The organism is Pedobacter faecalis (genome assembly GCF_030182585.1).
Classification (GTDB): domain Bacteria; phylum Bacteroidota; class Bacteroidia; order Sphingobacteriales; family Sphingobacteriaceae; genus Pedobacter; species Pedobacter faecalis.
This window is the reverse complement of sequence record NZ_JARXOW010000001.1, coordinates 2,477,033-2,592,375: the sequence shown is the minus strand read 5'-3', so window position 1 is coordinate 2,592,375 and position 115,343 is coordinate 2,477,033. Positions and strand designations below refer to the sequence as shown.

The following is a 115,343-nucleotide window of genomic DNA, read 5'->3' as shown; positions in this document are numbered from 1 at the left end:
ATGGTATAGAAGCGGCTGGCACAGCCGGCAAGCTTACTTTGGTTGACCAGTCGGGAAACAAGACTGTCGAAACAGTTCCTTCGCTCCGCGGAAATTACCTGGACTTGTTTGAAGCCGTATACCAAAACATAGTGAATGACGTCCCATACCCGGTAAGCCCTGATCAGGTCATTGCTCAACTAGAAATTCTGGAAGCCGCCAACTAAAGGCTTCCCAGAAGTGACACATTGAACTCTGTGGGTATCTCGATATGGGGGATATGTCCGCACGCGTCGAATTCTACGATTTTGGCGCCGGGGATTTTAGCTGCGGTTTGCTTGCCTAAAAGTGTATAACGCCCATATAAAGCTTGCTGATCGGGTGTTAACAAGCCCTTCCCCACGATCGTGCGGTCTTGTTTCCCGATAAAAAGCACCGTAGGAACCTTGATGTTGTAGAATTCATATACTACCGGCTGTTCATAAATCATAGTATATGTTAGCGCAGCAACCCTGGCCCACCTGGGGAAGTCTGCGCTCGCCGTAACTCCGGCAGCAATGTTCACCAGTTCTTCATATTCAGGTTTCCAGACGGTGAAATAAGAACTCTGATAATACCGTCTGATGCTTTCTGCGGTCGATTTCAACTCGGTGCGGTACTGCTCTTCCGTGGTTATATAAGGTACGAAACGCCGGTAGTCTTCGAGACCGATAGGGTTCTCCAAGAGCAATTTCTCGGTACGCTCCGGATACATCAAGGCAAAACGCGTGGCAAGCATTCCGCCCATCGAGTGGCCGAGCACGCTTGCCCGCTGGATCTTCAAGGTATCAAGAAGTGCTTTGTTCCAGCGCGCCATTTGATGGAAACTATAATGTATGAATGCTTTTGACGACCTACCAAATCCAATCTGATCCGGCACGATAACCCTGAACCCGCGATCGGTTAGCGCCTTTATAACATTAGTCCAGTAATATCCACCGAAGTTCTTTCCATGAAACAATACGACAGTTCTGCCGTTGCTTATCCTGCCAGGCATGATATCCATGTAGGCCATCCGGAGATCCTGGCCCTCGGTATGCACCGGAAAGAACTTTACCGGGTGAGGATAACCTACATTTTCAAGGGTTACAGATAAGGTGTCTGATTTTTGTGCAAACGCTGATAACGAGAAGAGCAGCGACAATACAAAGGATATTCTTTTCAACATGGCTGTTTATTAACTTCAAACAATTTAATCTGTATAAGGTTATAAACATATTTAAAAAAACTATCAAACACAATGTGAGGGTGTTTAAACTCCACCAATGCGCATTAATTTTGTTTATTAGTTTTAAAAAAAATATAAACAATCTAATTTCTTAATATATTTGTATTCAACAAATTAATCTGACTTGGCAAAGGGCACCGCAGTTTACAAAAACATTTTGGTCATCGAGGATAATCATGCGATTCTTGACGTGATCACGCTTATTTTACAGAGCGAAGCGTACAAAGTATCTGGCTTCAACAAAAGCGCAGACATGATGTCGCATATTGAAGCCTCAAAGCCGGATCTGATTATACTCGATATCATGTTACCGGACGGGGATGGGAGAGATCTGTTGAAACAAATCAGGTCTGAAGAAAAAACGGCACATATTCCTGTGCTGATGATATCGGCACGATACACAGCGGAAAATATCCAGCATGGTGAGTTCAAACCCAATGGCTTTCTAGCTAAACCGTTCGATATTGACGATCTGCTGGACAAGATCGAAGGCATTCTATCCGGAAAATCTTACTAAATATTAGTCAGCCTTACAGGCCTGAAATAAAGCGACAATTGAGTCGATCGACAGGCGTTTTTGATCGCCGCTTTGCATGTCTTTTAAAGTAAGCTGCCCGTCTGTCATCTCTTCACTTCCTATCAGAATCACATACGGAATATTTTTAGAGTCAGCATAACCCATCTGTTTTTTCAGCTTCGCGTGAGATGGATAGAGTTCAGCACTGATTCCAGCTGTACGTAATCGCTTGAGTAATGGCAACGCGTATCTTTCGGCTTCTGCATCGAAATTACTGATCAGGACCTGCGTACCGGTCAGCACCGATTCTGGAAACAGATTCAATTCTTCAAGCACGTCATAGATACGGTCGGCCCCAAATGATATCCCTACGCCGGTAAGTCCCTTTAAACCAAACATGCCCGTCAGGTTATCGTACCGACCGCCGCCGCCGATACTGCCGATGCTTACCTGATTGGCTTTTACTTCGAAGATGCAGCCCGTATAGTAATTTAACCCGCGGGCTAAGGTTACATCCAGGTCAACGTTACCCGCAAGGTCATTATCTCCCGACAATAAGCTAAGGTATTCAAACACCTGCCGCAGCTCGCTCAGACCCTCTGTACCTATAGGTGAAGACGACAATACCATATCCAGGTTCTCCAGCTTCTGCGTAACGGATCCCGAAAGCAAAATAATTGGCCTTAGCTTTTCGATGTCGGAAGCTGAAAACCCTCTCTCAATAAGTTCAGCAATTACACCATCTAATCCGATTTTATCGAGTTTATCAATGGCAATCGTCATGTCAACGATCAAGTCCGGCTTACCTAAGATCTCAGCGATTCCAGACAATATCTTGCGATTATTTATTTTTATTGTGAAATCATTCAGCCCAAGATTAGTCAGCGCCTCCTGGTAGATCAGAACGAACTCAGCTTCATTGAGCAAACTCTCCGAACCGACTACATCGGCATCACATTGGTAAAATTCCCTGTAACGACCTTTTTGCGGCCTGTCTGCCCGCCATACAGGTTGTACCTGATAGCGTTTAAAGGGAAAGGAAATATCTGCCTGGTGCATCACGACATATCGCGCAAACGGAACAGTTAAGTCATATCTGAGCGCCTTCTCTGTAATTGACGGGAGAAGAATGTTGCTTGTTCGACTGTTGAGGACGTCAGCATCCACCTTCGATAGAAAGTCTCCGCTGTTCAATATTTTAAAGATCAGTTTGTCTCCCTCGTCACCATACTTACCCGTTAGTGTTGACAGATTCTCCATGGAAGGTGTCTGTATCTCAGCATAGCCATATTTTCTGAAAACCCTTTTAATGGTTTCAAAAATATAATTACGTCTAACCATCTCCTTTGGAGAAAAATCGCGGGTTCCTTTTACTAATGAGGGTTTAATACTCGACATGGCGCAAAAATACAAAAACTAACAGGCATAAAAAAAGGTTGCCCTGTGCGAGGGCAACCTTTTATTTATAAAGATCACTATTATGCAAGCAATCTGATCGGCTCTTCCAGTAGACCCTTTAGGGTTTGAAGGAAAGCGGCACCAGTGGCCCCGTCAACTACGCGATGGTCGCATCCTAATGTCAGCTTCATCACGTTTCCTGGAACGACAGCGCCGTTTTTCACAACAGGTACCTGCTGAATTGCTCCTACAGATAAAATAGCACCATCGGGAGCGTTAATGATTGAAGTAAACTCGTCAATACCGAACATACCAAGGTTAGACACGGTAAAGGTTGAGCCTTCCCAGTCCGACGGCTGCAGTTTCTTAGCCTTCGCCTTTTGTCCGTATTCTTTCACTTCTGCAGAAATGTGGGATAATGATTTACCGTCTGCAAAGCGAACTACCGGAACTAACAAGCCATCCTCAACAGCCATAGCCACACCAATGTTCGTGTGCTCGTTGAAGCGGATCTTATCACCACCCCATGACGAGTTGACCGCAGGATGCTTTTTAAGTGCGACAGCAACTGCCTTGATTACGATATCATTAAATGATACTTTAACAGGCGCAACCGCATTTATCGCTGTGCGCGCTGATATGGCACTATCCATATCTACGCTAATGGTGAGATAAAAATGAGGTGCGGTAAATAAACTTTCTGACAAACGCTTCGCGATCACTTTACGCATCTGTGAAACAGGCTTCTCAGTAAATCTTTCTTCACCTACAAACTGTGGTATCACTGGCGCAGCCGACTTTCCTGTGTCTGCACCCGTTGTAGCTTCTGTTTTTTTAGAACCAGCCTCAGGTTTAAAGCTTTCGACATCCTTTTTTATAATACGTCCGCCGTCCGCGCTCCCTGCAACCTGTGTCAGGTCAATACCTTTCTCGAGCGCAATCCGTCTGGCAAGCGGAGATGCCTTAACGCGATCGCCTGTTCCCGAGACTACGGCCTTCTCTTCTTTATGATCAACTGAGCGGGCGTCGGAACCAGCAGCAGGCTTCTCTTCCTTAGCGGAAGCAGCCGGCTTAACATCGCCTTGATTTAAAATGCCGCTTATGTCTGTACCTTCAGGTCCTACAATGGCAATAATGCCATTGACTTTTGCCGCCTGGCCTTTTTCAACGCCTATATGTAAAAGTGTTCCTGACGCATAGCCCATCACCTCCATCGTTGCCTTGTCGGTTTCAACATCGGCCAGTATATCGTCGTCCTTCACCTTATCTCCCACTTTCTTGTGCCATTCAGCAATAACACCTTCTGTCATTGTATCACTAAGCAGAGGCATGCGGATTACACTAACACCCATTTTCTCCAGATCCTGCTCTGAAAGTCCCCCGGATGCCGGTGCATTGCCTGCTGAACTATCTGGCCCATCTTCAGGCTTACCAGCCGGTTCAGATTCAGCTCCTGACGGCTTGTCTTCGGATGCTAAAAGCGCTTTATAATCTTCACCTTCCTTGCCTACTACTGCGATAACGGCGTCAACAGGCACTGCCTTACCTTCTTCCACACCAATATATAATATGGTGCCGTCCCAGTAAGATTCCAGATCCATGGTCGCCTTGTCAGTCTCAACCTCAGCAAGGACGTCTCCGCTTTTTATCTTATCGCCAACTTTTTTATGCCACTTAGCCATAACCCCCTCGGTCATGGTGTCGCTCATTTTTGGCATTCTAATTATTTCAGCCATCTTAATATCTCTTGAAATGCGTATGTAATTAATCTAAAACGTAAGGATAGTCCTGCTGTGCGTAAACATCTTTATAAAGCTCCGCAGCTTCCGGCCATGGCGACTCTTCGGCAAACTTCACTGACTCATCAACAATCTCTTTCACGCGGGACTCAATGCCTTCAATCCATGCTTCGTCAGCATATTTCTCCTTTAATATAACTTCCCTTACTTTTTCGATAGGGTCTTTAGATTTATAATCCTCAAGTTCTTCTTTTGTCCTGTATTTAGCAGGATCTGACATGGAATGTCCGCGGTAACGATACGTGCGCATTTCAAGGAAAGTGGGGCCCTCACCGTTTCTTGCCCGCTGGAACGCTTCATCCATAGCGTTATGTACGGCTACCGGATCCATACCATCTACCGGTGCACAAGGCATATCGAAGCCGAGACCAATCTTATAAATATCGGTCATATTGGTAGTGCGCTCCACAGATGTACCCATTGCATATCCGTTATTTTCACAAACGAATACCACGGGCAGCTTCCAAAGCATAGCCATGTTAAATGCCTCATTAAGCGCCCCCTGGCGAACGGCGCCATCACCCATGTAACATACGTTTACGTTAGATGTTCCCTTGTATTTTTCTGCAAAAGCAATCCCTGCCCCCAAAGGAATTTGTCCGCCCACGATTCCGTGTCCGCCATAGAAATTATGTTCCTTACTGAAGAGGTGCATAGAACCACCCTTGCCTTTCGAGCAGCCAGTGGCCTTTCCATACATTTCAGCCATGATTGAATTAGCACTCACACCCAGAGCCAGCGCGTGAGCATGGTCCCGATACGCCGTAATCATAGAGTCTCCCTTCTGCATAGCTGACACAGCTCCTGCAACGACAGCTTCCTGACCGATATATAGATGGCAAAAACCCCTTATTTTCTGTTGCCCGTATAGCTGACCTGTTTTCTCTTCGAACTTGCGCATAAGCAACATCGACTCAAACCACTTTAGATAAGTATCTTTATTAATTTCTACTGCACTCATTATTTGGGTATAGATTTATTTTACGCTAGCAAATCTAGTTTTTTATTGCAACATTAGGAAGAAAATGATTGTAAATTGAACACTAAGCCTACGAATATGTGGATAACTTTCAGGATTTTGCAACGGGCGTTTGCATAACGTTGCTAAAATATATATGTTTGCTATCCAAACAATAAGCCATAAAGGTTTACGTTAGAGTGTAAGTTGCTTTTTACCAAACTTAACCGAACAACATGACAAAAAAGTTCTTCTTGTCTGTAGCATTGTTTTCGTGCACTGTATTTGCCGCAAATGCACAAACAAAAGCTAAACAAACCAGCAAACTGGCAGATCCGGACAACCTGGCTTCTCAATATTTTTCTCAGGTTATGGGTGTGGCAGTGGATGCTACTTCAAACATAAAGCTTTACAAGTTCATATATGAGTGGATAGGAACCCCTTACCGTTTTGGCGGCAATACGGAGAAAGGGATAGACTGTTCGGCTTTCACCAAGGCTATCTACGATAAAGTTTTCAACACAACGATACTCCGGAATTCAAGAGATATTTTCAGCATGGTAGACCCGCTTCCTAAAAGTGAACTAAAGGAAGGCGATCTTGTTTTTTTTAAAATAAAAAGCAGAAGCATCACCCATATCGGGATTTATCTTGGAGACAACCGTTTTGCGCATGCTTCTTCTACAAGGGGTGTCGTTATAAGTAACTTAAACGAGCCTTATTACTCCAGGTATTTCTACAAAGGCGGGCGTATTATAGACGCTGTGCAGTCAGAGCTTATTGAAGAATAGCGGCCTAGGCATACCTAAGCCGCATCTTTAGTGTTCTTAACCAAGCCAATCCCGGAAAAGAAAAAGATCACTCCGATTGCCGCAATCACCACAAGTTCTCTTACCTGAATGGATTGATTAACAAATCCATAACCAGCGTAAATAAGCCCGATGATCCCCAGGATTGTCAGGATCGTCCCAAATGTTCGTTTAACGTTCATAGCATAGATGTTTTCCTACGCTATGCAATTTCTATGCCTTATTTGGATATGCCAGATAGGCGAAGCAGGTCGCCCATAATCTGCATGCTTTCATCAAGCACAAAATCGGAACTCTCTTCTTTGGTCGCCTTATCCCCCTTTTTTAAAGGAGCAAGCCCACGCGAGACGCGCAACTGATTCGTTCTGGCCAATGCCTTTGCTTCCTGGCTGTCACGTTCGGCTTTGAGTTTCGCCTCGTTTAAACTTACAGACACTTCCGATTGACGCTTCTGTACATCTGCAATATCTTCCTGAAGCATTTTGTAGTCAAGAGAATTTTTCATTCGCTCATTGTGCGCCTTTAACAATTCCGCTTTTACCGGCCCCAGGTTTGCCACGGGTTTAAAGTCAGAGGGCTTGATCTCGTCCCATGGCAGGGCAGATTTCTCTGTGTCCTCCCCAATTTTATCCATAGGATAAAGCGACGGAAACTGGATATCCGGGATAACACCTTTATGCTGGGTACTGCTTCCGGTAACCCTGTAAAACTTAGCCATGGTTAAGTTGATTTGCCCAAGCTGAGGCACTTCGCGTCCTGAAGCAGGAGCGTTTTTACCTACCAGCGCAGCGAGTCTTTGCAAAAGAGACGGGTTCACCAGCTGACTCATGTCAATTGAAGATTGAACCGTTCCCTTTCCGAAGGTCTGGGTTCCCATAATGATTCCCCGTCCATAGTCTTGAATAGCACCTGCGAAAATCTCTGAGGCCGAGGCACTAAGGCGGTCCACCATAACACCAAAAGGACCATTCCAGGCCATACCGGCATTGTTGTCTTCGTTCACCTCTACATTTCCTTTCAAATCTCTTACCTGAACAACGGGACCACGGTCTATAAATAACCCGGTTAAATCAATCGCCTCTACCAGCGATCCTCCGCCGTTGGCCCTCAGGTCCATAACGATGGCATCAACCTTATCCAGGTTTTTAAGCGTATCGATTAACAAACGCACGTCGCGGGTTGTACTCTTATAGTTGGGATCGCCTGCTCTTGCAGCCTTGAAATCTGCATAAAAGCCAGGAACTGTTATGACACCCATTTTGTACGACCTGCCGCCCGACTGGATCGTTTCTACCTTTTTCTTCGCCGAAAGCTCTTCCATGACAATTCGCTCACGCACAAGTTCGATGATGACTGGCTTTGATGACATTTCCTGACCCACCGGGATGATCTTTAATCTTACTTTAGTTCCTTTTGGTCCTTTGATTTTTGCGACAGAGTTTTCAATCCTCCACCCAATAATGTCCTCAAATTCTCCGTTTCCTTGCGCAACAGCTATTATCCTGTCGCCCGCGCTCAACAACTTACTTTTAAAGGCAGGTCCTCCAGGGATAACTTCAGCAATTTTCAGTATCTCGTTTTCCAACTGCAAGCGCGCACCGATCCCTTCAAATGACCTCGCCATATCTTCGTTAAACGCCTGGGCATTCACAGGATTAAAATAGTTGGTATGAGGGTCAACTGCTTCAGTAAATGCGTCCATCACCGTTTGAAAAACATCCTGATTATTAACCTTAGCCGATTGCGATTTGAGGTTTTCATAGCGTTTGGTTAATGTTTCGATGTTCTTGGCCGCATCGGCACTAGCTATCCTGAGGTTCACCAGATCATATTTAACACGTTTGCTCCACAAGGCCTGCTGCTCAGCCGCTGAAGTTGTCCAGGGCATCTTTTCCCGATCAAAAACATAAGTGTCATTTTGAGTAAAATCATACTTAGACTTTGCTTTTGCGAGCGCAAAATTGATAAACTGGCCGTACCGCTTTAAATAAACGTTAAAAATATAAAACGGAGCGGTTAGATCCCCGTTTCGAAAATCATCATCCAACTGGTATCTGAATTTTTCAAAGTCTTTGATATCAGAGGCAAGGAAATAATATCTGTATGGGTCCAGATCTTTGATGTACCGGTCGAGAACAACGGAAGATAACGAATCGTTAACCTTCAGCTTTTTATAATTATAATTTTCTATCAGTGCGACGATCTCCTTGCAGACCAAAGCCTGCTTTTCATCTGGCATGATATTATTTACCCCCTGAACAACCGGCTGCTGCTTTGGCGACGCCTGACATGCAAGCACAGCTGCAGTAAAAATAACCAGAAATACTCTCTTCAACATCTCTTTAAATAAATTAAAATCCATTTTTTATAATCACACTAATATGATACCAATTTTGCAAATAACGAACAATGAGACCGTAATAATACTGTCGCTCTTCTGTAATCTTCGATGTCGATCAACTTTTGCTCCGGTTTGCCTGGATGAGTGCCCTGGCTTGCTTAATTTTTGTCGCGTAACGGCTGTTGTTCGCAGCACGGGCGAGCGCTTCCGCCTGGTTAAGGTCATCAGAAGCCATGCGATATTCTCTTTTACGAATCTTGACGTTGGCTATACCGAGCACAGATTCTATATGAGCTCCGCTATTGCGTAGCTGCCTCGCTAAAATACCCTGCTGTGTGTAAAACCATAGCGATTGGGTTAATTGTTCGGAAGCCAGATAAATCCTGCCTAACTGCCCGTAAGATTCCATCTGACCCATCTTGCTACCCATTTTCGCATAGTTTTTCAACGCAACGTTTAAGACAACCTGTTCAGCTTCGACATAATGGTTCATCAGATAATGCACATTGCTTAATCTCATTAAAGCCAAACCATAACGTGACAGCTGGTTTGAACTGTTATATTCGAACGCAGCCTTACTAAACAGAGTTATCGCTTCATCATACCTGCCGGAACGTTCGCTAAGTTCGGCATCGGAAAAATAGGCATTCCCTTCGCTTTCCAGGTTTGACACCACTATATTGACCGCTCCGAAAGCCGGGGATTCTTCTGAAAACTGCTGAGCCGTCTGCGCAACCCCTCCCAATCCAGACATCATTATAAAAATTGCCGCTAACACACTCTTATTCATAATGTAAAGATATAACAAAACTAATTAACAAAACACAGAAGCTTATAAATCTGTTAGACAGCGCCGGAGAACTACAGGATAGAGCAAACATTTGAAATTGTCGGCTTGTTTACACCAAAAAGAATACGCTATGCTTATTTTCATTCATACACCTCCAGACGGCGGAGCCGCATATGCCGAAACGAATATGGCGCGCTTGTTCCCTGAGCCGCTCAACGCACTTACTTCTTGTTTTTTTCTGGCCATCGCGATATACTGGACTATTAAGTTAAGAGGAGAATATAGAAAGCATCGGTTTCTAAGCATTGCATTGGCATTGCTTTATATCGGAGGTGTCGGCGGCACCATCTATCACGGCCTGCGGCAATGGGGATTCTTTATTATGATGGACTGGCTACCCATCCTCTTACTTTGCCTCTCGGCCGGTGTGTACTTTTTAGCGAAAATCGTCAAGTGGAGCCGGGCTTTATGGCTAATCGTTCTTTACGGCGCCCTTCAACTGGTACTCAGAGGATTAATGGCGCAAAACCCTCATCTCTTTATCAACATAAATTATGCGCTCATGGCCATGTTTGTTCTGCTGCCTGTTACGGCTTATTTAAAGCACACCGGCTGGGTACACGGGAAATGGGTAGGGATAGCTTTATTGTCGTTCATCCTGGCGCTTACCTTCCGGATCGCCGATAACTGGCTTCTCCTTGAATCGGGTACACACTTCCTTTGGCATACGTTTGGCGCACTCGCGTCCTTCAGCATGTTCAATTACATCTACCTGCTAAATGCAGAAAAAAGCGAACAGTACCGGTAGCTGTCTTACAGCGGCTGTGGAACACAAGCCTTTCGTTCTTTCAGGTTCATAGAAACAATCTTTTGATTGTCCGTACTTTCCAGATCGAGCGTGCTGTCCGACTTTGATAGTATCTTAAAGCTTCTGATGTATTGTCCGCTGTTATAGCATCCGCTGATTTTCTGTTTGTAGTTCGCTTTGGTATAAACGCCCGCAAGTAATAAGGTGTCGCCCCTGACGACATAAGTTCCTTTGGCATACTCCTGCCAGACCCCACTATTAAAGCAGGAATCGGCATAATAGTTTACTTTGGAATAGGTAGTGAGATCTAAATAGAAGGAATCACAGGTGAAACTAAACTTGTGAAGTGAATAATTCAACCTTTCACCTGTGACTTTGGCGCTGTCCTGATCCCATTTACCTTGTAAAAAAGCTTCCCCATTGCCCTGTACATCGGGAAGTCTGGTACATGAGCCGGTAAGACCGTACAAGGCTACCCCAACAAGCAGGACGCCAGTTCTTGAGACAAACATATTATTTCAAGCTTCCCACCATATCTTCAGGACGAACCCACTCATCGAATTGCTCGCTTGTAAGCAAGCCCAGTTCTAAAGCGGCTTCCTTTAAAGTCCTATTCTCCTTATGCGCTTTCTTTGCAATCTTAGCCGCGTTTTCATAACCAACATGAGGGTTTAAGGATGTCACCAGCATCAATGAATTTTCCAGGTGCTTCTTAAGTTCAGGCAGATTCGGTTCTATGCCTTCCGCACACTTATCGTTGAATGACACGCAGGCATCGCCAATCAGCCTGCCCGACTGCAGCACATTGGCAGCAATAACTGGCTTGAAGACGTTTAATTCAAAATGCCCGTTACTTCCTCCAATGCTTACCGTAACATCATTTCCTAACACTTGTGCACAAACCATCGTCAGAGCCTCTGGTTGGGTCGGATTAACCTTTCCAGGCATAATCGAGGATCCCGGCTCGTTGTCGGGTATAATAATTTCCCCTATACCACAGCGAGGCCCTGAACTCAGCATCCTGATATCGTTGGCAATCTTCATCAGTGAGACTGCGACCCGCTTATACGCTGCAGAGAGTTCTACCATAGCGTCATGCGCCGCAAGAGCCTCAAACTTGTTAGGAGCGGTTACAAACGGCAGACCCGTAAGCGCCGCAATCTTTGCCGCGACCAGGGTATCATAACCCTTCGGGGTATTCAGGCCTGTACCAACAGCCGTGCCGCCCAGTGCCAGCTCACGCACCATTTCCAATGCGTTCTTAATTGCCCGCAAGCCGTTATCGATCTGTTGGACATAACCTGAAAACTCTTGCCCTAACGTCAGGGGAGTGGCATCCATAAAGTGCGTGCGACCGGTCTTTACAATATCCTTGAAACTGGCTGATTTTGCCGAAAGTGTTGCCCGAAGTTTCTCAAGTCCGGGAATTGTAATCTCAACCGCCTGCTTATATGCCGCGATATGCATGGCAGTCGGATAGGTGTCGTTTGAGGACTGTGACTTGTTCACATCATCATTCGGATGCAGAATCTTCTTTTCATCTTCCAGTGAACCTCCCTGAAGCACATGTGCCCGGTATGCAATTACCTCATTTGCATTCATATTGCTTTGTGTACCAGATCCAGTTTGCCAAATTACCAAAGGAAACTGGTCGTCAAGCTTTCCCTCTATAATTTCATCGCAGGCACTTGCTATAGCCTCAGCTTTTTCAGCAGAAAGCACTCCCAAATCCATATTAGCGTATGCCGCTGCTTTTTTCAGGTAGCCAAAGGCATAAATAATCTCCTTCGGCATGGATGCTTCAGGCCCAATCTTAAAATTATTCCTTGATCTCTCAGTTTGTGCACCCCAATATTTATCTGCAGGAACCTGCACTTCACCCATTGTATCACGTTCAATTCTAAAGCTCATTGTTTTCAAGTATTGTTTAAAGGCAAATTTAACTTTTAATGACATACGTGAATGTAAAGTATTGGATAATGTTCAAAACTCTTTTGCGCTTTCAGGGTTATTTATGCTAATTTTCGGCCCTTTTACACGATCACACCTCAATGAAACACAGATTTTTGCTGGCTTCTATATTATTTGCTACGTTCTCTCTTGTATCCTGCTTAAGCTCAGAGACTAAGGGCGACCCTAAAGTGCGCACTAAAGAGGATGATAAAACAGACAGTCTGCTTCTTGTATACGACAGCAGTAAGGAAGACAAGTACGTTGCCGAATTTATGCAGCGCCTTCATACCAGGTCAGGATTTAACGGCAATGTGCTTGTTGCAAAAAAGGGCAGGATCATTTATCAGAAAGCCCTTGGCTGGGCCGACTACCTTCACCGGGATAGCCTGAAAACAGCATCCGAATTTGAATTAGCCTCAGTGTCGAAACCGTTTACAGGTACAGCCATTATGCAACTAGTGGAGCAGGGCAGACTATCTCTCGACGATGATGTGAAAAAGTTCTACCCCGATTTCCCCTATGACGGGATTACTGTAAGGTTACTGTTAAGCCATCGCAGCGGCATGATGAATTATGTTTATTTCATAGACGAGATATGGCGAAAAGAAAAGAGGGATATGAAAAAAGGTGTGTCTAATCAAGAGGTCATGAAGATCATTGCCGAGCGGAAACCGAACCCGTACGCCAAACCTGATACACGCTTCCATTATAATAACTCTAACTATATGGTTCTGGCAGCGATCGTTGAAAAAGTGACTGGGAAACTATACGCCGATTATATGATGGAACATGTGTTTAAGCCCGCAGGCATGAAAAACACGCATGTCTATTCAACGACTGTATACCCGAAAATACCGGTCGATGTCGTTGGCCACGACCGCAACTCATGGCGTTATTCAGTTGCCCAGAATTTTTTGGATGGCCCCGTAGGTGATAAAGGTATCTACAGTACAATTCATGATCTTTTGCTTTTCGACCATGCGCTCAGGAAGGGACGCCTGCTTAAAAAGGCCACCCTCGATTCGGCCTACAAAGGGCGAAACAAGCCGGTTAACGGTCACTTTAACTATGGCTACGGCTGGAGAATATTTGATGGAGAAGGCAACAGAAAGGTTGTGTACCATACGGGCTGGTGGCACGGCTTCCGCCACATTTATGTTCGCGACATCGACAAAGATATTGTGATCATTTTACTTGGCAATAAAGTAAATGGCAGTTTGCTTCATCTGGACGACCTGTACAAGCATCTCGGTGTGCCAGTCATCCGTAAGGGCGCATATAGCGGTGCTGGATCTGCGCCGGGAAGTGACGAAGACTGATCATGAAATTTTATTAAATCCGATCCCGGGATTTTTACGCTGAAGATAGGTTTTTAGCACGCCATTATCGGGATTCTCCAGCATAGGATCAGACTCCAATATCCGGGCAACCGCCGATCGCGCCTGTGTAAGGAGTGCCTGATCTGTAGTCAGGTCGGCAAGCTTAAGATTGAGCACCCCACTTTGCTGAGTGCCAGACAAGTCACCCGGGCCACGTAGCTGCAGGTCAATTTCGGATATCTCGAACCCGTTATTGGTTTTCACCATGGTCTCGAGCCGAAGTTTGGCCTCTGCGCTCAACTTGTTACCAGACATCAGGATACAATATGACTGATCCGCGCCCCTTCCCACACGTCCCCGAAGCTGATGCAGTTGCGAAAGACCAAAGCGCTCGGCGTTTTCAATAACCATCACCGAAGCGTTAGGGACGTTAACACCAACCTCAATTACCGTAGTAGCAACCATAATCTGACTTTTACCGTCGATGAACTGCTGCATTTCAAACTGCTTATCAGCATTGCTCATCTTGCCGTGCACAATGCTGATTTGATAGTCAGGCCGGGGAAACTGATAACTCAATTGCTCAATGCCTGCTTCCAGATGCAGCAAATCAAGTTTTTCGCTCTCCTTTATCAAGGGGTAAACGATGTACACCTGCCTACCCTTAGCTATCTCCTGCCTCAAAAAACCAAACATCCTTAACCGCTGTCCCTCAAAAAAGTGCCTGGTATCAATCGGCTTCCTTCCTTTCGGCAGTTCGTCTATGACGGAGACGTCCAGATCACCATACAAGGTCATGGCGAGTGTGCGCGGGATCGGTGTAGCTGTCATCACAAGTATATGGGGTGGAATGGAACTCTTCCTCCATAACCTGGCGCGCTGCTCCACACCGAACCGGTGCTGCTCGTCTATGACGACGAGACCAAGATTGTTAAACACTACCCGATCTTCAATGAGTGCATGCGTCCCGACCAATATATCGATCTCTCCTGATTCCAAAGCTTTATGTAAGGCTGCACGGTCCTTTTTGGCCGTACTTCCGGTCAAAATTGCCACGTTTACAATCCTGTCTTTCAATAAGCTTTGGATCGACTCGAAATGCTGTCGTGCCAGGATCTCAGTTGGCGCCATCATACAAGCCTGGAAACCATTATCAGCTGCTAGAAGCATGCTGATTAAAGCGACCGCGGTTTTACCGCTACCAACATCTCCCTGGACAAGCCTGTTCATTTGACGCGCCATTTGTGTATCATGCCTGATCTCCCTGATAACCCTTTTCTGCGCTGCAGTCAGTTCAAACGGGAGGAGCTCGTGGTAAAACGTATTGACTTTGCTGCCAACACGACCAAACGGATGACCAAGAAAGCGAAGTTCCCGATCCTTCTTCGCATACAGCATCTGAAGTTGGATGAAAAATAACTCTTCAAATTTCAGTCGCCGCAATGCCGACTGAAGCATATCCTGAGTTTTGGGAAAATGGACGTTGAGTATCGCCGTATTCCTCGACACCAAGCCTTCCTGCCTCAACACGTAAGTTGGAATAGTCTCTCTCAGTTCGGAAAAACATTGCTCCAAAAGCTGCATCTGTAACTTCTGGATGCCCTTGCTGTCGAGCATAAATTTCTTTAGTTTTTCCGTAGAAGAATAGACAGGCTGCAAACTCAGGTTACCCACCGCATCCTGTCTTCTGGGATAAGTCTCCATTTCGGGATGGGCAATACTGTACATATTGTTAAAAAGCGTCGGTTTGCCGAAAGCAATATAAACCTTCCCTACCGAAACCTGTTCGTCTACCCACTTTAAGCTTTGAAACCATACCAGTTCCATAGCGCCTGTCTCATCCCCGAACCGTACAACGATGCGCTTCTTACTTTTTTCGCCGATCAATTCCTTGCGGACTACCCTACCCACAATCTGCACGAAAGGCAGATCAGCGTTGAGTTCAGCCACTTTAAAAAATCGCGTGCGGTCGATATAACGGAACGGATAGTACTCGAGCAGATGCGAGTAACTAAATATATTAAGCTCCTTCTGCAGGAGTTCAGCCCGCTTTGGGCCCACACCCTTAAGAAACTCAATCTGTGTATCTAGAATAGACGGGTACAAGGTATCAGATTATTTCACTTTAAAGGTAAAAATATCTTTAATTATGTTCCAATTAAACAAGAATACGGCAAACAAAAGCAGGCTATAGGCGAAAAATTGGTGATGATCAACCCCTTCACCGAAATAGAGGATAGCGACGGCAAAAGCAATGATCGGGTTTATATATATCATGATACCCAGAGTCGACGATGATATTCCGATCAACGCGTACAGGCTAAGAAACAATGGAATGATGGTAAATAGAGCCGCGATGACGATAATGTTCGTCCAGAACAAAAGTGTCTCAGGGAGTTCATGGTGACCCGAGAAATAGAAAGGGAGCAGGATAACCACAGCCAGCGAGATCTGTACTGCCAGAACATTCAGTTTGTCGAGGTGCTGCATTTTACGCTGTATGATCAGGTAAAAAGCATATAATGCAGCGATAATGACCGACCATGTCACTTCAATAAGAGAACCCGTAGCCAGAAGCATAATGCTCAGGAGCGCCAGACCAAGCGCAATAAATTTCAATACAGACAACTGTTCCTTTAAGATTATAAATCCGCCAAAAGCCGTAATAAGCGGACAAACCATATAAGCAAAAGCACCAGATTTCAGGCTTATATTGTTGATCGCATAGATAAAAGTATACCAATTGCTCACCAGCAAAACTGTTGAAAGCAGAATCTGCCAGAATATAAGCCTGCGCTGTCTGGAATTTGACGAACTTAAATACAGTTTGTCCGCCTCTAATTTCCTTCTCCTGAACAGGAGAATAGCACCCCAGATCAGAATGACTGACGTGAATATGCGGTAATAAAGGATTTCCTCTGCAGGATAAGCCTTAAGACTCCTAAGCGGGATAGAGAAGAAACCCCAGATAACAGCGGAAAGTATTCCCGCAGCAACATAACGCGAAGTTGAACTCAAGACTATGCTCTAAAAGCAACCACGGAAATCTCCACGTTTACGCCCTTAGGCAGTCCTTTCACGGCAACTGTTTCTCTTGCCGGGAATTCGGAAGTAAAATAAGAACCGTAAATCTCATTCACCTCGGCAAACAGGCTCATGTCAGAAAGGAAGATCGTTGTTTTTACAACATCCTCTAATCCATATCCAGCTTCAAGCAGGACAGCTTTGATATTGCGCATCACCTGATGGGTTTCACTATCAATACTTCCCAAACTTAATTCATTACTCTCCGGATTTATAGCGATCTGTCCGGATAGGAATAGAAAGCCTCCCGCGGCCACAGCCTGGTTATATGGACCTATAGGTGCTGGTGCATTTGTAGTATTTATTATTCTTTTCATTTTTGGTGGGTAATAAAGTTCCTATATATAAAAAGAGGGCCTCTATTGAAGCCCTCTTTTATATTGATAATTAGAAAATTAATTTCTAACAGTCTCAACACGACGGTTTTGGATACGACCTTCTTCAGTATCGTTAGAAGCAACAGGGTTAGCTTCACCAAATCCTTTAGTAGTAACCTGGCTAGCGCTTACGCCTGAGTTAACCAGGTAAGTTTTAACAGAATTTGCTCTGTCTTTAGATAACTTCAGGTTGTATGCGGCAGTACCTTCGCTAGAAGCGTAACCGTTTGCAGTTACTTTACCACCGGTTTCACGCAAAACTGAAGACAGTTTATCTAATACTGGATAAGCTTCTGTTTTAAGAACTGAAGAGTTGAACTCGAACTGGATTGTTTCGAAACCAGTAGCAGTACCTACTGCAGCAGTAGTTGGAGCTGGAAGCGGACATCCTGAACCATCAACAGCTGTACCAGCAGGAGTACCAGGGCACTTGTCAAACTGATCAGAAACACCATCACCATCAGAGTCTTTCTTAAGATCTTCAACAGAACGCTCTACGTTAGCAACGCGGTTTTTCAACGCCTCAACCTCCTGACGTAACGATGGATCTTTCAATTCATCATACATCAAAGCAACTGGGTTTACCCAATCCAAGTTTGGCTTCGAGCTTGATCCCAAAGAGAACTCAAGACCAGCATATCCGTAAGAGAACTTGTCTTTAGAAGTAGCTTTTGCGTAAAGTCCGTCGAAGTTATCACCATCAATAAAGTGCATAGTGTAACCTAAGTTAAACGAAACGCGCTCAGAAACTTTGAACTTGATACCAGCGCCTACAGGAATATAAGCTTCTTTGATATAGTCGTTATCTCCGTCTTCACCGAAAACTCCACCGTTTGCAGTCAGGTCAACACCATTCAGCATTGGGTTATAAGCCACTAAACCGTAACCAGCAGTAACGAAGAAGTTCACAGAGTTTTCCCTACGAAGGAAGTCGATGGTTGCTACGTTAACAACACCTCTGATGTCAGCTGCATAGCCTAACTCAGTAGTGAAGTTTCTGTTTCCGGCAACAGCGATTTCGTTTCCGTCGTTGTCCTCATTGTGACCGCTTACTTTTCCACGGAACAAGTTACCTTCAATAGCAAAAGAATGACCTAATTGCTTTCTTAAAGAGATACCATAACCTAATTCAGCATCCCAGTTGGTGAAATCGTTAGATCCACCTACAGCAACGAATGGAGACAAAACGCCCGCATTGATACCGAAAGACCATGTTCTGTACTGACCTCTTCCGCCAAATACCTTGGCTGAAGAAGAAGAACTTGTAGTAGCTTCCTGAGCGCTAGCAAGAGAAGTAACTCCTACTAAAGCCGCGAAGGAAACCGCCAAGCTCTTTTTTAAAGTAGAATAATTCATAATTTTCTTTTTTAAGGTTAAACAAATTTTTAATTGTATAATTTTTTTGTGTAGCAAAATTAAACAAATTTTTAATTTCCCAAACACTTATACAAACTCCGTTCCAAAGTCAGAATCCGTCTAATTTTTCTTGCGTTTAGACATCTTATTTGTTGGTCAGACCGTCGTGCAAGTCCATTTTTAGCATCACTAGTCCTGTTTTTAAGACATCTGACCCGAATTGTACTGGTCAACAAACCGATATAAATTAAACCCAGGATATCGAAGACCTGCGCTGATCTCGGCGTACAACCGGTCTCTGTCAACATTTCTCATTCTATGGTGCTGAATGATTTTAAAGGCTTTCTCTGCCAGCAGGAAAACACGGCGGTCCTGGTCGAAAGCAGGGGCAGTATTTAACCAGTCAATTAACTCGTCGACACCTTCGCCTTTGTCTGCAACCGTTTTAAACACGGGAACATGGTGTTGTACTGAAGACACAAACTTTTTTAGTCTGGCCGTATAAGCATCCCCGTAATCCCTGTCGGCCTTATTTACGACAAGCGCCTGCGCTATTTCCATAATCCCAGATTTAATGTGCTGGATTTCGTCTCCGGATTCTGGAACCAGCACGAGAACTACTGTGTCAGCAATGCCTGCTACTTCGATCTCTGATTGTCCGACACCAACTGTTTCAATCAACACTGCGTCAAAGCCAGCGGCTTTAAAAACATCTGTCATCTCTATCGTCTTGGCAGAAATGCCTCCTAATGCACCCCTTGTCGCCACCGATCTGATAAACACATTCGGATCATTAAAATGCCCAGACATTCTGATCCTGTCTCCAAGCAAGGAACCGAAATTAAACGGCGAAGTAGGATCGACGGCCAGTATTCCCACTCGCTTACCTTCAGCGGAAAGCCTGCCGGCAACGGCACTGACCAAGGTCGACTTCCCCGCTCCAGGGGGACCGGTAAATCCAATCACTGGTACCGAGCTTGCTTCCAGCCCCTTCAGAATATCCATAGCTGGTTCTATATCATTCTCAACCAATGTAAGCACTCTGGCGAGCGCCTTGAAATCGCCCGATTTCAATTCCGCCACCAATTGCGTAAATGAATGCATTATAATATATATATCTTTGTACAAAGAAAGACAATATGTAATTAATCGGTGAATGAATTTCAGCATATCTGTAGTTATCCCTAATTATAACGGAAAAAGTCTCCTGGCCGAAATATTGCCAGACTTGTTTCACTGTCTTTCCACTACAACAGCGCCTTATGAAGTGATCATCGTCGACGACCGTTCAAACGACGAGTCCGTCGAGTTTATCCAACAGACCTACCCTGAAATAATTGTTATTAGAAGCGAGGAAAACCTCGGATTCTCAGGAACGGTAAACAAGGGTATCTACGCTGCGAAGATGGATCTTGTCCTGATTTTAAACAATGATGTTAAACTCATTGCGCCATATTTTGAACCACAACTGCGTTTTTTCCAGGATCCGAAGACCTTCGGCATCAACGCAACTGTCCTAAACTGGAACAGCGATATCCTTCAGGGAGGAGGCAAACTGATCAACCGTCACCTATTCAAGATTAAAGCCAACCAAAACTATTATGTTAAGGCAGACCAAGCCCTGAAAAACGAGCCATTACTTACCATGTTTCTATCGGGAACAAATGCATTGATAGACAGGAAAAAATTACTTGACCTCGGTGGCTATGACGAATTGCTCAGCCCCTTTTATGTGGAAGACGTGGAGCTCTCGCTTAGAGCACTTCGTATGGGTTGGAAGATGTACTACGTTCCGGGGGCAGCATGCATGCATCAGGTCTCAACTACGATCAAAAAACACAGCAAAAAGCGAAAAATAAAATTACTCACGCTTCGCAACAAATTTTACGTGCATTACATCCACCTTCAAGGGCTTAGCCTCACCATGTGGTGGATACAAACAGTTGTGGAAGTTCTTTTGCGCACGCTCGCCTTAAATCTGATCTATTGGCGTGCATTAGTTCTCATAATCCGAAATTTAAAAAAAGCAAGTGCATCAAAGCAACGGTTCCAGGAGATGCTCAAACATTCGGAGCCCAAAAATCAAGGTCTTTTCTCCGCGCTGAAAATTTACAGGCAAGAACTTTTAAAAAAACTGAACTGAGATGCAGATTTCGGCCGTCGTGATTACAAAAAATGCAGAGCACACTATTGGGCGCTGTCTTGAAAGCGCTCGTGAGGTGGCAGACGAAGTCATAGTGATCGACTCGGGCAGTACGGATCGCACTGTCGAAATCGCGTCTTCCTACCGCTGCAAAGTCATATCCACTGCTTGGCTTGGGTACGGCCCCACCAAGAACATCGGCCATAAAGAAGCTCAATATCCTTTCATACTGTCGCTGGATTCCGATGAAGAGCTGTCCCATGATCTCATAGAAGAAATTAACAACATTAAATCCAGCTTAACTGGAGCTTACAGATTCCGCCGGCTGAACAATTATTGCGGACAGTGGATAAGATATGGTATCTGGAATCCCGACAAAAAGATTCGCCTGTTCCCGCGGCATGTCAGATGGAACGAGGCCGCAGTCCATGAACAACTGACCTTGTCAGGGCTTACTGTAGAGGACTTAAAAGGAAAGCTACTTCATTATGCCTATAGCACAAGAAGTGAACTTGCTGCCAAAACCAGAGCATATGCTGTACTCGGATCGGCAGACCAGCTAAAGCGAACTTCTATAGCACTATTTTTCAAGATGGTGTTCTCTCCAGTAAGCATCTTTGTCCGATCCTACTTTATCAAGCTTGGATTTCTGGATGGCGTAGCCGGCTTGATTATTAGCAGCTTTGCGGCCTTAGGCACTTTTCTGAAATACAAAATGGCATTGTCGAAAAAAAGGAGCCGGCTATGATATACCTTTCCGGATACGGTCAAATGTGCAACAACATCGTACAGTTTGGACATTACTATGCATTTGCACGCGAGAATAACCTCAAAATCATCGGACTAAGGTTTTGTTACAAATATCCTTATTTCAATATCAACAACGAACGTGGGTATAACTGGATCACCTATTTATCAGCAAAATATGGCGCAAAATTAGGTATAATACCCAGCATCGAACTTAACGAACCTGAAGAAGATCAATCGCAAAAAACTGAACTGCTAAAAACCAGCAAGCTTATCCTGGTCAACGGCTGGTATTTTCGCAAGTATGAGCTGTTTCTGAAATACCGGCCGGAAATCAAAAAACTTTTTGACTTTAACACCAGGACTCGCAATGCCGTGGAACAATTTATGGCATCGCATCCGGCAAACAAACCGCGTATTGGCCTTCATATCAGACGGGGCGATTACGCTACCTGGCACGATGGCAAATACTTTTTTTCTGACGAAGATTATGCGGAGATCATATCAGGCTTTCTTCAGGAGTCTGGGATGGATGACGTAAGTATTTATATCGTCAGCAATCACAAGGTTGATGTCGACGTTTTCCAAGGGATAACAAAACAGCGATGCTATACACTAAACGGAAATCCTGGAGAAGACCTCTGTCTGCTTTCAAAATGTGAGTATATTATAGGCCCACCAAGTACCTTTTCCCTCGTCGCATCTTTCTATTCAGATGCAGATTTGTACTGGATTTTTGATAAGCACAAGCCCTTAGCGAAGAAAGACTTCAGGAAGTTTGATTACTGGTTCAGGAACATCATCTAATAACTTTGAGAAACCTGCTACGATCTGTACTATATTTGAACCGTTAACTTAAGCATTTGGATGAGCTCTGCAGCAAACATTTCGAGGGTCATTGGGCCAATTCAATATAGTTTTGAGTTCTCGGTATGTACCTTTGTTACACGCCAGGAAGAGTATGAAGCTATGCTTAGTTCCTTTTTGGCTGCCGGATTTACGGACAATACAGAATTCATGCATGTCGACAATCGGAATGGCTGTACGTTTGACGCCTATGCGGGTATAAACCGGTTCCTTCGGGAAGCCCGTGGTAAATACATTATCATTTGCCACCAGGATATACTGATCGAAGGTGATAAGATCGAGAAACTTCGTCACTTACTGAAAGAGCTCGACGAACTCGACCCCGCCTGGGGGATATGCGGAAACGCCGGCGCAGCTGCGCCAAATCATGTGGTGTACCATATTACCTATACAGATGGCAGCCTTGTGTCAAAAGGCAAATTACCTTTGAAAGTAAGATCGCTCGACGAGAATTTCCTGCTCCTCAAAAACGGAATCCCATTAAATGTATCCGGCAACCTTTCAGGCTTTCACATGTATGGCACTGATCTGTGTCTGCATGCCGAGATGAACGGTTATAGTGCATATGTGATCCCCTTTAACCTTACACACAAAAGCCGCGGCATCCGTGACGAGGATTTCTACAGGATACGCGGAAAACTGGTAAAAAAATATAACCAGTTTTTCCAAAGCCGGTGGATACAGACGAATACGACAGTATTCCATCTGTCAGGATCTATTATGCGTCCACTACTAAATAATCCGCTAAGTCTTTTCTTATCGAGGATCGTGAACGGCGCGAAAAAAAGGATGATAAAATGAAGAATGAACTCATTTCTATTGCCCTGTGCACTTATAATGGTCAAAAGCATATCGAGGCTCAACTGGACACCCTTCTCGCACAGGACTATCCTAATCTCGAAGTGGTGATTGTAGACGACTGTTCTTCCGACAGCACGTATGACATTCTGGAGTCTTACCGCGACCGAAACAAGCAAATCCGTTTATATCGGAATGAAAACAATATTGGCTTTAACCGAAACTTTGAGAAGGCGCTTGGGCTTTGTGAGGGAACCTACATTGCCATTGCAGACCAGGACGACGTATGGGATCTGCAGAAACTTTCAAAACTCTACGCAGCTATCGGTTCTTCGTTGCTGATCTATCACGACTCGGCTGTTATCGAAGAAGATCGGCTCACAGGAAAGAGATTGTCAGACGGACATCGCTTTGTTAGCGGACAATGCGAACAATATCTCCTTTACAACAATTGCGTTTCAGGTCATGCGAGCTTATTCCATTGTTCACTTAAGGCATATGTATTGCCATTTCCGAAAGAAACATACTATGACTGGTGGATGGCTTACACCGCCGCCTCTTTAGGCAGAATCAAGTTTATAACAGAGCCTTTGGTGAGCCATCGCAGGCATGCCTCCAATACAACATCTTCTGACACACGTACGACCGAACGTACACGACGCATCAATACACTTAAGCTGTTTAAAAACCATGCTGTTACTCCCCGCGCGACAGGCAAGCTGATCGACCGGCTCCTAGACGGATATGCAGTACTAGAGCGGCAGCCGTTTTCGCGCACACTTTTGGTAACGTTGCTTCGACATAGAAGCAAACTTTTCTTTGTCAGAAAACGGTCGGCTTTCACTTTATTCAAATTTATCCTTAATGAATGCCTTGCCAACTCTGGCCGGTTCAATAGTAAACGTTAATGAGAGACTTTATAGCAACAATTTTCAATATACTATCCTCAAAGCGGAAGCAGCCGCTGGCTCAAGCAAAATCAAAGAGCTTGCTGATTGTTGACGACACGCTGCCGCTCTATGATCAGTCGTCAGGATCAAGACGGCTGTTTGAACTGATTAAGATCTTCCTGCAGATGGACCTTAATGTCATATTCATTGCAGACGACGGCATGCGAAAAGAACCCTATTATTCACAACTCCGGTCAATGGGCGTAGAGGTAATATGTGAGGACCGTGCCGTCGCGCAACGATTGTTGAATAAAAAGCTTAACCTGATTCATTATGCCTGGTTGTCCAGACCGGCGCTAAACAGCCGGTTTCAACCTCGATTAAATAAGCATACAAAGAAAATCTTTGATACTGTCGACCTCCATTATGTACGGATGTTACGGCAGGCGGAAGAAACACAAAATCCCAGGTTAAGGAAAAAAGCACTTGAAACAAAAAAAAGCGAGTTGTACCTCGCCCGTCGAAGCGACATCACCGTTACGGTTACCCAGGTTGAAAAAGAACTACTGATAAATGAGCAAATCAAGAATGTCTGGGTCGTACCCAACATCCATTCGCGGGCGGTTGGGGATGTCGCGCCTTTCCCGTCTCGAAAAGGGATTCTCTTTATAGGAGGATACAAACACGAACCGAATATTGACGCTGCGCTCTGGTTGGTAAACGAAATTATGCCGGATGTTTGGAAGGAAGATCCCGACGTCGAATTAACCCTGCTCGGAAGCGACCCTACAAATGAAATTCTAAATTTACGATCTGGGCGGATTCATGTACCGGGTTATGTAAAAGACGTTTCCGAATATTTTATAAATCACCGGGTTTTTGTGGCACCGCTACGTTATGGGGCCGGAATGAAAGGCAAACTTGGGCAGAGCTTTGAATACGCTTTACCCATTGTATCTACCCAGGTCGGTGTTGAAGGAATGGGTCTAGTCGACGGGAAACATGTCCTGATTGCCGACACAGCTAAATCTTTTGCCAATCAAGTAATGAGGCTCTACAACGACGCACAGCTTTGGGCCAGGCTTAGCAGCAACTCGTCAGAAGCCATATCAGAATATAATCCTGAAGCCATCGGGAAAACTATAAAAGAGCTTATTGCACATTTGGACGACCAGAACTTTTCATAACATGACGAGCAAAATATCCATCATAACGGTGAACCTGAACAACGCTTACGGCTTGGAGAAAACAATCAGAAGTGTGACTGAGCAGACATTCCGTGACTTTGAGTTCCTGGTCATTGATGGCGCCAGTACAGACGGCAGTAGAGATATCTTAGGCAAATACAAAGATAAAATAGACGTCCTGATCAGCGAGCCCGACACAGGCATCTACAACGCGATGAATAAAGGCATTAGACAGGCTTCGGGCGACTATCTGCTGTTTCTTAACAGTGGAGATTATCTTCATGACAATATGGTTTTGCAGAGTGTCGCGTTATCTATTGCGGGCAACAAGGACATATACTACGGCAATATAATCTATGAAGAGCCTGGAAAACAACAATTCAGGACCTTTCCCCCGTTATTATCGTTTTCGTTTTTTATTGAACACAACATATCACACCAGGCAAGCTTTATCAAACGGGAATTATTTCAGAAATTCTTCCTCTACAATGAAAATTTCCGAATAGTGTCAGACTGGGAATTCTTCATCTATACCATATGTAAGGAAAATGTTTCATATCAACATTTAGACATGATCATTACAAATTACGATGCGACGGGCATCTCTTCCGAGATAAATAATCACGTATCCATGCACGGCGAACGCAACCTGGTCCTGAAACGACATTTTCCAGCCTTTTACGATGATCGTGAAACCCTTACAGTATTAAGATCGAGGCGTGGTCGCCAATTCTTAAAAATCCGGAAGCATAAAGTTGCATGGTCATTGCTAAAAAGTATGATGAGTATAATCACTGTTTTTCTCCCACAGGAGAAATAAGCATTGTCATCTTTTATCCAATTTTCGGTGAAGTTCCACGGTTAGACCCTAACTATACTTAACTTAGCGTTTTATACCCGTTTAATGAAGATATATTTCAGACTTCTCTCCTTTGCAAAGCCAATTGAAAAATTTGCGATTCCTTATATCATTGCTACACTTATTGCCATATTTTTCAACACCGCGCTGTTCACCCTTATCGGACCTTTGCTTGAGACGCTGTTTACAGGAAGTTCCTCCACTACACGAAATATAGACACCTCCGATGCATTTTTTGACCCTGTCGGCAAATACAACGAGTATGTCAATTACATGATCCAGACAGAGGGAAAGATCTATACTTTGAAGATCGTCTGCATCACTATTGTTGTCGTTGTTATTCTCGCCAATCTCTTTCGCTATCTCTCTCAGCGTTATATGGAAGATTTGAGGGTGCATACATTGTTAAACCTCCGCCGGACCGTATTTAATAATGTCATGGACCTCAATGTTGGGTTCTTTAACAATGAGCGAAAAGGAGACATTATATCAAAAGTCGCTTCAGACGTGCAGATCGTTCAGTTTACCGTTACAAATACGCTTCAGGTAGTCTTTAAAGAACCCGCGCAATTGCTTTTCTATATTGCTATCCTGTTGTCTATTTCGGTTAAACTCACCCTCTTCTCACTTTTGGTAATCCCGGTTGCGGGACTAATCATAAGTAAGATCGTTAAACGCCTTAAGCAACAAACAAATCAGTCTCACGAATCATTCGCCAAGATGCTGGGCTTCCTTGACGAAGCGCTGAGCGGAATCAAGATCGTAAAAGCCTTCAACGCTACCGGGCGAACAAAGGAACGCTTCAACGAGGAAAACAAGTTCTATTCTTATTTGAACCGGAAAATTGCAAGGCGCCAGCAATTGGCTTCGCCTGTATCTCAAACGCTCGGTGTAATTGTTGTTGCAGGAATTGTCCTTTATGGAGGCATGCTTATTTTGAATGGTCAGGGTGATCTTACACCGGCCAAATTTCTGGTATATATTGCTACTTTTTCGCAGGTAATGCAGCCTGTTAAGGCAATAAGTGATTCATTCAGCGGAATTCATTCCGGAATTACTGCAGGTGAGCGCGTACTTGCGCTCATAGACACTAAACCGGCTTTTAGCGACAAACCGGGGGCGAGGCAAGTCGAGACATTCGATAAAGCACTTAGACTTGAACACGTGACCTTCGGTTATGGGGACAAGATTGTGCTTGATGACATCAGCCTTGAAATCAGGAAAGGTCAAACAGTCGCTTTAGTAGGGCCCTCAGGAGGGGGAAAAAGCACCCTTATGGATTTGATACCTCGTTTCCACGAACCCATTTCCGGAACGCTCTACCTCGATGACCAGCCTTATGTCGACCTGAATACCGAAAGCATCCGTGCACAGATGGGCATTGTAAATCAGGACTCCTTCCTGTTTAATGACTCAATCTACAACAACATTGCTTACGGTAAGCCGGGGGCAACAGAGCAAGAGGTCGTCCGCGCAGCCGAAATCGCGAATGCACACGAGTTCATTCTGAACACCGAGGAAGGATATCACACCAATGTGGGCGACCGCGGCAATAAATTATCAGGAGGCCAAAGGCAACGAATCTGCATAGCCAGGGCAGTACTTGCCAATCCGCCTGTCATGCTGCTTGATGAGGCGACCTCAGCGCTCGATACAGAGTCCGAAAGACTTGTGCAAGACGCCTTAAATAACCTGATGAAAAACCGCACATGCGTGATCATCGCCCACAGGTTAAGTACCATTCAGCACGCAGATAAGATTGCAGTTATCGAGAAAGGGAAGATAGTAGAAGCCGGCAATCATACTGAACTACTTGCTCAAAACGGCCTCTATAAACGTCTGATTTCCATGCAGGCGTTTAATGATTAGAGGATAATAAATAATATGGACGATCAGTCAACACGCCTTCTAATTGATCACCAGATCTTCTCCCTGCAAAGTTCGTACGGAGGAATTTCACGGTATTTTGCAAATATAATCTCTCAGTCAGAAGCACAAAAGCACCTCCGCGTTTCGCTTGGCGTTTTATACAGCACAAACTATTACTTGCAATCACTGCTAACCCCCCGGCAAAAAACCGTTGGCAAAATGCTGTTAAAGAAACAAAGAAAGATTTACAAATGGAACCAAAAATATAGTGTGCATCTCTTGAAAAAAGAGTCTTACAATATCTTTCATCCGACCTATTACGATCCCTATTTCATACCATACTGCAAGAGCGGTTTTATTCTGACTGTCCACGACATGATACATGAGCGTTATCCTGCTTTCTTTGATCGAACAGACCCTACCGCTGCGCATAAAAGACAATGTATTGAGGAAGCATCGCATATTATCGCTATATCTGATACAACAAAAAAAGACCTCATAGACATCCTGGGAGTACAGCCTGACTGTATTTCGGTTATCCATCACGGCTACAAAAGCTTGTCCGAATCTACACATTCAGAACCAGATCGTTTCAGGGAATACCTTCTCTTCGTGGGCGACAGGGGTGGATACAAGAACTTTATAGCGTTCGTTACAGCGGTGGCCCCGATCTTGTCCGAAACACAAGATTTACATTTGGTCTGTGCTGGCGGAGGAGAACTGCAAACTGCCGAAATAGAGCTTCTGCGCCGATTTAAAATATCTAACAAGGTCATTCAGATCAATGCACACGACGGGGAGTTAAGGGGTCTATATGAGAATGCACTTTGCTTCGTATTTCCCTCCTTATATGAAGGATTTGGCTTCCCAATTTTGGAGGCTTTTGACTGCAACTGCCCCGTATTGGCGAGCGATACCCCTTGTTTCAGAGAAATCGGCGAGGGTGCGGTTCGCTATTTTGACCCGACTTGTCCTCAAAGCATCTATTCCGAAGTTAAGGCGGCATTGTACAACTCATCACTGCGGGCTAACTTAAATGCTGCCGGAGCAATCCAGCTAGAAAAATTCTCTATCGCAGAATCACTTGAAAAAACCATAGATGTTTACAAAAAGTTCCAGAAATGACCAAAGCGTATCAGGTTAAGTCGCCCATCCTTTTTTTGGTGTTTAACAGGCCGGAAGTAACAAAATTAGTGTTCGATGAGATCAGGAAGGCGCAGCCTTCGCGCCTGTACATAGCCGCGGACGGCCCCAGAGGCAATCGTCCAGACGAAACAGACTTATGCAAAAAAGTTCTTGAAATCGTCGATCAGATAACCTGGCCTTGTACCGTTCAGCGCCTTGTCAGGATGGAGAACCTGGGCTGCCGCGACGCAGTTTCCGGAGCGATTGACTGGTTCTTTTCAAACGAACCGGAGGGCATTATTCTTGAAGACGATTGCTTGCCCGAACCGGACTTTTTTCGCTATTGTGATTACATGCTGGAACATTTCCGGGATGACACGCGCTTCAGGCATGTAGCCGGTTGTAATCTGCAACTCGGGAAAATATGGAACACTGCCAGCGTATATTATTCCAACCAGACAAACGTTTGGGGATGGGCAAGTTGGGCGCGTGTGTGGAAAGATTACGACAAATATTTAAGCCGATACGAAGCATCGGAAGTAGAGGATCAATTCGCCAAAATATTCAGTGACCATTTTGCTGTTGAGTTTTGGGTGCAAATTTTTAAAGACTTAAAATCCGGCAAGATAGATACCTGGGATTATCAGCTTACCATCATTAATTTCTTTAATAACGGGCTGTCGGTGATTCCAAATGTGAGTCTCATTAAGAACATTGGATTTGGCAAAGGGGCAACACACACATTAGATGAGGCGAACGCGTACAGCCAGATCGAAACGGGGACTCTTGGACAAATCACGCTCCCCAAGTATGTGCTTCCGCAAAAAGATGCAGACTTTGCCGTTACTTTCAGAGAACTCAATCTGAAAGAAAAATGGCGGGTATATAATAAGCCCAAAAATAGAATCCGTCGTTTCCTAAAACTTTAGGCAAGCTTTACCGAAATACCATTCTCCGGATAATCCAGGTTACAAGAGAAGGCACCGGCCTTTTTAAGGCAAGGTACTCGCCGCTAACAGACGCTATATATATAATGAACTTGAAAACTCTCGTTGGCTTGTTATTAAGTAGCAAGCCCAGATACTTCTTCAGTGCCCTTCTCGAGAATTTTGATTTGGATATTGATGCGCCTAATATGGCGTCCCTTTGCTCGGGAAAAACTTCCAGAATAGTTATAGCGCCCCCTAAGTAAACAGCATATAATAATCGCTTAATATATTCGAAGTTAGCACGTTTCGAGGGAATAATATGCGTCAACTTCAAGCCGGGGGAGATGCCTGCTGCTGCTCCGCTTTTTAGGACAAACAAAATAATCTGAACGTCACCACCACTACTCAGCGCATCGCCTGTTCTATCCGGAAGCGTGAACTCTCCATTTTTGGTCCGGCGCGCAAATTCTTTCAGATAGGATGTTCGTACACACATCCCCGTGCCAAAAGGATAACATGCTTGCCATGACCTGATATTAGCATATTCAACATGAGTGCTGCGCCTCTCCTGAAATACCGACCTGGCAAACGCTTCAATGCCTGGTTGAATGCCATCGATGAAATCAACGTCAATGTTTCCGGGTCCCCATGCTACTACATGGCTGTGCCGTTCGATCAATACCAATAGCTCCTGGAGATAATGGCTCTCCGGCCCATTATCGTCATCAAAAAAAACAACATGCCTTCCTGCCGCAGCGTTAATACCCGCCATCCTAGCTGGAGTAAGGCCTTGTTCCGGCTCTAAAAGAACCTGGAAATTCGATAATCTACTCCGGTATCTTTCGATATAATCTTGACCCGCGAGAGGAACGGTACTATTGTTATCGACGAGTATAATCTCATAATCCAAAGCACTTTTGTTTAAAGCGTCAACTGCAGCCAAGCAACGCCCGAGTATTCTAGGGTCGGGATTATAAGTGCAGATGACTATAGAAAAGTCGAGGTTCATGTTCTTCATCGGATGCTAAAATAAGAAAGCTGCTTTTAAGCAGCTTCTTTATCTGTGTGTAGGTAAACGGACAGTTTACAACTTCCGCTTCACCTCTACCTGCTCGTATGCTTCCACAATATCCCCCACTTCAATGTTATTGAAGTTGTGAATGTTCAGACCGCATTCATATCCAGCACTTACTTCCTTGACGTCGTCCTTATAACGTTTCAATGAAGCCAGCTCACCGGTGTAGATCACCACACCGTCCCTAACGATACGAATTTTACTGTTCCGGTTTATCTTACCATCCAGTACCATACATCCGGCGATGGTTCCTACTTTTGTGATTTTGAAGGTATCCCTGATCTCCACATTAGCCGTAATTTTCTCTTCGAACTCCGGAGCAAGCATGCCTTCCATCGCAGCTTTGATCTCGTTGATCGCATCATAGATGATGGAATACAGCCTGATATCAATCTGCTCCGCTTCAGCAAGTTTACGTGCACCGGTTGAAGGTCTAACCTGGAAACCGACGATGATCGCATCAGAAGCTGATGCCAGCAACACATCCGATTCAGAGATCTGACCCACACCTTTGCTGATTACGTTAACCTGTATCTCTGGTGTAGATAACTTCAGCAGGGAATCAGAAAGTGCTTCGATAGATCCGTCCACGTCACCTTTGATGATCAGGTTCAGCTCCTTGAAGTTTCCAATAGCCAAACGTCTTCCGATCTCGTCCAGTGTAATATGTTTTTGCGTACGCAAACCTTGCTCCCGCATCAGTTGCAAACGCTTATTCGCAATTTCCCTGGCCTCTACCTCACTCTCAAGCGCATTAAATCTGTCGCCCGCTGTAGGTGCGCCCTGCATACCCAATACCTGTACCGGTACACTAGGCCCAGCTTTATCAACTTTCTGACCGCGCTCATTAAACAGGGCCTTTACCCGGCCACTGTAACTTCCTGCCAGAATAGGATCACCTATTTTCAGGGTACCAGCCTGAACAAGCACGGTAGTTACAATACCACGTCCTTTATCCAACGTTGCCTCAATAACACTTCCCGTAGCACGCTTGTCCGGGTTAGCTTTAAGCTCAAGTAATTCAGCCTCCAGCAATACCTTTTCAAGAAGCAGATCCACATTTAATCCGCTCTTACCCGATATTTCCTGCGACTGGAACTTACCGCCCCAATCTTCCACCAGGATATTCATCATCGAAAGCTGCTCTCTGATCTTATCAGAGTTGGCTCCCGGCTTATCTATTTTAGTGAAAGCAAATACCAATGGAACCCCTGCAGCCTGTGCATGATTGATGGCTTCCTTGGTTTGCGGCATCACCGCATCATCCGCAGCCACCACAATAATGGCAATATCCGCAACCTTGGCACCCCTTGCACGCATGGCGGTAAACGCTTCGTGACCTGGTGTATCCAGGAAGGTCACTTTTTTGCCGGTAGAGGTCGTAACCATATAGGCACCGATGTGCTGGGTAATACCACCCGCCTCACCGGCAACCACATTTGCTTTCCGGATATAATCCAGCAACGAAGTCTTACCATGATCCACGTGACCCATAATCGTCACAACCGGAGCTCTAGGAAGCAGATCCTCTTCATTATCCTCCTCCTCAATCAGCACGTCGCTTTCATCATCCGGCTTCACAAACTGGATCTCGTAACCGAACTCATCCGCCACGATCGTTAGCGTCTCCGCATCCAAACGCTGGTTGATCGACACGAACATACCTAGGCTCATACATGTCGCAATGATCTTGGTAACCGGCACATCCATCATACTGGCCAGTTCGTTTGCTGTAACAAACTCTGTAACCCTCAACACTTTGGATTGCAGTTCCTGTTCCATTGCCGCCTCATCAGCAGACATGGCCACATCATCCCGCTTCTGGCGGCGAAGTTTGGCACGTTGCGCAAACTTGCCAGATTTGCCTGCGCCGCTAAGACGTGCAAGCGTTGCCTTAATCTGGTCTTGTATTTCCTTTTCCGTTGGCTCCTCTTTAGGTCCGGCAGCAGGTGCTCCCGGTCTGTTGTTATTTCCCCTAAAATTAGGTCTGCCGCCCGGATTATTTCTGAAATCAGGTCTGCCGCCCGGACCGCCCGCAGGCCGTGCCCCTGGCTGACCAAATTGCCCGCCCTGCTGACCCGCACCTGGCGTAAAGCCCTGCCCCGGAGTCTTCTTGCGTTTGCGCTTTCTCTTCGCGTCAGCGCTGTCTGCCGAAGAAGCTACAGGCTGCGATTTACGCTCAGGAGTAACAGGCAAGGTAATTCGCCCTACAATATTCGGCCCCGAAAGCCTTACGGAGCGAGCCTTAATCACTTCCTCGTCAGGCTTTTCTACCGGCTTAGCCGGAGCGGCTTCTGCCGGCACCTGCGCAGCTGGAGGAGTTACCTCCTTAGCTGGCTCAACTTTCTCTACCTTCGGCTCTACAGGCTTTTCAACCTGTGGCTGCGGTGTTTCGGCCTTAGGGGCTTCCTTCACCGGTTCTTTCGGTACGTCCGGAGTCTCCTCCTTCCTTGGTGCTTTCGGTCTGTTTAAATCATCAAGATTAATCTTGCCGATAACTTTAACCCCCGGAAGCGCCCCATCTTCGGTTTTATCGGCATCCGGTTTATCCTGTGCCGCCGGCTTTGCAGGAACATCCTCCTTAACCTTTTCGGCAGGAGGCGTGTAAGCACTTAAATTCTTGATCAGAACGCCTTCGTTCTCAAAATCAACATTTTTCTTTGGCGGCTCCGGTACACGCTCAGAAACTTCTGGCTCATCACGACGAATTTTACCAATGACAATTTGATTGGCTTCTTCTTTTACGATCTTATCGCCCTGAAACTCCTTAAGCAACGCGTTGTACATATCGCGGCTAAGTTTAGTAGTGGGTTTATTCTCAACAGAAAAGCCTTTCTTTTCCAGGAACTCAACAGCCGTAGCAATCCCTACGTTAAGTTCCTTAACTGCCTTAAATAAAATTATTGGTTTGTCGTCTGACATTGATCTCCTTTTTCTATTATTATTCTATTACAAAAGTAACGTTTATTCTTGTTTATTTCATGCTCAGGCAATTAGTTTTTAAAATTGTGCCCAATGTTAAAGCGGCCATAACCGACTATTCAAATTCTGATTTCAGAATACTCATTACTTCCTTGATGGTTTCTTCTTCAAGATCCGTACGTTTAGCAAGGTCCTCTACCGAAAGGGCCAGAACGCTCTTTGCCGTATCACAGCCTATCGCTTTCAGTTCGTCAATGATCCAGCTATCGATCTCATCTGAGAACTCTTCAATATCCACATCCTCATCCTCTTCATCTGTCTCACGATATACGTCGATCTCATATCCGGTCAATTTACCTGCCAGTTTGATATTGTGGCCGCCGCGACCAATCGCGAGCGAAACCTGATCAGGCTTCAGGTAAACTGCGGCATGCTTACGCTCATCATCCAGTTTAATCGATGTGATCTTGGCCGGACTAAGCGCCCGGGTGATGTATAAAGAAATGTTATTGGTAAAATTAATCACGTCGATGTTCTCATTCTTAAGCTCACGTACAATTCCGTGAATACGTGAACCCTTCATACCCACGCAGGCACCAACCGGATCAATCCGGTCGTCGTAAGATTCCACAGCCACCTTGGCACGCTCACCCGGCTCCCGAACGATCTTTTTAATGGTAATAAGTCCATCAAAAATCTCAGGAACTTCGATCTCGAACAAACGCTGCAGAAATTCAGGCGCAATCCTTGAAATAATGATCTTTGGCGTAGCATTAACCATGTCTACTTTAAGGATCACGGCACGAACGCTGTCACCTTTCTTAAAGTAATCGGCAGGTATCTGCTCCGATTTAGGCATGAGCAACTCATTACCCTCATCATCAAGCACAAGCGTTTCTTTCTTCCAAACCTGGTAAACCTCACCGGTTACGATCTCACCTACGCGATCCTTATACTTTTTGAATATCTCATCCTTTTCAAGCTCCAGAACCTTAGATACCAGTGTCTGACGTGCAGCCAGGATCGCCCGTCTTCCGAAGCTCTCCAAAGTGATCTGTTCAATATAATCATCGCCTACTTCCAGGTCAGGATCAAGCTGTTTGGCTTCGGCAAGCTCAATCTCCAGGTCATCATCCTCAGAAAACCCATCCTCCATAACCTTTCTTGTACGCCAGATCTCCAAATCCCCGTTATCCGGATTCACAATTACGTCACAGTTCTCATCTGTACCATACTTTTTGCGCAGCATACTGCGAAATACCTCTTCCAGCACGCTAATTACTGTAGGGCGGTCGATATTCTTGAAGTCCTTAAACTCCTGAAATGAATCGATTAAATTAATATTGCTCATTTTATTTAAATGAAATTAAAACCTTTATTTCTGTTATTTCATCAAAGGCGATACTGGTTTCTTCCAGCACTGCTTTCTTTCCTTTTTCTTTTAGTTTTGCCTCTATCGTTATTCCGGCCTCATTTACAGCCAGCAATTTTCCTTCTTTAGTTTCACCACTTACAAGCTTCACACTTACTTCGCGACCAACGTTCTTTCTGTATTGACGTTCCATCCGAAGCGGCTCACCAATTCCCGGCGAGGACACCTCCAGGTTATAAGCCCGGTCGATGACGTTCTCTTCTTCCAGATGAAAACCTACATGCCTGCTAATTGCTGCACAATCCTGAATATTAATTCCCTGATCACCATCAACATGAATGATCAATTTATTATTGGGCAACATCTTCACATCAACCAGAAAAAGCTCAGGCCGGTCAGCTATTTTCTCTTCAACAAGTTCTCTTACTCTGCTTTCTATCTGCATACTCCACAAAAATGCCGTTAACAGAAAAGAGGGGACCCATGTCCCCTCTCGTCTTCAATTAATTACAAATATAGTAATAAAGTTTCTAAGATCAAAATATGCTACCCTATACTCTCCGGATATTACCCGGATACTACCCGGTTGCTGCCCGGATACTGCCCGGGCTCAAGCGCTTAGGATGCGGTCGACGCCTGCTTAGTATCCGGCTTACAAAGCCAGGCAAACTGGCGCATTGTTTGATATAAGAACACAGGCATTATTTTATAATACTTACAACTATGAAATGGATCATTGAAATCTTACTTATGGGACTGGCTGTGTTCATCGGCGCCAAACTGGTTCCTGGTGTTACCATAGACGGATTTGGCAACGCCATTATTGCGGCGCTGTTAATAGCGCTGGCCAATGCCACCGTAGGCTTCATCTTGCGCGTCATGACCTTTCCCATAAACTTTCTGACCCTGGGACTGGTGTCCTTCGTAATCAGTGTACTCATGATACTGATGGTCGACAACGTGATGGATTCTTTTGAGACAACCGGATTTTGGGCCGCCGCGCTGCTGGCCATTGTACTGGCTATCATTAAGGCGATTTTCAGCGCGCTGCGGGGCGATGAAGATTGATCCTGATCCCCGGCGACATCCGGATTTAACTTAAGCGAGGATGTCCCGGGAAATCACGAGCTTTTGAATCTCTGATGTTCCCTCATAGATCTGGGTTATCTTGGCGTCACGCATCAGTCGCTCAACATGATATTCCTTTACATATCCGTAACCGCCGTGAATCTGCACGGCCTCAACCGTAACATCCATAGCCACCTTGGAGGCGTATAGCTTCGCCATTGAACCGGCAAGCGTATAGGGTTGACCCTGATCCTTCAACCAGGCGGCTTTATACACCAACAGCCGCGCCGCCTCAATCTGTGTCGCCATCTCGGCCAGCTTAAAAGCGATCGCCTGATGATCTGCTATCGGCTTTCCAAAAGCTTTACGTGTTTTCGCATAAGCCAGCGCAAGTTCATAGGCTCCGGCTGCAATGCCCAGGGCCTGTGCGGCTATACCGATCCGTCCTCCTTCGAGGGTCTTCATGGCAAACTTGAAACCGAATCCATCCTCGCCGATACGGTTCTCCTTCGGCACCTTCACATCATTAAACATCAGGGAGTGGGTGTCCGATCCGCGTATGCCGAGCTTATTTTCTTTAGGGCCTACTGTAAAGCCCTCCATCCCCTTCTCAACGATAAAGGCATTGATACCACGGTGTTTAAGCCCTTTGTCCGTTTGCGCAATAACCAGGTATGTACTGGCGGTACTACCGTTGGTAATCCAGTTTTTTGTGCCGTTAAGCAGATAATAGTCCCCCTTGTCTTCAGCAGTGGTCTGCTGCGAGGTGGCATCTGAACCGGCCTCCGGTTCAGACAGGCAGAATGCACCAATATGCTGGCCTGAGGCGAGCTGCTTCAGATACTTCTCTTTTTGAAACTCCGACCCGAAGGCTTCCAACCCATAGCATACCAGCGAATTATTGACCGAAACAACTACAGAGGCAGAGGCATCAACCTTTGAGAGTTCTTCCATAACCAACACATAAGACAGGGCGTCCATTCCGCTGCCGTTGTATTTTTCGGATACCATCATACCCAGAAACCCGAGGTCACCCAGCATCCTTATTTGCTCAGCAGGAAATTTCTGATGTTCATCACGCTCAATAACGCCAGGCTTCAGTTCGTTCTGCGCAAAATCGCGCGCAGCCTGACGGATCATCAGTTGTTCTTCGGTTAGTTGAAACAGCATAATAATATTATTAGAATAACAAGTTATGCCAAATGTATATAATCTGAGGGAAACTGTTATGGCGGCATAACAAATTTTGCCGCGCCCGACGCCTGCAGCCATAAAACAACATGCCTGAACCGTCGGGTTCAGGCATGCTATAAGGAAAGAGGAAAGACTTAAAGTTTAATCTCTTCTTCCTTAGCGCTAAGGAAGTGGAATTCCGTCAGACTGTAAGACGGTACGGATTTAACTTTAATTCGCTGACCGAATTTAAAGAACCATTTCCATTGCAATGACATAAGCCACCCTTTCTTGATGTAAGCAGCTATGTATGGGTGAACACACAGCGTAATATTTTTTTCGTTTTGCTCTTGCAAAATATAGGTCAGATTGTTTTCAATATCATCCATTAAAACAATACTGGCCTTAATTTCTCCGGTACCGTTGCAGGTCGGACACTTCTCGCTCGTCACAATGTTCATCTCCGGACGCACCCGCTGACGCGTGATCTGCACAAGTCCGAATTTGCTTGGCGGCAATATGGTATGTTTTGCACGGTCAAGCAACATAAGGTCCCTAAGGTGATCGAACAGAATCTTACGGTTAGCCGGCTTGTGCATATCGATAAAATCGATCACGACAATACCGCCCATATCGCGAAGACGGAGCTGCCTTGCTATTTCTTTAGCGGCTTCCTTGTTCACCTGCAAAGCATTCTCCTCCTGGTTTTCTTTGCTTGCAGTTCTGTTGCCGCTGTTTACATCGATGACATGAAGGGCTTCCGTGTGTTCAACAACGAGATAAGCACCGCCCGCAAGGTTTACCGTTTTCCCAAACGCTCCCTTTATTTGTTTTTCGATACCGAAGTGTTCAAAAATAGGCTCCTTGTGTTTGTAAAACTTAACGATCTTTTCCATCTCCGGCGATATCTCATGCACATAAGACCGTATATCTTCGAACAGTCCACTGTCGTTTACATAAACATTGGTGAACTCGGTGTTCAGGATGTCACGGATCAATGTTGATGTCCGGTCCATTTCTCCCCATACACGTTTGGAAGGTTCCGCCTCAGGAAGTTTCTTGGTGAAATTTTCCCATTTAGCAACAGAATCCAGCAGGTCCTTCTGAAGTTCCGCAACGCCCTTGCCTTCAGACACCGTGCGGATAATTACTCCGAAATTCTTCGGCTTAATGCTTTCGATGATTTTCTTAAGACGGTTACGCTCGGTATTGCTTTTGATCTTTTTTGAAATGGAAATCACATTGGAAAATGGTACCAATACGATATAACGGCCCGCTATAGAAAGATCGGAACTAAGCCGGGGTCCTTTTGTGGAAATGGGCTCTTTGGCAATTTGAACCGGAAGAAGCAGGTTCTTACTTACAACCTCCGATATTTTACCAGCTTTGTTAATGTCATTTTCCAGCTTAAAGTTGTCAAGCAATGTACCATTAACAGTTCCATTGCGCTTTATTCGAGTTAGCTTTATTAAAGATTGTACTTGCGGACCAAGATCAAAGTAATGCAGGAAGGCATCTTTTTCATACCCCACATCAACAAAAGCAGCATTCAGCCCGGGCATTATTTTCTTAATGCGCCCAAGGTAAATGTCGCCTACGGCATAGTTGTTATTGATCTGTTCTTTGTGAAGTTCTACAAGTTGTTTGTCTTCAACTAAAGCTATGGTTACTCCCAATGGGGAGGAATCAACAATTAATTCTTTTACCAAAAGCTACAGATTTTGAGGCAGCACGCCTCATGATTAACACATGAACTATAAAAAAACTAATGCAACCAAAAACACAGGCTAGGAACTTAATCTTAGCCTGTACTTTTGGTGCCGTAACAATAAGAAAAAATTACTTTTTCTTATGTCTGTTTTTTCTTAAACGCTTCTTGCGTTTGTGCGTAGCCATTTTATGTCTCTTTCTTTTTTTACCGCTTGGCATAGTGTTTAATTTTTAAATATTTTTTAATCTGTTTATTATTTCTGTTTTAACTCCTGTACCCGCTCATCAATAAATTTTGATAAAGTTGGATCAGCAGCTAACTTTTTACTTGTTTGGTAGGCATCGATAGCCTCTGCGTTCTTGCCCAGGTTTTCATAGGCAGTAGCCATGTAAAAATAGGCCTCCGGCAACGGCTTTATCGCAACAACATCCTTAAACCTGGATATAGCCTTATCGAATTGTCCGGATTTAATGGCGAAGGTAGCCAGGCTCATATTTGCCTTCAGGTTTTTCGGATCCTCTTTTACCACGTCCATCAGCATGGCAATACCCTGCATGGGCATGCCCATACCATTCACAATTGTTATACCCAATCCGCTTCTGGCATCAAGGCTCGTCGAATCGATCTTCATAGCCTCCTTGAATGCATTATTCGCTTTCTGCAAAAGCACCGGTTGGATTATTGTGTCCCGGCTATTGTCAAAGGCAGTAAGCAGTCGCTCTCCGGCATTCACCCAGCTCATAAGATCAGGCTGCTTTTTTGCAGCGATCTCCAGATATAAAGCACTTGGGGTGCTCTGCTCAAGATCATCCCACTTCCGGGCCAAAGCTAAAGCAGCATCTGCCTTTCCGTTTTCATCAGCTGCTTCAAATTTAGCCTCAAGATCGATAACCTCTTTGGCTAAATCCGTGTTTAATAAACGCTTAGCTTCCTGAGAAACCTCTTCGAGACTGATCATATCAGCCGCAGCTTCCTTCCTGAAACCGCTTTGCTCTTCTTTGGGTTTTACCAGCCCTTTAATATCACGGCTAAACAAAAAAGCCATAATCAGTACAATCGCACTGATTAGGGTTATTTGCTTAGACCTGATACTTTTAAACATAGCTTATGCTTCTACGCTGATTTTCTTAGAATTGCTTTTTACCTTGTCCACGAATACTTTCGCCGGCTTAAAGCTTGGAACATAATGCTCCGGAATGATGATCGCTGTATTCTTAGAAATATTTCTTGCAGTTTTTTGGGCTCTTTTTTTAACAACAAAACTACCAAAACCTCTTACATAGACATTTTCTCCGCTGATCATGCTGTTCTTGATCACTTTGAAAAACGCCTCAACCGTCTCCTGAACATCTACCTTTTCAATCCCTGTCTTTGTTGATATTTCTGAAATAATATCTGCCTTAGTCATAATCTATTTGTTAGTTTTATTTAATGTTTGCTCCGTTACTTATAAGTGTTTTGGGGTTGCAAAAGTATTGCTTTTTAGCGAGATAGGAAAATAAAAGATCATTTATTTCCGGGTAGAATATCAGCCGATTGCAAGTTTTGTAAAAAGCGCAGCAATAATCCTATTTTTGCGGCTATGAATTTTCAGAACGAGTTGATTAAGTGGTATTTGTATAATAAACGAGCGCTGCCGTGGCGGGAAACTACCGATGCCTATGTGATCTGGATCTCGGAAATCATTATGCAGCAAACCCGGGTGGAACAAGGGCTGCCCTACTTCAATAAGTTCCTCGCCGCCTTCCCCACTGTCGAAGCATTCGCCCGCGCATCGGAAACCGAGGTGCTCAAACTGTGGCAGGGACTGGGCTACTACTCGCGCGGACGCAATATGCTCAAAACAGCACAGGATGTAGTACAAACTCACGGTGGCCGTTTCCCAACCGCATATCAGGACCTCATTAAGCTGAAAGGCGTCGGACCTTACACTGCCGCGGCTATCTCCTCGTTCTCTTCCAACGAAAACAGGGCCGTTGTAGATGGCAATGTTTACCGGGTCCTCTCCAGGTATTTCGGGATATCGACGCCCATAAACAGCAGCCAGGGAATCAAAGCATTTCAACAACTCGCGCAAGAGCTGACCGCCGGTCAGGAAGCGGCTATTTACAACCAGGCCATCATGGAATTTGGCGCATTGCAGTGCAAGCCCAGACAGCCTGCCTGTGATACCTGCCCCTTGCAAACGGGCTGTTATGCTTATAAGCATCAGCTTACGGCCAGCCTGCCTGTAAAAATGAAAGGCCGGGAAAAGCGCGTGCGACATTTCAATTATTTTTTGTGTCAGAATGATAATGGCGCTGTTCTCGTTAAAAGGCGGCCGGCCGGAGACATCTGGCAGGGACTCTACGATCTGCCCCTGATTGAAACCGCCGACAACTTCACTTCGGACGTTTCCTTCAGAACCCGCTTTCATGATCTGTTCGGTAAAGACGCCTCGCTTACGTACCTTAAAGAAATGAGGCACTTGCTGACACACCAAACGATATTTGTCCAATTTTTTGTATTAGACAATTATATCATTAACTTTAATCAGAATGCAGATATAAAATGGGTGTCGACGGAGGAGTTCCATCACCTTCCGCTGCCGAAGGTGATTCACGATTTTATGACTGAAGTAATTAAACGAGCAAATTATTAGCAATTCATGTCAGGTATAAACAAAGTTATTTTAGTTGGTCACCTGGGTAAGGACCCGGAAGTCAGACATTTAGATGGCGGGGTAACCGTTGCCAGCTTTCCGTTGGCTACATCAGAGAATTATGTTAAAGATGGCAAACGAATTGAACAAACAGAATGGCATAATATTGTTCTTTGGCGCGGTCTTGCCGAAGTAGCGTCTAAATATCTTCAAAAAGGAAAGCTGGTTTATATAGAAGGCAAACTTCGCACCCGCTCTTTTGAAGACCGCGAACGGGTAAAAAAATACATCACCGAAGTAGTGGCAGAAAATTTTACCGTACTTGGTCGCAAAAGTGACTTTGAACCAGCAACAGGAGCCACTCCTGAAAGTAATACCAACGGCAGTACTTCCAGGAGTGCTGTAAATTATAATGAAAGTGACGATCCTTCCGGCGATCTGCCGTTTTAGGACCAACTATTCAACCGTTACCGACTTAGCGAGATTTCTCGGCTGGTCTACATTGCATCCGCGCATTACTGCGATATGGTAAGACAACAACTGTAGTGGAATCGTAGCGAGCAATGGCAGAAACGCTTCATTGGTGTCAGGGATCTCAATAGAGTAATCCACCATCTTGCGCACTTCAACGTCGCCTTCCGTCACAATGGCCAGTACAATACCCTTTCTTGCTTTTACTTCCTGGATATTGCTGATCACTTTTTCGTAGGAAGAGTTTTTCGTAGCGATGAATATCACCGGCATTTCCTCGTCGATAAGTGCGATAGGGCCGTGTTTCATCTCTGCAGCAGGATACCCTTCAGCATGTATATAGGATATCTCTTTAAGTTTCAAGGCACCTTCCAGCGCAACAGGAAAACCGCTGCCTCTGCCCAGGAAAAGGCAATTTCTTGAATCCTTAAATTTAGCAGCAATATCTTTAATCAGCGCGTTAGATTGCAGTGCCTCCTCTATCTTAGCAGGAATATGATCAAGTTCTGTAAGCAGTTCGGCCAGTTCAGACCGGTTCAGTGTTCCTCTTTGCTGTGCCAGATTAAAGGCTATCAAAGTAAGTACGGTTACCTGCGCTGTGAAAGCCTTGGTAGAGGCGACCCCAATTTCGGGTCCGGCATGCGTATAAGCTCCAGCATCTGTGATCCGTGGTATCGATGCCCCAACCACATTACATACACCAAAAATAGTAGCCCCTTTTTCCTTGGCCATCTCAATGGCAGCCATGGTATCGGCAGTTTCGCCGGATTGTGAAATGGCTATAACGACATCCTTTTCGGTAATAATCGGATTGCGGTAACGGAATTCCGAAGCGTATTCCACTTCCACAGGGATGCGTGCATATTCCTCGATCAGGTACTCACCTACCAGGCCCGCATGCCAGGAAGTTCCGCATGCCACAATAATGATCCGGTCAACGTTCTTTAGCTTTTCCGCGTAGGCACTTATGCCCCCAAGCTGAACACGTCCCTCATCCGGATAGATACGCCCGCGCAGGCAATCGCGCACCGAACGGGGCTGTTCATAAATCTCCTTAAGCATGAAGTGCTCGTAACCGCCCTTTTCCAGCATTTCAAGCTTCAATTCAAGCTCTTGGATATAAGGGGTTTGAATTACGTTATCCAAGCGCTTGATAAGAAGTTCATCACGCTTAACGAAGGCGATCTCATTGTCGTTAAGATAGATCACGTTCTTCGTATATTCTATAATCGGCGTAGCGTCTGAGGCTATAAAATATTCGCCCTCACCTACGCCTATCACCATAGGACTTCCCTTTCTTGCCGCAATCAGCTGGTCCGGATTGTCCTGATCCATAATCACGATCGCATAGGCCCCATTCACTTCGCGTAGCGCTAAACGTACGGCCTCCAGTAAATCTGTCTTCTCGTTGTTATGGATTTCCTCGATCAGATGTATAAGAACCTCGGTATCCGTGTCACTTTTAAATTCGTGGCCGCGGCTAAGAAGTTCCTCTTTAATCGTTGCATAGTTTTCAATGATACCGTTATGGATGATCGTTAAGCGACCATCATTTGAAGTGTGGGGATGTGAGTTTCTGTCAGACGGCGCACCATGTGTCGCCCAGCGGGTATGCCCCATGCCCACAGTACCCGATACATCTTTACCTTCGGCAAAGTTTTCTAGCTCCAGCACCTTGCCTGCCTTTTTATAGATATTGAGCTCGCTTCCTGACAAAAGTGCTACTCCGGCACTGTCGTACCCACGGTATTCGAGTCGCTTCAGTCCTTTTATCACAATAGGCCAGGCCTCACGGTGACCAATATATCCAACTATTCCACACATAAATTCATAGGTTAAAGTTATGCAGCGAAAATAGAAAAAAATTTTAGTTCGCCACGGTATAATATATATTCAGCTTCAATGGCTTGTCGCCCGCCCCGGGGGTCCCGGATGTGATCACGGTCCTGTTGCCGGAACTTAAAGGCGTCGAAAGATTGAATTCCGAGAATGCACTGGGCGCCAGATAGGTGCCATAATCCATGGTGTCCCCATTGATCAGATCCTGAATATATCCGGTTACGGTAAAGACGTAACGCTTATTGGTCTTGTCATAAAATCCACCAAACGCAACCTCGCCAAAGTCAAGCGGATTAGTGGAAACTGTGCTCCGGATGTTATCTCTCAATTGGGCACGCTGACCGGCTATGTCAAGCCGGTAAAGTGACAGCCGTTCGCCGGGCACAAAAGGCGCAACATCTGTACCAGAGGCCACATTTACGACGAGTTCAGCTCTACTCACCACAACCTTAGCGTTCGCGTTGCCGGCTTTGGCGTTGCTAACAAAAGAAGCCAGTTCAGGAAAAGATATTTTCGATCTCAAACCTGCCAATGGCTGCAGGAAACTCACCTGATAAGGCGTAGCCGGACTAGGGTTATTCAACTGGTCCAGCACAGGTTTCCCGGTATAGTCATGTTTAATTGTAGCCGCAATATTGCCTGTCGACGTAGATATCGGGAAGTACACCGATGCTGTATCTTTATCTATCAAAGAGCCTTCAATATTCTTTTTATAATATATCGCCAGATTAGCCCCGGTTAAAACTTCCGTACTCGAAAGATTTAAAAACAAAAGTCCGCCCGGACCAGTGCTTTCGGCTTTATTGATACTTACTTTAAGTCCCTTGAAGACGCTGGTAAACTTCATGTTTTTTGAGCGTGTCGCCGAATCCAGGTCGGCAATATTATTCTGTATAAAGGTTTTATCGAGGCGGATGCGCAGCTGAGGCACAGAAACCGTTCTTGACGTATCAGGCTTGCCAGGCACAATATCAACGATACGTCCTTTGGTCGTAGGCTGGAGTTTGCCTTTGAAAGAACCTATCACAGCAGGTTTAGCCGGCCATTCCCTGTCGCTTGTAAACGAGCGTTGCAAAGCAAGATCGTCCTGAAGCTGCTGCACATTAAAGGCATACACACTGGTGGTGGTATCTCCGTAGAAGTGCGTCGTCGTAGATGGTGACACAGAGGTAGCGTAGGGCAACACCAGAACGGCAGAGTCTACTACAGGATCTTCACCAAAGCTAAACCCCTCAGCCGGAAGTGAAACGGTCATGGCAAGTGCACTTTCCGTACTGCCAAAAACCGGGTCGTTGCTGATAAAACCAAGCGGGTGCCTTGGAAGGCCAAGCGTTGAGCCAACGTCGTCCCGCACGGTAACCGTATTTACACCTACTACGGCAAGCTCACCCTCAATAGCCATATCCGGATCAGGCTCAATACCTATAGAGTTTGTGCTCTTACAGCCGGAAAAAAGAAAAAGACCTATCAACAGGGTTAATAAGTCTTGTTTTATAAATTTCATATTTAAGTGCCTGATATTATGCAATTGAAACCAATTCTTCGCTTGAAATCTCTTCATACAATGAATAGAAATTGTCGAAATTTTCGGTTAAATTATAAGCTAAAGTTGGTTTATTGGAATCTTTAACAAATTTTAACACATCAGCTTCAATGTTTTCATCGGCAAGCACAACAGCATCCGAGTAACTTACCGCGCCGATATGCATGGCACTGCAGTTGGCTTTTTCGAACACTTTCGTATCTTCCTCAGACATCGCATTCATAACCGCTTTTTTATACAAGTCGGCGTTGAGGCTCTCGGTAAAACACTGTTCGTATATGGAATACACAACCTTTGAGTTCTTAAAGGTCGGATCATTTTTATAAGTGGTCTTGATGTATGCCGGCACAAGTGAAGTCATCCAGCCGTGGCAGTGCACGATGTCTGGCGACCAGCCTAATTTCTTAACGGTTTCAAGTGCGCCTTTGCAGAAGAATATGGTACGCTCATCATTGTCTGCATAAAATTTGTCTTCCTTATCCCTGAAAACATGTTTACGTTGAAAATAATCTTCATTGTCCAAAAAATACACCTGCATACGTGCAGCTGGGATAGACGCAACTTTAATGATCAGAGGATTATCGTTGTCGTCAATGATGATGTTCATGCCCGACAGCCGGATTACTTCATGTAGTCTGTTTCTTCTCTCGTTTATATTTCCAAACCTGGGCATGAGGATCCGGATCTCAAATCCTTTGTCCTGCATGGCCTGGGGCAGTTGACGGGTAATTTCTGAAATCTTTGTAAGTTCAAGGAAAGGCGACATCTCGTGTGTAACAATCAGTAGCTTCGTTTTTGCCATCTCCATATTCGTAAATAAAAATTTATGTTAAAGAAAAGATTATCAAGGGGCAAAGGTAATCAAAATAATAACATTTATCAATATAACAAGCAAGATGTTTTGTTCAGAATAGATAAATAAGCAACTTTACCGGCTCAAATTTTATATGCTGTTTTGGAAATTGTAAACACGATTGCGGCCTTGAAGTCGCTGCTTGAAACCGCTCGTCTGGCCGGGGGTAAAGTTGCTTTGGTACCTACGATGGGGGCCTTGCACCAGGGGCATGTTTCACTCATCAGCGCTGCACAGGCGCAAGCCCGGATCGTGGTATGCAGTATCTTTGTAAACCCAACTCAGTTTACTGATCCTAAGGACCTGGAAAAGTACCCGCGGCCTTTAGCGCACGATCTCGCTATGCTCAAAACAGCAGGCTGCGATGTGGTTTTTATGCCTTCCGTGAAAGAGATGTATCCTCAGCCAGAGGAATGGCATATAGATCTCGGCCCTGCCGAATTCCTGCTCGAAGGGGAGTTCAGAAAGGGGCACTATCAGGGCGTGACACAAATCGTTAAGAAACTTTTCGATGCGGTGAGTCCTGATCTGGCCTTTTTCGGACAAAAGGACTACCAGCAGGTGCTTATGATCAGGCAGATGGTTAAGCATTTCAACATGTCGCTTAAAGTTATTTCCTGCCCCATAATCCGGGAGGACGATGGCTTAGCCATGAGTTCAAGGAACATACATCTGCAGCCCGAAGACCGCCGGCATGCGCTTGTGCTAAGCAAAGCGCTGAAGTATGTTAAAGAGCATTTTTCGCAATACAGCCTGGCTGAACTGCTTCATAAAGCTGCAGAAATGATCACAGCTACGCCTGGAATCGAACTGGATTATTTCACCATTGCCGATGGTGATACACTTCTTCCGGCGACCAGCAAAGAACAGTCCAATCTGGTCGCCCTGGTCGCTGCCAAAGTAGGTGACACTCGCCTGATAGACAATATGCTGCTTTTTGATTAACTTTGCCTCATGATTATCGAGATATTAAAATCGAAAATACACCGGGTTAGGGTAACGCAGGCTGAACTGAACTACGTGGGAAGTATTACGATTGATGAGGATTTGATGGACGCTGCGCAGATCATTGCCAACGAAAAAGTACAGATCGTTAACAATAACAATGGTGAGCGCTTCGAAACCTACGTCATCAAAGGTGAGCGCGGAACGGGTATGGTATGCCTGAATGGCGCAACTGCCCGGAAGGTTCAGGTAGGCGACATCCTTATCATCATGTCCTATGGATCACTTCCGGTAGAGGACGCGAAAAAGTATCAGCCCATACTTGTGTTTCCCGACGACAACAACCGTTTGTTGAAATAACCCTAACCCTCATTGAGTAAAACAAAGTCAGCGTATTTCTGTCAGAGTTGCGGATATGAATCCGCAAAATGGCTAGGCAAGTGCCCTTCATGCAGCCAATGGAATACTTTTGTAGAAGAACTCATTGAAAAACCTGCCTCCAAGATACCGGCATGGAAAACCACGCAAAGCACACAAAGGCTTAACAAACCCTCAAAAGTAGGCGATATTCAGTTGAAAGCCGAAGAAAAGCTCGGCACTGGCGATCAGGAACTTGACCGCGTGCTGGGCGGTGGACTCGTACCCGGCTCTGTCACACTAATCGGGGGTGAACCGGGTATAGGCAAGTCTACGCTTATGCTCCAGCTGGCGTTGAACGTACACGGCAAGCGCGTCTTGTATGTTTCAGGCGAAGAGAGTGAACAACAAATCAAGATGCGTGCGGAGCGCATCACGCCAAATCCGACATCGGACTGTTATATCCTGGCAGAAACCTCCACTCAGCATATCTTTAAACAGATAGAAGCGCTGGAACCAGATCTTGTTATTGTCGATTCCATTCAGACGCTCCATTCAGCACACATCGATTCCACGCCCGGAAGCGTTTCGCAGGTCAGGGAATGCGCTGCTGAACTTTTAAAGTTTGCAAAAGAAACAGATACGCCCGTATTCCTGATCGGCCACATTACTAAGGACGGCACTATCGCCGGCCCCAAGGTTCTTGAACATATGGTCGACACTGTGCTGCAGTTTGAAGGCGACAGGCATCATGTCTATAGAATCCTGCGATCTGTGAAGAACAGGTTCGGTGCCGCGGCTGAGCTCGGCATTTACGCCATGCACAACCAAGGCTTAAGAGAAGTATCAAACCCTTCGGAGATCCTGCTTTCACAACGTGATGAGCAGCTTAGCGGAATTGCCATTTCGGCAACTTTAGAGGGCGCCAGACCAATGCTTATCGAAACCCAGGCACTGGTAAGTCCCGCAGCATATGGAACGCCTCAGCGGTCGGCAAACGGCTTCGACACGCGACGGATGAATATGCTGCTGGCCGTACTTGAAAAAAGATGCGGGTTCAGGCTTAGCGTGTCTGACGTCTTCCTGAATATTGCGGGTGGTATCAAAGTGGAAGATCCGGCAATTGACCTCGCTATCGTCGCCGCCATCATCTCGTCGCACGAAGACATCAGTATTTCAGCAAAAACCTGCTTTGCTGCCGAAGTAGGATTGTCCGGGGAAATCCGGGCGGTCAACCGCATCGAGCAGCGCATCCTGGAGGCTGAAAAATTAGGCTTCGAGCGAATCCTCATTTCTTCTTTCAACGGCAAAGGTCTGAGCAAAGAGAAATTTAATATCGAAATCCTCGAGGTCAGTAAAATTGATGACGCGTTCTCTGTGCTGTTTGGGTAAGGCCCCCTGCGTGAAAAAAGTCTATTTGTTATCTACAATCTGAGAAAAGAATTTCACACCTGTGTTTTCATGCCTTGAAATCCAAAAAATCGTAAAACACTCATTACTAAGTCACTACATTGCAGATAACGGCCAACTTTACATTGGCCTGCTAATTGTATATATGATATTGTTATCACGCTTTGATGTTTGATAATACAATAGGGATGATTATCCTCGTTACCGTAAGGTAGCGAGGATTTTTTTTAACAAAAAAAGTCCCTTTCGGGACTTTGATATGCTTATCAGCATCTATCTATTTCGACAGATACATTGACTTGTCTTTATAAAGCTTTCTGAAGTATGGGTCTTCCAGATCCTTGATAAACCTGATCGCCTCTCCAGTAGATTTCATTTCCGGGCCAAGTTCTTTGGTCACTTCCGGGAACTTATCGAATGAGAATACAGGTTCCTTAATCGCGAAGCCCTCAAGCTTGCGCTCAATCGTGAAATCCTTCAGTTTATTTACACCAAGCATTACCTTAGCTGCAATATTGATATAAGGCACATCGTAAGCTTTCGCGATGAACGGCACTGTCCTCGATGCACGCGGGTTGGCTTCGATCACATACACTTTGTCGTCTTTTACGGCAAACTGGATATTTAGTAGCCCGATTACATTAAGCGCCTTAGCAATCTTCTTAGAGTAAGTCTCCATATCGCTGATCACCTTGTCCGACAAACTGAACGGGGGCAATACCGCACTTGAGTCGCCCGAGTGAATACCCGCAGGCTCAATATGCTCCATCAAGCCGACAATATGTACATCTTCCCCGTCACAAATTGAATCAGACTCAGTCTCCTCAGCACGATCCAGGAAGTGGTCGATAAGCACCCTGTTTCCAGGAAGGTCGCCCAGTAATTTAACCACCGCTTTCTCAAGATCCTCGTCGTTGATTACAATGCTCATGCCCTGGCCGCCAAGCACGTAACTAGGACGAACCAGCACCGGGTAACCTACTTCGTTGGCCACCTTAATAGCCTCTTCTGCATTTTCAGCAACACCATATTTCGGATAAGGAATATCCAGCTCTTTCAACAGATCAGAAAACCGTCCTCTGTCCTCAGCAACATCCATGTCTTCATAAGAAGTTCCGATGATACGGATACCTTTGGCATGAAGCTTCTCCGCCATTTTCAGCGCGGTCTGTCCGCCAAGCTGAACAATAACGCCCTCAGGTTTCTCCAGGTCAATGATCTCACGCACATGCTCCCAGAATACAGGCTCAAAATATAGCTTATCCGCCATATTGAAGTCGGTAGAAACCGTTTCCGGGTTACAGTTGATCATGATCGACTCAAATCCGCTTTCTTTGGCTGCAAGCAATCCATGCACACAGGAGTAATCGAACTCGATACCCTGACCGATCCGGTTAGGACCCGAGCCCAGTACAATGACCTTCTTCCTGTCGGATGGGGTCGACTCATTTTCTTCCTCAAAAGTCGAGTAATAGTAAGGCGTCTGGGCTGCAAACTCAGCGGCGCAGGTATCAACCATCTTATAAACACGTCTTATTCCAAGCTCACGTCTGCGGTCATACACCTCATCTTCGGTAACATTACCCAGCAGATAAGCGATCTGTACGTCAGAGAAACCTTTCTGCTTCAATGTAGCGAAGAAGTCTCTCGGAATATTATTCAGCGAATAACGCTTCAGCTCTGTTTCAAGCTGCACAAGATCCTGAATCTGGTTCAGGAACCATTTATCGATACGTGTCGCTTTGCGAACAGACTCCAGCGGCACACCCATGCTCATAGCATCCTTGATCAGGAACAAGCGGTTCCAGCTTGCATGCTCAAGGCCATGCATAATCTCTTCGATGCTGCGGTTATGGCGGCCGTCGGCACCAAGGCCGGCGCGACCGATCTCGAGACTCTGACAAGCCTTTTGTAAGGCCTCGATGAAGCTCCTGCCGATGGCCATAACCTCACCTACCGACTTCATCTGTAAACCAAGCTCCATATTTGCGCCCTTAAACTTGTCAAAGTTCCAACGCGGCACTTTCACGATCACATAGTCGAGCGTAGGCTCAAAATAAGCCGACGTCGTTTTAGTGATCTGGTTTTCAATTTCATCCAGGTTATAACCAATAGCCAGCTTTGATGCAATTTTCGCGATCGGGTAACCGGTTGCTTTACTTGCAAGGGCTGAAGAACGCGATACACGCGGGTTGATCTCAATGGCGATGATCTCATCATTTTCCGGATTTACGGAGAACTGCACATTACATCCACCGGCAAAAGTTCCGATGGCACGCATCATCCGGATCGCCTGGTTACGCATCTCCTGGTAGCATCGGTCCGATAAAGTCATCGCAGGCGCTACAGTGATCGAGTCACCGGTATGAATACCCATAGGGTCGAAGTTCTCGATAGAACAGATGATAATCACGTTATCGTTGCCGTCGCGAAGTAACTCCAGCTCATATTCCTTCCAGCCAAGCACAGCCTGTTCTACCAGTACCTCATGGGTAGGAGAGGCTTCCAAACCACGCTTAAGCGCATGATCAAACTCCTCTTTCTTATGTACGAAGCCACCGCCCGTACCACCCAGGGTGTACGAAGGACGGATAACCAGCGGGTAACCGATCTCCTGAGCTGCTTCTTTACCTTCCAGGAAAGAGTTTGCTATTTTTGATTTAGCTACACCCACGCCTATATCCACCATCAGCTGGCGGAAAGCTTCCCGGTTTTCTGTTTTTTCAATCGCGGCAACGTCTACACCAATTACACGCACACCATGCTTTTCCCATACACCCCGCTCTTCCGCTTCCTTGCACAGGTTAAGCGCGGTCTGTCCGCCCATAGTAGGAAGAACCGCATCAATTTTCCGCTCCATCAGGATCTGCTCGATGGAATCCACAGTCAAAGGCCTCAAATAAACATGATCAGCGATCACCTTATCTGTCATGATGGTCGCCGGATTCGAATTAATTATCGAAACTTCGATTCCCTCATCTTTCAGGGAAAGCGCGGCTTGCGATCCCGAATAATCGAACTCACAGGCCTGGCCGATGATGATAGGTCCTGATCCGATAATCAATACTGAGCGTATGGAGGTGTCTTTAGGCATAAGGCTTAAAAAAGTCTAAACTTATTATAATGTAGTAAAAAATGTAGTTTTGTGCAGACCGAACAGTCCTGAGATGCGTTGAAATCCCCGACTCTTCTGTCGGGATGCAAAGATACATCATTAAGCTGATAAATCGGTTATTTTTTGCAGATCAGTTTATAGCAAAAAAGAGACCTTTAATAACACATAACCTGAAGCCGTGAAAAAAGCAATTATTCTCCTATGTAGCGCCACCTTCCTTTTAGGATGTGCAACGGTACAGTCCATCATTAAATCGACTTTTCCCTATACAGCAACGGTTGTCGTGCCAGCAGATACCCCGGCCGGCAAAGTCGTAACGGCCAGCTTCGCCGCCTCCAGCTTTGACGAGATATTTGGCAACAAAGAAGGCAAAAGCTATGTCCGCGACGTCGTGATGGCCAGTGCAAGGCTTACCGCTGTTAAACCCGGCGATCAAAACCTGGGCATATTCCGGTCAGTGAAGTTATACCTCTCTAACGGCGCCGGGTACCAAATTATGGTAGCCTCAAGAAGTGATATTCAGGAGAACATAGGCCCCGTACTGGCACTTGATATTGACAACACGAAAATTCTGGACACCTATTTGATGGGCGAAGACCTTCACATCCGGATTGAATATATATTGCGTTCAAAAAGCGAATCAGATGTAAGTCTCCGGGCGTCACTAGGTTTTGTTGCTGCTCCAAACCCGCAACAATAATGGATTCCATCTCAACATTTCTCCGCCATATTGCCGAGCAGTTCGTCTACACCAGCTGGCCCGAGTGGCTGGGCGTCATCACCGGATTTGCCTGCATTTACCTTGCAGCGAAAGAGAAAGTCTTAAGCTGGCCTGTATCCATCGTCAGCGTACTCACCTATGCCTGGGTGTTTTACGATGCGCGGATGTATGGCGATATGATGCTCCAGTTTTACTTCCTGCTTACGGCTTTTTACGGCTGGTTCTTCTGGAACAGGAAGACCGAACAGCCGCAAAAAACCGTGACAAGTCTGCGCCTGCGTGACTGGGTTTTTGTAATTATTTCCGTGAGCCTGCTTTCTGTACTTCTCGGATTGTTTCTCGACCACTTCACCAATTCAGACGTTCCGTATGCCGATGGTTATTGCACGGCCATGAGTTTCGTTGCCCAATACCTTCTCACCAGAAAAGTCCTGCAAAACTGGGTGATGTGGATTATCGTCGACCTCTGCTATATCCCGCTCTACATATACAAAAACCTGAATCTAAGCGCCGTATTTTATGCTTTCTTAATCGTAATAGCCTTCAAAGGTTATTCAGACTGGAAGAAAACCTATGTCAATCAAACCTCTTAAAATAGCCATAGTAGGCCCCGAAAGCACGGGGAAGTCGACCATAACCGCCCAACTGGCCCGTCACTACAATAGTCTTTGGGTACCGGAATATGCCAGGTATTACTGCGCCGCCCTCACAGCCCCTTGTACCGAACAGGACGAGATCAATATGTTCTACGGACAGCTCGCGCTCGAAGAAGCCATCTCCTCGGTAAATACGGGCAAACTCCTGTTCTGCGATACCACTTTTCTAACCGTGAAGATATGGTGCGATGAAGTCTTCGGCCGTACGCCATCTGTAGTCCTAAGCGAGCTGCCACGGCATCCGTACGACCTGTACCTGCTCATGGACATTGACTTGCCCTGGACCTACGACCCCCTTCGTGATTTTCCCGATAAACGGGAATACTTCATGAACATCTGGCACAGCGAGTTGCAAGCATTAAGCGGCAACTATATCGTCGTAAAAGGGATTGAGAACCGTCTTCAAAATGCTGTCGACGCCGTAGATGCCTTTCTGCACAAAGCTGCAAATTACTCAGATTTTTGAGGAACCAACTAAATTTTTGTAGGTTTACACATCAAAAGGGGGTGCCTTGTTTTTCCGAAAACACAAAAACAGGCTGAGATCATACCCAATACAACGATATGGTTGTATGCACCTGATCCGGGTAATGCCGGCGTAGGGAGGAGTTATGAAGTTAACTAATGCTGTAAGTGCCCCTTACTTATGGTGGTTTAACTAAAAACAAACACATTGAAAAGACTAGCTATTGCACTGATTGTGCTGGCACCGTTTGCGGTAAACGCACAAAGCAAACCTGACTTAAAAAAGCGTAAAGACTCTGCCGTTGTGCTCAACGAAATCATTATCCAGTCGACCCGCGCCAACGACAAATCGGCCACAACCTACAGGAACCTGAGCAAAACCGAGATCGAACAGAACAACTTCGGTCAGGATCTGCCCTTCATATTAAATAATACGCCCGGGGTGGTGGTTACCTCCGATGCAGGTGCAGGTGTAGGTTACACCGGTATACGGATCAGGGGCAGCGACGCCAGCAGGGTCAACGTTACCATCAACGGTATTCCGTACAATGACAGCGAAAGCCAGGGAACGTTCTGGGTTAATATGCCCGACTTTGCATCTTCGGTGGAGAACATACAGATCCAGCGCGGTATCGGGACGTCGACCAACGGCGCAGGTGCTTTCGGCGGAAGCCTCAACATACAGACCAGCTTGTCGTCTGAACTGCCGTATGCCGAGTTAAACAACACCTTCGGTTCGTTCAATACCCTGAAAAATACCGTCAAGGTGGGAACAGGACTGATCAACGACAAATTCAGCTTCGACGGCCGCCTGTCCAGGATAAAATCTGATGGATTCATCGACCGTGCGGCCTCCGATCTGAAGTCCTATTTTCTCTCCGGCGCGTATCATGGCAAAAATGACCTTTTGCGGGTCAACGTGTTTGCCGGCTCTGAGCAAACCTACCAGGCCTGGAACGGCGTTCCGGAAGCTAAGCTGCGCAACGATGCGGCAGGTATACAGGCGTATATCGAAAGAAACTATTTAAGTGAAGCTGATGCGGCCAACCTGCGCAACTCCAGCAATAGAACCTACAATTCCTTTACGTACGACGATCAGACCGACAACTACTGGCAAAACCATTATCAGGCCTTGTACGCGCGACAACTGGGTGATAACCTGTCGTTCAACGCCGCCCTGCACTATACTGATGGAAGGGGCTATTTTGAAGAATTTAAGGCCTCCGCGGGTTTTGACAACTACGGCCTCCCTAATGTTACCGTGGGCGGCACCGAGGTAGAGGAAAGCGACCTGGTGCGCCGCCGCTGGCTCGACAATGACTTTTACGGCCTCACCTACGCATTAAATTATCAGCCGGCGTCCAACCTTAACTTCAGCCTTGGCGGGGCGTACAATGAATACCGCGGCAAGCATTTCGGCGAAATAACCTGGGCGCAGTTCGCTTCTTCCATTCCGGAGGATTTCCATTACTATGATGGAAAAGGCAGTAAGGATGACTTTAACATCTATGGTAAGGTCAATTTCAGCCCTGTAGAAAAATTGAGCTTGTTTGCCGACCTCCAGTACAGGAACGTAGGGTACCGGATCAGCGGGACCGATAAGAACCTCAAGACGCTTAATTTCGACAACAACTACAACTTCTTTAATCCCAAGCTAGGGGCCACAGTGTTCCTGAACGCGCAAAGCAACGTGTATGCCTCCTTCAGCAGGGCAAATAAGGAACCTAACCGGGATGATTTCACAAATTTAAAAGCCGGCCTTCCTTTACCTAAGGCTGAAATACTGAACGACGTGGAACTGGGCTACCGCTTTAAAAACGAACGGCTCACCGCGGGGGCAAACCTTTACGGGATGTTTTACAAGGATCAGCTGATCTTTACGGGCGAGATCAACGAGTTTTCGGATGCCTACAGGCAGAATGTTGACGACAGCTACAGGATGGGTATCGAACTTGACGCCTCATACGTCCTGAGCTCACGTTTCGCCCTTAACGCGAATGCGGCCTTCAGCCGGAACAAGATCAAAGACTATGTAGACTATGTTCCGGAGTACGACGACAACTTCGACCTTGCCGGGCTGGTGGCTACCACGTACGAGCGGCCCGACATCGCCTTCTCGCCAAACACCGTATTATTTGGCGAACTGGTGTATAAGCCATTTAAAGGGCTGGCGGCTGCTTGGCAGACCAAGTATGTGAGCGATCAGTTTATGGACAACACACAAAATGAGAACAGGAAACTTGATGCCTACCTGGTCAACAATCTGCGCCTGGGCTATGATTTCAAACTCAGCGGCATTAAGAGTGTTAATATCGGACTGCTGGTCAACAATATCCTGGACGAAAGATATGAAAGCAACGGTTACACCTATAGTTTCCTTTATCAGGGACTGACCACCACGGAAAACTTTTACTTCCCGCAGGCAGGAACGAACTTCCTGTTCTCGCTCAACCTCAAATTTTAACCCTATGAAAAAGTTCATCGAAAAGCTGCAATTTATTACGCACGACATTGACCACCTGAGCCATCCTGAACAAGCGCGCATAGCCTGCGAAGCAGGGGCGAAATGGATTCAATACCGCTGCCTTACAAAGCTGGACGAGGAACTGCTTAACGACATTAATGAAATCGCAGAACTCTGTGACGATTGGGGTGCCACCCTGATCGTTACAGATCATGTGCACCTCAATGGCCTGGCCGATATACAGGGCTTTCATATCGAGGATATGGATGCCGATTTTCGACGTTTGCGCGAAGAGCTCGGCGATGCTGTAACGCTGGGTGGATCGGCTAGCAGCATTGAGGGCCTGATACGCATCGCCGATGAGGGTGTCGACTATGCAGGTCTGGGCCCTTTTGCAGACACGACCACCAAGCCCAATAATTTTCCGCTGCTTGGTTTACAGGGATACCGTAAGGCGCTCCATAAACTGCAGGAAACACACCCGGATTTCCCTGTGCTTGCTGTTGGCGGCGTTAGCCTCGAGGATGTAGACGAGCTGATGCAGACCGGCATTTTCGGCATCGCAGCATCAGCGGCGATCAACCAGGCGGAAGACATGCGTTCGGCTTATCTCGACTTCTACTCGAGGGTTATGAACTAGGCCTCGGCACGTTCACCGATCTGCTGTCTCCACATGGCATAGTATAAGCCGTTGCGGGCTACGAGCGACTCGTGGTTGCCTTCTTCAATCACATTACCTTTCTCCAGCACATAAATGCGGTCGGCATGCCTGATGGTCGAAAGCCTGTGCGCAATCAATATAGTGATGTGGTTGGCGATATCGGAAACCTCACGGATGGTTGCGGTAATCTCTTCCTCGGTCAGCGAATCCAGTGATGAGGTTGCTTCATCAAACACCAGAATATCAGGCTTGCGCAACAAGGCACGTGCAATCGACAAGCGTTGCTTTTCACCACCCGAAACCTTTACACCACCTTCGCCTATCAGCGTATCCAATCCCTTATCTGCCCGCGCAAGCAGGTTCTGGCACGCTGCCTGATGCAGCACGCGCATGCACTCCTCGTCTGTCGCGTCGGGTCTTACAAACTGCAGGTTCTCCCGTATTGTTCCGGAAAACAACTGGGTATCCTGGGTTACAAAACCGATCTTCTCACGAAGTGCATCCAGATCAATGTCTTTACTGGTGATGCCATTATAACGGATATCGCCTACCTTCGGCTGATAAAGGCCTACGAGGAGTTTTACCAGCGTGGTCTTACCCGATCCTGACGGACCAACAAAAGCAATGGTTTCGCCTATTTTCGTCTCAAAATTGATACTGTTCAGTGCGTTTGTGGTGGCCGACTGATGCTTGAAGCTTACCGCATCAAACTCCAGCGTCCTGATCTGGTCGACCTTAACCGGGCGCTCAGGCTTTTTATCCTTCGGTATCGACATGATCCGTTCGAAGTTGTTGAGCGACACCTCTGTTTCGCGGTATATATTGATAATATTGCCGAGTTCCTGCAGCGGCCCGAAAATAAAGAACGAATAGATGAACAGCGAGAAGAACTCACCCACCGTAATGCGGCCTGCAAAGATCAGATACATCATCAGGAAGAGCAGACCGTTACGAAGCAGGTTTACAAACGTACCCTGGATAAAGCTCAAACTGCGGATGTATTTAACTTTCTTAAGCTCCAGGCCCAATATCTTCGTTGTGGTCGCGTTCAGCCTGTTGATCTCCTGATTGGCTAGGCCAAGACTTTTCACCAGCTCTATGTTGCGCAGCGACTCGGTCGTTGAGCCCGCCAGCGCTGTAGTTTCTGCAACAATGTTCTTCTGCACCTTTTTGATGCGCTTACTTAAGAAAGAACTCAGAAAACCCAGCAATGGAATAGACGAAAAGTAAACGACGGCAATAACCCAATACACCGATATCGCGTAGACTGTTACAAAGATGATCCCGATAATGCTGGTAAACAGTACATTGATCACCGCCTGAACCAGCTTTTCCGTATCTATGCGAACCTTTTGCAATACCCCAAGCGTTTCACCGCTCCGCTGGTCCTCAAACACCTGATAAGGAAGTTCAAGCGAGTGCGCCAGTCCGTCGGAGTAAATCTTAGCCCCTAAACGCTGCGTGATCACGTTCACATAATAGTCCTGGAAGTTCTTGGCAATACGCGAAACCATAGCCGCCCCCATCGCAAGAAGGATAAGCACGCCCGCGCCCTTGATGAATTCGTCGGTAGAATACTCCTTATAATTGGTTACATATTTGTCAATGATCAGCCTGAATACATATGGATCCAGAAAGGAGAATATCTGATTTACTGCAGCCAAAAAAAGGGCTAATAATATTAACCCTTTATAGTTTTTAAGATAACTGTATAAAATTTTCATCTGGCCTATACAGTCATGATATCCTTTTCTTTCGCCTCGGCATGCTTGTCGACCTTAACGATATAGGCATCCGTGATCTTTTGTACCTCTGCCTCGCCCGTTTTGATCTCATCGTCCGAAACGCTTTCACCTTTCAGGCGCTTGATCTTTTCGTTCGCATCCTTGCGAATATTACGAACCGTGATCCGGCCACGCTCGGCTTCTTCCTTTACCTTTTTAACAAGTTCCCTTCTGCGCTCTTCCGTAAGCGGCGGCACCACCAATCTGATCACCACACCATCGTTCTGCGGATTGATGCCGATATTGGCCTCCATGATCGCACGCTCGATCGGTACGAGCAACTGCTTTTCCCATGGCTGCAGGATCAGGGTACGCGCATCCGGCGTATTGATGCTGGCCACCTGGTTCAGGGGGGTCGCATTGCCATAATAATCAACCATGATACCGTCAAGCATTCCCGCAGAAGCTTTTCCGGCCCGGATCTTAGTCAGCTCAGCCTCGCAATGCAGGATAGCCTTGTCCATCGAAGCCTGCGCGTCCTGTAACTGTTTTTTTATAAGGTCATTCATATATCGTGTTATTATCAATAAAATCCAACTATCCTTTCACCAGTGTACCAATAGCTTCACCTTTAGCAATCTTCATAAAATTGCCGGTTTTGTTCATATCAAACACGATGATCGGAAGCTTGTTTTCCTCGCAAAGCGTAAATGCAGTCATATCCATAACATTCAGGCCTTTGGCATACACTTCTTTGAAGCTGATCTCATCGTATCTTGTTGCCGTAAGGTCTTTCTCAGGATCAGCAGTATAGATCCCGTCTACACGCGTACCTTTTAATACCACATCCGCCTTAATTTCAATAGCCCGTAAAGCAGCCGCAGAATCTGTGGTGAAATAAGGGTTACCGGTACCCGCACCAAAGATCACCACACGACCTTTTTCGAGGTGCCGCACGGCACGGCGCCGAATAAATGGTTCACAGATCTGCTCCATTTTTATAGCCGTAAGCAACCTGGTTTTCAGGCCAACTTTTTCCAGCGCATCCTGAAGCGCCATGCTGTTTATTACCGTAGCCAGCATACCCATATAATCGGCCTGCGCCCGGTCCATACCCGATTTCTCCGCACTTAAACCCCTGAAAATATTACCGCCGCCAATGACGATAGCAATCTGCAAACCTTGATCGTGTACAGCTTTGATGTCTTCGGCATACTGCCTTACCATCTCATTATCAATACCATATTGCTTTTCGCCCATCAGCGATTCGCCGCTGAGTTTAAGGAGGATCCGTTTATATTTCATGGCCTCAAAAATAGGAAAAAAACCATAAAAAAAGCCCCCTGACTCAGGAGGCTCTTAAAAGTATTGTCAAAAGTGACTACGCGCCCAATTGAACACGCTTAAATGAAGTCACGGTAAGACCGCTTGCAGTATCATTTAAGAATTTACGTACATCTTTAGAAGAATCCTTCACAAACTCCTGGTTCAGCAAGGTGCTGTCTTTGTAAAACTTGTTCAGTTTACCTGCAGCGATCTTCTCAACCATTTCCTCAGGCTTACCTTCAGCACGGATCTGCTCTTTTGCGATCTCGGTCTCACGCTCAATTGTTGTTGCATCAACATCAGCTTTGTCGAGCGCCACAGGATTCATAGCAGCGATCTGCATAGCCACATCCTTACCAGCTTCTTCAACACCTTCGCCTGCCTGGTTAAGCGCAACAAGTACACCTAAACGGTAGTTACCGTGGATATAAGGAACAACTTTCTCACCGGTTACGGTCTCAAACTTAGAGATACCGATCTTCTCGCCGATCTTACCAGTGTTGTCAACAATTACATCAGCAACTTTCTGTCCGTCCAGTTCCAAAGCAAGCAGTTCTTCCAGGGAAGCAGGGTTCTGCTCGATAGCCAGGTCTGCAAATTTATTTCCCAATGCTACGAAGTCAGCGTTCTTAGCTACGAAGTCAGTTTCGCAGTTCAGCTCAATCACCACACCACGCTTACCATCAGCAGTAGCTTTAGCAATAACCACACCTTCGTTCGATTCGCGATCCTGACGGCTCGCAGCTACTTTAGCACCTTTTTTACGCAAATAATCAACGGCAGCCTCAAAGTCACCGTTAGCCTCAGTTAATGCTTTTTTGCAGTCCATCATACCTGCACCAGTTTGCTGGCGCAATTTATTTACATCTGCAGCAGTAATTTGTACTGACATCTTTAGTTTCCTTTATTTTATGAGTTAAAAATTATGGGCTGTATAATGCGGTGGTCTTTTGTCCTCCAACACATCATACAACCCAAATTAAATTATATTAAGCTTCCTCAGCTGAGCCTTCTTCGCTCTCAGCCTGAACTTTTTGTCTTCTTGAACCCGGAGCAGCAACTTCAGGAGCATCAGCAGCAGCCTTAGCCGCTACAGCTTCTTTTTCTGCTTCTTCGTCTTTTTCACGCTTACGCTCATCCAAACCTTCTTCGATAGCCTTAACAATGATGTCAGTGATCAAAGAGATTGATTTGGTTGCATCATCGTTTGCCGGAATCGGGAAGTCGATGTTTGAAGGGTCAGAGTTGGTATCCACCATTGCAAAGGTAGGGATGTTCAGCTTCAACGCCTCGCTAACCGCGATATGCTCTTTCTTCACGTCGATCAGGAAAATTGCAGCTGGCAAACGGTTCAGGTCAGCAATACCGCCCAATAAGTTTTCCAGTTTAATACGCTCACGCTGAATCATTAAACGCTCCTTTTTAGAAAGGATCGAGTAAGTTCCGTCTTTAGTCATCTTGTCGATGTTAGCCATCTTCTTGATCGACTTGCGTACCGTTGCAAAGTTGGTCAACATACCACCCAACCAACGCTCGGTTACGTAAGGCATGTTTACTTTTTTAGCCTGATCGGCTACGATTTCTTTAGCCTGCTTCTTAGTAGCCACAAAAAGGATCTTACGGCCAGATTTTACAATCTGTTTGATCGCTGTAGCAGCTTCTTCAGTTTTGGTTAAAGTTTTATTTAAATCGATGATGTGGATTCCGTTGCGCTCCATGAAAATGTAAGGCGCCATTTTTGGATTCCATTTACGGGTAAGGTGACCAAAGTGTACACCTGCATCCAATAAGTCTTGATATGTAGTTCTTGCCATTGTTTTGTCTCCTTAAGATTAACGTTTACTGAATTGGAATTTCTTACGTGCTTTTTTACGTCCTGGTTTCTTACGTTCCACCATACGCATGTCGCGGGTCATGATACCCTTAGCACGCAATGCCGACTTCTTATCAGCATCTAATTCAACGATAGCCTTAGCGATAGCCAAACGAACAGCTTCTGCCTGACCTTTAACACCGCCACCTGCAACGTTTACCTGAACATCATACTGACCGATCACTTCGGCCACTTCAAACGACTGGTTTACGATATATTGCAAAGGCAGGGTAGGGAAATATTCTTTATGGTCTTTACCGTTTACGGTAATGGTGCCATTGCCATCTTTTAGATAGATACGTGCAACAGCAGTTTTTCTTCTTCCTGAAGTATTTGTTACTGACATTTCTTCTTAATTAAAGTGTAATGGTTTTAGGTGATTGTGCTGCATGAGGATGCTCTGAACCTGCATAAACATAAAGGTTGGTGAATAATTTTGCACCAAGTTTAGTTTTAGGAAGCATACCGCGTACCGCTTTCTCGATAACACGCTTAGGGTGTTTAGCCATTAACTCCTTAGGAGAAATGAAGCGCTGACCGCCCGGATAGCCGGTATAAGAAGTGTAAACCTTATCGGAGAACTTACTTCCGGTCAATTTAACCTTGTCTGCATTAATAACGATCACATTATCGCCGCAGTCTACGTGTGGGGTGTACTCAGGCTTGTTTTTACCACGGATGATCATAGCGATCTTCGATGACAAGCGCCCCAAAATCTCGCCTTCAGCATCCACAACAACCCACTGTTTGTTAACAGTTTTTGCATTGGCAGAGACAGTTTTGTAACTTAACGTATTCACTTGCTTGTATTTAATTTGTTAAACAATTATTCATTCCCCGCTTTTTTGGGGACTGCAAAGATAGCGCAAAATATCTAATTAACAAATAGTTTGTTTAGAAATTCTGCCATCTTCACAGGCGAATCGGTATTCAGGTAATCGACCCCGATTTCGATAAATGCCCGCCAGCAATCCGGGGTATCCGGGTTGCCCCAAAACCGGACGGGCTTTCCCAACGCATGGACATTGCGCACATAAGCCGCAAGCTTCTCGCGGTCGGCATCGGCAAGAGGCCCTACGCCATCCCATTTAGAAAACTGCTGAAAGGCGGTACTGTAAAAAGCCACACGTTTCATCTGCTCTGCAGTATACGGGGTGCTTAAGCGTCCGTCAAAAAAGAAAATCGGGTCATAGTCGCCCCACCGTTCCGGAGCAGGCGTAGCGCCGCTCAGCACAATACGCACCGCATCCGGATTATGGTTTACGTCGAAGTACTTCCGGTAAGGCTTCAGTTTAGCCTCCAGCACTTTTAATGCCGTAGTGCCCGGCGTTTTAAAATCGATCATGAACTGCAGACCGCCGCCGTTTTTATATGGCTTACCACCGTTCGCGCGGATCATATCGAGCAAAGGGTTGATATAAAGCCGTTCTATAGTACCTGCGGTATCGATCTCGTTCCTTTCATGCGCAACATAAAGCTGCCCGTCAACCTCAAACACGTCGATCTCCATAGAGGCAAAACGGTTTTCATAGGCCAAATGAAAGGGTCTCGGCTGCAAGTAATCATTATGTGAATGCGCATTTTTGTTTGCCGTGTATTTCTGGGCGTGGACCAGCGAAATGCTTAAGCCTGCAATAAGCAGGCTTAAGCCGAATATGTGTTTTATATTCATCCTCTAATATATTGTAAACTCGGTAATCAACCTAGGGCTGAAACCACACTTTGGTATTGTGTGTCGGCATCTTGCCCCCCATGTTGGCATTAACCCAGGCTAGCAGACTCGGACTGTTCTGCTCGTTGTCCGAATACACATAGCGCACCGGGATCGGTGATAAAACGGTCGGACCCGGAACCAGTTGCGGATAACCGGTCCTTCTCCATCCTGCCCATCCTTCAAATCCGTTAAGGAAGGCGTTTACCCAAAGCTGTTCAGCAATCTGTTTCAGCGGCTCGGTAGCCGATAAACCGACACCTGTCTGCTGGAAATACGCAGTCTTTTGTGCATCCGATATATACGGTGCAGCGGCCTGTGCACCGGCAAGCTGAGGCCAGTTATCAAATGAAGCACGCACACCATCCAGATATGCCGTAGCTGCAACCCCCGTCACGCCCATGTTCCGCTGAATCGCCTCGGCCTTCAACAGCATCAACTCCGCATAGGTAAACAAAAATGCCCGGTTCTCCTTGCGGATGCGGCTGCCGATAACAGAAAAGTCGTTGTTGTCCAGGCCCGGATACAAGTTCTTCTGTTCTTCGCTGCTCAGACCGGCACGTATACCGCGGTAAACGAGCGCCTGGGCTGGATTGGCTTTGTTTGCGTCGTACGACTTTTTGGTAGGCGCCGCAAAAATGGTCAGCCTGGGATCGTTTGCCGCCTTCAAAAAGTTAACCATCACATCGCTTACCCGGGCGTTGTCGCCAAAGTTCACACCACTGCCATCCGCAGGCGGATTTTGAATATACCAGCTGTAGAAATCGGTGCTGTTATTGTATACCAGCATCGCTTGTTCTGCCGCGCTTGTAAATACAGGATACTCAGAGGGGTTATTAAAAATTGCCGCCACTCTTTCGCCAATGCGTGCAGCCGCATCTGCTTTGTTCGATTGCCGCATCAGGATACGGATCTTTAGCGAATTGGCAAACTTCCTCCACCTTGCGGCATTACCTGCAAAGAGGATATCGCGACTGATCACTGTGCCTGCCGGCAGATTTTTCAGCAACTGGTTGGCCGACTCCAGATCTGTCAGCATCCGTTCATACACCTCCTGCTGTGCCTGGTACTTTGGAAACTCTAAGCCGGTAACATTACCCATGCCTGCTTCATCGTAGGGAATATCACCATAGGCGTCTGTCATGAGCGAAAGGATGTATACTTTCATAATGGCCGCAATAGCCTGGTACTGCGTCTGACCGTTAGCTTGTGCGATTCCGGCCAACTGATTCACGTCTTTAATTAATCGCATAGGTCCGTTCCATTCCTCCCGGTAAGAAGCTCCGGTCAGGTTATAGCGGCCGTCCGATTCGCTTGTGCCGCCCAGCCATGCCAGGTGCTGCACATATTGTCCGGCGCGACTGCCGCTTGCGTTCATCGAACCGACTGCCGAGCTGATAATGGGCGGCAACAACATTTCTGCAGGAACCGTTGACGGGTTGTTCGGATTTTTATTGATTTCTTCAAACTTGCTGCAGGATCCTAAAAGGACAACCAGCAAGGAAAACACGATATTTATCTTTTTCATATCTTATATTCTTTAAACTGAGCGGAAGGATTAAAAATTAAGGTTAAGCGACATACCTACACTTCTGAGCGAAGGAAGCGACATTGCCTCTACACCCTGAAACTGCCCGTCGTATGCGGAAACTTCCGGATCTATGTTTGGCACGTCCGACCACAGCAGCAGGTTGCGGCCAACCAGCGAGATGCTGCCATTCTTCACCGCAATTTTACGCATTAGGCTTGATGGCAGGGCGTAACCGATCTTCAGCTCTCTTAACTTGATATACGAGGCATCAAAAGTCGCAATCATGTCGTTATTGTAATAGGCCCTCCAGTAGTTACGCACCGTAACCGGCGTTGCGTTGGGGTTACCGGTATCAATATCGATACCCTCGCCCACCATATTGCCGCTACCATTTGCATCCCGGTTCACCAACGACTCCTTCAAACTTCCGGCGTTTATACCCTCAATATAAGTTCTGGAATGCACCACACCACCTTTCTGAATGCCAAACAGGAAGCTCAGCGAAAAGCGCTTATAGCGCAGGTTATTGGTAATCCCGGCTGTATAGTCCGGGTTAACGTTGCCGAGGTAGCCCCAGTCGCCGTTTTCTTCCTGCGGCAGACCGTTCTTGTGCGTCAGCTGACCCGATGGATTATAAATCAGGTAGTCGCCGTACAACGAACCGAACGAGCCGTCGCCCTTAGTATTCAGCGTACGCAGCTCAAGGGAAGCCCAGCGTTCCAGCTGACGGATCCTCGAGATGCCAATGTTCTCTGCCAATGAAATAACCTTATTCCTGTTCAAACCGAAGTTCACCGAGATATCCCAGTTAAAGTTGGCCGCCTTCACCGGCGAAGCATTCAGCATGACTTCCAGACCCTGGTTCGTCATCTTGCCTACGTTCATCAGCTTGGTATCATATCCCGCAGAAGGGTTCAGGGTAACAGGAATGATCAGATCGGTCGTCGTACTCTTATAGTAAGTTACGTCCAGACCGATCCGGTTGTCCAGAAACCGGCTATCGAACCCGAATTCATAAGATTCCACCTTCTCCGGGCGGATATCAGCGTTCGGATAATTGTTGTTATGTACCGCTACCGTCTCGCCGCCCCAGCCTTGCGACACCTGGAAATTGGCCGAAGTCTGATAAGGTTCCAGGTCGCGGCGCACCGACGAAATACTGCTTCTCAGTTTGAGGTAACTCATCGTTTCGCTCTGTATGCCAAACAACTCAGAGGCCAGCACACTTAGCGATGCCGAAGGATAGAAATAAGCATTGTTTTTCTTCGGAAGGGCGCTCGACCAGTCGTTACGGCCCGTAAGGTCTAAGAAGATCTTGTCTTTATAACCCAGCTGTGTGGTACCATAGATCGAATTGATGCGCTTCTCCTGGTAAACATTCCCTGCCTGAATAGGCTGGGCATTATTTGTCAGGTTGTACACACCGGGTATCGACAAGCGACCTGCAATGGCACCCAGTCTTTTGGATTTTTGCATCAGCAGGTTACCACCTGCATTCGCATTAAAACTCCAGTCGCCCTTAAACTTGGTGTCGTACGACAACAAGAAATCATGGTTCGTTTCCAGAAAAGCAACGTCATCTTCCTGGTAGTAGCCGTTTACGTATTGTGCCGAAGACATCGCGTGACGCATCGTCCGCTTGTCGTTATAGAAATCGCGGCCGGTACGCAGCATCAACTTCAGGTTTGGCATGATGGCATAATCCAGCTTTACATTACCGTAAACACGGTCGCGGTTATTGCCGTTCAGGTTCTCGTAGGCCACAAAATAGGGGTTGTTCCACCTTGCGCCATTGGGATTATAGATCGGTGAGTTCTGTACTGAATTTGCCAACCCGCCTTTCCAGTAATTGCGCAAACTGGCCACGTTCAGGTTCCTTGGCATGTACAGGAAGATCTTCATAATGGCATCGTCGTTTTTTGCCCCGTAGCTTGCCCGGTTGTCGCTTCCGTTGTTTACATAGTTCATGTTCACATCAACTTTCAGCTTATCGGTTATCGCATAGCCCGAGTTCAGTCCGAGTGAGTTCCTGCTCAGATCTGTGTTCTCCACAATACCCGTTTGCTCCAGGTTGGTGTACGACAGGCGGAAATTCAGCTTGTCCGTGCTTCCCGCTATGGAGAGGTTATTCGTGTAAGTCTGACCGTTCACAAAGAAATCCTTCAACTGGTTAGGCTGCGCAACAAAAGGTGTTGGTATCCGGTTACCGCTCGCGTCAAGCGGCGAATCGAACTGAGGGATCAGCTGTCCCTCCATCTTCGGACCCCAGTTCTCGATGATGTTATCAAAGGTTCCTCCGCCCATTCCGTCTTTGTACGCATATTTGCCATCCTGCCCCTGCCCGTATACATACTGGTAGTCGGGCAGCTTCAGCGGCGATTCGAAACTGGCCTGCGAGTTAAAAGAAACGCCCAGGCCTTTTACACCCTTGCCCGATTTGGTCGTGATGAGCACTACCCCATTGGACGCTCTTGAACCATACAATGCCGCCGCGTTCGGCCCTTTCAATACCGTGATCGATTCAATATCGTTCGGGTCAATTTCCCCTGCGGCGTTGCCATAGTCTACCTCACCTTCGTTGGCCGTAAAATTCGGGTTGTTAAAGTCCTGGCGACCAGTAAACGCGCGTGTCGACTGCTCGTTGTTGTTGCTTATCGGCACACCGTCTACCACAAACAATGGTGAGTTGTTATAATTATAACCGCTCACAAAGTTTTGTCCCCGTATCTGGATATTGGAAGAAGCACCAATACCACCCGAAGCGCTCGTGATCTGCACACCGGCCACCCGGCCGCTAAGGGTATTCAGTAAATTGGTTTCGTGCGATTCCCGCAGAAGTTCGCCATCCACTTTCTGTACAGAAAAACCGATGGATTTTGCTTCCCGGGTAATTCCCAGTGCGGTTACCACAACCTCGTTCAACTGGTTGTTGTCGCTACGCAATACCACATCTATATTACGCTGCCCGCGCACAGCGATCTGCTGCCGGGTGAAACCCACATAGGCAAATTCGAGAACGGCCTGTTCGTTGGGGACACTAATTTCGTAGTGACCATTCTTGTCGGTCACCGTACCCGCGGCAGCGCCCGCAACCCGCACGCTCACTCCGGGAATAGTCTGTTTAGTTTCTCCGTCTGTTACAACGCCTTTTACAAGTATGCCTTGCGCCATAGCGGCAACAGAACTTAAGGCCACGAGGCTAATGAGAGCGATCAGCAAAAGAGCGGCCTCCAAAAAAGCCGATTTCACAGACCTTGCTTTAGGGTCTCTGATCTGGTTTGTTAGTTTAAACATGAGTTTGGTTTTTTTTGACAAAGCTATCCCGGCCTTGTTAACCCATTGTTTATCCTGATTTATGAAGACATGAAATACGCGCCCATAAAAACGCGATACATGCTAAATGCTAATAGAAACTTATCAGATCATTAACGGTCTGGTAACTAAGCAATCTCTGTGGCGCGACGCTTAGGCTAAAACCTGGTGTATACCGCCAGTTGCACGATATGGTTGCTGGTGTTGGCCGCAGCTCCGTTCACCGCCTGGTTCATGTATCCGGCCTCTATATCGAGCTTCGGGCTAATCCTGTACCCGCCTGCGATATATGCCCGGTTTTGGTCGTATACATGACCATTGAGCTCATTTTTATTTTGCAGATTCAGGAACACCTCGTTCTGAAGGGCGACAAAAGGACCTTTGGTAAAGCTTTGAGCACCTTCCTGCAGCGGCAACATGAACCTTACAAAATATCTCCCGCGTTGCGAGAACAGATCATCCTGCCCGTTCCGTTCTATGAAGCGTTGTTCCAGCCGGAAGCGGTGACTCACACTAATTTTACTGATCTTATGTTTATAAATAAACTGCTCCCAAATCCTGTGCTCTGTAAGGGTAAGATCGGGTGCACCGGCTATTTTTGTGAAGGTGGGCGTGTACAGATAGCCTAAGGTTACATCTGCTTTGGGATTGATAAAATAGGTAAGCCCAGGTCTGATCAAAATATTCCTGACACCATCCCATTCATTCTGAGAACGAAACTGTGCATCAAAATGAAGTCCCCAGTTATCATTGAGTTTGGTGCTGTTCAATAAAAAAAGCCAGCCGCTGTTCTGGTTCACAGTCTGTGAAACGGCAGTCAGGCTAAACGCGCATAAAGCGGCAATAATAGTCAATTGTATCGATCGTATCATTTGGTATAACAGGTTAATGGTTAGACACTCCTGACAAAGGTAAAAAAATGCTTCAATTCCATTTAAGCAAGATTTGCGTTATAGTTAAGGCTGGGCATTACTTGCTGGCCACAGAAAAGCTGAATAACAGGGGCATTACAGGGGCTTAACAGGGGGATAACAGGGAGGAAAAAGGGGATTTATCCCTCTTAACTCCCTGTTAAATCTAGGCTATTTTTATTTGAACCTACCGGTATAACTAAACAATGATACTACTTGTCATCTCCTTTTGCAAGACAAGCAGCGAAAGCACCAGCAATCAATACAGCTCCGGGCAAATACCGAAGAAGGACATCAAAACCATTTGCCCGCCGTGGTTGTTATCCTTCCATAAAAATTAAGATTATGAAGAAAGAAACTAAGATTATCGCCGGCGTATTAGCGGGAGCGGCGCTGGGCGCGGCAGTGGCATTAATATTGGCATCAGACAAGTCGGGCGACCTGAAAGATAAGGTGTCTGACTGGCTTAGCGATGTTCTCGATTCATCAAAAGACAAACTTGCAAACGTTACCGACAAAGTGAAAGACACCATTTCGAAAGTAAACGGGTAGTTTATTGAATGAAAATTGCTTTCTATGGTGCTGCGCGGGCTGTAACGGGCAGCAAGCACCTCATCACACTAAATAACGGTACTCAACTTTTGCTCGACTGCGGCCTGTTCCAGGGGATGGGCGAGGTAACCGACGGCCTTAATCAGCGGTTCGGCTTCGACCCGGCTAAATTGTCGTACGTTGTCCTTTCTCATGCGCATATCGATCATTGCGGTTTGTTACCGCGACTGGTGGCCGATGGCTTTAAGGGACAGATATTTTGTACGCCTGCAACGATGGACCTTGCACGAATCCTTATGATGGACTCGGCAAAGATCCATATGCAGGATGCGGAATATGCAAACCGGCATGTAAAGGACGGCGAGACCAGCGAGGAACCGCTGTATACCGACGACGATGTGGTGAAAACCCTGAGTCAGTTTAAGGTGGTCGAATATCTGGAAGATTATGAGATAGACCCCAGGATCACACTCCGGTTTACCGACGCTGGCCATATTATCGGCAGTTCAGCCGTTCATCTGCGGATTATTGAAGATGGAAAGGAGCACCGCATCACCTTCAGCGGGGATGTGGGCCGTTATGGCGACCTGATCCTGAAAAGTCCGCAGACCTATCCGCAGGCCGACTATATCCTGATGGAGTCTACCTATGGTGATTCCCTTCACAAAAGTCTGGAACCGATAGAGGAATCGTTGCTGGAAATTATTAACCACACCTGTCTGATCAAAAAGGGCAAGGTGGTGATCCCCGCCTTTAGCGTAGGCCGCACACAGGAACTTCTGTACGCGCTAAATGGCCTTGAGTTGAAAAACAAACTGCCGGACGTACCGTATTATGTAGACAGTCCGCTTTCGCTCCAGGCCACTGAAGTGCTGAAAAACCATCCTGAAGCCTATAACAATGGCGTAAAACAACTGATGAAGATCGATGACGATGTATTCAGCTTCAAGGGACTGAAATTTATAGAAAGCGTACAGGAATCTAAAGCGGTAAACGAAGATACCCGGCCTTGTGTCATTATCGCTTCTTCGGGCATGGCCGAGGGCGGTCGGGTAAGGCACCATATCCGTAATACAATTGGCAACCAGAAGAACACGATTCTCATGGTGGGTTATGCGGATCCGAATTCCCTGGCCGGACAACTGGTGGCGGGCAGCCGCACGGTCTGGATGTTCAACGAAGAATATGATGTGGTAGCGGATGTGCGGTCGATACAATCCATGAGCGCGCACGGCGATTACGAGGATCTCCTTCATTTTCTCGAATGCCAGGACCCGGAACAGGTGAAGCAGATCTTTTTGGTGCATGGAGAGTACGAGGTGCAGCAGGCCTTCGCACAGCGTGTGCGCGATGCAGGCTTTAAGAACGTGACCATCCCGGAATACCGGCAGGTGTACGAGCTGTAATCTGGCAGAAATGAGCATTGCGTAGCTAAAGGGATTTGTCTAAGTTTGCCCGATGGATGTATTTGGCCAGGCTCTAAAAGATCAGTTCCGTAATCCCCCTTCAGATATTCTCTGGGTGCATAATTCTTACGATGAACCGGAGGAGATGCCGGTGGACATCTATTTCCGAAGTGAAAAGGAAATGCCGGAACTTGAGCTCAAAGCACTTGATGCCTGCCGCGGCAAGGTACTCGACGTGGGCGCCGGGGTTGGAAGCCATGCCCTCGTTTTACAGGGCCGGGGATTTGATGTTACGGGAATGGATATCTCAGAAGAGGCTGTGGCCATTATGAAGCAGCGGGGACTGAAAAAAGCGCTGACCGGCGATATCCTGAAATATACCGGGGCGGGGTATGATACCTTGCTGTTTATGATGAACGGTATTGGGCTGACGGGCTCGCTCCAGGGCTTAAAGTCCTTTCTCAGCAAAGCTAAAGGGCTGATCAACCCGGGCGGTCAACTCGTCTTTGATAGCTCCGACCTGATGTACCTGTACGAATCGGTGCCCTTTCCCTTAAATGGGTATTATGGGGAAGTCAGTTTCCGATACGAATACAAAAGCCTGAAAGGGAATTGGTTTAAATGGGTGTATGTAGACCAGCAGACGCTCATCAGTACCGCCCGTGAAGCTGGCTGGCTTACTGAAATCCTGTTTGAAGACGGCAACGATCAGTACCTGGCGCGTCTGACCGTTGCCGGTTAATCCTTAAGCTTTTTCTTCCCAGATGCAGGCGATATTGATGATGGTCTGCACCGCCTTTTCCATGTCCTGTACCGAGGCCCATTCCTGCTTACCGTGAAAGGCATGTTCGCCCGCAAAAATATTCGGGCATGGCAATCCCATAAAAGAAAGGCGTGAGCCGTCGGTTCCGCCCCTGATACTTTGACGCTTCGGCGTTATACCTGCGCGCTCAATAGCCTCAATGCCGTATTGAATGACCTCGGGATGCCGGTCGAGTACCTGCTTCATGTTCCGGTACTGCTCCGTGATCTCGAGGGTATAGGTAGCGTTGGGATAATCCTCGATAATGTTCTGAACGGTCGCATCGAGAAACTCGCCGTTGGCCTCAAGCTCTTCATTGTTAAAAGCGCGCAGGATAAACCTGGCTTCAGCACGCTCTACGCTACCGCTGATAGAAACAGGATGAATGAAGCCTTCTTTCCCTTCTGTGGACTCGGGCGACAGGCAGTCAGACGGCAGCGCGCTGATCACGTCTGACAATATCTTGATGGCACTTTCCATTTTGCCTTTGGCAAAGCCAGGATGCGTGCTTACCCCATGAATGGTGAGCAAGGCACCGTCGGCAGAAAAGGTCTCGTCTTCTATAGAACCCAAGGTTTCACCGTCTACCGTATAACCAAAGTCGGCCCCAAGCTTCTGCAGGTCGGCTTTATCCACACCGCGACCAATCTCTTCGTCGGGTGTAAAAAGTATTTTGATCGTTCCGTGTTTTACGTCCGGATGCTGCATAAAAAAGGCCGCAGCTTCCATAATCTCGGCCACGCCTGCCTTATTGTCGGCCCCCAGCAGCGTAGTTCCGCTTGCGGTAATGATGTCGTTTCCGATCTGCTCTTTGAGGTCTGGATGTTCATGCATACGCAAGACAATACTGTTGTCGTCGGGCAAAACCAGGTCCTGACCCTGATAATTGGTATGTATAATAGGTTTTACGGCATGTCCGCTGCAGTCGGGCGAAGTATCCATGTGTGAGCAGAAGCATATTACCGGCACTTGCTTTTCTGTATTGGAAGGAATGGTTGCATATACATAGCCATGATCGTCCATATGCGCATCAGCTATGCCCATATCCTGGAGTTCCTGTACCAGGACATTCCCAAGATCCTTCTGCTTTTCGGTAGAGGGTGTGGCGGGCGACATCGGGTCAGACTGCGTATCAATCTGCACGTACTTAATGAAGCGGTTTTGGAGCGTTTTAGTTTTATTTTGATAATTTAGCATATCCGTAAGGTAAGTCACAAAGTTAGCCATTAGATTATAATTTGACCAGTACCCGAGCTATATCGACAAAAAGCCTGTTTGCGCTATGGGCGCTTATGACCCTGTGCCTTTCTTCCACTGCACAGTCGAATTATTATAAGCTGGGCATTGGCGGCGGATACGGTTTTACCCAGGCCTTTACAGACCTGCCGGACCAGGACTTTTCGAAAGCCATTTACGGACAGGCGGAGTTTTTCTTTAGCCCCTTCGTGAGTATAGGCGCCGAGATACAGCAAGGCAAGATCAAATCAGGAAATTCGTCGGACGACCCGCTTGCCCGTGCTTTTGTGAACGATTATACGCTTACAGGCCTGAATGCAAAGTTATATCTTGGGGCGGTGACAGACCATCGGTCGGGCAGACTGCTGGATGCACTGAAATGGCTGTACCTGGGCTCCGGTGCAGCGATCATCAGAAATAAGATATCCCACAAAAATCAGTTGGAAGGTGATATCTACCTTGGTAAAAGTAAATCCCGGGAACTTGTGCTGCCCCTGAATCTGGGCTTCAGTTATTACTTCAACGACCGGGCGGGCATGCCGCGACTTGGCATAAACGCGAATATACAGGTCAATTTTTCACTCGGAGAGGGTCTGGACGGATACGACAGGTCGAACGTTACCTTCAAAGAGGATGTGCCCGACCGGTATCATTTTTACAGTGCGGGACTGAGATACCTGTTTGGCCCCGCAGGATTGTCGAAACGCTCACTTAACTAGTTTTTCTTCAATGAAAAGGTCCTTATTATTCATATTGCTTTATACCATAACCATGCACACATCTGCACAGCTTACCCCATATGAACAGAGCGGCAACAAGGAGACGGCTACATACGATCAGGTTATAGCCTGGTACGCCGGTCTGGACAAGCAGTACGAACAGGCGAAACTGATTGAATACGGTCAGACGGATTTCGGTAAACCCCTGCATGTGCTGGTCCTTTCAAGGGATGGCATTTCCGATGCGGCAGAAGCCAGGCGCAGGGATAAATGCGTATTGCTGATCAACAACGGCATTCACCCCGGCGAGCCTGAAGGTATTGATGCGAGCATGATGCTGGCGCGCGACCTCCTTAAGAACAACGCGCTGCCTGAAAATGTGGTTATCTGCATCATTCCATTGTATAATATTGATGGGAGTTTTAACAGAAGCAGTACCTCACGTGCCAATCAGAACGGTCCGGCCGCCTATGGCTTCAGGGGCAATGCGCGGAACTACGACCTGAACCGTGACTTCATTAAGTCTGATTCGAGAAATGCTGTGGCTTTTCAGGAGATCTTTAATACCTGGAAGCCGGAGATATTTGTGGACACCCATACCAGTAATGGTGCCGACTACCAGTACGTCATGACGCTGATACCGACACAAAAAGACAAGCTTCAGCCTTTGCTGAGTGAATACCTGAGGTCGACAATGCTGCCTGAACTCTACAGCAGGATGGAGAAGGCAGGTTATGAAATGACGCCTTACGTGAACAGTATGGAAGAAACACCGGATGCTGGCATTATGGGCTTCCTGGAATCGCCGCGGTACTCTACCGGCTACGCCGCACTGCACAATACCATCGGTTTTATGCCGGAGACGCACATGCTGAAGCCTTATCCGCAGCGGGTAGATGCTACGTATAAACTGCTCCGGATCTACATCGATCTGGTGGAGAGAGATGCCCGCCAGATCCGTGAAAACAAAGGCAGGGCAGATGAAGCGGTGTCGGCCCAGTCCGATTTCCCGCTTGCCTGGAAACTAAACCGCGACAAGTATGACGAGTTGCAGTTTAAAGGCTATGAGGCCAGGTATAAACCCAGCGAGGTGAGCGGTCTGGATCGCCTGTATTACGACCGGAATGCACCTTATACCAAGGCAATAAAACAGTGGAATAACTTTGAGCCCTCGGTGGTTGTTAAAAAGCCTGTGGCGTATATCATCCCGCAGGCCTGGGAGAAGGTGATCGCCTTGCTGCAGTTGAACGGCGTGAAAATGGGCAGATTAACGGAACAGGCAGAGCTGGATGTTGAGATGTATTACATTGGGGAGTATAAGACCAGCGCCGCACCTTATGAGGGGCATTACCTCCACTCCGCCGTGCAGCTGAAGCCTGTCCGGCAAAAGATCCGCTTTTACGAGGGAGACTATGTGGTGTACACAAACCAGGCGGTCAACCGTTATATCATGGAAACCCTGGAACCGCAGGCGACGGACTCTTTCTTTAACTGGAACTTTTTCGACGCTGTATTGAGCATGAAGGAACATTACTCCGCCTATATTTTTGAGGATACTGCGGCCGAGCTGCTCAAAGCGCAGCCACAATTGCGGGAAGCGCTTGAAAAGGAAAAGCAAAAGAACCCTAAGCTGGCCCAGGATGCAGGCGCACAGCTGGACTTTGTCTATAAAAACTCCGCCTACTACGAAAAGACACATTCACGATACCCTGTTGCACGTTTACTTAGCCCTCAGCCTTTATCATTAAAATAATATGGAATATTTACACGAAACGCCCGTTGCCTCAATTATCTTTTTATTTACCATTGTGACCAGCCTTTATGCGTTCAGCAATCCGGACCTGTATGGGAAGTTTATGCTGCACCCGTATAGCGTTTCGCGCCGTTATAAATTGCACACGCTCATTACGAGCGGATTGATCCATGCCGACTGGATGCACCTGATCTTTAACATGATCACCTTCTGGTCCTTCGGCTTCGGGCTTGAAAGGACGATTGGCTCAGTTAACTTTGCGATCCTGTATTTCGTGAGTTTAATTCTGAGCGATATCCCTACTGTAATCCGTCATAAGAATGATATGTGGTACAATAGCCTCGGCGCGTCAGGGGCCATTAGTGCAGTAATGTTTAGTTACATACTTTTCGCACCTTTTTCTACATTGTTCATTTTGCCTATCCCGGTACCAATTTGGGCAATCGTGTTTGGCCCGCTGTACCTTGTGTATTGCGTGTACGCGTCCAGACAAGCGCGGGACAATATTAACCATGATGCGCACTTCTTTGGCGCATTATCGGGCCTGATCATTACCGTGCTTCTGGTGCCAGGCGTGATTCCGCATTTCCTGAACCAGATTATGCTTAAGCTTGCCTAGTAACTGGGCTTTATAATACGGCGGGGAGTGCCGGCGGATGGAAATAGCTCATCGGATTAGCCGGGTCTTTGATGATTTCAAACAGCGTATGGCCCCATGGTTTCCAGAATTCCTGTAGCACCTGCGCATAGGTTTTATGCTGCCAGTGATCAAAGATCGGCTTGTTCAGGGTGCCCTTGAGCGGCATGGGCTCGATGTAAATGGTACCCTCCACAGGCATCACCGCGTATTCGGGGAGGCGGTTAAACAAATATGCCGAATAATAGAACCTGGCACAGAGTTCTTCAAACTGCTCCGCGGAAAGCTTGGTCCCTTTGATCTGATCGAGTAATTGCTGATGGAATCTGGCATTGGTGCCATTGTCCTGCAGACAGGCCACGATACCGAAATTCTTCATCTTCATCGAAAAGGTAAGCGTGTTGATTTCATCACGGAAGCTGAATGGTGTCTCTTCCGCCAGCTCGACGACCACGATAGACCAGGGCTGAAATTCTTCAAACTCTACCGGGGTATAAATACCCTGTATCATGGTGTGCAGGTTTCCGAATTTGTGCATGAGGCCCTGCGACATGTTCAGTCCGTCGGCACTCAATTGCTGCTGGCGCACTGCGGCGTTCATTTCCAGGTACACCAGCCCATACAGGAATTTCCCGATCCAGTTAAAGATGTCGGATTGAACTAACTGCGACACTCCCTGGTACCCCTCAGAAAAAGCCTGCTGCATCCTCTGCTCCAGCGCATCAACAAAGTGTTCCTGCACTTCGATATTCACCGGAACCTTCAGGCTGTTGTAGCTGCGGATACTTTCGTCGAGCAGTTTAATCGGCTCCTCTCCGCTAAGTCCCGCCATATCGAGCAGCCAGCGCGGCAGGATATTGCTTTCTACTATTGGTGTCGAAAAAGTATCGCCGCTCAGGTAACACTTTTTATAATGAAAGTCGAAACTGCGGAAGGGCTGGTAAACTGTGCTCATGTATCTCTCCGCTACTTCTTTAACAAGTTGCGCATCTCCTTGAACAGTTTAAGTTTCAGATATCCAAAGAACACGGCAAAACCAATAAAAGCGGCGATATAAGGGTACTGATTATTACTAACGCACCATACGATGCCTATGATGCATATAATAATCGCCAGGGTGTAAAAAACGTTTAATGCAATCTTTTTGACCATCTAGTAAACAGGCATTTCAGGGTCAAATGCTTCCTGCCAGGCTAGAATGCCTCCTTTAAGATTATACAGATTGGTAAGTCCCAGTTGCTGCTCAAGCTGCATTACTGCGGCTGCGCTGCGTTTACCGCTGCGGCACTGAATGATGACAGGCTTGTCCGTGGCTACCTTATCGGCCTCAATCAAAATACCGCCCAGGGGGATATTCTCGCCGTTGAGGTTAGACACTTCATATTCGAAGGGTTCCCTGACATCAATCAATTGAAAATCTTCGTTATTATCGATCTTCTGCTTTAGTTCTTCGACCGTTATTTCCTTAATCATAGCAATCTGTTTTTTCAAAGATACGAATTGTATTGTAACAACTGAACGTGCCGGGCGTTTAATAGTAGTAACGTAAACATTATCAAGTACATCATGAACGCCATACAGCGGTTTTTCTGGTTCTGTTCAGGGGCCCATATCCCGACACTGGAAAAATACCCTACCGAACACACGAAATACACCGGCATAGGTGCGACGATTTTCTTTACCGGCCTGTTTGCTGCATTATCGGGCGGCTATGCCCTTCACTTTATTTTTAAAGGCGAGGCCGGGGCCATAGGGTATGCGCTGTTGTTTGGCTTGTTGTGGGGATTGGCAATCTTCAATATGGACCGCTACATCGTATCGAGCATTGATAAAAGCGCCTCTGCCTCGCGACAAATTCTACAAGCTACACCGCGTATCCTGCTTGCGATTATGATCGGCATTGTAATCTCCCGCCCGCTTGAACTTAAAATCTTCGACAAGGAAATCAGGGAACGCCTGAAAATGAGTTATCTGAACAATCAGCGCTCGCGGATTGACACATTAAATGTGGCGTTCAATAATAAATACAAAATTGAAATGGCTAAGCTTGCCGACATCCGGGCACAGCGTGACTCGCTGCAGGCAGCCATTAAGAGCGACCGGCAAAAACTCAACTATGAGATTTTTGGCAATAAAACTACCGAGACTTCGGGCATTATGGGTTATGGCCCGTATGCCAAACGAAAGGAGGCGGAACTTCAGCAAAGGCAGAGCGATCTCGATACGCTGGGTGCGGCAGCCTTGAGACTCGAGAATTTCATTTCCGACCGGAAAGCTTTCGACGGAATGATGAGTGAACGGCTGTATACCGGCAGACAGCTGGATAGTCTGGTAGGTGTGGCCGGGTTTGCCGACCGCAACTGGGCTTTGGGTCAGCTTAAATTTACGCCTGCCGGCAAGCCCGACACCGATACGGCACTGGCGGTAACATTTATAGGTCTGTTGTTTATTTTCTTTGAATGCTTGCCGGTTTTTGTTAAATTGATGAGCAGTAACGGCCCGTACGACAAAGCCGTTAACAACATAGAGATCAGCCAGGTACATGAATCCGACCGGGAAAAAGACTATGAGGTTAGCGTGGTAGACGGCGTACATGACACGCGCGTAGATGCTGAAGTGGGCCGCCGAAAGAGAACATTTTTATATAACTCCGATCAATGAAACGAATTTTAACCGCTTTATTATTGCTTATCAGTGCGCCCTATATCTATGCGCAGGACATTAACCAGATCATCAGCAGAACGTATGTGGACAAACTGATCAAAACGCTGAGCAGTGACGATATGCAGGGCAGGGCAACTTTCAGTGCGGGTGCCGACAAAGCGGCAAGTTTCATAGAAGCTGAATTTAAACAGATCGGCCTGAAGCCACTCCCAGGAGAAACTTCGTTCCGTCAGAGCTTTGAGCGGAAGGGCAAACCGCTTTTTAACGTGGCGGGTATGATCCCGGGAAAATCTAAAGCAAAGGAGATCGTGGTCTTTTCGGCACATTATGACCATATCGGCATTGTTAAAGGAAACGCGCAGGACAGCATTGCTAACGGGGCAGATGACGATGCCTCGGGCACGACTGCCGTTATCGCGCTGGCTAAGTATTATAAAGACCTGAACAATAACGAACGGACCCTGATCTTCGTGACTTTTACCGCTGAGGAGATCGGCGGCTTTGGCTCGAAGCATTTTTCAGGAAAACTAAATCCGGATCATGTGGTGGCGATGTTCAATATCGAGATGATTGGCAAGGACAGTAAATTCGGAAAGAACGCCGCATTCATTACCGGCTTTGATAAGTCGGATTTCGGAAAGATCCTGCAGAAGAACCTGAAGGGAACTGAATTTACCTTTCACCCGGATCCTTACCCTAAGCAAAATCTGTTTTACCGCAGCGACAACGCCACGCTGGCTGCGCTGGGCGTACCTGCACACACCATCAGTACCGACCAGATCGATACCGACCAGTTTTATCATACCGTAAAGGATGAGTACGAAACGCTTGATGTGGAGAATATCCTGTCGACGATAAAAGCCATTGCCCGGAGCGCCGTAAGCATCATTAAAGGGCAGGATACGCCGACAAGGATACCGCGGCTTATTGAGTAAGCTCCTTTTCCATAATAAAGTCGTTCATGAAGAAGCCCTTACCAATATTGATGTCGACCTCCTCAACGATCTTAAAGCCTAAGCTTTCATAAAAGCCCCGGGCTTTATTGTGACGGTTTACGTTTAACTGAAGCGTTTTTGCCCCGGCATGGGCGGCCAACCTGCATACTTCGCTGATCAGCAGTTTGCCAACTCCCTTACCATGCTGCTGCGGCAACACATATAGCTTGTGTAGCTTATAGATGGTCGCGTTTTCCGGGAGACCGGAGTATCCGGCAAAGCCGATATCCATACCATCTTCCTCTGCCATGAGGAAGACATACCCTGCCCTAACCTGCTTGAGCAGTTCGGCTCTACTGTACATGGTATCCAGCATATAGCTGATCTGCTCTTCCGATAATATCTCGCCATAGGCCGATGGCCAGGTTCTCATCGCTAAATCCCGGATACTATCTATATCCCCCTCCATGGCTCTTCTAAGTAGGATCATCATTGTTTATAGTTGCTCCGTTATAAATAAATACGGGGCATTAAAATGAAATTCAACAAAGCCATCTGTTTCTACCTCATACCTATCATCACAGGCCTTTAAGTTCGACACCTGCAGTCCGGCGACTGGCCTGAGCGCGAAGAGCTGTCCGCCAGGCTTCCATATTTTAAAGCCGGACTTCACGGCGTAAGCTTTATCACGCGCCGTAAACAGGACAATATTCAATTTGTCCAGAAAGGCTTCAAGTTCATGCAGTTCTACCTCTGCACCGATAATATTGACTGCCGGATACTTTGCTTCCGCCAGATGGTTAAGGACGGCATGCAGCGCATTATCACTTTCCGGGATAAGCCCTGTATCTTCCTGCAGGGTAGAGAAAGCCGGCTTTGCAACAACGAGATCCACTTTGAGGCCCAGGCTAAGCGCCTTGTCGTATTCGGATTCGCTGACGATCAACGTAGGACTCCATTCCAGCATCTGGCCCAGGTAATCCTCGTGGAAGTCGCCCAGCCGGTGAACATATAATGCAGGCTCCTGTTTTTCGCGAATGATATGGTGTGAAGACATAGGCCAAAATTAATCCCTTTTACAAACATTCGTAGCTGTTTTGAGTTTTATATCATTATGAGAAAGAGAATTTTTGTAGCAGAGGACGATAAAGACATCGCATATATTTTAAACACACTGCTTACCGGCGAGGGGTATGAAGTGGATGTGTTTAATACGCTTACCGACCTGAAAACCGCTATGGCACATCAAAAGCCGGATTTATTGCTGATGGACATCATGCTGCCGGACGGCAACGGCCTGGATCTTTGCCGTGAAATAAAGAATGCAGAGGAGCCTGTCCTACACCCGATATTCATGATGTCGGCCGCAGTACCGCTTGAAAAGATGGTAGGTAAGAACGGTGCTGACGCGATGATCAGCAAACCGTTCAAGCTTGATTTCGTGCTTAACACGATAAAGTGTTATATCAGCGGTCAAAACTGATCCAATCTATGCTGATCAGATCACGGTTTGGTGCAGCGCTTTTTAACAATATGAAGTAAAGATCGTGGCGACCTCCCGGATCGGTAACCGGTGCGGTCAGGGTTTTGAAGGTATCCCAGTTGCCCGTAGCGGTATAGTTTACCGTGCTCACCAGAACTCCTTTAGGCGAATCTGCACGAACCTCTATGGTCGCATCCCTATTCGCCGAAGCGTAGAAATAGGTCAGCTGCTTGATCGACTTGAGGTCCACATTTTTAATCACGAAGTATGACTTGTTGTGAATACTGCCCAGATAGGTTTTATTCTTCTGTACATTGCTTAGCACATCAGCTTCCTCTGCCTGCACCTTTGCCGGACGTAACACCAGCGTTTCCTTTTTGGTAAGCGGGGTAATTGCACCGCCTTTGTCTGTGTAAGACGCAGAGAAGATATATCGTCCCTGATCTTTGGTGTCCAGGTGCCTGTCGAGCATTGCACTACCTTTTTGCGGCAGTGCCGTATTGGTTTTCTTAGCGGTAAGCGACAAGATGTACTTGACCATTTCAGAAGCTTCCTCAGTAGATATCTGCGGGTGTGCACTCATCGCGTGCGGACCCCAAACACCGCCGCCGCCTTTGATGATCTTTTTCGACAGCAAATCTACGGCAGCTTTATTGGCAGCATACCGTTTGGAGATCTGCACAAATGAGGGGCCTACCGATTTGGCATCCAACTGGTGACAAGCCTTACAATCACTCCCGGCAATAAGCGATTTACCGTAATTATAGGTCGGCGTGATCTGCTGATGCCCCACAACGGACTGGTTGTTCTCCACCTTTGCAATATAATCCAGTTTAACCAGTACTTTTTTAGGATCAATAACCTTGTCCTCGTTGTCCTTTACGTCTACCTGGTATTTGAACGCTTCAGCTTTAGGAAAGAAGAAGGAAGCATTGCTGGTTGTGTTGATGGCTACTTGCGGCAAGGTATTTCCAACTTTAATTTCCAGGGTATCGGTACTGCTCAGTCCGCCTGCATCAGTAACCTTAAGCACTGCCTTGTAAATGCCATTATTGTTAAAAGTATAGCTTAGGCTGGCATTGGTTGAAGCAACCTGGTTGTTTTCAAGGCGCCATTCGTAGGTCAGCTGGTCGTCGTCATCATTGTCATAGCTCTTCGAGGCCAGGTTAACCTTGTAAGGTGCCAGGCCGATGGTATCACGCGTTTCGATCTTAGCGATCGGAGCACGGTTGCCTCCGTTGTAATCGATCCGCACCAAGCGTGCATCAACGTTATCAATACCATATACTGAACCGTATTCCAGCATATACATTACGCCGTCAGGTCCGATCTCTATGTCGACCGGCCTTCTGAAGTCGCCGTTAGTTTCCATAAACGGCTCCAGTCTTTTGTAGTTTTCGTTCTCGTCAAGACGCAACACATACACCCAGTTCCGCATCCAGTCGTACACAAACACGCCCTTATCGTAGTACTCAGGTAGTTTGGTAGGCGATTGAAGTGCCGGATTGAAATGGTACACCGGTCCGCCCATGGCACAACGGCCACCCTGGCCAATTTCAGGGAACTCAGCAGAGCGGTTATACGGATACCAAACCATCGGTTTCTGCGCCGGTGGAAGGGCCTGCAATCCATTGTTATACTGCGAAGTGTTCTGCGGGGCTGATGCTTCGAACAGGGCGCCGACTTGCTTCGTGGCGAAATCATACATTTTATAAGCCTTATTGTCGCCCACAAAATACGGCCAGCCATAGTTGCCCGCCTGTTTGGCCTGATTAAACTCGTCATAACCGCGTGGTCCCTGCACACCGTCAGTACCCGAATCCGGACCCACCTCACCCCAATACAGCGTTGAAGTTACCGGGTCTACCGATATCCGGTATGGGTTACGGCATCCCATAATATAAATCTCCGGACGTGTATTGGCTGTTCCTTTAGGAAAGAGGTTGCCTTCGGGAATGGTGTAACTTCCGTCGGCCTCGGGGTGGATCCTTAATATCTTGCCCCGAAGGTCGTTTGTGTTCGAAGCCGAACGCTCGGCAGTGAAGGTCAGGCGGTTCTGACGTCTGTCTATAGGCGCGAATCCGTCCGACTCAAACGGCACGGTGTTGTCGCCCGTGGAAATAAACAGGTTCTTATGTTTGTCCCATGCCATAGACCCGCCGGTGTGTGCACTTACTTCCAGATCGATGGGTATTTCGATCAGTACTTTTTCAGACTGGAGGTCGAGTACGTTATCCTGACTGATCCGGAAACGGGAGATGTGCTGCTTCACCTTATCGCCGGCAGAAGCAGTATTAAAAAAGTATAAATAATTATTTACGGCAAAGTCAGGATCGATGGTCATGCCCAGCAATCCATTCAGGTATTTATCTACAGCCTTTACCGGGAATTTGTAGACAAGCTTTGTCTTGCCGTCGGACGGCGTGTAGACATAAAAATTACCTGCACGCTCAATGAAGAAGACCCGGCCGTCTGGCGCAACAGCCAGTTCCATAGGCTCGTTAAGGTCGTCCGACAGGATGGTCTTGATAAAGCGGTTGTCTTCGGGCTTTTTAACCGCGTAAGCTTTGCTGTAGTCTAAAGGCTGAGTTCCGATAGCGTATTTGATGCCTCCAAGTATATGTTTAAGAAAAAGAGGCTCACCGAAGCTCTCGTCGGTATGTCCGCCCCCGGTGTAAAAAGAGCGACCGCCATCAAATTCCCGGTACCAGGCAATCGGGTGATTATCGCCATTGGCTCCACCTTCGTAGGTGCTTTCGTCTAAGCGCGCCAGTACGTTGATGCCTTCCTGTATGTTTTTATAGTTGTACCATTCGTCCCTGCGCTCCCAGCGCTTTGGCAATCCTTTGGTCGATATATGTGTGGTATCGTCTACCATCACTACTGCATTGCTGATTTGGGGGTGACTTAAAAAGTAGGCGCCGACCAGTTTATTAAACCATGGCCAGTCGTACTCCGTATCGGCCGCCGCATGAATACCGACGAAGCCACCGCCTGCCTGGATGTAGCGTTCGAATGCCACCTGCTGATCGCTGTTCAGCACATCCATTGTGGTGCTCAGGAACACGACAGCGCTATAATTTTTTAAACTGTCTTCAACAAAGTAAGCAGAGTTCTTGGTGGTGTCGACCGTAAAATTGTTTTCCGCTCCCAGCTTCTGAATAGCCGCGATACCTGCGGGTATAGAACTATGATAGAAGCCTTTGGTCTTAGAGAAAACCAATACCCTTGCCGGTTTGCCCGACTCGGTTGCTGTCGATGGTTTTGGAACTACGGTCTTGCAGGCATAAAAAATTATTGAAGCACAAATCGCCAAAAATACAAGCAGGTGTATTTTGAGATACTTGGATGAAAACATAAAGGGCTTTTGTTAAGTGTGTTATTTTTGGTAAACTTAACAATTATCTGAAAATCCCTGAATTTTTTTTACGAATTGAGATAAGGATTACTTGGCATCTTCAGCAGGTGATAACCCGCCGCCTTGAGTTGCTCCTGCGCTTCGGCTGTCGGCATTTGCTTGAAGATAATGGTACCGAGCACCTGACTGGGAATAATCCGCAGTTTCACCAAAGTATCCAGGAGCGATTTCTTCCAGTATACTTTGCGAAATTTGCCGTTGCTCATCTTGGTAGGCACATCATCCGCACCTTTAAAATAGAAGTTAGGATTAAAACGCTTAAAAGCCACCATAGGTAAATCAAGTCCCGCAGCAAATTTTTCAAACTCACGTTCCGACACTTTATAAACGAAATTGCCTACAGGCTCATAAGAAAACCTGTTCTTCCAGAACTTCCTAACCAGCTTGTCGCTTATAGCGCCCATAGTATTCACAATAAAGAGCAGCAAAGGCATCTTGGAGACAGGGTCCTGCGGTTCAATGATCACAATGCCCTTCCGTGACACACGCATCATTTCATACATTGCGGCATAAGGTCGCGGAAAATGGTGGTAGGACTCTTTACACAACACATAGTCGACCTCCTGATCTGCAAGGGAAAGTTGCTCTGCATTTTCTGAGCGGTATTCTTTGATAATGCCCTCATTAAACGCTACCGAAAGCATGTCGGTATTAAGGTCTGACGCGATCGCATTGCTTCCTTTCTTCAGGATATACTCCGCATCGAATCCGTAGGGATCGCCGATGGTGAGCCATTCCGACCGACCGCTTTTTAACAGGGGATCCAGACAATCGAAGAACAACTGCTGAAGCCAGGTAGCCAGGTCGGGCGAGTCCAGGGGCTTCCTTTTAGTCAGGTATGCCCGCTTTGATTCTTCCGTTGGAAACTGCTGATTGTACCAGTCGCCATGCCTGTCGTAACTCTCTTTATGAAACATCCCCTTGTTTTATGCTGCAATAATTGTCAAAAATTCTGATAAATCCATATATACCCTTGTTTTTTGTACCCTGTCATAGCTGATCCAAGGCATCAAGGATTACAGCGCAGGCCTTGCGGATCTCCTCTTCTGAAATGATGAGCGGCGGAGCGATACGCAGTGCGGTTTCGCAATGCAGGAACCAGTCTATAATCACGCCGTTGCGTGTGGCGATTTCACTCACCTTTTCTACCTGCTCAAAGTGGTCGAGCTGAATACAAAGCATGAGTCCGACACCCCTGACCTCTCTGATAAGCGGGTGTACCAGCAGTGAACGGAAAAGCTGCTCCTTTGCAGGTACTTCGGCCAGCAGGTTTTCCTGAAGGATGACGTTTAAAGCAGCCAGGCCCGCAGCACAGGAGACCGGGTGACCACCAAAGGTGGTGATGTGCCCGAGGATGGGGTTTTCCGCAAGCACGCTCATGATCTGTTTTGAAGAAATAAATGCGCCTATGGGCATTCCGCCGCCCATGGCCTTGGCCAGCAGCAGAATGTCGGGCACAATCCCGTAATGCTCGAAAGCAAAGAGTTTACCGGTACGCCCGAACGCCGCCTGAATCTCATCCATGATAAGCAAAGTGCCTGTTTCGGTACAGCGCTCCCTCAGCTTTTGCATGTATGCTGGTGAAGCTACCCGTATGCCCGCTTCGCCCTGTACGGTTTCTAAAATTATACAAGCTGTGCTTGTGTTGATCTGTTCCAAACCTTCCTCGTCGTTAAAATAGATAAAATCTATATCTGGAAGCAAAGGCCTGTACTTTTCTTTATAATACTCGTTTCCCATAACACTGAGGGCACCGTGCGTGCTACCATGGTAAGCATTATGGCAGGACAGTATCCGTGATCTGCCGGTATATCGCTTGGCAAGTTTCAGGGCGCCTTCCGTAGCTTCGGCGCCTGAGTTGACGAAATAAACATTGTCGAGCGGATCAGGAAGCACCTCGGCAAGCCGGGCCGCAAACTGTACCATAGGGGTCTGCACAAACTCACCGTACACCGTAAGGTGCATATACTTCTGCAGTTGTTCCTCTATGGCTTTTATGACCGCTGGGTGGCGGTGACCGATATTGCTCACGGCAAAACCGGATACCAGATCCATATAAGCCTTGCCTGACCTGTCGTACAGATACAATCCTTCCGCACGCTCTATCTCCAGCATCCTGGGCGAGAGGGAAGTTTGTGCAGTATTGAGCAGAAAAAGCTCCTTGTTGCTGATCATTAGTTTATTTCTTTTTCTTGATGAGAATAACATTGGCGACTTTACGCTCGCCTTTATGGTCCCAGGATCGGTTGTCGGAGGGATAGTTTACCACACCTGTACTGTGTACCCAAAGCGTCGTAGAACCTCCGCCATCGAGATTGATCGCGTTTACACATCCAAGCCAGCGCATCACCTTGCTGAGTTCAAACAAGCTCATCCCGGCGGCGTTTGTATGTCGACCGTCGACAGTGACGAGTAACACTTTCCCATCTGCCTTCACACCAACAGCCGTTCGCGGATGCCGCAAAACATTGAATGCGCCGCTGTCGAGCACCTGGGCTTTTCCCTCAAACCTGAGCAGCGGGCCGCTGGTCATTACTTCCGTAGCCGGAAGATCCTGTTCCCATTTGTCGCTGCCGTCCCATTTATATATATCCAATCGCCCGTCTGTAATTGCCACAGCTGCACGCTGATGTGACGCCCGTTGATTATTATCCAAACGGTTCTCTTGTTCAACCTGAGCATTTGCCTTGATAAAATCAACCGAACCGCCGTTTTTGACGTCAAAGAAGGTGCCGTTGACCGCCGCCAGGGCATCTGCAGCAATACCAAAAGCACTGGTCGGCCGAAGCACCGACTGTTCGCTGCCGAGCGCAAAAGGCGCCCGTCCTTTTTTTTGCTTCACTTCCAGGTAACTGATGTTCTGGTTGGCCCCAAACATTTCCTTGTCACTGAAGTGATGAACCAAAAGCTTTACACCTTTTGCGATGCGCTTTTTAGTCCATTTGGCGCGGACTAAAGCGAGAGAATCTGTATCTTGGCCGTAAGCTCCGCTTAAACAGAAGATCATGATCAAGAGAAAGGCCGGTCTTTTAAACATTCGATAAAAATAGACATAATTTAAGCTAACGATGAAAAAAATCCTGTCCCTATGCATGTTTGGTTTGCTTGCTATTGCAGCATGTAACAACACCAGCCAACCCGACCAGGCGGCCTCCCTGTCGCAAGACACCCTTCGTTACGATTCGGTAAAAGTGTATGCAAAGAACCCTGTATCGGCCGACACAAATTATACGGACACCGCAAAGGCAGTGATCGTATACCCGGTTTTGGCGGATAAAAAGATCAACCAGTTGCTGGAGCAGCATGTGGCGGCGACAATAGGCAACGACATCAAATACAGCGGTTACCAGGATATTGCCCAGCAGTTTATGCAGCAATATGAAACCGACCGTGCAGCCAATAAGGACCGGAGGTTTACCTGGTTTATGGGCATGAATATGACGGTGCAGTTAAATAAACCCGAACTCATCTCCATATTAAATACCTACTTCTATTACCAGGGCGGTGCTCATCCAAACACTGTCTTCCTGTCGTACAACATATCCCCGGCAAGCGGCCAGCTCCTCACGCTCGACTCGCTGCTCGTTCCTGGAAAACGTCAGGAACTCGAAAGCCTGGCCGAGCAGGTCTTTAGAAAAGACGAGGGGCTAAAGCCCACAGAAACACTTGCAGGGCGGTATTTTTTTATTGACGATCGCTTTGCACTGACTAAAACGTTCACATTTAATGAAAGCGGCATCATCTTCACGTATAGTCCGTACGAGATAAAACCTTACGCCGCCGGCAAAACCGATCTTCACATACCGCTGAAAGATCTTGAGGGTCTGATCAGGCCTGAGTACCTGAGCCAGTTAGCCGCGCATTGATTCCTCGCGTAACGTGTTTCTTAACATGGATCAATGTAATAGCGTGGATAAAGCGGTAGTTTTGGATTAAAGAAAACAAAAGCATATGGAATTAGGCATTGGAATGTTTGGCGACCTCGCCAACGATCGGCAGACCGGGAAACCAAGATCGGCAGAGACGAAACTTCGGGAAATCATCGAGCAGATCAAACTTGCTGATGAGATAGGTCTGGACGTGTTCGGGCTAGGCGAGCACCACCGCCCTGATTACGCTGTATCGTCGCCCGAGATCGTGCTGGCCGCGGCGGCGAGCGTAACGAAAAACATCAAGTTGATGAGCACAGTAACGGTGCTTAGTTCGGCAGAACCGGTGAAAGTGTATCAGGACTTTGCGACGCTCGATCTTTTGTCGGGCGGCCGTGCCGAAATAGGTGTAGGCCGGGGCAGCTTCATTGAGTCCTTCCCTTTGTTCGGGTACGACCTTAAACATTACAATCAGCTTTTTGAAGAGAAGCTCGACCTCCTGTTAAAGATTAATAACAGCAATGGCCCAGTGAGCTGGTCGGGACAGCTCCGCGCACCGCTGGTTAATCAGACCGTATTGCCCAGGGCCTCGCGAGACGGCAAACTTCCCGTCTGGATCGCTGTAGGCGGCACCCCGGAGTCTGTGCTTCGCGCAGCAAGATTAGGTCTGCCGCTCATCATTGCCATTATTGGCGGCATGCCGGCACAGTTCCAGCCATTGGTTGAATTCTACAAACAGGAATACATCAGTCATGGTCACCCGGCCGAAGAAATGCAGATCGGCATACACTCACATTCTTTCTTGAGTGAAGACGAAGCGGGAGCGAGCGAATATTTCGACAACTATGCGGAACAAATGAACCGGATAGGCGCCTCAAGAGGTTGGGCTCCCTATACCCGGGCACAGTACAATGGCGGTCGGAGCAAGGAAGGCGCATTGTTCATCGGCGACGCATCGGCTGTGACCGACAAAATTTTGTATATGCACGAACTGTTTGGCATAACGCGATTTATCGGACATATGGATGTGGGTGACCCTTCTCATAAGAACATGATGCGTTCTATAGAGCTTTTCGGCACACAGGTAGCGCCTGCGATCCGAAAAGCCTTAGGGAGTTGACTCATGGGGTCTGTGCGATCAGCTGTTGAGCCTGTGCCAGGTGACGCCGTAGTACCGGAAGGTACTTAGCCGCATAGGCGCTTACTTCCTTATCGTCCGACTTAGCACTGGCCTCAAACATGGCAATGGTACTGCGGTACTGACTTACAATCTGTGCCAGACTTTTAGCCCGTTCGGCGCCCTTTTGGGATGCCTCGGGGCCTACCAGTGAAAGCAGTGAGGGGTTCACTGCACCAAGCCGGGCATTTACGGAATCGCGCCAAACCGTTTGCCTGCCCGCACTGAATTTCTTTAAATCGTTGCGCAGCAACTGATGGTCTTCCATTGCGGAAGCAGCAAAACTGCCGGGAGTTATGGTAGCCATGGGCTGCACAACCGCACCTCCGGAAGCCTGGACCGCAGCCCGGGCCTGGTTGATAGCCCCATCGGCAATGCGTTCCGCATTCTCTCTGTCGCCCGCCCCGTTGGTACGGGTTACACTTGGAGTAAGCGCATCCCCGGTGGCGTTCATTACGGCAACCGAAGGATTCTTCTCGGCAGGCGACAACGTTGTGATGCCAGAACCCGAGCGCGCGGCCGAGTCTGACGTATTACGCCGGCCTGCACAAGATAACAGCATGCAGGCCGACAAGCTCGATAGTAAAATGATTCGGAGCGGTTTCATGGCTTTAATGATTAAGCAGGATCATCGTCAGGGTTCTCAAAGTCGGCGTCGTCTTCGGTATCGAGATCCATATCATCATCTTCGTCTTCAAAGTCTTCGGTTTCGTCGTCCAGCAGCGTACCTTCACCATCTGCGTACTCCACCTCGCCTTCGGTATAACCGTCATCGTCACCACCACCCAAATCATCTTCCTGGTTCTGAGCCGTAGGCGACAATTCATCGTCTGACGAGGCACTGCGGCCTACCTGAAACTGATCCAGATTCGGGATTTCTTCTTCAGTAAACTGATCTTGATTTAAATTTTCCATAGTTGTAGATTTTGCTTAAATAACAGATGGGTTTCAGATATGTTTATCTTTTAACACCCGATTATGTATATTTATTTTTCTAACTACTGATTTATGAAATACGTATATCTTTTTATTCTACTATCGTTTGCGGGGCTAATGCCTCAGGGCACTCAGGCGCAAAGTGCCACTAAAGGATCATTCTCTGACATCAGCTTTATTCAGGGGCACTGGACTGCCAAAACGGCAAGCGGCCAGGATATAGAGGCCGTATGGCTGGCACCCAAGCCTGATCATATGGTTGGCTTTATGCGGATGATGCGTGTCGACAAGATTGATTTGTATGAAATACTTGCGTACGAATATACCGACAACCGCCTGATTTCTATGGTGAAGCATTTTAAACCAGGACTGATAGGACAGGAGGAAAAAGATAAGCAGGACCGTTATGCTTTTGTGGAGGCAAGCAAAGACCGCGCGGTGTTTCAGAAAGAAGGCGGAGAGATGCGCGTACTATATGAGAAGCGTGGCGACAAGCAGTTTGCCATTGCTATTGGCAATCCTAAAGATGGAAAGTACAGTTATAACGACCTGTTTCTGTTTAGCAAGGTAGCTAAATAAGAATCGATAACTACGACAATAAAAAAAGAGGCTGATCATTTCATCAATGATACAGCCTCTTTCAAAAAATTATTAATCCTGCCTTATTTTATATAAGATGCGATTTGCTTGTTCACATCCGCGCCTCTAAGATTCTTCGCGACAATTACACCTTCTGGATTGATCAGGAAGTTTTGCGGAATAGCTGAAATACCATACTTCACGGCGATGTCCGTTTTAAAGCCTTTAAGGTCACTTACCTGTATCCATGGCATGCCGTCGTGCTTTACAGCGTTTAACCATGCGGCTTTAGTTTCATCAAGCGAAACCCCAACGATCTCAAAGTTTTTATCCTTCAGTTCATTATAGGCTTTCAACAAATGTGGATTCTCTGCACGGCAGGGCACACACCAGCTCGCCCAGAAATCGACCAGGACATACTTACCTCTTAACGAAGACAACTTAAACTCCTTACCCTCAGCATCTGGCTGGGTGAAGTCGACCGTTTTCCCCAGCGCAATTTGTTTGGCCTTGTCGTACTTTGCCGTCAGCTTTTTACCTGCGCTACTCGCCAGAACTCTTGGGCTCAATATTTTGTAATACGGCTCAAACGTAACCGGATCAATAACCGCTGTCTTGTTTGCGCTGATCAGATCGAGCGTTACGTAAGAGTCGGGATGACTAAAGATGAACGAATCAACCAATGCCTCGATCTTTGCGTGTACCGGCCTGGCTTCAGCCTGTATAGTTTTGATCGCAACAGTATCCTTCACTTTCGCATAATACACTTTGGTAAATCGCTCCGTAATGTCCTTAAACTGTGCAAAGAGCACTTTAGTCTTAGCGTTATATTCATTGAAATCTGCCTGCGCCTGTGTGCCGGTAATGCTTGCCGTCGAGACACTGTCTTTGCCGATCACCTTGTATTTTCCCTTTTCAAGGTAAAACTCCTGGTAATCGCCTTGTGAATTGCGCCTGGCTGTATCCTTTTGCAGAGGCAACAAAGATAGATATGCTTTATTAGCATATAACGTAGTGCCGGTAAGGCTGAACTTACCCTTCTTTAACACTGCACTATCCTTAACACTCTTTCCCTCGGCGTTTACATAGCTCAGTACTACCTTTCTGTCGCTGCCCGCACCGGAAATCTTTCCCGCTATCTCAAATTTGTCCTGTGCCGACGCAACAAACGGCAGCATCATCAGAAGGGCAATTGCCTTTTTTAATAACATAAATTTCGACTATTTAATTAGTTCTTTTAACTTTTCTGTCAGCGCCTCACCCCTCAGATTTTTAGCTATGATCATGCCTTGCGGATCTATAAGCAGATTTTGAGGTACAGAATTGATCCCATACAATACAGCTACCTCGTTTTTCCAGCCTTTCAGATCGCTTACCTGAATCCATGGCAGCCCATCCTTTTGTACTGCGGCTTCCCAGGCACCCTGGCCTCCGGGATAGTCGAGCGACACCCCTACGATTTCAAAGTTTTTACCTTTCAATGCATTGTATGCTTTGACCACATTAGGGTTCTCAGCGCGACATGGTACACACCAGCTTGCCCAGAAATCAACAAGCACATACTTACCTCTCAACGAAGAAAGTTTGAAGGGCTTACCGTTAATATCGTTTTGGGTAAAATCGGTAGCTTTAGATCCAGCCTGACGGCGCTTGCCAATCTCAATTTTCTCAGCTGTGCGTTTTCCTAATGGTGACGACCTTAGTTCAGCCGAAAACCGGTTAAAAAGAGGCTCAACCTTGGCCGGATCAAAATAACTGTCGAGCACCGACATATTGAATGTATAAAGCCCCATGAAAGAATTCAGGTGAGTTTCAGCAAACTGCCAGTTGATGTTCTTGTTCATGGCCACCAACTTCTGGATGCTGTCTGCAGCCATCTTACGCTCATCTAAAGACTTTACGTACGCGCCATCTGCCGTCTTGGCACCATACAAATCCTGCAGCTTCATGATCTTAGCCGTAACAGGTTTCATCAAGGCTTCCCGTTCAGCATTTTCTTTGTCAGACAGCGACCCGGTTATTGTTGCAGTCCTGACAGCATCTGTACCAACAACCTCGATCTTAGAATTTTCAATAAAGAAATCCTGACTATCACGCTGCTGTCCAGCATCAGCTTTTCCCTTTTGCCTAACGGTCAACAATGCACTCTGCGGCTCATCTACACTACCTGTAAACTTGAACTTGCCCGCCTTAATCTCAGCAGAATCGACCTCTTTCCAGGCTCCTTCTTTGAAGAGCACGAGATAAGCTTTAGCCTCGCCCTTAATTGCAGGCAATTTACCTGTGATGGTATACGTTTTTTGAGCTGCTGCCATAAATGGCAGCAGCATTAGAAATAATATCGATTTGTTGTTCATAATTTATATTTCGGTGCAATAAGTGTTATGGTACCAGTGAGATACCGCTGATGAATATAGCATCGTATACGTTTGAATATTTAACAGCTGCAAGTACCGTAAATCGCATGAACCGAGCTGTCGTTTCACCGATTTCGATGGTTTGCATTTTATTTACAATATTACCGGCATATATTCCCTTATTTACCCACGCCGTCCCGTTCATACTTGTTTCAATCTGGATTGAAGTGGGATAGCCTCCTTGAGTTGGGTATACCAAAGCATTAGGCAAATAATAAACTACCGCATGAAACGTTACTTCACGATTAAAGTTGATGGAAACAAATTGAGGCATCTGTTGCTGAATATTTGAAGTCCAATATGTTGTTGTATTATTAGCGTCCAATACTGCAGTCGCCGCGTTGGCGGTTGAATTTTGCGAAGAGAAAGCAGCGATAGTCCAACCTGTTTTGTTAACAAAAAGCGGCTTACCCGTTTTAAATACATAGTAAAATACTTCTCCTGCTGAAGCATCTTCTTTGCCGTCTACGGATTTGATCACCAGCGGTAGCACATACGTTGTATACTCTGTGAGCTTGGTTTGTGCACCAATGTTCAACACGCCAGCCTCCGATACTGTACCGTTAGCGGAAATTCGTGCATTGTTTTTGTATAGAAGGTAGGAGGTAGCTGGCAAAAGAGTTGCTGCCCCGTACTTAGATCTGTATTCATTCAATTTTGTGCTGTCAACGGCAAACGTCACCCAGTGCTCACCGGAAGACGGAGAGCCTAAAGTAGCCTTTAGCTCTAGAACCGTCGTTGTATCTTTCAATATGGACACAGGCATCTGCACAGTATCCTTACCGTTTGGCAAATGGAATGACACACTGCCTTCGGGCAGCGTCATCTTGGCATTTTCTTTACTGCAGGCCGTTAACAGGACAATTAACGAACAAACTGCTGCTATATATAAATTTCGCATTGCTTTCTTCTTTTAGTTATGGATTCTGTTGCATTCCAGGGTTATAACTCATTACTTGGATAGGTATCTGCAAGGTGTAGCGCTCGCTGTTCGGCTCCAGCGTAGCCACCACTTCTCCCTGGGCATTACGACGGGTTACGGTACCCATCCGTCCCTCTTTGTTTAGCCTGCGCATGTCAAACCAGCGCAACCCATTATAAGGCAATTCATGACTTCTTTCTTTTAGTACTTCGGCCAGAACCTCATCTGCGTTTGATGAGGTATAACGCACATAGCTCGCCGCTGGAAATCTATTTTTGCGGACATCATCCAGATGCTGTAAAGCTACTTCCAGGTTGTTTGCCCTTGCTGCACTTTCCGCTGCAATCAGTTTCATTTCCTGAACGGAGGTACCAGTATTCACATAGGTCAGATTCGGAGTTCTGGCCGCGGGGAAATACGAAGTCGCGCCTCTATTAACAAAAGTATAGTTGTCAGCACTTTGATAAAGGGCTCTTACGCGAAGGTCATTTGCCGCAAATGAGCGCATAAATTCAAGCGTCGCAGGGGCTTGCCCAATGGCCATTCGCCCATAGATAACGTCTGCATGAGTGCTGAGCAGGTTGCTCGCGGGAAAACCTCCATTATAATTTATCATAACCGCCCTGGTGTTCGCTAACGCTAGTTCAGCGTACCGGAGTGCTTCCGGATAATTGCGGGCATAGAAATAGACACGCGACAGCAAGCTGTAAGCTGCAGCAGTGGAACCGCGGAATCGGTTTGTGCTATTATCAGCCGGTAAGTCTGGTATGGCGGTATTAATATCGTCGATGATATGCTTGTAAATAACCGCTACAGTACTGCGTGCTGGAACAACCTGCGTCACATCGTTTGACGTTACAAATGGCACAGCCAAATCTTGATCGGCAGTAGCCGCGTCGTACGGCTTGCCATATTCGTTAACCAGATAGAAATACTCCAATGCCCGGCCAAGCAAGGCTTCAGCCCTCAGGCTGCGCTTTTTAATTGCGGTACCTCCTGTGGCCTCGTCGATTCCGATTAACACGGTATTAAACAAGTTTATCTTAGCATAATGGTCGCCCCAAAAAGCCGGAGCTTTTGAAAGATTCATCTCAAATTGAGTAGACCACGTATAAATTCGCTCCGCCTCTTCTACTGGCGGATTTTTAATGTTGAGTACGTCGACATTGTCCCCCATGTAATTGATAATGGCGTAGGGGTAGCCAACACCGGTTACAAGCGACTCGCTATTAAGCCATTGTTCGTAGTCGTCAACCGTGGAGAGCAGCCTTTTGCCTTTAGGCGTTATATCCAGGTATTTATCGCATCCGGTAAATACCAGGCAGCAAACCATCAGCTGAACAATTTTTAGCTTATAATTTTTCATGTGTTTACGGTTAAAAGTTGGTAAATAAGGCGAATGAATACGTCGGTGTCAGATATGCTTTTTCATAACTTCTTGTAGCACTGCTATAGTTATATCTGTTCATACCAACCGTCCATAAATTAGAAGCCTGAGCTTTAAGCTCAACGGTCTTCAGTCCTGCCTTTTTAATAAATCCGGTATTATCTAGACGGTAAGACAGTGTCAAGTCACCCAAGGTGATATAATCTCCATGCGCTATATAAGAGTCTGCAAAATTGTACGCAGCATTAGAATTAGCACTACCATACCCTGGCAAGCCCATTACATCTGTTGCATTTTCATCACCGGGAGCTTTCCAGAAATTGCCGGCACCCTCGAGAGGCCTCATAGATGACGGATTAGGACGAGGAATTCTGACTTTGAATCCACCGTAATAATTCACCATAGCGAAGACATAGAAGTTACCTATATCAACCCTGTTGCTTAAGCCAGCATTAATTGTAGGAATCGAAGAACCGGTATAATAAGCGACGCCAGAGTTTTCTCTTGCCATCAACTCCGCAGTAGCGTTCCCGGCACTATTTACATTTGTGCGATAGATATTTCCTTCGGTATCCTGAATTAATGAATAGCCCTCATTGTCAATACCTGCATATCGATAAGAGTACATTGCACCTACCGGAGCATTCTTAACAAACCCTAGCTGACTAAGTGTCTGTGGGCTGAAGTTTCCCGTCTGAAAAACATCAAGGACTTTACTCGTGTTTCTAGCTGCAACGATTCCTGTATTCCAGTTGAATGTAGGCGTAGCAATCCAGTCGGCACGCAGACTAAACTCCAGACCTCTGTTTCTAATTGTAGCCTGGTTAATCAGGGTTGGACTAACACCGATCGTAGGGTCGATCTGGGAGTTAGCCATCAGATCAGTACTGCGTTTTTCGTAGAAATCAAAACTACCGTTTACTCTTTTGAAAATGGCATAATCCAAACCAGCGTTCAAATTCCGCGTTTGTTCCCACCGCAAACTACTGTTGGCATAAGCAAGCATCACGAGCGACTGGCTTGAGGGAGAGGTATACGGATTTATACGACTTTGCGCGATAACCTCCGGAAGGGACAACTTCGCTACGTTACCGTTAAAACCGTAGGCAACGCGTAGTTTAGTCTGATCAAGCCAGTTGACGTTCTCTAAAAAATCTTCTTTGTGTACATTCCAGGCTGCACCTACAGACCATAGTGGCTTGTATTTATATTTCGGATTCGTACCAAACAAATTCGATTGGTCGATACGCATACTTCCGGTCGCGGAGTATTTATTTTTATAAGAGTAGACCAGGTTACCGTATGCTGATAGAAACCTGTCTTCCTCAAATTGTTGGTTGTAGTATCTGTCGAACGCGTTTTGCAACGGGGCACCTACCAGAAACGTTCCTCTGATTGCCGCCGTATTCATCGACATGAAATCGATTGGCTGCTGCAACAAGGTCTCGTCATTATACCCAAAGTAAGATGCTGTATTCCCTTTGCTCACCACGTTCCTAAGCTCAGCACCTAAAATACCATTTATGGAATGATCGCTAGCCAGGACTTTGTTATAGTTGAGCTGTGTACGGGCAGTGTAGCTCGATAAATTACCTGAATACTGACGAAGGAACCCACCTTTAGGAACATTATATTTATACGAACCATCAGCATTACGCACTACATAAGCATTCGTTAATTGGCGCGATTCAGATGATAGATCTGAGGCATAATGGCGCAAATCTGTACGCGAGTTCTCATAAATGCCCCCGAATCCTAAATCCAGGCCGCTAGCGATATTATAGTTGAAATTCGCCGTGATACGATTACTCGCTGTACGGGTTTTATCGCTGATTTCATTAACATCTACAAGCGGATAGTACATGTGATCATCAAGACCTTGCGACATCATAATACTATTTAAAGACGGCGCTATACTTGAGCTAAGAAGGAAAGTTGGATTCCCGTTAACATCTTGAAGGCGCTCATAGGGATTGATCGAAGTAATACCCGGTACCGGCGCTGTGTTGACACGGAGTTCCTGGTAGTCCGTGGTTAGTTCCAACGACAATTTCGGACTAAACCTGAGCGTAGTACGTGCAGATAGTAAGGTACTGTTGTTATCATTTTCAATCTTGTTGTCCCTATCGCCGGTAAAATTACCAGTAATGTAATATAAGGCGTTGTCGTTACCCCCTGAAACATTGAAGTTGTACACCTGCCGGGCAGCAGTGCGCAAAAACAAACGACTATAGTCTTCAAGATTGTCATAACTTGCAAGTTCGGCAAACGACTGTTCCGCCTGCTCTGGCGTAATCATCTTAGCTGCTTGTTGAGCCAGGATGTAAAATGCTGGCGAACGGCGCACTGCCCCGCCAGTACCAGCAGTTGAGGTAGACAACAAGCCCCACGAATTGGCATTGACAATATTGCTCTGGGTATATCTCTGATAGTTTGAAACAATAGAAGAAGCATCGTCGGCCCATCTATAACGGGTATAATCTTCTTTGGGCGTGAGCTCTGCAGTAGCCCTGAAATTAAACTGAGGACTACCTTTCTTAGCTTGCTTCCTTTCAATAACAATTACCCCGTTAGAAGCTCTAACTCCATATACGGTAGCCGCTGCCGCATCCTTAAGGATAGTTACAGACGCAATTTCATTCGGGTCGATCATCTCAAGCGTCAATTCCGTTGGATAACCATCTACAACGATGAGTGGGTTTTGGTTGGCCGACATAGTAGAGATACCTCTGATATTGAACAACGGCCTTGAATTAGCACCTGTGCTACCCGGTGTCGTGCTGGTAAACAGGACGTCATTATTAATCATCAAACCTGGCAACCTGTTAGTCAGACCATCAAGGAAGTTTGTACTCACTCTCGATTCAAATTCTCTGGTAGTGATCTTTGCAACTGCACCTGTGCTTTGCTCAGGCTTTATACGCTGGTATCCTGTATTAACAGTTACCGCAACTTCCTCCAGGCTTCCAACTGTCATCGACAAGCGGATCGTTCCTACATCTCCAGAAGAGCGAACTTCTTTAGACGAGTAGCCGGTATAGCTTACAACCAATACAGCATTATCTTCCACATTCGGAATATAGAAGCCGCCGTCAGCACCTGTTCTAACGCTTTGCTTGCGGCCTTTAACTGTTACTGTTGCTCCAGCAAGGGGCTCGCCACTCAGGGAGTCTATTACCCGGCCACGCACGTCGATATTTTTAAAAACTGCAGTTATATTGTCAATAAAAGAGCGTTTTACCGGTTCAATAACGATAAACTTGTCCTTTACGGAATAACTAAGATTTTGGTTCCTGAAAAGCGCTTTCAAAGCTTCATCCAGTTCCACATTATTTAGAGAGATAGTTACTTTGTTTGCCCCTTCAACTTCTTTGGTATTGAATACAAAATCATACCCGGTCTGTGCACGGATCTTATTGATTACGTTTCCAAGAGAGGCGCCTTTTTCGTTTAGCGTTACTTTCTGAGCAAAACCCGCAGCACTTGCGTGAACGAATAAAGTGGTCATTAGAACTATGATTAACTTCATAATCAATAGGATTTTGGTTGGCAGCCCTGCAAATGGCTCACCTCGGTTTAAAGCATTTTTCATACTTCGTCGTTTGTTTAGTGTTCAAACCCAGCGTGGTCGACGACAGACCAGTTACTTATTGCTTTGTTTAGCAATAATGCATAAGTTTGAATCGGTTTGAGTTGGTACTTAATTGTTTAGCAAAAATGTTCTTCCTGATTTTCAGGCATGGTCGCTCAAACTATTTCCGGGAAGTGTTGGTAGCACTTTCCGGCTTTTATTTAAGCTCCGTTTTCTCCTCTTTAGTAACGTAGAATTTTTCTCATAATCGGTTTTAGGTTAATACTCATATTAGCTGTTTAGGACGATCTTAATTATTTCATTACCACTACGGTTTTGCCTTCTATCCTGAACCTCACGCTCCCGGTGGTCTGCATTCTTTCCAATATTGCCGAAAGATTCCTTGTTCGCGATACCGCGCCGCTATAGGTTTCCTGTTTGGGCGCGCCTGGCTCATAAACGACCTGCACGTCGTACCAGCGCGACAATTCCCGCATGATACTCTCGAGTGTTCTTTCTTTGAATAAGGTACTGCCATTTTTCCAGGCTACGGCCTCCGATACGTCTACCTTCTCAACCAGTATATTCCCGCGATTGATGGCCTGCTCGCCCGGCCTTATTACCTCGGAGATACGCTCATCAGCCCTGCTAACGCGCACCGAACCTTCCAGCAACGTCGTTCTGATGTCGCTGTCGCCTGTATAACCCTTAATATTGAAATGCGTGCCCAGCACTTCAACCTTCTGAGATCCGGTGGCAACGACAAATGGTTGTGCCCGCTTTGCGACTTCGAAGTAGGCTTCACCTTCCAACTTCACTTCTCTCTGATCTCCGCTGAACCGTGACGGGAACGAGATTTTAGATTCTGCGTTCATCCATACACGTGTACCATCAGAAAGCGTAAACTGATAAGTACCTCCACGTGGCGTTTGAGCAGTCAACTCCTGTGACCCGGCGAGTCCGGTTTCTACAACATCCCCATCGTTATATTTGATATCCCCTCCTATAATCACACCCTTCTTAGATCCGTTAAGCTGTATGGTATCCCCGTTGGCCAAAGTCAGCGTAGCTGCGTCGGTTCCTGGGTTTACATCGTTTTTATATACAATCTTTTCAGAAGTTCCCGTTACATCGGTATATCCCGGAAAGAAGAAATGTACAGACAATACTATTGTCGCTACCGCAGCCGCAGCAATGGCAACACGAGGCCAAAACTTCAGTAAGAACGGCTTGCCTGTTTCTTTATTATGCGTGATGTGTGCCTTGAGGGATGACCCGATTGCACTAAGCCGGGCATCAAGATCGGCCGACTCCGAAACAGCAACAAAATCCCTTTCAAGTTCAGCCAATATGGCTTCCTTTAAAAGTCTCTCGTTTTCGGCAAGGCCAAACTGCTGCAACAGCGTCCGCGTTTCCGACGCACTGCATTTACCCTCCAGATATTTCGCAAACAGGCTATCAGCCGGTGCTTTCATTTCTCCCATTATTAAGCAATACACGCCCGGGCCAAAAAACAATGACTCCAATCGGGGAAATTCTCAACTTTTTTTTAAAATCGTTAGATTTGATGTGCAATAGCCCCTTAGCCTTTTGACAATTTTAGAAGATTCTCATCAAAACGACTTGCTTGCCCGTCTCAAAAAAGGCGACGAGAAAGCTTTTAATGGAATTTATGCGGCTTACGGCAAACCTATGTATCTAAAGATGCTCAGGATGGTGAGGGATAAGGATATTGCCGACGAATTATTGCAGGAGTTGTTCATTAAGCTGTGGGACAACCGTGAAAAAATTATCCCAGAGAAACCTTTCCAGCCCTTCATATATACGGTCGCCAGAAATTTGGTGTACAACTACTTCAGGAAAGTGGCGTCAGACAACACGCTGATCGAACAGCTGATCTTGCGCGGTACCGAGCATTACCTGAGCGGTGAAGACATTCTGCTCAGCAAAGAAGCCTCGGCCTTATTGAAGGATGCCATCAATCAGCTTTCACCCCAGCGAAAGCAGGTATTTGAACTATGTAAACTTGAAGGGCGAAGCTACGAAGAGGCAGGCAAGATTCTCGGCATCTCCGTGGCGACTGTAAACAGCCACATGACCAAAGCCCTGCAGTCGATCAAAACCTATATGCTTACACACCGCGATACCGGTCTGCTGCTCATTAGCTGCTACCTGCTTTCAACCTCTTCCTGATCCTGCTGAGAGGCGCAGTAAGTGTTTGCGCTTATTAAATCGCAAACCTTTTCTTCGCTTCATCGCTTACGGGCGTAAAGAAATTGATTAGATTGCCGTCCGGATCACGGAAGAGCAGGGACCGGTTTCCCCATGGCATGGTAGTGGGTTGCTGATCAATTTCTGTGGTCAGTGCCTTGATTCTTTCGTAGTCTTCATCTACATTGTCCACCAGGAATTCTATAATAACGCTTTTATTCGCTTCAGGCGTCGCAACGCCCTCAGAGAAAAAAGCCATAGTGCGCGAACTTCCAATAGCCAGCGTAAAAGCGTCCGATTTTAGCTCGGCAAAATCCTCTGTTGCCCAAACTGCTGTTGCCCCTGTAGCCTGCTCAAAAAAGTGAACCAATCGCTTGATGTCTGCCGTGATTATCCTTACGGACACCAAATTTGCATTTCTCATACTCGAATTTTTTAAAGTTTATGATCGTGCGAATGTCGAATGCTGAAGTGACAACAGTATGTCAGGTGCGATTAAACTTTCCAGTTTTTACCGCCTCGCCGGAGTATCAGGGTTTCGTCTGCCAAGCCTTCTTGCCCGGATACTACCCGGTTGCTGCCCGGATGTTACCCGGACATTGCCCGGGTTTAACCGCTTAGCAGACGCTAAATATTGGGGCAATATCCAGACAGGAATGAAAGGCAAATACCAGACAGACGCCGCGCTTGCACGCAACTGATAAGGCAAGAAGCCGTAGGCTTACGATTACGGCTAACTCATTATTACCGCCCAGCTATATAGATAGATAGCGAAAAAACACCCTTTTTGTGCCATTTCATACTTTATTGTATTTTTAACCAAAATTTTTACTGTCAATTCTAAAAAACCTCATGATTAAACACTTACCCTCTAAAGTTTTCGCTCTTGCCGCTCTTTTCGTGCTTAGCATTACCGGTTGCAAAAAGAATAAGAGTGAAGAACCAGAAACAATTCAGCTGGAGGCTAGTACAAACAGTTACTATCCTTACGAGGTTGTACAGATCGCTTTGCAGGAAGTTTCCATTCAACAAAAAGAAGTTAGCTCGACAATTAATGGAAAATTGGTAAAAATAGTTATCATAGACAATTTTGCACATTTTATCGTGCCGGATCTTCCGGCAGGAGAATACAATGTGGGATTTGTGGCCGATCGTCCTTTTGAACTCTCTATTAGCATTAGTCATGCGCCGTCTATAAAGACGGCAGAAGAATACCATGAAAAATATTTAACAGGTTTTAACAACATTTTAAACAGTTTTGAACAAAGCACTCAAAACAATGCCACAAGTGACGAAGATAAAGCCGCACTGGCGGCCGACAGACAAAGATTTAAGACCCTGTTTGATGAATACGAGGCTGCTTACAATAAGCTGAGCCCAGAAGAGAAACTGGCTTTTGCCCGAACCATGGCCAGCAATTATCAATGGATTGACCAGTTGGCAAAAGTCACTCAAAGCATTTCGAAAAACCCTTTGGATATACAACCCAAGATGGTTACGACCTCAGACGTTGACCTATATGATTATGAAACCGAACAGAACTATGCATTAACACAGTGGTTAAATTCTTCGCGGATTTTAAGAAACAACATAGCGAAGCTGGCCGCCACAATAATGCTCGTTCCCGTTACAAGCGCTATACCGGTCATAGGTACAATAGGCACCGGAATTGCTTTGGGATATTTAGCAACGGAAGTAATGGCTTCGCTCAGCGTTAATCTGGCTGACATGCGAACATTGCTCAACACCTCATTTGCACCGTACGACAATTTACTTGCTGAGACCGAACAGGAGTATCCGCATGGAGAGCAGCGTGTTATTTCCATACAGGGGCGTTTCAGAAGCCTTATCTCCTCAGACCAATCCGGGAATGAGATCAGCGGGGCATTAAGGGCTTTTCTGACAAGCGTGATTGAATTAAGATCTGAGGTAACCAATATTTTAAACAAGGTGCCAGATCGCTTTAAGCCCAGTGTCCTTCTTGCATCGCTTAAAACGAATGCCAATATATTAACTCGACAGATTAGCGGCGCATACTTAAGCATTTCCAATGTTACTAATCCTAAGGTCAATATTGATTTCTCAAAATCGGCCGACGGCAATTTTCAGATTACCCCCACAGTATCCGGTACATCCGACGAGCGGGTAAGTTTTGATATAACTTACAGTAATCCAAACTTCAGTAATAAGCAGATCAGGAAAACCATCACTACAACGGTTAAATATCAGATTGACTCAACCCATATTTATGCTAAACTGGTACTTGGAAACTGGACGGTCACCAATCTGGAGGATAATACGAGTTACGACATGGTTGTGCACGAAGATGGGAAAGCCACGTATTATACAAGTAGTGGGTCAGAATTTCAATCGACTTGGACCATACAAAAAAGAGGGGCCAAGTATTATTTTGGAGAGGCTGGATTCTGGCATCCAGGGTTTAACCAGTTCAGAACCTATAACCAAGGATTCCATGACGAAGGTCTAAGAATACCCCTCAAAAGTTTTGTACATTATCAGGGCACGCTTGCATCCTTACGCTACGAAAAAAAATAGCATCTGCACCTTGATAAAAAAATCGGGCTTATTTTTTTAAGTGCGTTAAATACGCACCAATTGCTTATCTATTTAAAACTTTCCTGGTTACAAATTCACTGAAAAAGAAATCCCTGTAAATATTGCCGATCGGAATTTCATTCTTTCCGATGTATACGGTATTGTTGTCTACCGAATCCATTTTGTGAACATTGATAACGTAAGATTTGCTTACCCTTACAAAAAGCTTTTTAGGAAGCAATTCATGAATGGTCCTAATGTTCATCAAAGTAATTACCTTCTGATTCTCCAGGTAAATAATCACATAGTCCTTCAATCCTTCGATGTAAAGTATATCATTAAAATACACTTTAAACATCCTGCGGTCTGCCCTCACAAAAATATAATCGTCGGTGACGTTTTCAATATTGCTGCTGGCTTGATCCGTACGGAATAATTTGGAATAGGTTTGCGCCTTTTCAACCGCTTTTTGAAAGCGTTCCAATTTCACTGGCTTGATTAGATAGTCGATAGCATCAACTTCATAGCTCTCAGAGGCAAATTCATGAAAAGCGGTTGTGAACACCACTAAGGTCGTTTTAGCAATAGTTCTGGCAAATTCAATTCAGTTCACTCCTGGCATTTGAATGTCTAGAAATATCAGATCGACGGCATTTTTTGACAGAAATTCCCTTGTAGCATCAGTCCCGTTAAATGAAGCTATACATTCTAAATTATCCGTCTGATAAACCAACTTTTGGATCGCTTTTCTTGCTAGTGGCTCATCGTCTACTATGATGCAGTTCATGCTATAATTTTATGGTTAAGGTAACGCAATACGCTTCCGGATCGTCTTTGATATTCAAGTCATGAGAAGCGGGAAATAAAAGCTCTAGTCGTCGTTTAATGTTTGACAGGCCTAACCCGCCCGATTTATTCACCGCTTTAATAGCTGGCTTCGAGTTTATACACCTGAAAAAAAGCTCAGCAGGACGCACATCAAAAAACAAATTTACGTAGGATGATTTTATCGAATCATTATTATGCTTTACCGCATTTTCAACAAATGAAATGAACAATAACGGAGGAACCTGCACACCGCTCAATTCACCTTCCTTGGAGATGAGAAATTTGAAATTATCCCGCCTAACCTTCTCCAGGTTTAAAAAATCTTCCAGGAAACGAATTTCTGAAGTTAGCAACACTTCCTCCCTTGAACTGTCATAAAGCTGATAACGGAGTAAATCACTTAATTTCATCAGAACCTGAGAGGCTTTTCTGGGATCATCTTCAATCAATACATTCGCATTGTTAAGCATGTTAAAAAGGAAGTGCGGATTGATCTGATTCTTGAGCTGTTCCAGTTCGGCGTTTGTTTTCGCCAGTGCTAAACCATGAATCACCTGAGTATCAGCTACCCAACGCTGAAACAATTTTACTGAGGCCGAAGCAATAATGAGCACCATGGTCATAAAGGAGAACGTAAAAAAGTTAATACTGTCGTCCTCATTCGGTAATAGATCTAGTTTAAAAACATAAGAAAAGGCCTCGTGAATGTAGAACGATAGAACCATCGCTGAAAGCACAAAGAGCCCATAGCTGAGATATTTTTGCCTGAACAGGAACACCGGGACAAAAAAATACATATTGCTATAGGCCAGCAGAATTATTTGCGAAAAAATGACCAGTCGGTTGTAAGTTTCAAAGGGTTCTTGGTAGTCGGGCGGGCTATAATATAAGACCACAATACAAAATGCGATCAGTAGCAAATGGCGCTGAAACCGGTACTTTTCTGAAATGATCAACTGAAGTATACAGTTTGCATCCATGGTCTTTCTGCGTAGAATTCTATTCATAGTCTATTTCTGGGCGTAAGCAAAATAAGCAATACACGGGAGAAGCAGATTTTAACTATACAAAAGCGCATTAAATATATACCAAACGAAAAATATGGGATGGCGTAGTGAAGTCTGCGTGTGCAATTTATTTTCCTAGATGCAAAAGCTGCTTTAATCTATAAACTGAGGCACTTTGTATATATAAAAATTGCGGGTTCAGCAGAAATATACTTTAGCCGAAAATTGAACCAACGAACTTAAATCATGAATAAGATAATTATCATGCTTCTTCTATTGTCGGCGACTAGCTTACAGGTCCAGGGACAAGATTCCTTAATTGACTCAGTAACAAACAAGCGGAATATTTCCTTCAAACCCAGAGCACTTATCATACCTGGTGTGCTGATCGGGTATGGAGTTGTTGGCCTTTTCAGCCCTACTTTAAAAGATTTCAACACTCGCGTAAAAAATGAATTCAGAGACCATGATGATAAGAAGGTAAACTGGGACGATTATGCTCAATACAGCCCTTTTTTATCTGTTTATGCCCTGAATGCGTTAGGCCTACCAGGAAAAAATAGTTTCAAAGATAGAACCATTGTTTTGGCCACGGCCTATCTCTTGATGAGTGGCTCGGTGAACATCATCAAAAAGACTTCAAAAGTTACCAGACCAGATGGCTCAGACACACGGGCGTTTCCTTCCGGGCATACGGCTACGGCTTTTATGGGCGCCGAATATTTACATCAGGAATATAAAGACGTGTCTAAGTGGTATGGTATTACAGGCTATGTAGTCGCCGCTGGTACGGGCTTATTTAGAATGTCAAACGAAAGGCATTGGCTTACGGATGTTGCCACAGGCGCCGGAATCGGAATCTTAAGCACCAAAATAGCTTATTGGATTCATCCCGCCATTAAGAACACCTTCTTTAAAAGAAGAGATAACTTAAGCGGAACTGCTATGCCTTTTTATAATGGGCGAGAATATGGGTTGGGGCTATCTATGAGGTTTTGACGAGAGCAAATAACAACAATTTGGAAAAATAAAACAGCGCCTGAAACCCAGACGCTGTAATCGAGTGGTCTCAGCGGGAATCGAACCCACATCTAAAGTTTAGGAAACTTCTATTCTATCCGTTGAACTATGAGACCAGACGCCTACAAATGCAGGCAGGCGCAAATATAAAAATAATATTTGAACCCAAGCCGCAATCTATCGGATTACGCTGCCTGCTTTATGTGCTACGACAGGGGCCACAAAAGCCAAAGATCCATCAGCATTCTCAGACATCAGGATCATGCCCTGGGATAAAATTCCTTTGATCTCGCGGGGAGCAAGGTTGACCACCACGCTGACTTGCTTACCAATAATATCCTCTGGCTGATAGTATTCGGCAATGCCAGACACCACTGTTCGCTCATCAAGCCCAGCATCAAGCGTTAGCTTAAGCAATTTTTTAGTTTTAGCTACTTTCTCTGCTGCTACAATAGTAGCAACCCGGATGTCTAAAGCGCTAAACTGTTCAAACTGTATGTTTTCCTTTGCGGGAGCTACTGTGGCGACTGCAGTGCCTGCTTCATTATCTGCCTTGCTCCGGTTTAACTTGTCTATCTGTGCCTGCACGGTTTCATCCTCAATTTTCTCGAACAGCAATACAGGTTCATTGAGCTGGTGACCCCGTGCCAGCAGGTTCATCTTGCCAGCATCCTCCCACAGGTACCCACCGTAATTGAACATCTTCATCAGCTTGTCGGCCGTAAAAGGCAAGAACGGTTCTATCAATATCTCCAGCGAAGCAGCGATCTGCAAGCTGATATTTAAAATGGTACGTACGCGGTCCTCATCGGTTTTAATCACTTTCCAAGGTTCCGTATCAGCCAGATATTTATTACCCAGCCGCGCCACATTCATCACCTCGGCAAGCGCTTCCCGGAAACGGTAGTTTTCAATCGAAGCACTTATACGTGCCGGGTATGCCGCAAGCTCATCAATAACCTGCTGGTCTTCCGGTGTGACGTTCATCAGCATTGGCACCTTGCCTCCAAAATACTTATGCGTAAGCACAACCACACGGTTTACGAAATTGCCGAACACCGCCACAAGCTCGTTGTTATTTCGTGCCTGAAAGTCCTTCCAGGTAAAGTCGTTATCCTTCGTTTCCGGTGCGGTGGCGGTAAGCACATACCGCAGCACGTCCTGCTTATCTTTAAATTCCTCAAGATACTCGTTGAGCCATACCGCCCAGTTCTTAGACGTCGAGATCTTCTGGCCTTCCAGGTTCAGGAACTCATTGGCCGGCACGTTGTCGGCCAGGGTATAGCCCCCGTGTGCCATGAGCATGGCGGGGAAGATAATGCAGTGAAACACGATGTTGTCCTTCCCGATAAAATGCACCAGCTTGGTTTCATCGCTTTTCCAGTAGTCTTCCCAGTTACCTTTTTCGAGTTCCTTCTGGTTGATATAGTATTCCTCTGATTTCGGGTTCCACACATCCAGACGGGCGTACTCAAACAGCTCCTTAGTCGCCGAAATATAACCGATTGGTGCATCAAACCAAACATACAGAACCTTGCCCTTTGCATCTTTGAGGGGGACCTTAATGCCCCAATCCAGGTCGCGCGTCATGGCCCTGGGTTGCAGACCAGCGTTAAGCCAGCTCTGGCATTGACCGAACACATTGGGTTTCCACTCTTTGTGGCTGTCTATATAAGCCCTTAATTGATCCTCGTACTGGTCGAGCGGCAGAAACCAGTTCTTGGTTTCCTTTCTCACCGGAGGCTCGCCCGAAAGCGTAGACTTTGGATTGATCAGGTCGGTCGCGTTCAACGTACTGCCGCAGCTCTCACACTGGTCGCCATAAGCGTTTTCGTTACCACATTTAGGGCAGGTGCCCGTAATGTAGCGGTCGGCCAGAAAAGTCTGGGCCTTCTCATCATAATACTGCTCGGTTACCTCCTCTGTAAATACGCCTTTTTCATACAGCGTCTCAAAGAAATCCGACGCCGTCTGATGATGCATCAGGGACGAAGTACGATGATAGATATCAAAAGAAATCCCGAACTCCTTGAAAGAATCACCAATGATCTTGTGATATTTATCGACCACCTCCTGGGGAGATACGCCCTCTTTTTTGGCCTTTAGCGTAATAGGAACACCGTTCTCATCTGATCCGCACACGAACTTCACATCTCTTTTGTTCGACCGCAGGTAACGCACATAGGTATCCGCCGGAAGGTACACCCCCGCCAGGTGACCAATATGCACAGGGCCGTTTGTATAAGGAAGGGCGGCCGTAACCGTATATCGTTTTATTTTACTATTATCCAAAACTATTTTTATTATTTTGGCAAAGATAAGCGTTTTACCTCATGATTAAACAGCCCGCCTATTTAAAAAAGGGCGATAAGATTGCCATTGTGTGCCCTGCCAGCAGGCTGCCCCGACCGATTGATAAGGCCATAGAGGTGTTTCAGTCGTGGGGACTGGAGGTCGTATTGGGAGAAAGTGTTACCGCTGAACATCACCAGTTTGCCGGCACCGACGAGTTGCGCCGCGCCGACCTTCAACGGTTCATGAACGACCCTTCAGTAAGCGCTATTATAGCTGGACGGGGCGGCTATGGCTGCCTTCGTATTATCGATGAGCTTGACTTTACTCACTTTGTTGAAAACCCTAAATGGATCGTCGGTTTCAGCGACGTTACCGTATTGCTGTCCCACCTGTACGCGGTATATGGCATACAAAGCATACACGGTCCGATGCCCTATACTTTTGATGATGCCACGCCCGAATCCCTTGAATCTTTGAGGTGCGCATTGTTTGGGGAGCCGATTGAGTATGGGTATCCAAATCTGCCTAAATCAGGACCAATCATCGGGGGGAACCTTACGCTATTAGTGATGTTGGAAGGCTCTGTTTCTGCAATGGACTACACAGATAAAATTCTTTTTATTGAGGATGTTGGAGAGCGACCTGCTGCTGTGGACCGCATGATGCGGATGTTAGACAGATCGGGAAAGCTGGAAAAGCTTAAAGGCCTCATCGTCGGCGCGTTCAACGAAATGCCGCAAGAAAAAATCCCTTTTGGTCAAACAACTCAAGAAATCATATTACAAGTGGTCAACAGGTATGACTACCCTGTCTACTTTGATTTTCCTGCAGGCCACATTGACGACAATCGTGCTATAGTGGTGGGCAAAGGGCTGGGATAAAGCCTATCAAACTCTACTTTGGCACTGCCCTTCTTCTTAAGAAGTTAGAAATAAGCACAATAACAAATGGAATTATGTCTATCCACATAGACGATAAGCCGGTAAAAGTTAACACAGAATCGATAACCAACTCATAGGAACCAAAGGGCCTATAACCCGTAGATAGTCAAAATTTTATCAACTTGGGGCAATTATAATTATTCTCTCTGAAACTCTACTAAGGTTGTTCACATTCAGTTTATACCCGATGAAGACCTGTTTAGAGTAACTCCCCAATTATACATTGAATCGCGCAAAGTCGGTCAATCTTAATGATTGATTACGACCGACCTACTTAAAAAATTCGTGTGGATTCTATGGGGTACTTCATAATTCGGGCAATGTAATGGTGGGCAGAACCTGTCTGGCGTCGGACCTGTTAAGGCAAAACAAAGATCATAAAAAAGGGCCATATTAATATGACCCCTTTATGTGCGTGCTTATTATAAGTCAAACCACATCTTGTCGAAATACTTCGGCTGTGGATTTGGAATGCTCGGGTTTGCGGCAATTTCATCCTCTGACAAAGTAAATCTTCTTATCAGCGGACCAGAAAATGCGCCCAACGGCAAAGTTAATTCCGGCACTTCAGATCCCTCCGGACCTGACCGGCGCCACTGTACAAACGCCTCCATAGGACGGTCCATTAAATCAACCCATTGCTGCAAATGTATCTGTCTTAACGGATCAGGCGATGTTGTCAAATTCGGCAAGTCTTCAGTGACAAACGCTTGAGCATCAGAAGCGCTGACACCGTAAAACAAGGCTGACTGTCTAACTCCTTCGCTATAGAGCTGCTGAGCAGTACCAAGATTTTGTCCGACACCCAGCCCTCTTGCATATGCCTCTGCTTGTAGTAGCAGTATTTCTTGATAAGACAGAATCACCGAAGGGGCGTCCGGTCTATATAAGTAAGCACTAATGAGCGAGGTATTTGCATTTGCGGTCGCTTCCGTCTCAACTGCTCTATACTCACCATCGGCACCCGGATCAAAAAATTGTGGGATACGCGGGTCGTCTATTGGCTCCATGTATTTAAATACATTGTTGTTTGCAAAGAACCATTGATTTTCTCCGTTGGTGTACTCCTTCAGAAGACGGTACTTAGGGTTTTCGTTGTTTGTCGTGGCATAATATTTTTGCTGCCACGTGTCTGCTGCAGAACTAAGCATGGAAGAAGGATCGGCAAGTAACTGTCCTATCTGAGTTGCCTTTGATGGATCCTTGTCAACCATCGTCATAAGAACCTTAAATTTGATAGAATTTGCCAGTCGGGTCCATTTTGCCATATCGCCTCCATAGTAAATATCATAATCTGTCAACTTCAACGGATTGGCAGGGTCGATCTGCCCAATAGCTTGATCTAGCATCGCTATTATCCCCTCGAACACGTCTTTCTGCTGGTCATATTTTGGATAGGGAAACTGTTCAGGTTGAAACGCCTCAGAAAATGGTACATCTCCATACAATGTAGTAGCCTCGTACATCATTTGCGCAAGCACAATTTTACATTGAGCGGCTGTGTTATTCTGTACTGGACTGGCCTCTTCCGCAGCTTTAATCGCTAGTTTAAGGTTATTCCCTCCTGAACTATAGAAAACTTTCCAAGTATTACCGAGTGTGTAAGTGCTGAGGTTATATACATTATCCTTACCCCAGCCGTAATTGGCACCACTGGCGATGTTTTGAGTCATCAATCCTATTGGCAACCATGCATCTCCACTATTCTTGTTCACATCCCAAGCGGTTATTGCGTAGCCAAACAACAGCTTCGGCTCAACCACCGTAGAGGTAAGCGGACTGGTATTTATGTCTAAATATTTCTTACATGACGCGGCTGTAATTGAAACCAGAAGCATCATATATATTATCTTATTTTTAATTTTCATGATTTTTCAAAATTAAAAGGTGAATCTCAAGTTCATACCAAAAGATCTAGTTGAAGGAATACTGTTAAATTCAACTCCTTCACCAACAGATCCTGCACCGAAGAAGTTAAGCTCTGGGTCAACGTGCGGCACATGACTTTTTATTAGCCAGAGGTTTCTTCCTTCAACACCGATTTCGGCGGACTTAAATACAGAATTCGTTTTAAACAGACTAGCAGGCAATGCGTATGAAAACCTTATCTCCCTCAATTTTACATACGATGCATCGAATATACTTCCGGCTGTATTGCTGCCACCAGCTTCATTGCCCCAGTATTCCTGCATACTCTTAACCGGAGTGGTATTTGGCTGATAAGCACCATCAACAAAATTTACACCCGGATCGACGATAGGCGTACGGTCTCCACCTGTCTCTATAGCCAAGCCTCCGCTTCTGAGGTTACTTACCGTACCTGAATAGAACACTCCGCCCTGGCGGATATCAATAAGTCCACTCAAAGTGAAGTTTTTGTATCGGAACTGGTTGTTAACTCCTAGCATCCAGTCCGGATAAATATCCCCCAGACGCTGCGCTGTCGCCGAAGGATTCTTCAATCCACTTTCTGCATCTATAACATGATTACCGTTTGGATCCATTTCCCATCCGAGTCCATATAAACCGAAGCCCTCGCCAACGGCAGCTTTTATCTGCAATCCGCTCCAACCACTTGCAAGGCTATACTCAGTTAGGCCTTCTGCAAGTTCCTCCACACGCTGAACGTTCTTTGAGAAATTACCGGTAACGTTCCATTCGAAATCAGAACCCCTAACCGGGACCAGGTTTAATCCTATTTCGACACCCTTGTTTCTAATGGCGCCAACATTAACATATTTAGAGAAATAACCTGTCGAGATAGCAACGTCAATCGGGATCAACTGATTGGTAGTTCTTGTATTGTAATAGGTGAAATCCAAGCCGATACGATTTGCCAGAAAGCGAACATCTGCACCCAACTCGTAAGAGTTCTGCTTTTCAGGAACCAGATCAGCGTTAGGCAAAATCCGTGGGCCGGTGAATGCGGTAGTTACACCTCCGATCGGGAAAATAGGCGCTGAAGAACTTACATACTGCATGAATACACTTGTTACCGGATTATATTGGAAATCCAAATTATATGGCTGCAAGTCACTTCCGACACTTGCCCAGCTAGCCCGCAACTTTCCATAACTCAGCCAATCCATATTCTTATCTTTGAGCAATTCGGAGAATAAGAAACTTCCGCTTACCGAAGGGTAGAAATATGAACGATTATTTATAGGTAGTGTAGAAGCCCAGTCATTCCTTCCGGTAACATCGAGATAAAGGAAGTCCTTATAACTGGCACTGAATGCTGCAAAAGCGCCCAAAAGTCGTCTTTTGCTGTAAGCTAATGTTGGCACTGTACGAACGGCGTTCGAATAGTTATACAACTGATCAATAGTAAGGTCCCTCGCGTCAACTACTGTGCTTTCGGACGACCGCTCGTTGATGTTACCACCAACAACCAATTGAAAGTCGAAGTCTTCAACCAAGTCGTTTTGTTGCAAGGTAACTAACAAGTCATTGTTGATCTGACGCTGGAAAATGTCAGTATTTGTAAACGCACCGTTCGTTGTACCAGCAGTTCCTTTCCGGGTAACACTAGATCTTTTTTCTGTATAAATATCTCCACCTAAAGTATTGGTGATCGTTATCCAGTCGAGCGGTTTATAATCCAACGTGTAAGACCCCAGAAAACGATCCACCTTATTCGAGTTTCTGTTATACTGCATAATCCAGTAAGGGTTGTTTCCTGTTCTGTCCGTCGTAAGGAAAATTTGTTTTCCGGTTTCATCAATCACATTATTTCTTACGTCATTAATATCAACTACCCTCGGTAACGAATAAATAGCGGATGTAATGATGTTTGTATTGTTGGAACTCTGAGAAGGTCTTCCGTCTGCGTTGATGCGGTTATAGCTTGCAACAAATCTTGAGGAGAACTTTTCACTGAATTCGCGTCCCGCATTTACAGAAAAGTTATATTTCCCAAGTTTGGATTCAGGGATAATTCCTTTTTCGTTCACAGCAGTGAAACTCAGCCTGTAGTCTGAGTTGTCGCCTCCGCCAGCGAAAG

At 46.3% G+C, this 115,343-nt stretch carries 105 protein-coding genes and 1 tRNA gene (2 of these 106 running past the window's edge); 43 read left to right on the top strand and 63 right to left on the bottom strand.

The features are described 5' to 3' along the window. Positions 1–206: the final stretch of a Gfo/Idh/MocA family protein gene (locus tag QEP07_RS11765; RefSeq protein WP_256002333.1), read on the top strand. 814 nt of this gene lie to the left of the window's left edge; 206 of the gene's 1,020 nt are visible here — the last part of the coding sequence; its start codon lies off the left edge, out of view; it ends in the stop codon at positions 204–206. Here QEP07_RS11765 and QEP07_RS11760 read toward each other — a convergent pair. Further along, a complete protein-coding gene (locus tag QEP07_RS11760; protein ID WP_256002335.1) occupies positions 203–1,186 on the bottom strand; it encodes an alpha/beta fold hydrolase in 984 nt (327 codons plus the stop codon). The genes QEP07_RS11765 and QEP07_RS11760 overlap by 4 nt on opposite strands. Before the next feature lie 184 nt (positions 1,187–1,370). On the opposite strand from QEP07_RS11760, the gene QEP07_RS11755 reads away from it, so the two are divergent. Then, entirely contained in the window at positions 1,371–1,763 is a 393-nt protein-coding gene (locus QEP07_RS11755) for a response regulator transcription factor (protein ID WP_256002337.1), read from the top strand. A 3-nt stretch (positions 1,764–1,766) separates the two neighbouring features. Here QEP07_RS11755 and hisS read toward each other — a convergent pair whose 3' ends face one another. The 3 genes from hisS to pdhA all read right to left on the bottom strand — a co-directional run bounded on the left by hisS (position 1,767) and on the right by pdhA (position 5,921). Next, a complete protein-coding gene (gene hisS / locus QEP07_RS11750) occupies positions 1,767–3,161 on the bottom strand; it encodes a histidine--tRNA ligase (RefSeq protein WP_285010297.1) in 1,395 nt (464 codons plus the stop codon). 80 nt (positions 3,162–3,241) lie between these two features. Further along, positions 3,242–4,897, bottom strand: coding sequence for a dihydrolipoyl dehydrogenase family protein (locus QEP07_RS11745; RefSeq protein WP_285010296.1), 1,656 nt, complete (start codon positions 4,895–4,897; stop codon positions 3,242–3,244). 28 nt (positions 4,898–4,925) lie between these two features. Beyond that, positions 4,926–5,921 (bottom strand): pyruvate dehydrogenase (acetyl-transferring) E1 component subunit alpha, encoded by a 996-nt coding sequence (gene pdhA, locus QEP07_RS11740; protein ID WP_285010294.1) that lies wholly within the window; start codon positions 5,919–5,921, stop codon positions 4,926–4,928. A 233-nt stretch (positions 5,922–6,154) separates the two neighbouring features. Here pdhA and QEP07_RS11735 point away from each other — a divergent pair, with 233 nt between their 5' ends. Further along, the gene (locus tag QEP07_RS11735; protein WP_256002348.1) at positions 6,155–6,709 is read left to right on the top strand and encodes a C40 family peptidase; all 555 of its coding nucleotides are present in this window, start codon (positions 6,155–6,157) and stop codon (positions 6,707–6,709) included. A 14-nt stretch (positions 6,710–6,723) separates the two neighbouring features. On the opposite strand, the gene QEP07_RS11730 is transcribed toward QEP07_RS11735, so the two are convergent. The 3 genes from QEP07_RS11730 to QEP07_RS11720 all read right to left on the bottom strand — a co-directional run bounded on the left by QEP07_RS11730 (position 6,724) and on the right by QEP07_RS11720 (position 9,858). Then, the gene (locus QEP07_RS11730; RefSeq protein WP_256002351.1) at positions 6,724–6,909 is read right to left on the bottom strand and encodes a hypothetical protein; all 186 of its coding nucleotides are present in this window, start codon (positions 6,907–6,909) and stop codon (positions 6,724–6,726) included. Positions 6,910–6,947: 38 nt separating this feature from the next. After that, complete coding sequence (locus tag QEP07_RS11725; RefSeq protein WP_437126688.1) at positions 6,948–9,065, bottom strand: carboxy terminal-processing peptidase; 2,118 nt, start codon at positions 9,063–9,065, stop codon at positions 6,948–6,950. 118 nt (positions 9,066–9,183) lie between these two features. Next, positions 9,184–9,858 (bottom strand): tetratricopeptide repeat protein, encoded by a 675-nt coding sequence (locus tag QEP07_RS11720; RefSeq protein ID WP_285010292.1) that lies wholly within the window; start codon positions 9,856–9,858, stop codon positions 9,184–9,186. Between the two features lie 130 nt (positions 9,859–9,988). On the opposite strand from QEP07_RS11720, the gene QEP07_RS11715 reads away from it, so the two are divergent. Beyond that, on the top strand, positions 9,989–10,666 hold the full coding sequence (locus tag QEP07_RS11715; protein ID WP_256002359.1) for a hypothetical protein: 678 nt from the start codon (positions 9,989–9,991) through the stop codon (positions 10,664–10,666). 5 nt (positions 10,667–10,671) lie between these two features. Here the strand turns inward: QEP07_RS11715 and QEP07_RS11710 are convergent, their stop codons facing one another. Beyond that, the gene (locus tag QEP07_RS11710) at positions 10,672–11,178 is read right to left on the bottom strand and encodes a fumarate hydratase (RefSeq protein WP_256002362.1); all 507 of its coding nucleotides are present in this window, start codon (positions 11,176–11,178) and stop codon (positions 10,672–10,674) included. Between the two features lies 1 nt (position 11,179). Beyond that, complete coding sequence (gene fumC / locus QEP07_RS11705; protein WP_285010290.1) at positions 11,180–12,577, bottom strand: class II fumarate hydratase; 1,398 nt, start codon at positions 12,575–12,577, stop codon at positions 11,180–11,182. 140 nt (positions 12,578–12,717) lie between these two features. Here fumC and QEP07_RS11700 point away from each other — a divergent pair, with 140 nt between their 5' ends. Then, positions 12,718–13,938: a serine hydrolase domain-containing protein gene (locus QEP07_RS11700; RefSeq protein WP_285010288.1), complete on the top strand. Its 1,221-nt coding sequence runs from the start codon at positions 12,718–12,720 to the stop codon at positions 13,936–13,938. Here the strand turns inward: QEP07_RS11700 and recG are convergent, their stop codons facing one another. The 5 genes from recG to meaB form a co-directional block, all read right to left on the bottom strand. Then, positions 13,939–16,044, bottom strand: a complete 2,106-nt coding sequence (gene recG / locus QEP07_RS11695; protein WP_285010287.1) for an ATP-dependent DNA helicase RecG — start codon at positions 16,042–16,044, stop codon at positions 13,939–13,941. Positions 16,045–16,053: 9 nt separating this feature from the next. Next, entirely contained in the window at positions 16,054–16,956 is a 903-nt protein-coding gene (locus QEP07_RS11690; RefSeq protein ID WP_285010286.1) for an EamA family transporter, read from the bottom strand. 2 nt (positions 16,957–16,958) lie between these two features. Further along, positions 16,959–17,339, bottom strand: a complete 381-nt coding sequence (locus tag QEP07_RS11685; RefSeq protein WP_285010285.1) for a RidA family protein — start codon at positions 17,337–17,339, stop codon at positions 16,959–16,961. A 78-nt stretch (positions 17,340–17,417) separates the two neighbouring features. After that, on the bottom strand, positions 17,418–18,755 hold the full coding sequence (locus tag QEP07_RS11680; RefSeq protein WP_285010748.1) for an OmpA family protein: 1,338 nt from the start codon (positions 18,753–18,755) through the stop codon (positions 17,418–17,420). Between the two features lie 201 nt (positions 18,756–18,956). Beyond that, entirely contained in the window at positions 18,957–19,859 is a 903-nt protein-coding gene (gene meaB, locus QEP07_RS11675; RefSeq protein WP_285010284.1) for a methylmalonyl Co-A mutase-associated GTPase MeaB, read from the bottom strand. Between the two features lie 52 nt (positions 19,860–19,911). Here meaB and QEP07_RS11670 point away from each other — a divergent pair, with 52 nt between their 5' ends. From QEP07_RS11670 to QEP07_RS11625, 10 genes are all read left to right on the top strand, one after another. Next, on the top strand, positions 19,912–20,898 hold the full coding sequence (locus tag QEP07_RS11670) for a glycosyltransferase family 2 protein (RefSeq protein ID WP_285010283.1): 987 nt from the start codon (positions 19,912–19,914) through the stop codon (positions 20,896–20,898). Position 20,899: 1 nt separating this feature from the next. Next, entirely contained in the window at positions 20,900–21,646 is a 747-nt protein-coding gene (locus tag QEP07_RS11665; RefSeq protein ID WP_285010282.1) for a glycosyltransferase family 2 protein, read from the top strand. Beyond that, on the top strand, positions 21,643–22,452 hold the full coding sequence (locus QEP07_RS11660; RefSeq protein WP_285010281.1) for an alpha-1,2-fucosyltransferase: 810 nt from the start codon (positions 21,643–21,645) through the stop codon (positions 22,450–22,452). The genes QEP07_RS11665 and QEP07_RS11660 overlap by 4 nt, the downstream gene beginning before the upstream one ends. A 60-nt stretch (positions 22,453–22,512) precedes the next feature. Next, the gene (locus tag QEP07_RS11655) at positions 22,513–23,313 is read left to right on the top strand and encodes a glycosyltransferase family protein (RefSeq protein WP_285010280.1); all 801 of its coding nucleotides are present in this window, start codon (positions 22,513–22,515) and stop codon (positions 23,311–23,313) included. Next, positions 23,310–24,218, top strand: a complete 909-nt coding sequence (locus QEP07_RS11650) for a glycosyltransferase (protein WP_285010278.1) — start codon at positions 23,310–23,312, stop codon at positions 24,216–24,218. The genes QEP07_RS11655 and QEP07_RS11650 overlap by 4 nt, the downstream gene beginning before the upstream one ends. Continuing rightward, positions 24,218–25,387 carry a glycosyltransferase gene (locus QEP07_RS11645; RefSeq protein WP_285010276.1) on the top strand — a complete coding sequence of 390 codons (1,170 nt, stop codon included), beginning with the start codon at positions 24,218–24,220 and terminating at the stop codon, positions 25,385–25,387. Before QEP07_RS11650 ends, QEP07_RS11645 begins: the two co-directional genes overlap by 1 nt. Position 25,388: 1 nt before the next feature. Further along, positions 25,389–26,207 (top strand): glycosyltransferase family 2 protein, encoded by an 819-nt coding sequence (locus tag QEP07_RS11640; protein WP_285010275.1) that lies wholly within the window; start codon positions 25,389–25,391, stop codon positions 26,205–26,207. A gap of 84 nt (positions 26,208–26,291) precedes the next feature. Next, complete coding sequence (locus QEP07_RS11635; RefSeq protein ID WP_285010273.1) at positions 26,292–28,115, top strand: ABC transporter ATP-binding protein; 1,824 nt, start codon at positions 26,292–26,294, stop codon at positions 28,113–28,115. 15 nt (positions 28,116–28,130) lie between these two features. Next, positions 28,131–29,240 carry a glycosyltransferase family 4 protein gene (locus QEP07_RS11630; RefSeq protein WP_285010272.1) on the top strand — a complete coding sequence of 370 codons (1,110 nt, stop codon included), beginning with the start codon at positions 28,131–28,133 and terminating at the stop codon, positions 29,238–29,240. After that, on the top strand, positions 29,237–30,169 hold the full coding sequence (locus QEP07_RS11625) for a nucleotide-diphospho-sugar transferase (protein WP_285010271.1): 933 nt from the start codon (positions 29,237–29,239) through the stop codon (positions 30,167–30,169). The genes QEP07_RS11630 and QEP07_RS11625 overlap by 4 nt, the downstream gene beginning before the upstream one ends. Before the next feature lie 7 nt (positions 30,170–30,176). On the opposite strand, the gene QEP07_RS11620 is transcribed toward QEP07_RS11625, so the two are convergent. The 4 genes from QEP07_RS11620 to rimP all read right to left on the bottom strand — a co-directional run bounded on the left by QEP07_RS11620 (position 30,177) and on the right by rimP (position 35,983). Further along, entirely contained in the window at positions 30,177–31,178 is a 1,002-nt protein-coding gene (locus QEP07_RS11620) for a glycosyltransferase family 2 protein (protein WP_285010747.1), read from the bottom strand. 75 nt (positions 31,179–31,253) lie between these two features. Next, the gene (gene infB / locus QEP07_RS11615) at positions 31,254–34,166 is read right to left on the bottom strand and encodes a translation initiation factor IF-2 (RefSeq protein ID WP_285010269.1); all 2,913 of its coding nucleotides are present in this window, start codon (positions 34,164–34,166) and stop codon (positions 31,254–31,256) included. Between the two features lie 115 nt (positions 34,167–34,281). Then, complete coding sequence (gene nusA, locus QEP07_RS11610; RefSeq protein ID WP_256002411.1) at positions 34,282–35,517, bottom strand: transcription termination factor NusA; 1,236 nt, start codon at positions 35,515–35,517, stop codon at positions 34,282–34,284. A gap of 1 nt (position 35,518) precedes the next feature. Then, positions 35,519–35,983 (bottom strand): ribosome assembly cofactor RimP, encoded by a 465-nt coding sequence (rimP, locus tag QEP07_RS11605; protein ID WP_285010268.1) that lies wholly within the window; start codon positions 35,981–35,983, stop codon positions 35,519–35,521. 278 nt (positions 35,984–36,261) lie between these two features. On the opposite strand from rimP, the gene QEP07_RS11600 reads away from it, so the two are divergent. Then, a complete protein-coding gene (locus tag QEP07_RS11600; protein WP_256002416.1) occupies positions 36,262–36,606 on the top strand; it encodes a phage holin family protein in 345 nt (114 codons plus the stop codon). 30 nt (positions 36,607–36,636) lie between these two features. Here the strand turns inward: QEP07_RS11600 and QEP07_RS11595 are convergent, their stop codons facing one another. The 4 genes from QEP07_RS11595 to QEP07_RS11580 all read right to left on the bottom strand — a co-directional run bounded on the left by QEP07_RS11595 (position 36,637) and on the right by QEP07_RS11580 (position 40,898). Continuing rightward, positions 36,637–37,776 (bottom strand): acyl-CoA dehydrogenase, encoded by a 1,140-nt coding sequence (locus QEP07_RS11595; protein WP_285010266.1) that lies wholly within the window; start codon positions 37,774–37,776, stop codon positions 36,637–36,639. Between the two features lie 158 nt (positions 37,777–37,934). Next, on the bottom strand, positions 37,935–39,488 hold the full coding sequence (locus QEP07_RS11590; protein WP_285010265.1) for an Rne/Rng family ribonuclease: 1,554 nt from the start codon (positions 39,486–39,488) through the stop codon (positions 37,935–37,937). A 255-nt stretch (positions 39,489–39,743) separates the two neighbouring features. After that, the gene (locus QEP07_RS11585) at positions 39,744–40,592 is read right to left on the bottom strand and encodes a tetratricopeptide repeat protein (RefSeq protein ID WP_285010264.1); all 849 of its coding nucleotides are present in this window, start codon (positions 40,590–40,592) and stop codon (positions 39,744–39,746) included. 3 nt (positions 40,593–40,595) lie between these two features. Next, the gene (locus tag QEP07_RS11580) at positions 40,596–40,898 is read right to left on the bottom strand and encodes an HU family DNA-binding protein (protein ID WP_256002425.1); all 303 of its coding nucleotides are present in this window, start codon (positions 40,896–40,898) and stop codon (positions 40,596–40,598) included. A gap of 174 nt (positions 40,899–41,072) precedes the next feature. Here QEP07_RS11580 and mutY point away from each other — a divergent pair, with 174 nt between their 5' ends. Both mutY and QEP07_RS11570 read left to right on the top strand, forming a co-directional pair. Next, entirely contained in the window at positions 41,073–42,131 is a 1,059-nt protein-coding gene (gene mutY, locus QEP07_RS11575) for an A/G-specific adenine glycosylase (RefSeq protein ID WP_285010263.1), read from the top strand. A 6-nt stretch (positions 42,132–42,137) separates the two neighbouring features. Further along, positions 42,138–42,581 carry a single-stranded DNA-binding protein gene (locus tag QEP07_RS11570; RefSeq protein ID WP_256002429.1) on the top strand — a complete coding sequence of 148 codons (444 nt, stop codon included), beginning with the start codon at positions 42,138–42,140 and terminating at the stop codon, positions 42,579–42,581. 6 nt (positions 42,582–42,587) lie between these two features. Here QEP07_RS11570 and glmS read toward each other — a convergent pair whose 3' ends face one another. The 3 genes from glmS to QEP07_RS11555 are packed head-to-tail and all read right to left on the bottom strand — an operon-like array spanning position 42,588 to position 46,786. After that, positions 42,588–44,426 (bottom strand): glutamine--fructose-6-phosphate transaminase (isomerizing), encoded by a 1,839-nt coding sequence (gene glmS / locus QEP07_RS11565; RefSeq protein ID WP_256002432.1) that lies wholly within the window; start codon positions 44,424–44,426, stop codon positions 42,588–42,590. A gap of 43 nt (positions 44,427–44,469) precedes the next feature. Next, positions 44,470–45,945, bottom strand: a complete 1,476-nt coding sequence (locus QEP07_RS11560; RefSeq protein ID WP_285010262.1) for a DUF4270 family protein — start codon at positions 45,943–45,945, stop codon at positions 44,470–44,472. Between the two features lie 16 nt (positions 45,946–45,961). Continuing rightward, on the bottom strand, positions 45,962–46,786 hold the full coding sequence (locus QEP07_RS11555; RefSeq protein ID WP_256007045.1) for a glycogen/starch synthase: 825 nt from the start codon (positions 46,784–46,786) through the stop codon (positions 45,962–45,964). Positions 46,787–46,939: 153 nt separating this feature from the next. Between QEP07_RS11555 and panC the strand changes: the two genes are divergently transcribed. Genes panC through radA form a run of 3 tightly spaced genes read left to right on the top strand, consistent with a single transcriptional unit; the run spans position 46,940 to position 49,531 of the window. Further along, positions 46,940–47,782: a pantoate--beta-alanine ligase gene (panC, locus tag QEP07_RS11550; RefSeq protein ID WP_285010261.1), complete on the top strand. Its 843-nt coding sequence runs from the start codon at positions 46,940–46,942 to the stop codon at positions 47,780–47,782. A 9-nt stretch (positions 47,783–47,791) separates the two neighbouring features. Continuing rightward, complete coding sequence (panD, locus tag QEP07_RS11545) at positions 47,792–48,142, top strand: aspartate 1-decarboxylase (RefSeq protein ID WP_256002438.1); 351 nt, start codon at positions 47,792–47,794, stop codon at positions 48,140–48,142. 12 nt (positions 48,143–48,154) lie between these two features. After that, positions 48,155–49,531, top strand: coding sequence for a DNA repair protein RadA (gene radA, locus QEP07_RS11540; RefSeq protein ID WP_285010259.1), 1,377 nt, complete (start codon positions 48,155–48,157; stop codon positions 49,529–49,531). A 295-nt stretch (positions 49,532–49,826) separates the two neighbouring features. On the opposite strand, the gene carB is transcribed toward radA, so the two are convergent. Further along, complete coding sequence (gene carB / locus QEP07_RS11535; RefSeq protein WP_256002443.1) at positions 49,827–52,643, bottom strand: carbamoyl-phosphate synthase large subunit; 2,817 nt, start codon at positions 52,641–52,643, stop codon at positions 49,827–49,829. Positions 52,644–52,842: 199 nt separating this feature from the next. On the opposite strand from carB, the gene QEP07_RS11530 reads away from it, so the two are divergent. The 5 genes from QEP07_RS11530 (at position 52,843) to QEP07_RS11510 (ending at position 57,610) form a co-directional block, all read left to right on the top strand. After that, positions 52,843–53,364, top strand: a complete 522-nt coding sequence (locus QEP07_RS11530; RefSeq protein ID WP_256002445.1) for a hypothetical protein — start codon at positions 52,843–52,845, stop codon at positions 53,362–53,364. Next, positions 53,364–53,978 (top strand): nicotinamide riboside transporter PnuC, encoded by a 615-nt coding sequence (gene pnuC / locus QEP07_RS11525; protein ID WP_285010258.1) that lies wholly within the window; start codon positions 53,364–53,366, stop codon positions 53,976–53,978. The genes QEP07_RS11530 and pnuC overlap by 1 nt, the downstream gene beginning before the upstream one ends. After that, positions 53,959–54,507, top strand: a complete 549-nt coding sequence (locus QEP07_RS11520) for an AAA family ATPase (RefSeq protein WP_285010256.1) — start codon at positions 53,959–53,961, stop codon at positions 54,505–54,507. The genes pnuC and QEP07_RS11520 overlap by 20 nt, the downstream gene beginning before the upstream one ends. A gap of 207 nt (positions 54,508–54,714) precedes the next feature. Continuing rightward, positions 54,715–56,970 (top strand): TonB-dependent receptor, encoded by a 2,256-nt coding sequence (locus QEP07_RS11515; RefSeq protein ID WP_285010255.1) that lies wholly within the window; start codon positions 54,715–54,717, stop codon positions 56,968–56,970. A gap of 4 nt (positions 56,971–56,974) precedes the next feature. Next, complete coding sequence (locus QEP07_RS11510) at positions 56,975–57,610, top strand: thiamine phosphate synthase (RefSeq protein WP_285010254.1); 636 nt, start codon at positions 56,975–56,977, stop codon at positions 57,608–57,610. On the opposite strand, the gene QEP07_RS11505 is transcribed toward QEP07_RS11510, so the two are convergent. The 11 genes from QEP07_RS11505 to QEP07_RS11455 form a co-directional block, all read right to left on the bottom strand. Further along, positions 57,607–59,355: an ABC transporter ATP-binding protein gene (locus QEP07_RS11505; RefSeq protein ID WP_285010253.1), complete on the bottom strand. Its 1,749-nt coding sequence runs from the start codon at positions 59,353–59,355 to the stop codon at positions 57,607–57,609. The genes QEP07_RS11510 and QEP07_RS11505 overlap by 4 nt on opposite strands. Positions 59,356–59,360: 5 nt before the next feature. Next, positions 59,361–59,924 (bottom strand): ribosome recycling factor, encoded by a 564-nt coding sequence (frr, locus tag QEP07_RS11500; RefSeq protein WP_256002460.1) that lies wholly within the window; start codon positions 59,922–59,924, stop codon positions 59,361–59,363. Between the two features lie 28 nt (positions 59,925–59,952). Beyond that, positions 59,953–60,660, bottom strand: coding sequence for a UMP kinase (gene pyrH, locus QEP07_RS11495; RefSeq protein ID WP_256002463.1), 708 nt, complete (start codon positions 60,658–60,660; stop codon positions 59,953–59,955). Between the two features lie 76 nt (positions 60,661–60,736). Continuing rightward, positions 60,737–61,573 (bottom strand): translation elongation factor Ts, encoded by an 837-nt coding sequence (gene tsf, locus QEP07_RS11490; RefSeq protein ID WP_256002465.1) that lies wholly within the window; start codon positions 61,571–61,573, stop codon positions 60,737–60,739. 97 nt (positions 61,574–61,670) lie between these two features. Beyond that, entirely contained in the window at positions 61,671–62,495 is an 825-nt protein-coding gene (gene rpsB / locus QEP07_RS11485) for a 30S ribosomal protein S2 (protein WP_256002468.1), read from the bottom strand. A gap of 18 nt (positions 62,496–62,513) precedes the next feature. Continuing rightward, on the bottom strand, positions 62,514–62,900 hold the full coding sequence (gene rpsI, locus QEP07_RS11480) for a 30S ribosomal protein S9 (RefSeq protein ID WP_256002471.1): 387 nt from the start codon (positions 62,898–62,900) through the stop codon (positions 62,514–62,516). A gap of 10 nt (positions 62,901–62,910) precedes the next feature. Beyond that, complete coding sequence (rplM, locus tag QEP07_RS11475; protein ID WP_256002473.1) at positions 62,911–63,354, bottom strand: 50S ribosomal protein L13; 444 nt, start codon at positions 63,352–63,354, stop codon at positions 62,911–62,913. A gap of 74 nt (positions 63,355–63,428) precedes the next feature. Next, on the bottom strand, positions 63,429–64,226 hold the full coding sequence (locus QEP07_RS11470; RefSeq protein WP_285010251.1) for a phosphatidylinositol-specific phospholipase C/glycerophosphodiester phosphodiesterase family protein: 798 nt from the start codon (positions 64,224–64,226) through the stop codon (positions 63,429–63,431). 31 nt (positions 64,227–64,257) lie between these two features. After that, entirely contained in the window at positions 64,258–65,793 is a 1,536-nt protein-coding gene (locus QEP07_RS11465) for a SusD/RagB family nutrient-binding outer membrane lipoprotein (protein ID WP_285010250.1), read from the bottom strand. A gap of 30 nt (positions 65,794–65,823) precedes the next feature. After that, positions 65,824–69,090: a SusC/RagA family TonB-linked outer membrane protein gene (locus tag QEP07_RS11460; protein ID WP_285010248.1), complete on the bottom strand. Its 3,267-nt coding sequence runs from the start codon at positions 69,088–69,090 to the stop codon at positions 65,824–65,826. 176 nt (positions 69,091–69,266) lie between these two features. Then, complete coding sequence (locus tag QEP07_RS11455) at positions 69,267–69,980, bottom strand: DUF2490 domain-containing protein (protein ID WP_285010247.1); 714 nt, start codon at positions 69,978–69,980, stop codon at positions 69,267–69,269. A gap of 384 nt (positions 69,981–70,364) precedes the next feature. Here QEP07_RS11455 and QEP07_RS11450 point away from each other — a divergent pair, with 384 nt between their 5' ends. The 3 genes from QEP07_RS11450 to QEP07_RS11440 are packed head-to-tail and all read left to right on the top strand — an operon-like array spanning position 70,365 to position 72,719. Next, positions 70,365–70,571: a YtxH domain-containing protein gene (locus tag QEP07_RS11450; RefSeq protein WP_256002500.1), complete on the top strand. Its 207-nt coding sequence runs from the start codon at positions 70,365–70,367 to the stop codon at positions 70,569–70,571. An 8-nt stretch (positions 70,572–70,579) separates the two neighbouring features. After that, complete coding sequence (locus QEP07_RS11445) at positions 70,580–71,977, top strand: MBL fold metallo-hydrolase RNA specificity domain-containing protein (RefSeq protein WP_285010246.1); 1,398 nt, start codon at positions 70,580–70,582, stop codon at positions 71,975–71,977. Between the two features lie 52 nt (positions 71,978–72,029). Beyond that, complete coding sequence (locus QEP07_RS11440; RefSeq protein WP_285010244.1) at positions 72,030–72,719, top strand: class I SAM-dependent methyltransferase; 690 nt, start codon at positions 72,030–72,032, stop codon at positions 72,717–72,719. Between the two features lie 3 nt (positions 72,720–72,722). Here the strand turns inward: QEP07_RS11440 and pepT are convergent, their stop codons facing one another. Continuing rightward, positions 72,723–73,976: a peptidase T gene (pepT, locus tag QEP07_RS11435; protein ID WP_437126694.1), complete on the bottom strand. Its 1,254-nt coding sequence runs from the start codon at positions 73,974–73,976 to the stop codon at positions 72,723–72,725. 41 nt (positions 73,977–74,017) lie between these two features. Here pepT and QEP07_RS11430 point away from each other — a divergent pair, with 41 nt between their 5' ends. Genes QEP07_RS11430 through QEP07_RS11420 form a run of 3 tightly spaced genes read left to right on the top strand, consistent with a single transcriptional unit; the run spans position 74,018 to position 77,106 of the window. Beyond that, positions 74,018–74,734, top strand: a complete 717-nt coding sequence (locus tag QEP07_RS11430; RefSeq protein WP_285010242.1) for an outer membrane beta-barrel protein — start codon at positions 74,018–74,020, stop codon at positions 74,732–74,734. 10 nt (positions 74,735–74,744) lie between these two features. After that, entirely contained in the window at positions 74,745–76,487 is a 1,743-nt protein-coding gene (locus QEP07_RS11425; protein WP_285010240.1) for a M14 family metallopeptidase, read from the top strand. 1 nt (position 76,488) lies between these two features. Further along, entirely contained in the window at positions 76,489–77,106 is a 618-nt protein-coding gene (locus tag QEP07_RS11420) for a rhomboid family intramembrane serine protease (RefSeq protein ID WP_285010239.1), read from the top strand. 10 nt (positions 77,107–77,116) lie between these two features. Here the strand turns inward: QEP07_RS11420 and QEP07_RS11415 are convergent, their stop codons facing one another. The 3 genes from QEP07_RS11415 to QEP07_RS11405 are packed head-to-tail and all read right to left on the bottom strand — an operon-like array spanning position 77,117 to position 78,594. Continuing rightward, positions 77,117–78,079, bottom strand: a complete 963-nt coding sequence (locus QEP07_RS11415; protein WP_285010237.1) for a hypothetical protein — start codon at positions 78,077–78,079, stop codon at positions 77,117–77,119. A gap of 11 nt (positions 78,080–78,090) precedes the next feature. Then, positions 78,091–78,276 (bottom strand): DUF6358 family protein, encoded by a 186-nt coding sequence (locus QEP07_RS11410; RefSeq protein WP_256002522.1) that lies wholly within the window; start codon positions 78,274–78,276, stop codon positions 78,091–78,093. Next, on the bottom strand, positions 78,277–78,594 hold the full coding sequence (locus QEP07_RS11405) for a rhodanese-like domain-containing protein (RefSeq protein WP_256007046.1): 318 nt from the start codon (positions 78,592–78,594) through the stop codon (positions 78,277–78,279). A gap of 96 nt (positions 78,595–78,690) precedes the next feature. Between QEP07_RS11405 and QEP07_RS11400 the strand changes: the two genes are divergently transcribed. Together QEP07_RS11400 and QEP07_RS11395 are read left to right on the top strand one after the other, a co-directional pair. Beyond that, positions 78,691–79,785, top strand: a complete 1,095-nt coding sequence (locus tag QEP07_RS11400; protein WP_285010236.1) for a DUF4407 domain-containing protein — start codon at positions 78,691–78,693, stop codon at positions 79,783–79,785. Continuing rightward, positions 79,782–80,723, top strand: a complete 942-nt coding sequence (locus tag QEP07_RS11395) for a M20/M25/M40 family metallo-hydrolase (RefSeq protein ID WP_285010235.1) — start codon at positions 79,782–79,784, stop codon at positions 80,721–80,723. Before QEP07_RS11400 ends, QEP07_RS11395 begins: the two co-directional genes overlap by 4 nt. Here the strand turns inward: QEP07_RS11395 and QEP07_RS11390 are convergent. Further along, positions 80,713–81,216, bottom strand: a complete 504-nt coding sequence (locus QEP07_RS11390) for a GNAT family N-acetyltransferase (RefSeq protein WP_285010233.1) — start codon at positions 81,214–81,216, stop codon at positions 80,713–80,715. The genes QEP07_RS11395 and QEP07_RS11390 overlap by 11 nt on opposite strands. A gap of 3 nt (positions 81,217–81,219) precedes the next feature. Next, complete coding sequence (locus tag QEP07_RS11385) at positions 81,220–81,780, bottom strand: thiamine pyrophosphokinase (protein ID WP_285010232.1); 561 nt, start codon at positions 81,778–81,780, stop codon at positions 81,220–81,222. Positions 81,781–81,837: 57 nt separating this feature from the next. Here QEP07_RS11385 and QEP07_RS11380 point away from each other — a divergent pair, with 57 nt between their 5' ends. After that, positions 81,838–82,206, top strand: a complete 369-nt coding sequence (locus QEP07_RS11380; protein ID WP_256002536.1) for a response regulator transcription factor — start codon at positions 81,838–81,840, stop codon at positions 82,204–82,206. Here the strand turns inward: QEP07_RS11380 and QEP07_RS11375 are convergent. The 4 genes from QEP07_RS11375 to QEP07_RS11360 form a co-directional block, all read right to left on the bottom strand. Then, positions 82,190–85,564, bottom strand: a complete 3,375-nt coding sequence (locus QEP07_RS11375; RefSeq protein ID WP_285010230.1) for a ThuA domain-containing protein — start codon at positions 85,562–85,564, stop codon at positions 82,190–82,192. The two genes, QEP07_RS11380 and QEP07_RS11375, sit on opposite strands and share 17 nt — an antisense overlap. 68 nt (positions 85,565–85,632) lie before the next feature. Further along, complete coding sequence (locus QEP07_RS11370; protein WP_285010228.1) at positions 85,633–86,541, bottom strand: class I SAM-dependent methyltransferase; 909 nt, start codon at positions 86,539–86,541, stop codon at positions 85,633–85,635. 73 nt (positions 86,542–86,614) lie between these two features. Further along, positions 86,615–87,799: an aspartate aminotransferase family protein gene (locus QEP07_RS11365; protein WP_285010226.1), complete on the bottom strand. Its 1,185-nt coding sequence runs from the start codon at positions 87,797–87,799 to the stop codon at positions 86,615–86,617. A gap of 4 nt (positions 87,800–87,803) precedes the next feature. Then, the gene (locus tag QEP07_RS11360; protein ID WP_285010224.1) at positions 87,804–88,661 is read right to left on the bottom strand and encodes a phosphodiester glycosidase family protein; all 858 of its coding nucleotides are present in this window, start codon (positions 88,659–88,661) and stop codon (positions 87,804–87,806) included. A gap of 31 nt (positions 88,662–88,692) precedes the next feature. On the opposite strand from QEP07_RS11360, the gene QEP07_RS11355 reads away from it, so the two are divergent. Together QEP07_RS11355 and QEP07_RS11350 are read left to right on the top strand one after the other, a co-directional pair. After that, positions 88,693–89,490: a DUF3298 and DUF4163 domain-containing protein gene (locus tag QEP07_RS11355; RefSeq protein WP_285010223.1), complete on the top strand. Its 798-nt coding sequence runs from the start codon at positions 88,693–88,695 to the stop codon at positions 89,488–89,490. A gap of 85 nt (positions 89,491–89,575) precedes the next feature. Then, positions 89,576–90,613 (top strand): LLM class flavin-dependent oxidoreductase, encoded by a 1,038-nt coding sequence (locus QEP07_RS11350; protein WP_285010222.1) that lies wholly within the window; start codon positions 89,576–89,578, stop codon positions 90,611–90,613. Position 90,614: 1 nt separating this feature from the next. On the opposite strand, the gene QEP07_RS11345 is transcribed toward QEP07_RS11350, so the two are convergent. Then, positions 90,615–91,277 (bottom strand): DUF305 domain-containing protein, encoded by a 663-nt coding sequence (locus QEP07_RS11345; RefSeq protein WP_285010220.1) that lies wholly within the window; start codon positions 91,275–91,277, stop codon positions 90,615–90,617. Between the two features lie 11 nt (positions 91,278–91,288). Further along, complete coding sequence (locus QEP07_RS11340) at positions 91,289–91,585, bottom strand: hypothetical protein (RefSeq protein ID WP_285010218.1); 297 nt, start codon at positions 91,583–91,585, stop codon at positions 91,289–91,291. A 93-nt stretch (positions 91,586–91,678) separates the two neighbouring features. On the opposite strand from QEP07_RS11340, the gene QEP07_RS11335 reads away from it, so the two are divergent. Continuing rightward, positions 91,679–92,185: a DUF6265 family protein gene (locus tag QEP07_RS11335; RefSeq protein ID WP_285010216.1), complete on the top strand. Its 507-nt coding sequence runs from the start codon at positions 91,679–91,681 to the stop codon at positions 92,183–92,185. 83 nt (positions 92,186–92,268) lie between these two features. On the opposite strand, the gene QEP07_RS11330 is transcribed toward QEP07_RS11335, so the two are convergent. The 6 genes from QEP07_RS11330 to QEP07_RS11305 form a co-directional block, all read right to left on the bottom strand. Then, positions 92,269–93,396 (bottom strand): TlpA disulfide reductase family protein, encoded by a 1,128-nt coding sequence (locus QEP07_RS11330; RefSeq protein WP_285010215.1) that lies wholly within the window; start codon positions 93,394–93,396, stop codon positions 92,269–92,271. Between the two features lie 9 nt (positions 93,397–93,405). Continuing rightward, positions 93,406–94,500 (bottom strand): TlpA disulfide reductase family protein, encoded by a 1,095-nt coding sequence (locus QEP07_RS11325; RefSeq protein WP_285010213.1) that lies wholly within the window; start codon positions 94,498–94,500, stop codon positions 93,406–93,408. 67 nt (positions 94,501–94,567) lie between these two features. Continuing rightward, positions 94,568–95,503 (bottom strand): BT_3987 domain-containing protein, encoded by a 936-nt coding sequence (locus QEP07_RS11320; protein ID WP_285010212.1) that lies wholly within the window; start codon positions 95,501–95,503, stop codon positions 94,568–94,570. A gap of 16 nt (positions 95,504–95,519) precedes the next feature. Continuing rightward, positions 95,520–96,890 (bottom strand): RagB/SusD family nutrient uptake outer membrane protein, encoded by a 1,371-nt coding sequence (locus QEP07_RS11315; protein WP_285010211.1) that lies wholly within the window; start codon positions 96,888–96,890, stop codon positions 95,520–95,522. Between the two features lie 10 nt (positions 96,891–96,900). Continuing rightward, positions 96,901–100,440: a SusC/RagA family TonB-linked outer membrane protein gene (locus tag QEP07_RS11310; RefSeq protein WP_285010209.1), complete on the bottom strand. Its 3,540-nt coding sequence runs from the start codon at positions 100,438–100,440 to the stop codon at positions 96,901–96,903. 356 nt (positions 100,441–100,796) lie between these two features. Next, positions 100,797–101,957 carry a FecR family protein gene (locus QEP07_RS11305; RefSeq protein WP_285010208.1) on the bottom strand — a complete coding sequence of 387 codons (1,161 nt, stop codon included), beginning with the start codon at positions 101,955–101,957 and terminating at the stop codon, positions 100,797–100,799. Positions 101,958–102,072: 115 nt separating this feature from the next. Here QEP07_RS11305 and QEP07_RS11300 point away from each other — a divergent pair, with 115 nt between their 5' ends. Then, entirely contained in the window at positions 102,073–102,675 is a 603-nt protein-coding gene (locus tag QEP07_RS11300) for an RNA polymerase sigma factor (RefSeq protein WP_285010207.1), read from the top strand. 34 nt (positions 102,676–102,709) lie between these two features. Here QEP07_RS11300 and QEP07_RS11295 read toward each other — a convergent pair whose 3' ends face one another. After that, a complete protein-coding gene (locus tag QEP07_RS11295; RefSeq protein ID WP_285010206.1) occupies positions 102,710–103,117 on the bottom strand; it encodes a VOC family protein in 408 nt (135 codons plus the stop codon). A gap of 58 nt (positions 103,118–103,175) precedes the next feature. On the opposite strand from QEP07_RS11295, the gene QEP07_RS11290 reads away from it, so the two are divergent. Next, positions 103,176–103,394, top strand: a complete 219-nt coding sequence (locus QEP07_RS11290) for a hypothetical protein (RefSeq protein WP_285010205.1) — start codon at positions 103,176–103,178, stop codon at positions 103,392–103,394. A 151-nt stretch (positions 103,395–103,545) separates the two neighbouring features. Beyond that, positions 103,546–105,249 carry a hypothetical protein gene (locus QEP07_RS11285; RefSeq protein WP_285010203.1) on the top strand — a complete coding sequence of 568 codons (1,704 nt, stop codon included), beginning with the start codon at positions 103,546–103,548 and terminating at the stop codon, positions 105,247–105,249. Between the two features lie 64 nt (positions 105,250–105,313). Here QEP07_RS11285 and QEP07_RS11280 read toward each other — a convergent pair whose 3' ends face one another. From QEP07_RS11280 to QEP07_RS11270, 3 genes are read right to left on the bottom strand one after another with little or no spacing between them, the layout of a single operon-like run. Further along, positions 105,314–105,817: a LytR/AlgR family response regulator transcription factor gene (locus tag QEP07_RS11280; protein ID WP_285010202.1), complete on the bottom strand. Its 504-nt coding sequence runs from the start codon at positions 105,815–105,817 to the stop codon at positions 105,314–105,316. 36 nt (positions 105,818–105,853) lie between these two features. Next, positions 105,854–106,036 carry a LytR/AlgR family response regulator transcription factor gene (locus QEP07_RS11275; protein ID WP_285010200.1) on the bottom strand — a complete coding sequence of 61 codons (183 nt, stop codon included), beginning with the start codon at positions 106,034–106,036 and terminating at the stop codon, positions 105,854–105,856. Between the two features lies 1 nt (position 106,037). Next, the gene (locus QEP07_RS11270) at positions 106,038–107,084 is read right to left on the bottom strand and encodes a sensor histidine kinase (protein ID WP_285010198.1); all 1,047 of its coding nucleotides are present in this window, start codon (positions 107,082–107,084) and stop codon (positions 106,038–106,040) included. Positions 107,085–107,330: 246 nt separating this feature from the next. On the opposite strand from QEP07_RS11270, the gene QEP07_RS11265 reads away from it, so the two are divergent. Beyond that, on the top strand, positions 107,331–108,083 hold the full coding sequence (locus tag QEP07_RS11265) for a phosphatase PAP2 family protein (protein WP_285010197.1): 753 nt from the start codon (positions 107,331–107,333) through the stop codon (positions 108,081–108,083). Positions 108,084–108,148: 65 nt separating this feature from the next. Here the strand turns inward: QEP07_RS11265 and QEP07_RS11260 are convergent. Both QEP07_RS11260 and metG read right to left on the bottom strand, forming a co-directional pair. Beyond that, a tRNA-Arg gene (locus QEP07_RS11260) sits at positions 108,149–108,220 on the bottom strand. Positions 108,221–108,281: 61 nt separating this feature from the next. Continuing rightward, entirely contained in the window at positions 108,282–110,396 is a 2,115-nt protein-coding gene (gene metG / locus QEP07_RS11255) for a methionine--tRNA ligase (RefSeq protein ID WP_285010195.1), read from the bottom strand. A 41-nt stretch (positions 110,397–110,437) separates the two neighbouring features. Here metG and QEP07_RS11250 point away from each other — a divergent pair, with 41 nt between their 5' ends. Then, positions 110,438–111,280 carry a S66 peptidase family protein gene (locus tag QEP07_RS11250; RefSeq protein ID WP_285010194.1) on the top strand — a complete coding sequence of 281 codons (843 nt, stop codon included), beginning with the start codon at positions 110,438–110,440 and terminating at the stop codon, positions 111,278–111,280. 482 nt (positions 111,281–111,762) lie between these two features. On the opposite strand, the gene QEP07_RS11245 is transcribed toward QEP07_RS11250, so the two are convergent. Together QEP07_RS11245 and QEP07_RS11240 are read right to left on the bottom strand one after the other, a co-directional pair. Beyond that, on the bottom strand, positions 111,763–113,208 hold the full coding sequence (locus QEP07_RS11245; RefSeq protein ID WP_285010192.1) for a SusD/RagB family nutrient-binding outer membrane lipoprotein: 1,446 nt from the start codon (positions 113,206–113,208) through the stop codon (positions 111,763–111,765). Between the two features lie 12 nt (positions 113,209–113,220). Continuing rightward, a protein-coding gene (locus QEP07_RS11240) for a SusC/RagA family TonB-linked outer membrane protein (RefSeq protein WP_285010191.1) crosses the window boundary here: on the bottom strand, positions 113,221–115,343 show its 3' portion. The gene runs 1,021 nt beyond the window's last position; 2,123 of the gene's 3,144 nt are visible here — the last part of the coding sequence; its start codon lies beyond the right edge, outside the window; the stop codon is at positions 113,221–113,223.

Excerpts from the sequence above, each read along its gene's own strand:
- QEP07_RS11760 (WP_256002335.1), bottom strand. The coding sequence starts at position 1,186 with ATGTTGAAAAGAATATCCTTTGTATTGTCGCTGCTCTTCTCGTTATCA.
- hisS (WP_285010297.1), bottom strand. The coding sequence starts at position 3,161 with ATGTCGAGTATTAAACCCTCATTAGTAAAAGGAACCCGCGATTTTTCT.
- QEP07_RS11745 (WP_285010296.1), bottom strand. The coding sequence starts at position 4,897 with ATGGCTGAAATAATTAGAATGCCAAAAATGAGCGACACCATGACCGAG.
- pdhA (WP_285010294.1), bottom strand. The coding sequence starts at position 5,921 with ATGAGTGCAGTAGAAATTAATAAAGATACTTATCTAAAGTGGTTTGAG.
- QEP07_RS11735 (WP_256002348.1), top strand. The coding sequence starts at position 6,155 with ATGACAAAAAAGTTCTTCTTGTCTGTAGCATTGTTTTCGTGCACTGTA.
- QEP07_RS11730 (WP_256002351.1), bottom strand. The coding sequence starts at position 6,909 with ATGAACGTTAAACGAACATTTGGGACGATCCTGACAATCCTGGGGATC.
- QEP07_RS11725 (WP_437126688.1), bottom strand. The coding sequence starts at position 9,065 with ATGTTGAAGAGAGTATTTCTGGTTATTTTTACTGCAGCTGTGCTTGCA.
- QEP07_RS11720 (WP_285010292.1), bottom strand. The coding sequence starts at position 9,858 with ATGAATAAGAGTGTGTTAGCGGCAATTTTTATAATGATGTCTGGATTG.
- QEP07_RS11715 (WP_256002359.1), top strand. The coding sequence starts at position 9,989 with ATGCTTATTTTCATTCATACACCTCCAGACGGCGGAGCCGCATATGCC.
- QEP07_RS11710 (WP_256002362.1), bottom strand. The coding sequence starts at position 11,178 with ATGTTTGTCTCAAGAACTGGCGTCCTGCTTGTTGGGGTAGCCTTGTAC.
- fumC (WP_285010290.1), bottom strand. The coding sequence starts at position 12,577 with ATGAGCTTTAGAATTGAACGTGATACAATGGGTGAAGTGCAGGTTCCT.
- QEP07_RS11700 (WP_285010288.1), top strand. The coding sequence starts at position 12,718 with ATGAAACACAGATTTTTGCTGGCTTCTATATTATTTGCTACGTTCTCT.
- QEP07_RS11685 (WP_285010285.1), bottom strand. The coding sequence starts at position 17,339 with ATGAAAAGAATAATAAATACTACAAATGCACCAGCACCTATAGGTCCA.
- QEP07_RS11680 (WP_285010748.1), bottom strand. The coding sequence starts at position 18,755 with ATGAATTATTCTACTTTAAAAAAGAGCTTGGCGGTTTCCTTCGCGGCT.
- meaB (WP_285010284.1), bottom strand. The coding sequence starts at position 19,859 with ATGCATTCATTTACGCAATTGGTGGCGGAATTGAAATCGGGCGATTTC.
- QEP07_RS11670 (WP_285010283.1), top strand. The coding sequence starts at position 19,912 with ATGAATTTCAGCATATCTGTAGTTATCCCTAATTATAACGGAAAAAGT.
- QEP07_RS11665 (WP_285010282.1), top strand. The coding sequence starts at position 20,900 with ATGCAGATTTCGGCCGTCGTGATTACAAAAAATGCAGAGCACACTATT.
- QEP07_RS11660 (WP_285010281.1), top strand. The coding sequence starts at position 21,643 with ATGATATACCTTTCCGGATACGGTCAAATGTGCAACAACATCGTACAG.
- QEP07_RS11655 (WP_285010280.1), top strand. The coding sequence starts at position 22,513 with ATGAGCTCTGCAGCAAACATTTCGAGGGTCATTGGGCCAATTCAATAT.
- QEP07_RS11650 (WP_285010278.1), top strand. The coding sequence starts at position 23,310 with ATGAAGAATGAACTCATTTCTATTGCCCTGTGCACTTATAATGGTCAA.
- QEP07_RS11645 (WP_285010276.1), top strand. The coding sequence starts at position 24,218 with ATGAGAGACTTTATAGCAACAATTTTCAATATACTATCCTCAAAGCGG.
- QEP07_RS11640 (WP_285010275.1), top strand. The coding sequence starts at position 25,389 with ATGACGAGCAAAATATCCATCATAACGGTGAACCTGAACAACGCTTAC.
- QEP07_RS11635 (WP_285010273.1), top strand. The coding sequence starts at position 26,292 with ATGAAGATATATTTCAGACTTCTCTCCTTTGCAAAGCCAATTGAAAAA.
- QEP07_RS11630 (WP_285010272.1), top strand. The coding sequence starts at position 28,131 with ATGGACGATCAGTCAACACGCCTTCTAATTGATCACCAGATCTTCTCC.
- QEP07_RS11625 (WP_285010271.1), top strand. The coding sequence starts at position 29,237 with ATGACCAAAGCGTATCAGGTTAAGTCGCCCATCCTTTTTTTGGTGTTT.
- QEP07_RS11620 (WP_285010747.1), bottom strand. The coding sequence starts at position 31,178 with ATGAACCTCGACTTTTCTATAGTCATCTGCACTTATAATCCCGACCCT.
- infB (WP_285010269.1), bottom strand. The coding sequence starts at position 34,166 with ATGTCAGACGACAAACCAATAATTTTATTTAAGGCAGTTAAGGAACTT.
- nusA (WP_256002411.1), bottom strand. The coding sequence starts at position 35,517 with ATGAGCAATATTAATTTAATCGATTCATTTCAGGAGTTTAAGGACTTC.
- rimP (WP_285010268.1), bottom strand. The coding sequence starts at position 35,983 with ATGCAGATAGAAAGCAGAGTAAGAGAACTTGTTGAAGAGAAAATAGCT.
- QEP07_RS11600 (WP_256002416.1), top strand. The coding sequence starts at position 36,262 with ATGAAATGGATCATTGAAATCTTACTTATGGGACTGGCTGTGTTCATC.
- QEP07_RS11595 (WP_285010266.1), bottom strand. The coding sequence starts at position 37,776 with ATGCTGTTTCAACTAACCGAAGAACAACTGATGATCCGTCAGGCTGCG.
- QEP07_RS11585 (WP_285010264.1), bottom strand. The coding sequence starts at position 40,592 with ATGTTTAAAAGTATCAGGTCTAAGCAAATAACCCTAATCAGTGCGATT.
- QEP07_RS11580 (WP_256002425.1), bottom strand. The coding sequence starts at position 40,898 with ATGACTAAGGCAGATATTATTTCAGAAATATCAACAAAGACAGGGATT.
- mutY (WP_285010263.1), top strand. The coding sequence starts at position 41,073 with ATGAATTTTCAGAACGAGTTGATTAAGTGGTATTTGTATAATAAACGA.
- QEP07_RS11570 (WP_256002429.1), top strand. The coding sequence starts at position 42,138 with ATGTCAGGTATAAACAAAGTTATTTTAGTTGGTCACCTGGGTAAGGAC.
- glmS (WP_256002432.1), bottom strand. The coding sequence starts at position 44,426 with ATGTGTGGAATAGTTGGATATATTGGTCACCGTGAGGCCTGGCCTATT.
- QEP07_RS11560 (WP_285010262.1), bottom strand. The coding sequence starts at position 45,945 with ATGAAATTTATAAAACAAGACTTATTAACCCTGTTGATAGGTCTTTTT.
- QEP07_RS11555 (WP_256007045.1), bottom strand. The coding sequence starts at position 46,786 with ATGGCAAAAACGAAGCTACTGATTGTTACACACGAGATGTCGCCTTTC.
- panD (WP_256002438.1), top strand. The coding sequence starts at position 47,792 with ATGATTATCGAGATATTAAAATCGAAAATACACCGGGTTAGGGTAACG.
- carB (WP_256002443.1), bottom strand. The coding sequence starts at position 52,643 with ATGCCTAAAGACACCTCCATACGCTCAGTATTGATTATCGGATCAGGA.
- pnuC (WP_285010258.1), top strand. The coding sequence starts at position 53,364 with ATGGATTCCATCTCAACATTTCTCCGCCATATTGCCGAGCAGTTCGTC.
- QEP07_RS11520 (WP_285010256.1), top strand. The coding sequence starts at position 53,959 with ATGTCAATCAAACCTCTTAAAATAGCCATAGTAGGCCCCGAAAGCACG.
- QEP07_RS11510 (WP_285010254.1), top strand. The coding sequence starts at position 56,975 with ATGAAAAAGTTCATCGAAAAGCTGCAATTTATTACGCACGACATTGAC.
- QEP07_RS11505 (WP_285010253.1), bottom strand. The coding sequence starts at position 59,355 with ATGAAAATTTTATACAGTTATCTTAAAAACTATAAAGGGTTAATATTA.
- frr (WP_256002460.1), bottom strand. The coding sequence starts at position 59,924 with ATGAATGACCTTATAAAAAAACAGTTACAGGACGCGCAGGCTTCGATG.
- pyrH (WP_256002463.1), bottom strand. The coding sequence starts at position 60,660 with ATGAAATATAAACGGATCCTCCTTAAACTCAGCGGCGAATCGCTGATG.
- tsf (WP_256002465.1), bottom strand. The coding sequence starts at position 61,573 with ATGTCAGTACAAATTACTGCTGCAGATGTAAATAAATTGCGCCAGCAA.
- rpsB (WP_256002468.1), bottom strand. The coding sequence starts at position 62,495 with ATGGCAAGAACTACATATCAAGACTTATTGGATGCAGGTGTACACTTT.
- rpsI (WP_256002471.1), bottom strand. The coding sequence starts at position 62,900 with ATGTCAGTAACAAATACTTCAGGAAGAAGAAAAACTGCTGTTGCACGT.
- QEP07_RS11470 (WP_285010251.1), bottom strand. The coding sequence starts at position 64,226 with ATGAATATAAAACACATATTCGGCTTAAGCCTGCTTATTGCAGGCTTA.
- QEP07_RS11465 (WP_285010250.1), bottom strand. The coding sequence starts at position 65,793 with ATGAAAAAGATAAATATCGTGTTTTCCTTGCTGGTTGTCCTTTTAGGA.
- QEP07_RS11460 (WP_285010248.1), bottom strand. The coding sequence starts at position 69,090 with ATGTTTAAACTAACAAACCAGATCAGAGACCCTAAAGCAAGGTCTGTG.
- QEP07_RS11455 (WP_285010247.1), bottom strand. The coding sequence starts at position 69,980 with ATGATACGATCGATACAATTGACTATTATTGCCGCTTTATGCGCGTTT.
- QEP07_RS11450 (WP_256002500.1), top strand. The coding sequence starts at position 70,365 with ATGAAGAAAGAAACTAAGATTATCGCCGGCGTATTAGCGGGAGCGGCG.
- QEP07_RS11445 (WP_285010246.1), top strand. The coding sequence starts at position 70,580 with ATGAAAATTGCTTTCTATGGTGCTGCGCGGGCTGTAACGGGCAGCAAG.
- QEP07_RS11440 (WP_285010244.1), top strand. The coding sequence starts at position 72,030 with ATGGATGTATTTGGCCAGGCTCTAAAAGATCAGTTCCGTAATCCCCCT.
- pepT (WP_437126694.1), bottom strand. The coding sequence starts at position 73,976 with ATGCTAAATTATCAAAATAAAACTAAAACGCTCCAAAACCGCTTCATT.
- QEP07_RS11425 (WP_285010240.1), top strand. The coding sequence starts at position 74,745 with ATGAAAAGGTCCTTATTATTCATATTGCTTTATACCATAACCATGCAC.
- QEP07_RS11420 (WP_285010239.1), top strand. The coding sequence starts at position 76,489 with ATGGAATATTTACACGAAACGCCCGTTGCCTCAATTATCTTTTTATTT.
- QEP07_RS11415 (WP_285010237.1), bottom strand. The coding sequence starts at position 78,079 with ATGAGCACAGTTTACCAGCCCTTCCGCAGTTTCGACTTTCATTATAAA.
- QEP07_RS11410 (WP_256002522.1), bottom strand. The coding sequence starts at position 78,276 with ATGGTCAAAAAGATTGCATTAAACGTTTTTTACACCCTGGCGATTATT.
- QEP07_RS11400 (WP_285010236.1), top strand. The coding sequence starts at position 78,691 with ATGAACGCCATACAGCGGTTTTTCTGGTTCTGTTCAGGGGCCCATATC.
- QEP07_RS11395 (WP_285010235.1), top strand. The coding sequence starts at position 79,782 with ATGAAACGAATTTTAACCGCTTTATTATTGCTTATCAGTGCGCCCTAT.
- QEP07_RS11390 (WP_285010233.1), bottom strand. The coding sequence starts at position 81,216 with ATGATGATCCTACTTAGAAGAGCCATGGAGGGGGATATAGATAGTATC.
- QEP07_RS11385 (WP_285010232.1), bottom strand. The coding sequence starts at position 81,780 with ATGTCTTCACACCATATCATTCGCGAAAAACAGGAGCCTGCATTATAT.
- QEP07_RS11380 (WP_256002536.1), top strand. The coding sequence starts at position 81,838 with ATGAGAAAGAGAATTTTTGTAGCAGAGGACGATAAAGACATCGCATAT.
- QEP07_RS11375 (WP_285010230.1), bottom strand. The coding sequence starts at position 85,564 with ATGTTTTCATCCAAGTATCTCAAAATACACCTGCTTGTATTTTTGGCG.
- QEP07_RS11370 (WP_285010228.1), bottom strand. The coding sequence starts at position 86,541 with ATGTTTCATAAAGAGAGTTACGACAGGCATGGCGACTGGTACAATCAG.
- QEP07_RS11365 (WP_285010226.1), bottom strand. The coding sequence starts at position 87,799 with ATGATCAGCAACAAGGAGCTTTTTCTGCTCAATACTGCACAAACTTCC.
- QEP07_RS11360 (WP_285010224.1), bottom strand. The coding sequence starts at position 88,661 with ATGTTTAAAAGACCGGCCTTTCTCTTGATCATGATCTTCTGTTTAAGC.
- QEP07_RS11355 (WP_285010223.1), top strand. The coding sequence starts at position 88,693 with ATGAAAAAAATCCTGTCCCTATGCATGTTTGGTTTGCTTGCTATTGCA.
- QEP07_RS11350 (WP_285010222.1), top strand. The coding sequence starts at position 89,576 with ATGGAATTAGGCATTGGAATGTTTGGCGACCTCGCCAACGATCGGCAG.
- QEP07_RS11345 (WP_285010220.1), bottom strand. The coding sequence starts at position 91,277 with ATGAAACCGCTCCGAATCATTTTACTATCGAGCTTGTCGGCCTGCATG.
- QEP07_RS11340 (WP_285010218.1), bottom strand. The coding sequence starts at position 91,585 with ATGGAAAATTTAAATCAAGATCAGTTTACTGAAGAAGAAATCCCGAAT.
- QEP07_RS11335 (WP_285010216.1), top strand. The coding sequence starts at position 91,679 with ATGAAATACGTATATCTTTTTATTCTACTATCGTTTGCGGGGCTAATG.
- QEP07_RS11330 (WP_285010215.1), bottom strand. The coding sequence starts at position 93,396 with ATGTTATTAAAAAAGGCAATTGCCCTTCTGATGATGCTGCCGTTTGTT.
- QEP07_RS11325 (WP_285010213.1), bottom strand. The coding sequence starts at position 94,500 with ATGGCAGCAGCTCAAAAAACGTATACCATCACAGGTAAATTGCCTGCA.
- QEP07_RS11320 (WP_285010212.1), bottom strand. The coding sequence starts at position 95,503 with ATGCGAAATTTATATATAGCAGCAGTTTGTTCGTTAATTGTCCTGTTA.
- QEP07_RS11315 (WP_285010211.1), bottom strand. The coding sequence starts at position 96,890 with ATGAAAAATTATAAGCTAAAAATTGTTCAGCTGATGGTTTGCTGCCTG.
- QEP07_RS11310 (WP_285010209.1), bottom strand. The coding sequence starts at position 100,440 with ATGAAGTTAATCATAGTTCTAATGACCACTTTATTCGTTCACGCAAGT.
- QEP07_RS11305 (WP_285010208.1), bottom strand. The coding sequence starts at position 101,957 with ATGAAAGCACCGGCTGATAGCCTGTTTGCGAAATATCTGGAGGGTAAA.
- QEP07_RS11295 (WP_285010206.1), bottom strand. The coding sequence starts at position 103,117 with ATGAGAAATGCAAATTTGGTGTCCGTAAGGATAATCACGGCAGACATC.
- QEP07_RS11290 (WP_285010205.1), top strand. The coding sequence starts at position 103,176 with ATGTCAGGTGCGATTAAACTTTCCAGTTTTTACCGCCTCGCCGGAGTA.
- QEP07_RS11285 (WP_285010203.1), top strand. The coding sequence starts at position 103,546 with ATGATTAAACACTTACCCTCTAAAGTTTTCGCTCTTGCCGCTCTTTTC.
- QEP07_RS11275 (WP_285010200.1), bottom strand. The coding sequence starts at position 106,036 with ATGAACTGCATCATAGTAGACGATGAGCCACTAGCAAGAAAAGCGATC.
- QEP07_RS11270 (WP_285010198.1), bottom strand. The coding sequence starts at position 107,084 with ATGAATAGAATTCTACGCAGAAAGACCATGGATGCAAACTGTATACTT.
- QEP07_RS11265 (WP_285010197.1), top strand. The coding sequence starts at position 107,331 with ATGAATAAGATAATTATCATGCTTCTTCTATTGTCGGCGACTAGCTTA.
- QEP07_RS11250 (WP_285010194.1), top strand. The coding sequence starts at position 110,438 with ATGATTAAACAGCCCGCCTATTTAAAAAAGGGCGATAAGATTGCCATT.
- QEP07_RS11245 (WP_285010192.1), bottom strand. The coding sequence starts at position 113,208 with ATGAAAATTAAAAATAAGATAATATATATGATGCTTCTGGTTTCAATT.